The sequence below is a fragment of the Streptomyces sp. NPDC058001 genome (genome assembly GCF_042886315.1).
GTDB lineage: Bacteria > Actinomycetota > Actinomycetes > Streptomycetales > Streptomycetaceae > Streptomyces.
The window spans coordinates 225,540-340,882 of the sequence record NZ_JBHVQT010000008.1 but is presented as its reverse complement, the minus strand read 5'-3'; the positions used below and the strand labels follow the sequence as shown (position 1 = coordinate 340,882).

Annotated in this window: 79 protein-coding genes, 1 tRNA gene and 1 pseudogene (2 of these 81 cut by a window edge); 50 read left to right on the top strand and 31 right to left on the bottom strand. The window is 70.0% G+C overall.

Features of this window, described 5'->3' with window-relative positions:
- From ACFVT5_RS21860 to ACFVT5_RS21850, 3 genes are all read left to right on the top strand, one after another.
- A protein-coding gene (locus ACFVT5_RS21860) for a hypothetical protein (protein ID WP_389890268.1) crosses the window boundary here: on the top strand, positions 1–59 show its 3' portion. 544 nt of this gene lie to the left of the window's left edge; 59 of the gene's 603 nt are visible here — the last part of the coding sequence; its start codon lies beyond the left edge, outside the window; its stop codon occupies positions 57–59.
- Between the two features lie 196 nt (positions 60–255).
- Positions 256–1,530 (top strand): aminotransferase class I/II-fold pyridoxal phosphate-dependent enzyme, encoded by a 1,275-nt coding sequence (locus ACFVT5_RS21855; protein ID WP_389890266.1) that lies wholly within the window; start codon positions 256–258, stop codon positions 1,528–1,530.
- Positions 1,527–2,654 (top strand): MBL fold metallo-hydrolase, encoded by a 1,128-nt coding sequence (locus ACFVT5_RS21850; protein WP_389890263.1) that lies wholly within the window; start codon positions 1,527–1,529, stop codon positions 2,652–2,654. The genes ACFVT5_RS21855 and ACFVT5_RS21850 overlap by 4 nt, the downstream gene beginning before the upstream one ends.
- A 69-nt stretch (positions 2,655–2,723) precedes the next feature.
- Here the strand turns inward: ACFVT5_RS21850 and ACFVT5_RS21845 are convergent, their stop codons facing one another.
- Positions 2,724–3,341, bottom strand: coding sequence for a DedA family protein (locus ACFVT5_RS21845; protein ID WP_389890260.1), 618 nt, complete (start codon positions 3,339–3,341; stop codon positions 2,724–2,726).
- Positions 3,338–4,111: an MBL fold metallo-hydrolase gene (locus tag ACFVT5_RS21840; RefSeq protein WP_389890257.1), complete on the bottom strand. Its 774-nt coding sequence runs from the start codon at positions 4,109–4,111 to the stop codon at positions 3,338–3,340. The genes ACFVT5_RS21845 and ACFVT5_RS21840 overlap by 4 nt, the downstream gene beginning before the upstream one ends.
- A gap of 85 nt (positions 4,112–4,196) precedes the next feature.
- Here ACFVT5_RS21840 and ACFVT5_RS21835 point away from each other — a divergent pair, with 85 nt between their 5' ends.
- The 6 genes from ACFVT5_RS21835 (at position 4,197) to dnaK (ending at position 12,440) form a co-directional block, all read left to right on the top strand.
- Positions 4,197–4,625 carry a hypothetical protein gene (locus ACFVT5_RS21835; RefSeq protein ID WP_389890254.1) on the top strand — a complete coding sequence of 143 codons (429 nt, stop codon included), beginning with the start codon at positions 4,197–4,199 and terminating at the stop codon, positions 4,623–4,625.
- Positions 4,626–4,720: 95 nt separating this feature from the next.
- On the top strand, positions 4,721–6,823 hold the full coding sequence (locus ACFVT5_RS21830) for a phage holin family protein (RefSeq protein WP_389890251.1): 2,103 nt from the start codon (positions 4,721–4,723) through the stop codon (positions 6,821–6,823).
- Positions 6,824–6,912: 89 nt separating this feature from the next.
- On the top strand, positions 6,913–7,974 hold the full coding sequence (locus tag ACFVT5_RS21825) for an AAA family ATPase (protein ID WP_389890248.1): 1,062 nt from the start codon (positions 6,913–6,915) through the stop codon (positions 7,972–7,974).
- Positions 7,975–8,011: 37 nt separating this feature from the next.
- Positions 8,012–9,838: a hypothetical protein gene (locus tag ACFVT5_RS21820; protein WP_389890245.1), complete on the top strand. Its 1,827-nt coding sequence runs from the start codon at positions 8,012–8,014 to the stop codon at positions 9,836–9,838.
- 66 nt (positions 9,839–9,904) lie between these two features.
- Positions 9,905–10,330, top strand: coding sequence for an OsmC family protein (locus ACFVT5_RS21815; protein ID WP_389890242.1), 426 nt, complete (start codon positions 9,905–9,907; stop codon positions 10,328–10,330).
- Positions 10,331–10,532: 202 nt separating this feature from the next.
- Entirely contained in the window at positions 10,533–12,440 is a 1,908-nt protein-coding gene (gene dnaK / locus ACFVT5_RS21810; RefSeq protein ID WP_389890239.1) for a molecular chaperone DnaK, read from the top strand.
- Between the two features lie 16 nt (positions 12,441–12,456).
- On the opposite strand, the gene ACFVT5_RS21805 is transcribed toward dnaK, so the two are convergent.
- The 3 genes from ACFVT5_RS21805 to ACFVT5_RS21795 form a co-directional block, all read right to left on the bottom strand.
- Positions 12,457–13,323 carry a helix-turn-helix domain-containing protein gene (locus ACFVT5_RS21805; RefSeq protein ID WP_389890236.1) on the bottom strand — a complete coding sequence of 289 codons (867 nt, stop codon included), beginning with the start codon at positions 13,321–13,323 and terminating at the stop codon, positions 12,457–12,459.
- 97 nt (positions 13,324–13,420) lie between these two features.
- Positions 13,421–14,272 carry a helix-turn-helix domain-containing protein gene (locus ACFVT5_RS21800; protein ID WP_389890233.1) on the bottom strand — a complete coding sequence of 284 codons (852 nt, stop codon included), beginning with the start codon at positions 14,270–14,272 and terminating at the stop codon, positions 13,421–13,423.
- An 85-nt stretch (positions 14,273–14,357) separates the two neighbouring features.
- Complete coding sequence (locus ACFVT5_RS21795) at positions 14,358–14,603, bottom strand: hypothetical protein (RefSeq protein WP_389890783.1); 246 nt, start codon at positions 14,601–14,603, stop codon at positions 14,358–14,360.
- Here ACFVT5_RS21795 and ACFVT5_RS21790 point away from each other — a divergent pair.
- A pseudogene (locus ACFVT5_RS21790) lies at positions 14,592–15,029 on the top strand (DNA-binding response regulator); the annotation flags it as partial. The gene ACFVT5_RS21795 and the pseudogene ACFVT5_RS21790 overlap by 12 nt on opposite strands.
- A 28-nt stretch (positions 15,030–15,057) precedes the next feature.
- On the opposite strand, the gene ACFVT5_RS21785 reads toward ACFVT5_RS21790, so the two are convergent.
- Both ACFVT5_RS21785 and ACFVT5_RS21780 read right to left on the bottom strand, forming a co-directional pair.
- Positions 15,058–15,519, bottom strand: a complete 462-nt coding sequence (locus tag ACFVT5_RS21785; RefSeq protein ID WP_389890230.1) for a hypothetical protein — start codon at positions 15,517–15,519, stop codon at positions 15,058–15,060.
- Entirely contained in the window at positions 15,516–15,995 is a 480-nt protein-coding gene (locus ACFVT5_RS21780; RefSeq protein ID WP_389890228.1) for a hypothetical protein, read from the bottom strand. Before ACFVT5_RS21780 ends, ACFVT5_RS21785 begins: the two co-directional genes overlap by 4 nt.
- Positions 15,996–16,061: 66 nt before the next feature.
- On the opposite strand from ACFVT5_RS21780, the gene ACFVT5_RS21775 reads away from it, so the two are divergent.
- Positions 16,062–17,069, top strand: coding sequence for a helix-turn-helix transcriptional regulator (locus tag ACFVT5_RS21775; RefSeq protein WP_389890225.1), 1,008 nt, complete (start codon positions 16,062–16,064; stop codon positions 17,067–17,069).
- Here ACFVT5_RS21775 and ACFVT5_RS21770 read toward each other — a convergent pair.
- Positions 17,024–17,791 carry a phytanoyl-CoA dioxygenase family protein gene (locus tag ACFVT5_RS21770; RefSeq protein WP_389890222.1) on the bottom strand — a complete coding sequence of 256 codons (768 nt, stop codon included), beginning with the start codon at positions 17,789–17,791 and terminating at the stop codon, positions 17,024–17,026. The two genes, ACFVT5_RS21775 and ACFVT5_RS21770, sit on opposite strands and share 46 nt — an antisense overlap.
- Before the next feature lie 193 nt (positions 17,792–17,984).
- Between ACFVT5_RS21770 and ACFVT5_RS21765 the strand changes: the two genes are divergently transcribed.
- Positions 17,985–18,857 (top strand): class I SAM-dependent methyltransferase, encoded by an 873-nt coding sequence (locus ACFVT5_RS21765; protein WP_389890734.1) that lies wholly within the window; start codon positions 17,985–17,987, stop codon positions 18,855–18,857.
- A gap of 69 nt (positions 18,858–18,926) precedes the next feature.
- Here the strand turns inward: ACFVT5_RS21765 and ACFVT5_RS21760 are convergent, their stop codons facing one another.
- The 3 genes from ACFVT5_RS21760 to ACFVT5_RS21750 all read right to left on the bottom strand — a co-directional run bounded on the left by ACFVT5_RS21760 (position 18,927) and on the right by ACFVT5_RS21750 (position 22,873).
- On the bottom strand, positions 18,927–19,799 hold the full coding sequence (locus ACFVT5_RS21760) for an aldo/keto reductase (RefSeq protein ID WP_389890219.1): 873 nt from the start codon (positions 19,797–19,799) through the stop codon (positions 18,927–18,929).
- An 88-nt stretch (positions 19,800–19,887) separates the two neighbouring features.
- Positions 19,888–21,711, bottom strand: coding sequence for an AMP-dependent synthetase/ligase (locus ACFVT5_RS21755; RefSeq protein ID WP_389890216.1), 1,824 nt, complete (start codon positions 21,709–21,711; stop codon positions 19,888–19,890).
- Between the two features lie 271 nt (positions 21,712–21,982).
- Entirely contained in the window at positions 21,983–22,873 is an 891-nt protein-coding gene (locus ACFVT5_RS21750) for a LysR substrate-binding domain-containing protein (protein WP_389890213.1), read from the bottom strand.
- Positions 22,874–22,997: 124 nt separating this feature from the next.
- Here ACFVT5_RS21750 and ACFVT5_RS21745 point away from each other — a divergent pair, with 124 nt between their 5' ends.
- Positions 22,998–24,038 carry a bile acid:sodium symporter family protein gene (locus tag ACFVT5_RS21745; protein ID WP_389890210.1) on the top strand — a complete coding sequence of 347 codons (1,041 nt, stop codon included), beginning with the start codon at positions 22,998–23,000 and terminating at the stop codon, positions 24,036–24,038.
- A gap of 109 nt (positions 24,039–24,147) precedes the next feature.
- On the opposite strand, the gene ACFVT5_RS21740 is transcribed toward ACFVT5_RS21745, so the two are convergent.
- From ACFVT5_RS21740 to ACFVT5_RS21715, 6 genes are all read right to left on the bottom strand, one after another.
- On the bottom strand, positions 24,148–26,082 hold the full coding sequence (locus ACFVT5_RS21740; RefSeq protein ID WP_389890208.1) for an exo-alpha-sialidase: 1,935 nt from the start codon (positions 26,080–26,082) through the stop codon (positions 24,148–24,150).
- A gap of 319 nt (positions 26,083–26,401) precedes the next feature.
- Positions 26,402–27,250, bottom strand: a complete 849-nt coding sequence (gene fdhD, locus ACFVT5_RS21735; RefSeq protein ID WP_389890205.1) for a formate dehydrogenase accessory sulfurtransferase FdhD — start codon at positions 27,248–27,250, stop codon at positions 26,402–26,404.
- Positions 27,251–27,256: 6 nt separating this feature from the next.
- Positions 27,257–28,117 (bottom strand): 2Fe-2S iron-sulfur cluster-binding protein, encoded by an 861-nt coding sequence (locus tag ACFVT5_RS21730; protein ID WP_389890202.1) that lies wholly within the window; start codon positions 28,115–28,117, stop codon positions 27,257–27,259.
- Entirely contained in the window at positions 28,114–29,952 is a 1,839-nt protein-coding gene (locus ACFVT5_RS21725; RefSeq protein WP_389890199.1) for an NAD(P)H-dependent oxidoreductase subunit E, read from the bottom strand. The genes ACFVT5_RS21730 and ACFVT5_RS21725 overlap by 4 nt, the downstream gene beginning before the upstream one ends.
- An 8-nt stretch (positions 29,953–29,960) precedes the next feature.
- The gene (locus ACFVT5_RS21720) at positions 29,961–31,886 is read right to left on the bottom strand and encodes a molybdopterin oxidoreductase family protein (protein WP_389890196.1); all 1,926 of its coding nucleotides are present in this window, start codon (positions 31,884–31,886) and stop codon (positions 29,961–29,963) included.
- Positions 31,883–32,854, bottom strand: coding sequence for a 2-dehydropantoate 2-reductase (locus tag ACFVT5_RS21715; RefSeq protein ID WP_389890193.1), 972 nt, complete (start codon positions 32,852–32,854; stop codon positions 31,883–31,885). Before ACFVT5_RS21715 ends, ACFVT5_RS21720 begins: the two co-directional genes overlap by 4 nt.
- Before the next feature lie 205 nt (positions 32,855–33,059).
- Between ACFVT5_RS21715 and ACFVT5_RS21710 the strand changes: the two genes are divergently transcribed.
- The 20 genes from ACFVT5_RS21710 (at position 33,060) to ACFVT5_RS21615 (ending at position 58,435) form a co-directional block, all read left to right on the top strand.
- Entirely contained in the window at positions 33,060–34,397 is a 1,338-nt protein-coding gene (locus ACFVT5_RS21710; RefSeq protein WP_389890190.1) for an OFA family MFS transporter, read from the top strand.
- The gene (locus ACFVT5_RS21705; RefSeq protein WP_389890187.1) at positions 34,363–34,512 is read left to right on the top strand and encodes a hypothetical protein; all 150 of its coding nucleotides are present in this window, start codon (positions 34,363–34,365) and stop codon (positions 34,510–34,512) included. Before ACFVT5_RS21710 ends, ACFVT5_RS21705 begins: the two co-directional genes overlap by 35 nt.
- A gap of 220 nt (positions 34,513–34,732) precedes the next feature.
- Complete coding sequence (locus ACFVT5_RS21700; RefSeq protein ID WP_389890183.1) at positions 34,733–35,680, top strand: beta-ketoacyl-ACP synthase III; 948 nt, start codon at positions 34,733–34,735, stop codon at positions 35,678–35,680.
- Between the two features lie 175 nt (positions 35,681–35,855).
- Positions 35,856–36,530 carry a GntR family transcriptional regulator gene (locus tag ACFVT5_RS21695; protein WP_389890180.1) on the top strand — a complete coding sequence of 225 codons (675 nt, stop codon included), beginning with the start codon at positions 35,856–35,858 and terminating at the stop codon, positions 36,528–36,530.
- Positions 36,531–36,755: 225 nt separating this feature from the next.
- Positions 36,756–37,937 carry an ROK family protein gene (locus ACFVT5_RS21690; RefSeq protein WP_389890177.1) on the top strand — a complete coding sequence of 394 codons (1,182 nt, stop codon included), beginning with the start codon at positions 36,756–36,758 and terminating at the stop codon, positions 37,935–37,937.
- A gap of 294 nt (positions 37,938–38,231) precedes the next feature.
- Positions 38,232–39,794: a sugar ABC transporter ATP-binding protein gene (locus tag ACFVT5_RS21685; RefSeq protein WP_389890174.1), complete on the top strand. Its 1,563-nt coding sequence runs from the start codon at positions 38,232–38,234 to the stop codon at positions 39,792–39,794.
- Positions 39,791–40,834: an ABC transporter permease gene (locus ACFVT5_RS21680; RefSeq protein WP_389890171.1), complete on the top strand. Its 1,044-nt coding sequence runs from the start codon at positions 39,791–39,793 to the stop codon at positions 40,832–40,834. The genes ACFVT5_RS21685 and ACFVT5_RS21680 overlap by 4 nt, the downstream gene beginning before the upstream one ends.
- Positions 40,835–40,873: 39 nt before the next feature.
- The gene (locus ACFVT5_RS21675; RefSeq protein WP_389890168.1) at positions 40,874–41,917 is read left to right on the top strand and encodes a substrate-binding domain-containing protein; all 1,044 of its coding nucleotides are present in this window, start codon (positions 40,874–40,876) and stop codon (positions 41,915–41,917) included.
- 76 nt (positions 41,918–41,993) lie between these two features.
- The gene (locus ACFVT5_RS21670; protein WP_389890165.1) at positions 41,994–43,220 is read left to right on the top strand and encodes a Gfo/Idh/MocA family protein; all 1,227 of its coding nucleotides are present in this window, start codon (positions 41,994–41,996) and stop codon (positions 43,218–43,220) included.
- 11 nt (positions 43,221–43,231) lie between these two features.
- Positions 43,232–44,236 carry a sugar phosphate isomerase/epimerase family protein gene (locus ACFVT5_RS21665; protein WP_389890162.1) on the top strand — a complete coding sequence of 335 codons (1,005 nt, stop codon included), beginning with the start codon at positions 43,232–43,234 and terminating at the stop codon, positions 44,234–44,236.
- A gap of 293 nt (positions 44,237–44,529) precedes the next feature.
- The gene (locus ACFVT5_RS21660; RefSeq protein WP_389890159.1) at positions 44,530–48,234 is read left to right on the top strand and encodes a ThuA domain-containing protein; all 3,705 of its coding nucleotides are present in this window, start codon (positions 44,530–44,532) and stop codon (positions 48,232–48,234) included.
- Positions 48,235–48,470: 236 nt separating this feature from the next.
- A complete protein-coding gene (locus ACFVT5_RS21655) occupies positions 48,471–49,598 on the top strand; it encodes an inositol-3-phosphate synthase (RefSeq protein WP_389890156.1) in 1,128 nt (375 codons plus the stop codon).
- Positions 49,595–50,824, top strand: coding sequence for an SCO3242 family prenyltransferase (locus tag ACFVT5_RS21650; protein ID WP_389890153.1), 1,230 nt, complete (start codon positions 49,595–49,597; stop codon positions 50,822–50,824). The genes ACFVT5_RS21655 and ACFVT5_RS21650 overlap by 4 nt, the downstream gene beginning before the upstream one ends.
- A 136-nt stretch (positions 50,825–50,960) precedes the next feature.
- Positions 50,961–51,845, top strand: a complete 885-nt coding sequence (locus ACFVT5_RS21645) for a sugar phosphate isomerase/epimerase family protein (RefSeq protein ID WP_389890731.1) — start codon at positions 50,961–50,963, stop codon at positions 51,843–51,845.
- Positions 51,842–52,480 carry an EboA domain-containing protein gene (locus tag ACFVT5_RS21640; protein ID WP_389890151.1) on the top strand — a complete coding sequence of 213 codons (639 nt, stop codon included), beginning with the start codon at positions 51,842–51,844 and terminating at the stop codon, positions 52,478–52,480. The genes ACFVT5_RS21645 and ACFVT5_RS21640 overlap by 4 nt, the downstream gene beginning before the upstream one ends.
- Positions 52,480–53,328, top strand: coding sequence for a TatD family hydrolase (locus ACFVT5_RS21635; RefSeq protein WP_389890148.1), 849 nt, complete (start codon positions 52,480–52,482; stop codon positions 53,326–53,328). Before ACFVT5_RS21640 ends, ACFVT5_RS21635 begins: the two co-directional genes overlap by 1 nt.
- A gap of 3 nt (positions 53,329–53,331) precedes the next feature.
- The gene (gene eboE / locus ACFVT5_RS21630; RefSeq protein ID WP_389890145.1) at positions 53,332–54,501 is read left to right on the top strand and encodes a metabolite traffic protein EboE; all 1,170 of its coding nucleotides are present in this window, start codon (positions 53,332–53,334) and stop codon (positions 54,499–54,501) included.
- Complete coding sequence (locus ACFVT5_RS21625) at positions 54,498–55,937, top strand: alkaline phosphatase family protein (protein WP_389890142.1); 1,440 nt, start codon at positions 54,498–54,500, stop codon at positions 55,935–55,937. Before eboE ends, ACFVT5_RS21625 begins: the two co-directional genes overlap by 4 nt.
- Complete coding sequence (locus tag ACFVT5_RS21620) at positions 55,934–57,112, top strand: sugar phosphate isomerase/epimerase family protein (protein ID WP_389890139.1); 1,179 nt, start codon at positions 55,934–55,936, stop codon at positions 57,110–57,112. The genes ACFVT5_RS21625 and ACFVT5_RS21620 overlap by 4 nt, the downstream gene beginning before the upstream one ends.
- A gap of 141 nt (positions 57,113–57,253) precedes the next feature.
- A complete protein-coding gene (locus tag ACFVT5_RS21615) occupies positions 57,254–58,435 on the top strand; it encodes an RNA-guided endonuclease InsQ/TnpB family protein (RefSeq protein ID WP_389890136.1) in 1,182 nt (393 codons plus the stop codon).
- 35 nt (positions 58,436–58,470) lie between these two features.
- Here the strand turns inward: ACFVT5_RS21615 and ACFVT5_RS21610 are convergent, their stop codons facing one another.
- From ACFVT5_RS21610 to ACFVT5_RS21595, 4 genes are all read right to left on the bottom strand, one after another.
- The gene (locus ACFVT5_RS21610; RefSeq protein ID WP_389890133.1) at positions 58,471–59,859 is read right to left on the bottom strand and encodes an OFA family MFS transporter; all 1,389 of its coding nucleotides are present in this window, start codon (positions 59,857–59,859) and stop codon (positions 58,471–58,473) included.
- Positions 59,860–59,984: 125 nt separating this feature from the next.
- Positions 59,985–62,129: an acetate--CoA ligase family protein gene (locus ACFVT5_RS21605; protein WP_389890130.1), complete on the bottom strand. Its 2,145-nt coding sequence runs from the start codon at positions 62,127–62,129 to the stop codon at positions 59,985–59,987.
- 4 nt (positions 62,130–62,133) lie between these two features.
- Positions 62,134–63,363, bottom strand: a complete 1,230-nt coding sequence (gene frc, locus ACFVT5_RS21600; protein ID WP_389890127.1) for a formyl-CoA transferase — start codon at positions 63,361–63,363, stop codon at positions 62,134–62,136.
- Between the two features lie 12 nt (positions 63,364–63,375).
- Complete coding sequence (locus tag ACFVT5_RS21595) at positions 63,376–65,070, bottom strand: thiamine pyrophosphate-binding protein (RefSeq protein ID WP_389890124.1); 1,695 nt, start codon at positions 65,068–65,070, stop codon at positions 63,376–63,378.
- Between the two features lie 210 nt (positions 65,071–65,280).
- Here ACFVT5_RS21595 and sucC point away from each other — a divergent pair, with 210 nt between their 5' ends.
- From sucC to ACFVT5_RS21575, 4 genes are all read left to right on the top strand, one after another.
- Positions 65,281–66,411 (top strand): ADP-forming succinate--CoA ligase subunit beta, encoded by a 1,131-nt coding sequence (sucC, locus tag ACFVT5_RS21590; protein WP_389890121.1) that lies wholly within the window; start codon positions 65,281–65,283, stop codon positions 66,409–66,411.
- Between the two features lie 11 nt (positions 66,412–66,422).
- The gene (gene sucD, locus ACFVT5_RS21585) at positions 66,423–67,307 is read left to right on the top strand and encodes a succinate--CoA ligase subunit alpha (RefSeq protein WP_389890118.1); all 885 of its coding nucleotides are present in this window, start codon (positions 66,423–66,425) and stop codon (positions 67,305–67,307) included.
- Positions 67,308–67,485: 178 nt separating this feature from the next.
- Positions 67,486–69,036, top strand: coding sequence for an aldehyde dehydrogenase family protein (locus ACFVT5_RS21580; RefSeq protein ID WP_389890115.1), 1,551 nt, complete (start codon positions 67,486–67,488; stop codon positions 69,034–69,036).
- 142 nt (positions 69,037–69,178) lie between these two features.
- Positions 69,179–69,263: transfer RNA gene (locus ACFVT5_RS21575), tRNA-Leu, on the top strand.
- Positions 69,264–69,317: 54 nt separating this feature from the next.
- Here the strand turns inward: ACFVT5_RS21575 and ACFVT5_RS21570 are convergent.
- Positions 69,318–70,739: a recombinase family protein gene (locus ACFVT5_RS21570; protein WP_389890112.1), complete on the bottom strand. Its 1,422-nt coding sequence runs from the start codon at positions 70,737–70,739 to the stop codon at positions 69,318–69,320.
- 29 nt (positions 70,740–70,768) lie between these two features.
- A complete protein-coding gene (locus ACFVT5_RS21565) occupies positions 70,769–71,065 on the bottom strand; it encodes a hypothetical protein (protein WP_389890109.1) in 297 nt (98 codons plus the stop codon).
- Positions 71,066–71,457: 392 nt separating this feature from the next.
- Here ACFVT5_RS21565 and ACFVT5_RS21560 point away from each other — a divergent pair, with 392 nt between their 5' ends.
- The 8 genes from ACFVT5_RS21560 to ACFVT5_RS21525 all read left to right on the top strand — a co-directional run bounded on the left by ACFVT5_RS21560 (position 71,458) and on the right by ACFVT5_RS21525 (position 88,220).
- On the top strand, positions 71,458–73,077 hold the full coding sequence (locus ACFVT5_RS21560; RefSeq protein WP_389890106.1) for a PhpK family radical SAM P-methyltransferase: 1,620 nt from the start codon (positions 71,458–71,460) through the stop codon (positions 73,075–73,077).
- Positions 73,078–73,141: 64 nt separating this feature from the next.
- Entirely contained in the window at positions 73,142–79,582 is a 6,441-nt protein-coding gene (locus tag ACFVT5_RS21555; protein ID WP_389890103.1) for an amino acid adenylation domain-containing protein, read from the top strand.
- 2 nt (positions 79,583–79,584) lie between these two features.
- The gene (locus tag ACFVT5_RS21550; RefSeq protein WP_389890101.1) at positions 79,585–80,853 is read left to right on the top strand and encodes an MFS transporter; all 1,269 of its coding nucleotides are present in this window, start codon (positions 79,585–79,587) and stop codon (positions 80,851–80,853) included.
- Positions 80,850–81,866, top strand: coding sequence for a TauD/TfdA family dioxygenase (locus tag ACFVT5_RS21545; RefSeq protein WP_389890098.1), 1,017 nt, complete (start codon positions 80,850–80,852; stop codon positions 81,864–81,866). The genes ACFVT5_RS21550 and ACFVT5_RS21545 overlap by 4 nt, the downstream gene beginning before the upstream one ends.
- 18 nt (positions 81,867–81,884) lie before the next feature.
- Complete coding sequence (locus ACFVT5_RS21540; protein ID WP_389890095.1) at positions 81,885–85,781, top strand: amino acid adenylation domain-containing protein; 3,897 nt, start codon at positions 81,885–81,887, stop codon at positions 85,779–85,781.
- The gene (locus ACFVT5_RS21535; protein WP_389890092.1) at positions 85,778–86,011 is read left to right on the top strand and encodes an MbtH family protein; all 234 of its coding nucleotides are present in this window, start codon (positions 85,778–85,780) and stop codon (positions 86,009–86,011) included. Before ACFVT5_RS21540 ends, ACFVT5_RS21535 begins: the two co-directional genes overlap by 4 nt.
- A complete protein-coding gene (locus ACFVT5_RS21530) occupies positions 86,012–87,478 on the top strand; it encodes a cation:proton antiporter (RefSeq protein ID WP_389890089.1) in 1,467 nt (488 codons plus the stop codon). It begins immediately after the preceding gene.
- The gene (locus tag ACFVT5_RS21525) at positions 87,471–88,220 is read left to right on the top strand and encodes a thioesterase II family protein (protein WP_389890087.1); all 750 of its coding nucleotides are present in this window, start codon (positions 87,471–87,473) and stop codon (positions 88,218–88,220) included. The genes ACFVT5_RS21530 and ACFVT5_RS21525 overlap by 8 nt, the downstream gene beginning before the upstream one ends.
- Before the next feature lie 105 nt (positions 88,221–88,325).
- Here the strand turns inward: ACFVT5_RS21525 and ACFVT5_RS21520 are convergent, their stop codons facing one another.
- From ACFVT5_RS21520 to ACFVT5_RS21510, 3 genes are read right to left on the bottom strand one after another with little or no spacing between them, the layout of a single operon-like run.
- Entirely contained in the window at positions 88,326–89,855 is a 1,530-nt protein-coding gene (locus tag ACFVT5_RS21520) for an FAD-dependent oxidoreductase (RefSeq protein ID WP_389890084.1), read from the bottom strand.
- Position 89,856: 1 nt separating this feature from the next.
- Positions 89,857–91,689: an amino acid adenylation domain-containing protein gene (locus ACFVT5_RS21515; RefSeq protein WP_389890081.1), complete on the bottom strand. Its 1,833-nt coding sequence runs from the start codon at positions 91,687–91,689 to the stop codon at positions 89,857–89,859.
- Positions 91,683–92,351, bottom strand: a complete 669-nt coding sequence (locus ACFVT5_RS21510; RefSeq protein ID WP_389890078.1) for a hypothetical protein — start codon at positions 92,349–92,351, stop codon at positions 91,683–91,685. Before ACFVT5_RS21510 ends, ACFVT5_RS21515 begins: the two co-directional genes overlap by 7 nt.
- Positions 92,352–92,478: 127 nt before the next feature.
- Here ACFVT5_RS21510 and ACFVT5_RS21505 point away from each other — a divergent pair, with 127 nt between their 5' ends.
- From ACFVT5_RS21505 to ACFVT5_RS21490, 4 genes are all read left to right on the top strand, one after another.
- Positions 92,479–93,729 carry a cytochrome P450 gene (locus ACFVT5_RS21505; protein ID WP_389890075.1) on the top strand — a complete coding sequence of 417 codons (1,251 nt, stop codon included), beginning with the start codon at positions 92,479–92,481 and terminating at the stop codon, positions 93,727–93,729.
- A gap of 74 nt (positions 93,730–93,803) precedes the next feature.
- The gene (argS, locus tag ACFVT5_RS21500; RefSeq protein WP_389890072.1) at positions 93,804–95,531 is read left to right on the top strand and encodes an arginine--tRNA ligase; all 1,728 of its coding nucleotides are present in this window, start codon (positions 93,804–93,806) and stop codon (positions 95,529–95,531) included.
- A gap of 244 nt (positions 95,532–95,775) precedes the next feature.
- Entirely contained in the window at positions 95,776–106,692 is a 10,917-nt protein-coding gene (locus tag ACFVT5_RS21495; protein ID WP_389890069.1) for an SDR family NAD(P)-dependent oxidoreductase, read from the top strand.
- Positions 106,689–108,926, top strand: a complete 2,238-nt coding sequence (locus ACFVT5_RS21490) for a type I polyketide synthase (RefSeq protein ID WP_389890066.1) — start codon at positions 106,689–106,691, stop codon at positions 108,924–108,926. Before ACFVT5_RS21495 ends, ACFVT5_RS21490 begins: the two co-directional genes overlap by 4 nt.
- 57 nt (positions 108,927–108,983) lie before the next feature.
- Here the strand turns inward: ACFVT5_RS21490 and ACFVT5_RS21485 are convergent, their stop codons facing one another.
- From ACFVT5_RS21485 to ACFVT5_RS21470, 4 genes are read right to left on the bottom strand one after another with little or no spacing between them, the layout of a single operon-like run.
- Positions 108,984–110,180: a type III PLP-dependent enzyme gene (locus tag ACFVT5_RS21485; RefSeq protein ID WP_389890728.1), complete on the bottom strand. Its 1,197-nt coding sequence runs from the start codon at positions 110,178–110,180 to the stop codon at positions 108,984–108,986.
- Positions 110,181–110,230: 50 nt separating this feature from the next.
- Positions 110,231–111,745 (bottom strand): AMP-binding protein, encoded by a 1,515-nt coding sequence (locus ACFVT5_RS21480; protein ID WP_389890063.1) that lies wholly within the window; start codon positions 111,743–111,745, stop codon positions 110,231–110,233.
- A 2-nt stretch (positions 111,746–111,747) separates the two neighbouring features.
- Positions 111,748–113,328, bottom strand: coding sequence for an AMP-binding protein (locus ACFVT5_RS21475; RefSeq protein ID WP_389890060.1), 1,581 nt, complete (start codon positions 113,326–113,328; stop codon positions 111,748–111,750).
- 58 nt (positions 113,329–113,386) lie between these two features.
- Positions 113,387–114,337: an ACP S-malonyltransferase gene (locus ACFVT5_RS21470; RefSeq protein WP_389890057.1), complete on the bottom strand. Its 951-nt coding sequence runs from the start codon at positions 114,335–114,337 to the stop codon at positions 113,387–113,389.
- 206 nt (positions 114,338–114,543) lie between these two features.
- Here ACFVT5_RS21470 and ACFVT5_RS21465 point away from each other — a divergent pair, with 206 nt between their 5' ends.
- Positions 114,544–114,894, top strand: coding sequence for a phosphopantetheine-binding protein (locus ACFVT5_RS21465; protein ID WP_389890054.1), 351 nt, complete (start codon positions 114,544–114,546; stop codon positions 114,892–114,894).
- Here the strand turns inward: ACFVT5_RS21465 and ACFVT5_RS21460 are convergent.
- On the bottom strand, positions 114,887–115,343 hold the 3' end of the coding sequence (locus ACFVT5_RS21460; protein WP_389890051.1) for a BTAD domain-containing putative transcriptional regulator. 1,397 nt of this gene lie beyond the right edge of the window; the window shows 457 of its 1,854 coding nt (coding positions 1,398–1,854); its start codon lies off the right edge, out of view; the stop codon is at positions 114,887–114,889. The genes ACFVT5_RS21465 and ACFVT5_RS21460 overlap by 8 nt on opposite strands.

Genomic DNA, 115,343 nt, shown 5'->3' with positions numbered 1-115,343 from the left:
CCGTCTACGCGGTGCGGCGCAAGGAGACGGACACGGACAGCGGGACCACCGAGAGCTGACTCCGCGCGCCCGGCGGACCCCGGCGCGCGCCAACACCCGTCCGCAGAACGTCCGGTAATCGACTGTCGGGCACGGATATCCGGTCGCGACGGAGATACGAGAGGGCGACCCTGGGTACGGAGATCGCTGGTACGGAGAGATCGCCGGTACGGGCCCGAACGTCATCGGCGCGGCGAGACATACGGGGAGGTAGGGATGCGGCGGACGGACCCGGAGGGCCACGGCCCCGTCCGCTACGGCCCGCCCCTGCCCGAACCGGGCTTCCCCGTCCTGCCCGAGCTGTCCCGGACGCTCACCGCGGCGGCCGACGGCACGGCGGCGGAGCCGGCGGGCGGCGGCCCCGCGCTCCTCGACGCCGCCTGCGGGTACTGGGCGCGACGCGGACTGTCCACCGGACGCGGACACGTCGCCGCCGCGCCGGGCGCGCCCCCGTTGCTGCTCGCGCTGACCGCCGTGCTCGGCGGCGACATCCTGGTGCCCCGGCCCTGCCCCGCCTGGTGGGTACCGCAGGCGCGGCTCCTCGGCCGCTCGGTGTTCCATGTGCCGACGCCCGCCGAGTGCGGGGGAGTCCCGGACCCGTACGCCCTCCTGGAGACCGTCCGGCGGGTCCGGGCCGAGGGCGGCGACCCCCGACTGCTCGTCCTGTCCGTGGCCGACGACCCGACGGCGACCGTGCCGCCGCCGGAGGTCCTGCACGAGACGGTCGAGGCCGCGGCGAGCGCCGGTCTGTACGTCGTCAGCGACGAGACCTGGCGGGACACCCTGCACCCCTACGGCACCCCTGACGGTACGCACGGCGCCGATTCCCGGCCCGTCCTGCTCGGTCCCGCCGAGATGCTGCCGGACCGCGTGACCGTCGTCGTCGATCTCGCGGGCGCGTTCCTGCCGGGCGGCTGGCCGGCCGCCGTCGCGCGGTTCCCGTCGACCGAGGAGGGCCTGCGGCTGCGCGACGGGGTACTCGACGTGCTCACCGCCGTCGGCGGCCGGATCGCGGCACCGGTCGCCGCGGTCGCCGCCCACGCGCTCGCCGAACCCGAGGGGGTCACCGCCCGCCTCACCGCCTCCGCGCGCGTGCACGGCGCCGTCGCCACCGCCGCGCACCGCGGCGTCCAGCGCGCGGGAGCCCTGGCGCTGCCCCCGCGCGCGGGCCGCCATCTGTACGTCGACCTGGGCCCGCTGCGCCCCGCGCTCGCCGTCCGGGGCGTGGGCGACGCCCAGGAACTGGAGGACTACCTCACCGGACTGCTCGGCATGCCCGCGCCCGGCGGCCACCGTTTCGGCGACGACCTCGGCGCCCTGCGGGTACGGCTGTGCACCGCGCCTTTGCTCGGCACCACCGAACGGCAGCGCGCGGAAACCCTCACCGCGTCGGACCCCCTGGAAATGCCGTACGTGGAACGCGCGTTGACGATGTTCGGCACGGCTTTCGACGACCTCCGCGCCGATGCCCAGCGAAGGGAGCCTCGATGACGCAGCAGACGCAGCAGAAGGAGCCCACCGATCCGCCGGAGCCGACAGGGCCCACGGAGCGGACCGGGCAGCTCACCGGACCCGTACCTGGAGCAGGAACCGCACCCGGAACACCCGCACCCGGAACCGCCCCCACCCCCGGCCTCCCGCCGCGTCCGCTCGCCGAGCCCCGTCCGCTCGGCGGCACCCGTATCTGGCCCAAGTCGTTCGCCGACCGGCTCACCGCCCCGCTGCCCGGTCTGCGCGGCTTCGCCCGCTTCGCCCGCGAGGGTGCCGTACGCCCGCGTCCCGCCGGCCTGCACGACATCCCCCGGCTGCCGTTCGAGCCGGGCCCGCTGCCGCGCGTCGACGCCCGTACGGTCGCGGTCACCTGGGTCGGGCACGCCAGTTGGGTACTGCGGATCGGCGGGCTCACCGTCCTCACCGACCCTGTGTGGTCCCGCAAGATCCTCGGCACCCCGGCACGGATCACGCCCGTGGGGGTGGCCTGGGGCGCGCTGCCCCGTGTCGACGCCGTCGTCATCAGCCACAACCACTACGACCACCTCGACGCGCCGACCCTCGCCCGGCTGCCGAGGGGCATGCCCGTCCTCGTACCGGCCGGGCTCGGCGCCTGGTTCCGGCGCCGGGGGTTCAGCGGTGTCACCGAACTCGACTGGTGGGAGGCCGCACGGATCGGCGGGGTCCGCTTCGACTTCGTGCCGGCCCACCACTGGTCCAAGCGCGGCATCCGCGACACCTGCCGCACGCTCTGGGGCGGTTGGGTGCTCACGGACGGCGACGGGCAGCGCGTGTACTTCGCGGGCGACACCGGGTACGGGCACTGGTTCTCGCGGATCGGCCACCGCTATCCGGACATCGATCTGGCGTTGCTGCCGATCGGCGCGTACGACCCGCGCTGGTGGCTCAGGGACGTCCACTGCGATCCCGAGGAGGCGGTACGGGCGGCGCGGGACGTCGGGGCGCGGCGGATGGCCCCGATGCACTGGGGCACGTTCCTGCTGTCGGCGGAGCCCGTACTCGAACCGCTCACCCGGGTGCGGGCCGCCTGGGAGCGGACCGGTCTGGACCGGGCGGACCTGTGGGATCTGCCGGTGGGGGCCTCGCGGGTCCTGGAGCGGTGATCGCGCGCGGGTGATCGCGGGCCGGTGATCGCCGACCGGTCATCGCGCGCCGTTGATCGTGTCCGGCTCTCAGGCGGCGGGGCCGCGCATCCGGCGCCACAGTATCGGCACCGTGCTGATCACCAGCGTCAGCCCCACCGCCGTGGCGACGCCCTCCCACGGCTCCTGGAACAGCGAGCCGCCGAGTATCCCGATCAGCTGATACGTGACCGCCCACGCCAGACAGGCCGGTATGTCGCCGCGCGCGAAACGGCGCAGCGGCCAGCGGGCCATGAGACAGGCCAGCATCACCGGGATACGGCCGGCCGGGACGAGCCGGGACAGCACGAGGACGGTCACGCCGTTGTCGGCCAGCTTGGCCTGAGCCTGTTCGAGGCGGTCCTCCGGGGCGTGGTCGCGGATCGCCTCCAGCCAGCGGGAGCCGTTCTTCGAACTCATACCGCGCTGCCCGAGCCAGTACAGGGCCACGTCCCCGACGAACGCCGCGAGCGAGGCGACCCCGAAGACCAGCAGCATCGAGAACGGCGCCGTCTGATGGAAGGCCACCACCGCCGCCGAACTCACCAGGGCGCCGGTCGGCACCACCGGTACCAGGGCGCCGATCATCACCAGCAGGAACAGCGACGGATAGCCGATCGCCTGCTGGGTGGACTCGGGGGGCACCGCCGCCGCGGCCAGCGAGATCACCGGGCGACCTCGGGGCGCACGCTCTCGCCGTGCCGCAGCCGGTGCACGGCGACCTCCGGGGCGCGTGAGGCGGCGAGCCGTACGAACTCGTCGCCGGGGGAGTGGAATTCGTGCGGGCGCACCCCGTCCATGCCGATCGGCCAGTACGTGCCGTAGTGCACCGGCACCGCGCTGCGCGGGGTGATCCTGGCGAGCGCCTCGGCCGCCCGGCCCGGGTCGAGGTGGCTCTCGCCGAGGAACGGGCCCCAGCCGCCGACCGGCAGCAGCGCCACGTCCACCGCGCCGACCTCGTCGGCCATCGCGTCGAACAGGCCGGTGTCCCCGGCGAAATACGTGCGGGCCTCGCCGGTCACCACATAGCCGAGCGCGGGCGAAAGGCGGGGGCCCATGGGCAGCCGCCGCCCGTCGTGCTCCGCCGACACGGCCCGTACGAGGAGATCGCCGACCGCCGTCTCCTCGCCGGGGGAGACCTCCGTCACGTCGAGATGGCTCAGCCTGCGCAGGCCCGGGACGGTGCGGGGCGCGCCGCGCGGGACCAGGGCACGGGTACCGGGGGCGAGCCGGGCCAGGGACGGTACGTGCAGATGGTCGGCGTGCAGATGGGAGACCAGGACCAGGTCCGCGACGGTGGCGCGGGCGGGCGGGACTTCGCCTTCGCGGCGCCGCAGATGGGCCAGCCGGCGGACGAACAGCGGATCCGTGAGCACCCGGACGCCCGAGTCCTCGACCGTGCAGGTGGCGTGCCCCCACCACGTGATCTCCACCGGCACTTCCGTTTCCTCCCTCGCGCGACTCCCCCCGAGCCTACGGGCACCGGTAGGGTCGTCGCCGAAGCGCGGGAAGTGAGGGGCGCCCATGGGACTGGCCGACGACGGTACGTCGGGCGCGCTGCGGGTCGCGGCGATCGCCAGTCTGATCCCGCTGGAGGAGTTGGACGCCGACCCCTTCCTCGTGGACTCGCGCAGCCAGTACGCCATGTGTGCCCGGTGGGCCGCCGCGCACGGGCATGTGATCACCCGTGAACTGCTGGTCCACGCGCTGCGACCCGACCACTGCGCCCTGTGGACCGACGTCGACGCGGGCCAGATCGACCTCTTCGTCGCCCCGAACCGACGCGTCCTCGACCGGGCGCTGCGGTCGGTCGACGACTTCACGGCGGAATGCGCGCGCCGTGGCGTACGGGTGGAGGTGGCGGGCCTCGACGAACCGCGCTACGACGCGGAAATGAAGGCGAGAGTCCACCGCCGCCTCTCGATGCCGACAGCGGGTTACGACGGCCGGTAGCCCCTCGGGCACCGCCGGGACTGTTGTGTGCTCGGCCCCCGGCAGGGGTGTGGCAGGGTGGGTGCGGGTAGGGCCGGGTGAGGTGGGGTTGGCGCGTGCGAGGGCGATGGCGGACGGTCGGTAGTGCGGTGTGGCGGTCCATCGCCGTGTGGGCGGTGAGTACCGTCACGATGCTCGCGCTCGCCGGTGTCCTCCCGGACTTCCGGCTCCAGTCCGCCGACGGCGACAGCGCCACCCGTATCGCGATCACCGCCGCCCTCGGCGCCGGCGCCTTTGGTCTGTTGTCCGCCCTGGTGTGGCCCTTGCTCGTGCGGACCCTGCTTCTTGTTCCCGCGCTCGTTCTTGGGCTGCTTGTCTTCTTTCTCAACGGGTCGCTGCTCCTTCTCGCCCTGCGGCTGAATCCGTCCGGGCGCACCGACGTCGCCCCCGAGACCGCCGTGGTCGTCGCCGCCGTGATGTCCGCCGTCGCCTCAGCGACCGGCGGTGCCCTCGCGGTCCGGGACGACGACGCGTACCGCCGCAGGCTCTACCGGCTCGCCGACCGACGACGCCGACGACAGACGGCGGGCGCCTGTCCGCCCACCCCCGGCACCGTCTTCATCCAGCTCGACGGGGTCGGACATGACCTGCTCGTGGACGCCGTCGGGCAGGGGCTCGCGCCGACCCTGGCCGGCTGGCTCGGTGAAGGCGGCGCCGAGCCCACGCACCGGCTCACCCCCTGGCGTACCGACTGGTCCAGCCAGACCGGTGCCAGCCAGCTAGGCATCCTGCACGGCAGCAACCACGACATCCCCGCCTTCCGCTGGTACGAGAAGGACACCCGCGAGGTCATGGTCTGCAACCGGCCCACCAGCGCGGCGGAACTCCAGCGCCGCGCCGTCCGGTGCACCGGCGACGGCGGGCTGCTCACCGTCGACGGCGCCAGCCGGGGCAATCTGTTCAGCGGCGGCGCCGACCAACTCGCCCTCGTCCTGTCGGTCGCCGCGCGCCGGGGCCGCGAAAACCGTTCGCGGGCGGGCTACTTCGCGTACTTCAGCGACCCGGCGAACGCCGTCCGTACCGTTCTCTCCTTCTTCGCCGAGGTCGGCCGTGAGGTCGGCCAGTCCACGTACGCCAAGTTCAAGAAGCGTCGGCCCCGGGTCTCGCGGGGCGGGCTCTACCCGTTCATCCGGGCCTTCGCGACCGTCGTCGAACGCGATGTCGTGGTGGCCGCCGTCATCGGCGACATGCTCGCCGGACGCAGCGCGGTCTACGCGGACCTCGTCGCGTACGACGAGGTCGCCCACCATTCGGGCCCGCGCAGCCGGGACGCGGCGAAGGTCCTGGAGCGCCTGGACCGCTCCCTCGCACTGATCGAGAAGGTCGCCGAGCACAGCCCCCGCCCGTACCGGATCGTGGTGCTGTCCGATCACGGGCAGAGCCCCGGCGAGACCTTCCTCGGCCGCTACGGACTCACCCTCGGAAACCTCGTCAGGGCCGGCTGCGGACTGCCCGTACCGCGCCGCGCCCGCCGTACCCACAGCGGCGCCGAGGCCCGCGCCGCCGTCCGCGCGGCGCTGCGCCGGCCCGTCGAGGAGGGCGCCGAGCAGCACCGCCCGTCCCGCCACTCGGAGCCGATCGTGCTGGCCTCGGGCAATCTCGGCCTGGTGTCGTTCCCGGACGTCCCGCACCGGATGACCCGCGAGGAGATCGACGCCCGCCACCCCGCCCTCCTGTCCACCCTCGCCAACCACCCGGGCGTCGGCTTCGTCCTGGTCACCAGTGAGCGGCACGGCGGGCTCGTCCTCGGCGCGCACGGCGCCGAGATCCCGCTCGCCGACCTGGACGAAGACCCGGGCCCGCTCGCCGACTTCGGGCCCGGTGCCGCCGACGCCGTCCGCCGCACCGACGGCTTCCCGCACGTCGCCGACATCATGGTCAACTCCTGGTACGACCCCGACGGCGGCGAAGTCCTCGCGTTCGAGGAGCAGATCGGCTCGCACGGCGGGCTCGGCGGCGCCCAGGCCCGCCCGTTCCTGCTCGCCCCGGTCGAGCTGCCGGACCCCGTCGCCGCCGGCGCCGAACTCGTCGGCGCCGAACACGTCCACCGGGTGCTGCGGCACTGGCTGCGCGCGGCCGACGGACCCCAAGTGCCGCTCACCACGCCCGTGTCCACGGCCGAAGGCGGCGACGGCGGCGAACAGGCATCCGTCGCCTGACGGTCCGCGCGAAATCGAGCTGCGCCGAGGACCTCGCTCCCCGCACACTGGGCCGCACCCGTCCAGCGTCAACGCCCAGGAGCCCGTGCGTGCAGGCAGCCGTCACCGTCACCCCCGCCCGACTTCCCGAGTTGCTGCTCGGCCTCGCGACCGTGCGGCCGGTGTTCCTGTGGGGCGCGCCGGGCATCGGCAAGTCGTCGCTGGTGCGGGCGTTCGCGGAGTCCCTGGGCCTGGAGTGCGTGAGCCTGCTCGGCACCCAGCTCGCGCCCGAGGACCTCATCGGGGTGCCGCAGATCCGGGACGGCCGTTCGGTGTTCTGCCCGCCCGAGTCGATCGCCCGCGACGAGCCGTACTGCCTCTTCCTCGACGAGCTGAACGCGTCGACACCGGATGTGCAGAAGGCGTTCTACTCGCTGATCCTGGACCGCCGCATCGGCTCCTACGAACTGCCGGCCGGCTCCATCGTCATCGGCGCCGGCAACCGCGCCACCGACAACGCGCTCGCACGGCCCATGGCCTCCGCGCTGGTCAACCGCCTCGCGCACGTGCATCTCCAGGCGTCCGCGACGGACTGGCTCGCCTGGGCGGCGGCCCACGGCATCCACCCGTGGATCCTGGACCACCTCACCGACCGGCCCGACCACCTCTGGTCGAAGCCGCCCAAGACCGAGGAGCCGTTCTCCACACCCCGGTCCTGGCACATGCTCTCGGACGTCCTGCACTCCTTCGGGCCCGCCCTGGACGAGGACACCCTCAAGGTCGTCGCGCACGGCACCCTGACCCCCGCGCACGCGGTCGCCTTCTGCGGCTACGTCAAGATCGTCCGGCACGCCCACGGCATCGACGCCATCGTCAAGGGCGACGCGTCCTGGCCGCACCGCCTGGAGGACCGCGACCTGCTGTACTACCTGGCCGAGGCTTTTCGGGGCCGCCTCGTCAAGGAGCTGCCCGCGAGCAAGGAGCATGTGTCGGCCGTCGGACGGCAGACCTCGTACCGCGCCAAGGCACTCCTGGTGCAGCTCGCCGAGATCTCCGTCGAGGTCGCGCAGACCGTCATCGCGGACGACGCGGACGGACTGCCGGTGCTGCCCGCCTGGTTCCTCGTGGAGGCCGCCCGGGACATGCCGCGCCTGGTCGAGGCCCGCCGATGAGCCCGTACCCGTACCCGTACGCGACGGTCGGCCCGCGATGAGCGCCCGCGCGCGCAGGGGCGGGGCCAAAGGCAAGGGCAAGGCCGCTCAGGAGGACCCGGCTGCCGAGGCGTTCGCGGCGGGCCTGCGCCAGGCGTGGAGCAACCCCGCCGTCGCCGCCCTTGACGCCTCCACCTGCCGCTCCAAGCAGTGCCGCCAATACCCCGCGCAGGGCCTGCTCACCGTCGACTCCAACGGCACCCTGCACGTCCACCCGACCCGTCGCGCCGAGCCCGCCGAGTGGGCGTGGGCCCTCGCGCACGGCGTGATCCATCTCGGCTTCGGCCATGTGCCGGCCGCCCGCGAAGCGCGCGCCGCGCCGGACCGCTACGACCTGGCGGCCCGCTGCGCCGTCGTCAACCGCTTCCTGCTCACCTTCCCCGTCGGCCGCCGCCCGGACGACCTGCCCGACAGCTATCCGGGGGGCGACGAGGAGCAACTCGCCGCGCGCTGGCGCCGCGACGGCATCCCCTCCGGATACGAGCACTGCGGCACCGCGGGCACCGACCCGGACCAGCTCCTCGTGCGCTGGGACGCCTACGGGCAGCATCCGGCGCCCGATTGGCAGACCGCGTTCGCGCACGCCCTCACCCGCACCATGTCCGCCGCGATGGACATGGCGGGCGGGCGCCGCGACACCCTGCACGGCGGAAGGACCGTACCGCGCCCCTGGCAGGAGGCGCTCAACTGGTTCGTGTCGTCGTACCCGCTGCTCGGCGGGATCGCGGCCGGGATGACCCTCGTCGCCGACGCCGAACTCGCCCGCGCCCATGACATCTCCGTGGCCGCCGTCAACGCCGGGGCGGGCGAGATCTACGTCAATCCGCTGAGGCGGCACACCGACGACGAGTGGCGGTTCATCCTCGGCCACGAGATGCTGCACGCCGCGCTGCGGCACGGCGACCGGTGCGGCGCCCGCGACCCGTACCTCTTCAATGTCGCCGCCGACTACGTCATCAACGGCTGGCTGCGCGAGATGCGCATCGGCGAGATGCCCGAAGGGCTGCTGTACGACCTGGACCTGGCCGGTCTGTCGGCCGAGGAGGTGTACGACCGGATCGCCGGTGACCTGCGCCGGATGCGCCGCCTGGCGACGCCGCGCGGCAAGGGGCGCGGTGACATTCTCGGCGAGCCACTGGTCCGGGGGCCCGCGGACTACGTCGACCTGGACGAGTTCTACCGCCGTGGCCTGGTCCAGGGCTTCGATCTGCACGACCGCCAGGAGCGCGGTCTGCTGCCCGCGGGACTGGTCGAGGAGATCCGGGCGCTCAGCCATCCGCCGCTGCCGTGGGACGCCCGACTGGCACGCTGGTTCGACGAGTTCGTGCCCCGCCCGGTCCCCGTCCGCCGCTACGCGCGCCCCGCTCGCCGCCAGGCCGCGACGCCGGACATCCCGCGCGCGGGGCGCCACTTCCCGCCCGAGGAGATCGCCCGCTGCACCTTCGGCGTCGTCCTGGACACCTCCGCGTCGATGGGTTCGACCCTGCTCGGCAAGGCTCTCGGCGCCATCGCCTCGTACGCCGCCGCCCGCGACGTACCGGCCGCGCGGGTCGTGTTCTGCGACGCGGCCCCGCACGACGCGGGATACGTCCCGGTCGAGGACATCGCCGGGCGGGTCCGGGTCAGGGGCCGTGGCGGCACCGTCCTGCAACCGGCGATCGATCTGCTGCGCCGCGCCGACGACTTTCCCGCCGCCGCACCGGTTCTGGTGATCACCGACGGGTGGTGCGACGTGCTGCGGATCCGCCGCGAGCACGCCTACCTGGTGCCGCAGGGCGCGTCCCTGCCGTTCACGCCGCAGGGACCCGTCTTCCGCGTGCGCTGACGCCGGATGTGGTCGGATGGTGGACACGGAACCCGGCAACGGGTCCTGAACCGAAAGGGATTCATCGTGGCAACCACGCGCACCGCACACACCGTGTGGGAAGGCAACCTCCTCCAGGGCAACGGCGTCGTCACCTTCGACTCCTCCGGCATCGGCGACCAGCCGGTGTCCTGGCCTTCCCGGGCCGAGGCGGCGAACGGCAAGACCAGCCCGGAGGAGCTGATCGCCGCCGCGCACTCCAGCTGTTTCTCCATGGCGCTGTCGCACGGCCTGGCGGGTGCGGGTAACCCGCCCACCAAGCTGGTGACCTCGGCCGATGTGACGTTCCAGCCCGGTGAGGGCATCACCGGGATCCACCTCACCGTCGAGGGCACCGTGCCCGGTCTCGACGAGGACGCGTTCGTCGCGGCGGCCGAGGACGCCAAGAAGAACTGCCCGGTCAGCCAGGCACTCACGGGGACGACGATCACGCTGTCCGCGAAGCTCGCCTGACGCCGTACGGCCTCCGCGGTGCCGCGGTTCCCCTCGGGGGAGCCGCGGCACCGCGCTGTTTCCGGGCGCGGGCCACACGGCCCACCGAGCGCCGGTCGCGGTCTCGTGCGAGGGAATGTCCCAGCCGTGGGGTTGACAGTGGCGCACTCAAGTTTTGTGATGGAAGGAGTGAGAGACCCGGTGGGCCGGAAGGGGAACGGACATGTCGCGAGCGGTCGGGATCGATCTCGGGACCACGAACTCGGTGGTGGCCGTCCTGGAGGGCGGCGACCCCACGGTGATCGCCAACGCCGAAGGCGCCAGGACCACGCCGTCCGTCGTCGCCTTCGCGAAGAACGGTGACGTCCTCGTCGGCGAGGTCGCCAAACGGCAGGCCGTCACCAATGTGGAGCGCACCGCGCGCTCCGTGAAACGCCACATGGGCGACCCGGACTGGCGTTTCCCCGACCAGGGCAACATCGACGGCACCCGCTACACCGCGCAGGAACTCGCCGCGCGGGTCCTCCAGAAGCTCAAGCGGGACGCCGAGGCATATCTCGGCGAGGACGTCTCGGATGCCGTGGTCACCGTGCCCGCTTACTTCGACGACAGCCAGCGCCAGGCCACCAAGGAGGCCGGCGAGATCGCCGGACTGCGGGTGCTGCGCATCATCAACGAGCCCACGGCCGCCGCCCTCGCCTACGGCCTCGACAAAGGCGACGAACAGACCGTCCTCGTCTTCGACCTGGGCGGCGGCACCTTCGACGTCTCGCTCCTGGAGATGGGCGACGGCGTCATCGAGGTGAAGGCCACCAACGGCGACACCCTGCTCGGCGGCGACGACTGGGACCAGCGGATCGTGGACCACTTGGTGAAGCAGTTCAAGAACGGGCACGGCATCGACCTCGCCCAGGACAAGATGGCTCTCCAGCGGCTGCGCGAAGGCGCCGAGAAGGCGAAGATCGAACTGTCCTCGTCCACCGAGACCACGATCAACCTGCCCTACATCACGGCGTCCGCCGAAGGCCCCCTGCACCTTGACGAGAAGCTGACCCGCGCCCAGTTCCAGGAACTCACCGCGGACCTCCTGGAGCGCTGCAAGGCCCCCTTCCACCAGGCCGTCAAGGACGCGGGCGTCAAACTCGCCGCGATCGACCACGTCATCCTCGTCGGCGGCTCCACCCGGATGCCCGCCGTCACCGACCTGGTCAAGGAACTCACCGGCAAGGACCCGCACAAGGGCGTCAACCCGGACGAGGTCGTCGCACTCGGCGCCACTCTCCAGGCCGGTGTGATCCGCGGCGACGTCAAGGACGTCCTGCTGCTCGACGTGACCCCGCTGTCCCTCGGTATCGAGACCAAGGGCGGCATCATGACCAAGCTGATCGAGCGCAACACCACGATTCCCACCCGGCGTTCGGAGATCTTCACCACCGCCGCCGACAATCAGCCGTCCGTCGGCATCCAGGTCTTCCAGGGCGAGCGCGAGATCGCCGCGTACAACAAGAAGCTCGGCGTCTTCGACCTCACCGGGCTGCCGCCCGCGCCGCGCGGGGTGCCGCAGGTCGAGGTCGCCTTCGACATCGACGCCAACGGGATCATGCATGTCTCCGCCAAGGACCTCGCCACCGGGCGCGAGCAGAAGATGACCGTCACCGGCGGCTCCGCGCTGCCGAAGGACGACATCGACCGGATGATGCGCGACGCCGAGCAGTACGCCGAGGAGGACCACCGGCGCCGCGAGGCCGCCGAGACCCGCAACCAGGCCGAGCAACTCGTCTACCAGACCGAGCGGTTCCTCCAGGACAACACGGACCGGATCCCCGCGGAGACCCGTAACGAGGTCGGCGACGCCGTCAGCGAACTCAAGACGCTTCTCTCGGACGAGGCCGACACGGCCGCGCTGCGCGGAGGCGTGGAGAAACTGGCCGCGGTGAGCCAGCGCATGGGCCAGGCCATGTACGCGTCGGCGTCGGGCGGCGGGGGCGCCCCGCAGGCCGGTACGGACGGTACGGGCGACGCCGGTGGGCCCGCCGATTCGCGCGGCGACGACGACGGTGTGGTCGACGCGGAGATCGTGGACGACGAGCGGGACGAGCGGGACACCAAAGGGGGCGCCGGGGCCGCGTAAACGCTTACGTACGCGTTTACGTATCCCACGAGTCGCGGTAGTCCCGCAGGAGTTCTATCGTGCGGTCCGTCGACGCGGCCAGTGCGGACATGTGGTCCAGGACCTCCAGATACGTGACCACCTCGGGCCGCGCGTCGAGATACACCGCGCCGGTCAGGAACTCGCTGTACACGAGGTCCGGCAACTCCGGCTCCGCGAAGCGGAACAGCGCGAAGGGCCCGTACGTCCCCGGGTGCGGGCCCCGGGCGAACTCGGCGATCTGGAGCGTGATGCGGGGTTCCTCGGCGGCTTCCACGAGCCGCTGTGCCTGCTCCCGCATCAGCGCGGGTCCGCCCACCGGTCTGCGCAGTACCGTCTCGTCCATCACGACCCACAGATGCGGCGCTTCGGGGCGTCTGAGCAGTTCCTGACGGTCCATCCGCAGCGCGACATGCCGGTCGATCTCGCCGGGCTTGCGCTGGCCGAGCGTCCCGGCGGTCATCACCGCGCGGGCGTAGTCCTCGGTCTGGAGGAGTCCGGGCACGAAATGCGGCTCATAGGCGCGGATGACCTGCGCCGCGCCCTCCAGGCTGACGTAGAGGCTGAACCAGTCGGGCAGCACATCGCTGTACCGCTGCCACCAGCCGGGCTGGTTGGCCTCCTCCACCAGGGACAGGAATCCGTCGACCTCGTGCTCCGACACGCCGTACGACATCAGCAGGACCTGTACGTACGGGACCTTCAGGGTGACCTCGGCGGTCTCCATACGGCGGACCGTGGCGGCGGTCACGCGCAGGGCGCCCGCCGCCTCCTCCCGGGTCAGTCCCTTCGACTCCCGGAGTTCCTGAAGACGTCTGCCCAGCACTACCTGACCCACGGTCGGCGCCGGCCGCCGTTCACTCACCTTCACGCCTCCCCATGCGCCGATCCCCGCGCAGTCTGTCATGGCCCCGCTACTGTCCGGGGGCACTCCGGCTTTCACGTGGAAACTAACGTTCCGGTCATGTCCCGAGTGCCCGAAGATAGGTGACTGTGGCCGGATCCGCCGGGACAAATGTCTCAATGGCCAGTTCTGCGACAGTCACGTCCATCGGCGTGTTGAAGGTGGAGATCGACGACACGAAGGACAGCACCCGCCCGTCGTGCTCGATCCGGAGGGGCAGCGCGAAGGGCACCGCCGGGGCGCTGACCGGCTGATCGGCGCCTTCCGAGGAGTCCTGGCCGTCCGCGAAGGGATACGCGGCGACCTCCTCGTACAGGTCGCGCAGCGCGTCGGAGCGGTCCAGGGCGATCTGCCGCCGCATCTGGTCGAGCAGATGGCCCCGCCACTCGGGCAGATTCCGGATCCGGGGTGCCAGGCCCTCCGGGTGCAGGGTGAGCCGCATCGAGTTCAGCGGCGGCGCGAGCAGCCACTCGGGGACGCCCTCCAGGAGCATCGCGATACCACGGTTCGCGGCCACCACCTGGTAGGTGGCGTCCACGACGACGGCCGGATACGGCTCATAGCCCTGGAGGAGTTGGTCGAGCCCGGCGCGCAGCCCGGACAGCGCCGGGTCGTCCAGGGGTGTCTCCGGGAACCGGGGCGCGTAGCCCGCGGCGAGCAGCAGGGCGTTGCGCTCACGGACCGGGACGTCGAGGTGGTCCGCGAGCCGCAGGATCAGGTCCTCGCTGGGGCGGGAGCGGCCGGTCTCGACAAAGCTGATGTGGCGGGCCGACGAGTCCGCGCGGAGCGCCAGTTCCAGCTGGCTGACCCGGCGCCGCTCCCGCCAGCTCCGCAGCAGCGGGCCGATTCCCTTGGCCGTAGGGGCGGTTGCGGTCGGGGAGCCGAAGGCGGCGGGTGCGGCGGTCGTCATACCTCGACGGTACGCGGTGGACGGCGCCGACACCGATCGGGATCCACGGCCTCTGGTTCAGGCCAGACGCGCCGCCGAGCGTGAGTCAGTCGCGGACGCCCGCCTGCTCCGCCACCCCGCGCCGCAGGGCGAGTGCGGCGGGTACGACGGACGCGACGACGGCGAGCACCGCGCAGGCGCCCACGGCCGCCCCGACCGCCGTCCAGGGCATCGCGGGCGTGGTCCGCACCGACAGCTGGCCCAGCGCGCCCCACATCCCCGCCAGATTGATCCCCGCGACCAGGAGGCCGAGGATCCCGCCGACCGCGACCACCGTCACGAGGGACTGCACGCGGCGGTGCGGCTGCGTGAGAAGCGGCCCACGCTGCCCGTCCTGGTACTCAGCCAGTACGTCCAGCGGGCGTACGCGGCGGATCTGCTGGACTCGGGTGACGGCACGGGCGTCGGCTATCTGCTGAAGGACCGGGTGGGGCAGGTCGAGGAGTTCGTGGACGGCGGCACCGTCGTCGACCCCGAGGTCGTCCGCCAACTGTTGCGCCGCCGCCGTGATCCGCTGGAGCGGCTCACCCCGCGTGAGCGGGAGGTCCTGGCCCTGATCGCCGAAGGCAGGTCGAACGCCGCGATCGCCCGCGAGCTGGTGGTGTCCGACGCGGCCGTGGGCAAGCACATCAGCGGCATCCTCACCAAGCTGGACCTGCCCCCGGCGGACGACACCCATCGCAGGGTGCTGGCGGTCCTCGCGTATCTGCGTGCGTGACGCCGGGGGTCGAGCGGTCGGTACGGGCCTACACCCGGGTGAAATCCATGATCCAGTTGGTGAGCCAGTCGCCGTCCTCATCGGTCCTGAACGCCTGCTCCCAGCGCGCCGACGTCGGTGTGACCTGGAGCCACAGAAAGCGGACCCGAATCGGCGTGCCCGCATAGCTGTCGTCGCCCTCGAAGACTCCCCGCCCGTCGTCGCCGAAACCGCCCCTGACCGGCGGTTCCAGGGTGCCGGTCCGGCTGGACGACCAGTACAGCGACCACTCCTTCGCCGCCGGGTCGAACAGGCGCAGCGTCGCCCCCTTGAACCCCTGGCTCGGGCAGTCCATCTCGTCGACGTTCGCCGCACCGTCGAACAGGGCCCAGCAGCGGTGCGTCGCCGGGAACTCCTGCCAGCCGCTCGACGGGTCGAGGTAGTTCTCGCGCCGGCGGTTCCTGATCGTCCAGTCGCCGTGCAGGAAGTCGAAGTCGTGGGCGGTGGTCATGAGCGGTCTCCTGTCGTGCCCTCGGCGAGGGTGTCGGTGAGGTAGGCGTCGAGGTCGGGCACGTCGGGCGTGAGGATGTGCCGTACCCAGGCGTTCCGTTCATGGCCGATCGGCGGCAGTTCCCAGACGCAGCCGATCCACGGCAGGGACGGCACCACGAAGTGCGTGGGATCCCGGTCGGGGCAGCCGAGCACCGGCTGCCCGGCGGCGGCGTTGCGGTAGTGCAGGACGTTGTCCCACACCCAGCTGTACGCGTTCAGATACGCGCCGTCGTCGCCGCCCCGGTGCAGCACCACGAAGGTCGCGGGCGGTGTGCCGTCCGGCTCGGGCAGCAGCTCGGGCAGGATCGCGTACGCCGCCTTCTCCACGTCCGGCGCGATCCCGCCCGGCTCGGCGGTGACGTGGTAGCGCTTGATCCGACGGCCGGCCACCTCGATCGGTGCGGGAACGGTCAGGAACTTCTCGGTGAAGGCCATGCCCGCACGTTAGGGCTCCTCCCCTGACACCTTCTGTCAGGGAAGCCGGGGGCGGATACTGGGCCGGTGCGCGCCGACCGACTCGTCTCCCTGCTGCTTCTGCTCCAGAACCGGGGCCGGATGACCGCCGACCAGCTCGCCGCCGAGCTGGAGGTGTCCGTACGGACCGTCTACCGCGATGTGGAGGCCCTGCACACGGCGGGCGTCCCGCTCTACGGCGAGTCCGGGCACGCCGGGGGGTACCGGCTCGTCGCCGGGTACCGCACCCGTCTCACCGGGCTCACCGTCCGGGAGGCCGAGGCCCTGTTCCTGTCCGGGGCGCCCGACGCGGCGGCCCGGCTCGGGCTCGGCCCGGTGCTGACCGCCGCCCAGCTCAAGGTGCGGGCGGCCCTCCCCGGCGAACTGGCCGCGCACGCCGACCGGATCAGCGCCCGCTTCCATCTCGACGCCCCCGGCTGGTACGCGCCCGACGAGGACGTCCCGCATCTGACCGCCGTCGCCGACGCCGTCTGGAACAGCAGGGTTCTGCGGGTCCGTTACCGCCGCTGGAAGGAGCCCACCGAGGTCGAACGGCGCCTGGAGCCGTACGGGCTCGTCCTCAAGGCGGGCCGCTGGTACGTCGTCGCCGCGTCCGGCACCCCGGAGGCACCCGGCGCGCCCCGCTCGTTCCGCGTCGACCAGATCCTCCGACTCGACCCGCCCACCGAGGGGTTCGAGCGTCCCGCGGGCTTCGATCTGGCGGCGTTCTGGACGGCGTACCAGCGGGACTTCCACGCGCGGCTGCACCAGGGCGAGGCCGTCGTGCGGCTGTCACCGCGCGGGCTCGCGCGGCTCGGCGGAGCCGCGGCGCGCGCCGCCGAGGCGACCGGCCGCGCCGAGGACGACGGCTGGACGCGTGCCGTGCTGCCCATCGAGTCCGTCGACCACGCGCACGACACATTCCTCGGTCTCGGGACGGACATCGAGGTCGTCGCGCCCGAGGAGTTGCGCCGGCGGATGGCCGGGACGGTGCGGGAACTCGCCGCCCGCTATGCGGCCAACCCCGCCCGGATCGCCCGCTCCACCGGCGAGTAGGCGCCGTCGGCACGCTCCAGTTCGTACGGGACCGCCGGGTGCAGCGGGGGCTGTGCCAGGAAGCGGGGGCGGCTGCCGTGGTGCGGCTGCGCCGCGTGCACCAGGAACGGGTGGCACAGGAACACATCACCGGGCCGGCCCGTGGCATACGCGAGCGGACGGTGCGCCGACGCCGCGTCGATCTCCGCCGCGATCTCCAGACCCGACACGCCTTCCTCGCCGTACGGTGCGAGGATTCTGGGCATGTCCAGGTGCGATCCCACGCGGATACGGGTCGGCGCGTCCGCCTCGCCGACCTCGCTGAACAGGAACAGCATCAGCAGACTCCGATCCCGGGAGCGCAGATTCGTGTACGGCCAGGTCTCGCCCTCGTGCGCATAGCTGCCCTCGATGTGCCAGCCCGCGTCGTCCGGCTCGTCGGGGTGCGGGAAGCGCAGCGGGAAACTCCCCAGCGAATAGCGGGGCACCCAGCGGCGGGGGCCGACCAGCAGGTCGAACGCCTCATGCAGCACAGGCGAGTTGGGGGCGGCGGCGAACGGCCCCATGGCCATGTCGCTCACCCAGTGCACCGGCTTCTCCCAGGTCGACGGGTCGTCCGGGTCGCAGCCGGTCTCCCGCCAGAGCAGCCGGGCGCAGTGCTCGGCGACCCGGGGCGCGACAGCCCCCTCGATCTTCACAAAGCCGTCTTCGAGGAACCGGCTCACCATCGCGTCGGCAGTCATGGGCCCATCGTGTCGGCCGGACCGCCCGGAACGCACACGGATTTCTCGGCGCGCGGGTCCTGCCCTGCCGGTGATTTGCCGGACCGGCAAGGTTCCTTGCCGCATGGCGGCGACCGCGAGCACCCTGACCCGGTACCGGCGCGAGACGCGCCCCGTACGCGAGCGCGTACCCGACGGAAGGCGGCCCGCAGCCATGGCGCAGCACCACACCCACCCCCACGACCACACCCACCCGGACTGGGTCGCGATGGCCCGTCTCCTGGAACGTCACGCGGAGATCACCTCGCCGACGTACACCCGGGCGGCGGCCTGGCTCGCGGAGAATCGGCCCGCGCCCCGCCGGATCGTGGACGTGGGCAGTGGTCCCGGTGTCGTCACCTGTCTGCTCGCCGAGACGTTCCCGGGCGCCGAAGTCGTCGCCGTGGACGCCGAGGAACCGCTTCTCGAACGAACCCGGGCGCGGGCCGCGCGCACCGGTCTTGGCGAACGGGTACGCACGCACCGCGCCGAACTCCCGTCCGGACTCGACACCTTGGACCCCGCCGACCTGCTCTGGGTGGGCAAGTCGCTGCACCACGTGGGCGATCAGCGGGCCGGACTCACCGCGCTGGCCGGAGTGCTCGCCCCCGGCGGACTGCTCGCGCTCCTCGAAGGCGGCCTCCCCGCACGCGTCCTGCCCCGAGACATCGGGATCGGACGTCCCGGGCTCCAGAGTCGGCTGGACGCCGCCGAGGACGAGGCGTTCACGGAGATGCGGGCCGCGCTGCCCGGCGCCAAGGACGAGACCGAGGACTGGCCCGCCCTGCTCAGCGCCGCCGGACTGCGCCCCTCCGGCACCCGCACCTTCCTCCTCGACCTGCCCGCCCCGCTGTCAGGGCCGGCCCGCGAACACGCCGTCGCCTCCTTCACCCGGCGCCGCGAGGCCCTGGCGGACCGACTCGCCGAGGACGACCGGGCCGTCCTCGACCACCTCCTCGACCCGACCGACCCGGCGAGCCTGCACCACCGCCCGGACGCCTTCCTCCTCGCCGCCCAGACCTTCCACACGGCGACCAAGGAGGGCTGAAGGAGGGCTGGTTGTTCTGGAGGAACCGTCGGGCGAGTGATGTCGCCCTACGGATCAAGTTGCCTTGGCTCAGGCCGAGTTGAACGTCGACGGGTCCAGGCCCAGCCGCCGGTTCTCGTTGAGCGCGCTGATCGCCGCCATGTCCTCGGTGTCCAGCTCGAAGTCGTACACCTCGATGTTCTCCCTGATCCGCGACGGGGTCACGGACTTGGGGATGACCACATTCCCGAGCTGGATGTGCCAGCGCAGCACGACCTGGGCCGGGCTCCGCCCGTGCTTCTGGGCGATGGCGATGATCGCCGGCACTTCGAGGATGCCCTTGCCGGAGCCCAGCGGCGACCATGCCTCGGTGGTGATGCCCTGCTCCCCGTGGTACTCACGGGCCGCGCGCTGCTGGAGATACGGGTGCAGTTCGATCTGGTCGACGGCCGGAATGACGGACGTCGCGTCGATCAGCCGCTCCAGGTGCTCCACCTCGAAGTTGGAGACACCGATGGCGTGGGCCCGGCCGTCCGCGAGGATCTTTTCCAACGCCTTGTACGAGTCGATGTACCGGTTCCTGGCCGGGGTCGGCCAGTGGATCAGATACAGGTCGACCCGGTCCAGGCCCAGCTTCTCCAGCGAGGTGTCGAAGGCGCGCAGCGTCTCGTCGTATCCCTGGTCGGCGTTCCAGAGCTTCGTCGTGACGAACAGATCGTCACGGGCGACCCCGGAGGCGGCGATGGCCCGGCCTGTGCCCTCCTCGTTGCCGTAGATCGCGGCGGTGTCGATGCTGCGGTATCCGGCATCCAGCGCCGTGGCGACCGCCGTCTCCGCCTCGTCGTCCGGCACCTGCCAGACACCGAAGCCGAGCTGGGGCATCTCGACACCGTTGTTCAGGATGATCGGGGGGACCTTGCTCACTGGCTCTTGATCCTTCACGTCGTCGGGTGTGACTCCCATCGTCAACGATCACGTGCCGCGCCGCATTCCAGGGCGCACCGGTGAACCGGTGCGGGGGATTACTGGTGACATCGGGAGCGTGGCGGAGTCAGGACCGGTACAAGGCCGCGACCTCCGTCTCGTACGCCTGCTCGATGGCCTTGCGCTTCAGCTTCAGCGACGGGGTGAGCAGCCCGTGCTCCTCGGTGAACTGACGGGCCAGGATCCGGAACGTCCGGATCGACTCGGCCTGGGACACCAGCGTGTTCGCGGCGACGACCGCGCGCCGCACCTCGGTCTCCAGATCCGGGTCCCGCACCAACTCGGCGGGCGTGAGCTGTGGTTTGCCGCGCATTGTCAGCCAGTGCTCGACGGCCTCGCCGTCCAGCGTGACGAGCGCCGCGATGTACGGCCGGTCGTTGCCGACGACGATGCACTGCGCGATCAAGGGGTGGTCGCGCACCCGCTCCTCCAACTGCGCGGGCGACACACTCTTGCCGCCCGAGGTCACCAGGATCTCCTTCTTGCGCCCGGTGATGGTGAGATACCCGTCGTCGTCCAGGGCGCCGAGGTCACCGGTGGCGAGCCAGCCGTCGTGCAGCGTCGCGTCGGTGGCCTTCTGGTCGTTGAGGTAGCCCTGGAACACGTTGTCGCCGCGCAGCCACACTTCGCTGTCGTCCGCGATGTGCACCGTCACCCCCGGGATGGGCCGGCCGACCGTGCCGTACCGGGTGCGTTCGGGCGGGTTCGCGGTCGACGCCGCCGTGGTCTCGGTCAGTCCGTACCCCTCGAAGATGGTGACCCCGGCGCCGCAGAAGAACAGGCCGAGCGTGCGGTCCATCCCCGAGCCGCCGGACATCGCGTGCCGCACCCGGCCGCCCATCGCGTCCCGGACCTTCGCGTACACGAGCTTGTCGAAGAGCTGGTGCTGCATCCGCAGCCCGGCGGACGGCCCTGGCCCGGTGTCGAACGCCTTCGCCTCCAGCGCCTCCGCGTAGCGCACCGCCACCTCGACGGCCTTGTCGAAGGGGCCTTCCTTGCCGTCCCGCTCCGCCTTGCGCCGGGCCGCGTTGAACACCTTCTCGAAGATGTACGGGACGGCCAGGATGAACGTCGGCCGGAACGCCGCCAGATCGGGCAGCAGCGCCGCCGCGTTGAGCTGCGGCTGATGGCCCATCTTGACGTGTCCGCGGACCGCGGCGACCTGCACCATCCGGCCGAAGACATGCGCCAGCGGCAGGAACAGCAGGGTGGCGGCCTCGTCGCCGCGCCGGGAGTGGAACACCGGCTCCCAGCGCGCGACCATCGTGTCCGCCTCGAACATGAAGTTGGCGTGCGAGATGACACAGCCCTTGGGGCGGCCCGTGGTGCCCGAGGTGTAGATGATCGTCGCCACCGAGTCCGGGGTGACGGCCCTGCGGTGCCGGTGCACCAGCTCGTCGTCCAGGTGCGCGCCCGCCTCGTACAGATCGCGGACCGCGTCCACGTCGAGCTGCCAGAGCCGTCCGAGGTTCGGCAGCCGGTCGATGACCGTGGCGATCGTCATCGCGTGGTCCTCGTGCTCGACCATCGCCGCCGACACCTGCGCGTCGTGCAGCATCCAGAAGACCTGCTCCGCCGACGACGTCGGATAGACCGGCACCACCTGGGCGCCGACGCTCCACAGCGCGTAGTCGAACAGCGTCCACTCGTAGCGGGTACGCGACATGATCGCCACGCGGTCTCCGAACCGCACCCCTTGTGCGAGGAGCCCCTTGGCGAGTGCCAGCACCTCGTCACGGAACTCGGCGGCGGTCACGTCGTGCCAGACGCCTGAGTCGTCCTTGCGGCCCATGACGATGTGCCGCGGGTTGTCCAGGGCATGTTCATAGAGGGTGTCGGCCAGCCCGCCCTGCGGGGTCGGCGCCAGGGGAGGGGTTGTGAACTCGCGCAATGATGCTCCTTGTGCCGCTCCGCACAGCGCCGTGACGGTACCCCACGGGACGCCGGTGCGGGAGGGTCGCCGCAGCGGCTCCGGGTGGCGCAAATCCACTGGTCAGCCGGTGAAATACGGCCACAAGGGGAGGGGCGGGACAGAATCATGACGGCTCGGTAAGTTTCGGTGCCGTAACCTCCACCGAATCTGTACGGGGCGGTTACCGGGGTGCTACGCCGGAAGGATCACTTCCGGTCCAGACCTGCCGCTCACCGTCCGGACCTGCCGTTCACGGTGCCCGGTGCAGCCGGTCACCGCCTGCCAGGATCGCCGCCGCCAGCGCGTCCGCCGCGCCCGGCGCCGTACCGCCGTCCCGCCCGCGCCCCGCCCCCCGCGCCCGGCCGTGCAGCAGCACGAAGTCGACCTTGCCCAGCTCCGGCAGACCCGCACGCTCCGGCACCCGCACCAGACCCGGCGGGATCAGACCGCGCGAGTGGGCCATCACCCCGAGTCCGGCGCGGGCCGCCGCGATCAGCCCGTTGAGGCTGCCGCTCGTGCACGCGACGCGCCACGGCCGGCCCTGCCGCTCCAGCGCCTCCAGGGCCAGCGCCCGGGTGATGCCCGGCGGCGGATACACGATGAGCGGCACCGGCCGCTCCGGGTCGAGGCGCAGCCGCTCCGCGCCGATCCACACCAGCCGGTCGTGCCACACCGGCTCACCCCTGGTGTCCTGCGGGCGCCGCTTGGCGAGCACCAGATCGAGCTTGCCCGCCGCCAACCGCTCGTGCAGCGTGCCGGACAGCTCCACGGTCAGCTCCAGGTCGACCTCCGGATGCTCGTGCCGGAACGCCTCCAGGATCTCCGTGAGCCGGGTCAGTACGAAGTCCTCGGACGCGCCGAACCGGAGCCTGCCGCGCAGCCGCGTCCCGGTGAAGAAGGCCGCCGCCTGCTCGTGCACCTCCAGGAGCCGGCGCGCGAAACCGAGCATGGCCTCGCCGTCCTCGGTGAGGTCCACGGAGTGCGTGTCCCGGGTGAAGAGCTGGCGCCCGGTCGCGTCCTCCAGGCGCCGCACATGCTGACTCACCGTCGACTGGCGAAGGCCGAGCCGACGCGCCGCCTGCGTGAAGCTCAACGTCTGCGCGACGGCGAGAAAGGTCCGCAGTTGAGAGGGGTCGTACATACCGCGAGCCTACCTCCGGTCATCGCAGAACGTGATGACAGTGAGTGCGGTATGCCGGATTCCCGATCAAGGTAATCAGGAGGACCATCGAGAGGGCACGACCTGAACCGAGAGCAAGGAAGCGATGCTGCGCACCATCCGCCGTCGGTGGCCGTCCCGGCTGCCGCTCGACCCGTACATCGTGGCGCTGCTCGCGACCGTGGGCCTGGCCGCGCTGCTGCCCGCCCGGGGCCCCGCCGCCGACATCGCGTCCGGCGCGTCCACCGGCGCCGTCGCCCTCCTCTTCTTCCTCTACGGGATACGCCTGTCGACCCGTGAGGCGCTGGACGGACTGCGCCACTGGCGGCTCCATGTCACCGTCCTCGCCTGCACGTTCGTCGCCTTCCCGCTGCTCGGCCTGGCCGCCAGGGGCCTGGTGCCGTACGTCCTGACGCCCGCCCTCTACGGCGGCTTCCTCTTCCTCACCCTCGTCCCCTCGACGATCCAGTCGTCCATCGCCTTCACCTCACTCGCGCGCGGGAACGTGCCCGCCGCGATCTGCGCGGGCTCCTTCTCCTCGCTCGCCGGGATCGTGCTGACCCCGCTGCTCGCGGCGGCGCTGCTCGGCAACAGCGGCGGCGGGTTCTCGGCGGACTCGGTGGGGAAGATCGTGCTCCAGCTCCTGGTGCCGTTCCTCGCGGGACAGCTGCTGCGGCGCTGGCTCGGCCCCTTCGTCACCCGGCACAAGCAGCTCCTCGGATATGTGGACCGCGGCTCGATCCTGCTCGTCGTCTACACCGCGTTCAGTGAGGGCGTGGTCCAGGGCATCTGGCACCAGGTCACCCCGCTGCGGCTGCTCGCGCTGCTCGGCGTCGAGGCGGTGCTCCTCGCGGTGATGCTGGCCCTGACCTGGTACGGAGCGAAGCGGCTCGGCTTCGGGCGCGGGGACCGGATCGCCATCCAGTTCGCCGGGTCGAAGAAGTCCCTCGCCGCCGGACTGCCCATGGCGAGCGTCCTGTTCGGCGCGCACGCGTCGCTGGCGGTCCTGCCGCTGATGCTGTTCCACCAGATGCAGCTCATGGTCTGCGCGGTCATCGCCAAACGCCGCTCACGCGACCCGGAGCCGACCTCACCCCTGCGCGAAAGCGCCACCGCCCTCCCGGTGGGTACCCGGAAGGGCGGCTGAAGTGCGGTACCGAGCCCCGTAAGGGGCGCGGGGAACTGCGCGACCAGCCACCGACGGCCCGCAGCTTCCCCACCGGTCTTACATCCGTACCCAGTCCTACAGCAGAGCGCTAACGCCGGCCGGTGACATGGTCCATCGGCAGCCACAGCACCGTGTCCCGCGTCGCGACCCCCGACACCGATGGGCGGAGCCCGGCGAGTTCGTCGTCGCTCAGCGCCCGGTCGTAGACCCGGACCTCGTCGATCGCGCCGGCGAAGAAGGCACGGCTGTCCATGCGTTGGCCGATGTGCACGCCGAACGGCGAGTTGCGGCTGACCGAGCCCGGGACATCGGCGACCGAGCCGACCGCCGTACCGTCGAGGAACATCGACAGCTGTCCGCCACCCCTGCGCAGGGCGAGATGGTGCCACTGGCCGTCGTTGTACGCGCCCGTCGTCCGCACGGACGTCGTGCGCGGCGCGGCCCCGCCGTCCCGGGCCGTGATGAGGCCGGTGATCCGGTTCGAGGCGGGTTCACCGCGTAGCCACACCTGCGGCTGGGTGGTACCGATCCCGCCCATCCAGAGCAGCGGCTGCTCACCCGTCGTCGCGTCGTAGCGGAACCACAGGGACGCCGTGAACTCCTTGGCGCCCAGCGGCAGTCGGGTGCTGTAGGGCAGACGTACGGCGTCGTCGGTGCCGTCGAACGCCAGCGCGTTGCCGAAGCGTCCGTCCGTCACCTCCGCACCCCCGAGCACGGCGGCGTCGTCGGCGCCGTGTACCCGGTCCTTGGTCGTCGGATCGGGGCCGCGACGGGGGGTCAGCCAGTCCTTCGTGAAGCGCGCGAAACGGATCTCGTCGCGCGCGTCGACCGCGCCGCCCTCGTACATCAGGCCGATGGTGCCGTCGGGGGCCTGGACGAGGTCGGAGTAGCCGGACCAGTCCGTGGTGACGACGGTGCCCCGGTCCACGCTGTCCCAGGTCCGGCCGCCGTCGTAGGAGGAGCGGACCATCATGGTGCGGCGGCGGTCCGGGTCGGCGGGGGCGGCGAGGAGCAGTCGCTTGCCCACTCGCAGTACGGAGCCCTGGACCTGCGGTGTGTACAGGTCCGGGATGTCTTTGAAGGGCGCCGCGAAGCTGTCGCCGCCGTCCCGGCTGACCGCGTGCGTGCGGTGTCCCAGGTCGGTGCCGTCCTGTTCCCTGCCGCTGACGTAGATCGCGCCGTCCGCGCGCTCGGCGAGGGTCATCTCGGACGGCTTCTGGCGGAACGTGCCGTCGGCCGCTATCGGATAGGAGTCCCGGGCGCCGATCTTCCATTGGTCGCCGCCGTCGTCGCTGACGATCAGCGCGGCATGGTTCGCGGTGATCCGGGTGCCGTCCCAGGTCTCGGTGTTGGCGGAGAACACCAACCTGTTCTTGTGCCGGCCCTTGGTGAGCTGGATGCCGTGCACGGGACCGGTCGCGTACCAGGAGTTCCAGTGTTCCGGCAGGATCTCGTCGCTCAGATCGCGCGGCTGCGACCAGGTCAGTCCGTCGTCGTCGCTGTACTGCAGGTGAGGCGTGCGGTCACAGGGCACCGAACAGCCGCGCCCGTCGGTGCGGCCGGTGTTGTAGGTCTCGGCGAGCAGGATGCGGCCGGTCCCGCGGTCCACGACGGGCGCGGGGTTGCCGTGTGTGTCACCGGCGCCCTCGTTCACCACCTGGAGCGGGCCCCACGTACGGCCGTTGTCGGTGGAGCGTTTGACGACGATGTCTATGTCGCCCGCGTCACCGCAGTCGTTGACACGGCCCTCGGCGAAGGCCAGCAGCGTGCCCGTCTTGGACTCCACGACGGCCGGGATACGGAAGCACGCGTACCCCGGGTCCTGGGCGGCCTTGAACAGGACCTGTTGCTCGAAGCCGCTCGCGGTGGCCCCGGCGGCTCCCGGGGTGTCCACGGACGCGGCAACGGCCTGCCCCGCGGCGGGCAGTGTGGCCACCGCAGCCGTGCACAGGGCCACCAGGAGAACGCGTAAGGAACGGAGGGAACGTGTGGATCTGAGACGTGCACGGAGACTCGACGGCATGGTGCGACCTGCCCTTCACGGCGTCTGGACATCTGGACATCCCACGTCCAACGTGCGAGGAACAGACGCTACTTGGGCCTTCGGGCACCCCACAAGAACCGTGCGTCATGCGAATGTCGCGTATCCGCGCGCGACCGCCTTCACCGCAACGGATGACAGAGGCCCGGCAGATGGCGGAGTGCAACATTCCGGGCGGGAGTGCCCGCTTACGGGCGGGAGTGCGCCCTTCCGGGCAGGAGAAAAGGCGGGGCCCCGCCGGCGCAGGGGGCGCTCCCCGCCGGTCGGGGCCCCACCGCCGTGTCGTCGGCGGGCCCGGGGGTCAGCCCTGGGCGGCCGTGGCCGTGAGGGCGATCCGGTGCGCGCCGGCGTACACGTTCATGGAGGTGCCCCGCAGGAAGCCGACCAGGGTGAGACCCGATTCGGCGGCGAGGTCGACGGCCAGCGAGGACGGCGCGGAGACCGCGGCGAGCACCGGGATGCCCGCCATCACGGCCTTCTGCGCCAGTTCGAAGGAGGCGCGCCCCGAGACCAGGAGGACGACCCGGGACAGCGGCAGCTCACCGTTCTGGAGGGCGCGGCCGACGAGCTTGTCGACGGCGTTGTGCCGGCCGACGTCCTCCCTGATGTCCAGCAGCTCGCCCCCCTCCGTGAAGAGGGCCGCCGCGTGGAGACCCCCGGTCCGGTCGAAGACCCGTTGGGCGGCGCGAAGCCGGTCGGGGAGGCTCGCGAGCAGTTCGGGTTCCAGCCGGACCGGGGGAGCGTCGTCGATCGTGAAGCGGGTCGTCGTACGGACCGCGTCCAGGCTCGCCTTGCCGCACAGGCCGCACGACGAGGTGGTGTAGACGTTCCGCTCCAGGGTGATGTCGGGGACCGGGACACCGGGCGCGAGCTGCACGTCCACCACGTTGTAGGTGTTCGAGCCGTCCTCGGTGGCCCCGGCGCAGTACACGATGTTGCGCAGTTCGTCGGCCGAGCCGAGCACGCCCTCGCTCACCAGGAAGCCCGCCGCGAGCGCGAAGTCGTCGCCCGGGGTGCGCATCGTGATGGCGAGGGGTTTGCCGTTCAGCCGGATCTCCAGGGGTTCCTCGGCGACGAGGGTGTCCGGGCGGGTGGTGACCTGCCCGTCCCGGATACGGATGACGCGGCGGCGCTCGGTGACTCGTCCCATGGGTGATCAGTCCCGGTTCTGTACGTGCTGGTAGCCGAAGCGACCCTTGATGCAGAGGTTGCCGTGGGTCACCGGATTGTCGTGCGGCGATGTGACCTTCACGATCTCATTGTCCTGCACATGGAGCGTGAGGTTGCAGCCCACACCGCAGTACGCGCACACCGTCGTCGTCTCCGTCTGCCGCTCCTCGTCCCAGGTGCCGGCCGCCCGCATGTCGAACTCGGACTTGAACGACAGCGCGCCCGTCGGGCAGACCTCGATGCAGTTGCCGCAGTACACGCACGCCGAGTCGGTGAGCGGCGCGTCGTGCTCGACGGCGATCCGGGCGTCGAAGCCGCGTCCCGTCACCGAGATCGCGAAGGTGTTCTGCCACTGGTCGCCGCACGCGTCGACGCACTTGTAGCAGAGGATGCACTTGTCGTAGTCACGTACATACAGGTCGTTGTCGACCTTCGGCTCCTCCTCCACGCGGGCCGCGTCCGGGCCGAACCGGTCAGGGCGGGCGTCGTACTCCTTGAGCCAGTTCGCGACCTTCGGTGTGGTGGAGAGGTCGACCGAGGACGCGAGAAGTTCCAGGACGACCTTGCGGCTGTGCCGGGCCCGCTCGGTGTCCGTGCGGACCGTCATGCCCGGCTCGGCCTTACGGGAGCACGCGGGCGCCAGGGTCCGGGCGCCCTCGACCTCGACCACGCAGACCCGGCAGGCGTTCTTCGGGGTCAGCGTGTCGCCCTGGCAGAGCGTCGGGATGTCCTTGCCCGCGGCCCGGCAGGCGTCGAGGATCGTGGCGCCCTCGACGACGAGTACCGGTTCCTCGTCGAGCGTGAACTCCAGGAGGCGGCGCGGCGGTTGCAGCGGGATCGCGGTCATTCGTACGCCCCCAGTCGGTCGATGGCGGATTCCACGGCGTTCCACGCGGTCTGTCCGAGACCGCAGATCGAGGCGTCCTTCATGGCCCGCCCCACCTCCCTGAGCAGGGCGATGTCGCCTGTCGCCGCGGCGCCGGTGCGGTCCGCGATGCGGTGCAGGGCCTCCTCCTGGCGGACGGTGCCGACCCGGCACGGCACGCACTGCCCGCACGACTCGTCGCGGAAGAACTCGGCGATGCGCAGCAGCACCCGGGGGAGCGGGACGGTGTCGTCGAAGGCGAGCACCACACCGGAGCCCAGCGTGGTGCCGGCCTCGCGGGTGCCCTCGAAGGTGAGCGGGATGTCCAGTTCGTCGGGCCGTACGAAGCCGCCCGCCGCGCCGCCGAGCAGGATCGCCCGCAGCGCCGGAGGCTTTCCCGCGAGGTCGAGCAGATCACCGAGCGTGGCGCCGAACGGCAGCTCGTAGATCCCGGGCCGTGCCACGGTCCCCGAGACGCAGAACAGCTTCGGTCCGGTCGATTTGCCGGTGCCGATCGCCGCGTACGCCTGGGCGCCCATGGTCAGGATCGGCAGCACGTTGACCAGCGTCTCGACATTGTTCGCGGCCGTCGGCTTGCCGAACAGGCCCTTCTCGACGGGGAACGGCGGCTTGGAGCGCGGCTCCCCGCGATAGCCCTCGATGGAGTTGAACAGCGCGGTCTCCTCACCGCAGATGTACGCGCCCGCGCCGCGCCGGATCTCGATGTCGAACGCGTAGCCCTGCCCGAGGACGTCGTCGCCGAGCAGACCCCGCGCGCGTGCCCGCTCGATCGCGTGGCTCATCCGCTCCAGGGCGCGCGGGTACTCGCCCCGCAGATAGAGGTAGCCCTTGTGCGCGCCGACCGCGTACCCGGCGATGGTCATCGCCTCGACCAGCGCGTACGGATCGCCCTCCATGACCACACGGTCCTTGAAGGTGCCCGGCTCCGACTCGTCGGCGTTGCAGACGACGTAGTGCGGCTGGTCCGGCTGGGACGCGGTGGCCTGCCACTTGACGCCGGTCGGGAAGGCGGCGCCGCCCCGGCCGAGCAGACCCGCGTCGGTGACCTCACGGATCACCGCGGCAGGACCGATCGCGAACGCCCGGCGCAGCGCCGTGTAGCCGCCGTGTGCCCGGTAGTCGTCCAGGGACCCCGGATCCACCACGCCCACCCGGCGCAGCAGCACCAGGGACGCGTCCCCGGCCTGCGGCACCGCCATCGCCGCCGGTGGTTCCTCGGGCGCCGCATCGGGCGCCGTCGCCGCGAGCACCGCGGACTCCTCGGTCGCGGGCGCGGCCACCGCCGTACGCACCGGGTCACCGGCCCGTACCGCGAGGGCCGCCGGGGCCCGCTCGCACAGGCCCAGACACGGGCTGCGCTCGACGGTGACCCCACTGCCGGGGCCGAGCCGTGACGCGGCCCCGGCGCACACCTCGGCCGCGCCCGCCGCCGCGCACGCCAGATCCGTGCACACATGCAGCACGGTCGCCGGGCGCGGCTTCACCGCGAACATCGAGTAGAACGTCGCCACGCCGTACGCCTCGGCCGGCGGGACGGTCAGCCGGCGGCACAGATAGTCCAGTGCCCCCTCGCTGATCCAGCCGATCCGGTCGTTGACGGCGTGCAGCCCCGGCAACAGCTGGTCGCGCCTGTCCCGTGCCGCGCGTCCACCGCGCGCCCAGCGCAGATCCTCGTCCGGGCGGTCCATCCAGACCCCGGCGGGCGCCTCCCACGCCGACGCGGGCGGGCCGAGCAGCGCGTCGATCGCGGCCCGCTCCTCATCGGTCGGCTTGCTGTCACCGAAACGCAGATCCATGTCCTGCCTCAGCTCCTCACGGCCGCGACGGGCAGCTTGTCGATGCGGATCGCCGACGCCTTGAACTCCGCGGTGCCCGCGATCGGGCAGTTCGCCTCGATGGTGAGCTGGTTGGTGTCGACCTCGTCGGGAAAGTGCATGGTCATGAAGGCAAGGCCGGGGCGCAGCGCCGGATCGACCCACACCGGCGCGACGACCGCGCCCCGGCGCGAGCTGACCTGGACCTCCTCGCCCACCACGACCCCGTACCGCTCGGCGTCCTCCGGGCACAGCTCGACGTACTCGCCGCGCCGCAGCGGCGAGGCGAAACCACCGCTCTGCACCCCGGTGTTGTACGAGTCGAGGCGTCGCCCGGTGGTCAGGCGGATCGGGTACTCCTCGTCGGTGAGGTCCACCGGTGGGTCGTGCCGCACCAGGCCGAACGGCGCGCGCCGGCCGCGCAGCGCGGGGTCGGACTCCCACAACCTGCCGTGCAGATACGTCGGTTCGAGCCGGTCGGTGGTGGGGCAGGGCCACTGGATGCCCTGGTGCTCGGCGAGCCGTTCATAGGTCATGCCGTAGTGGTCGGGTGACACAGACCGCAGTTCGTTCCAGACGGATTCGGCGTCCGCGTACTTCCAGTCGTGGCCGAGTCGGCCCGCCAGGTCGCAGAGGATGTCGATGTCCTCGCGGGCCTCGCCGGGCGGGGTGACCGCCTTGCGGACCCGCTGCACGCGCCGTTCGCTGTTGGTGGTGGTGCCGTCGGTCTCCGCCCAGCCGGCCGTGGCGGGCAGCACCACATCGGCGAGTTCGGCGGTCTTCGTGAGGAAGATATCCTGGACGACCAGGAAGTCCAGGGCCCGCATCCGGCGGACGGCCTGTTCGCTGTCGGCCTCGGACTGGGCGGGGTTCTCGCCGATGCAGTAGACCGCCTTGAGGGTGCCCTCCTCCATCGCCTCGAACATCTCCGTGAGGTTCAGCCCGTAGTGCGGCTGGATCACGGTGTCCCACGCGGCCTCGAACTTCAGCCGGGACTGCGGGTCGAGGATGTCCTGGAAGCCGGGCAGCCGGTTGGGGATGGCTCCCATGTCGCCGCCGCCCTGGACGTTGTTCTGCCCGCGCAGCGGCTGGAGCCCGGAGCCGAACCGGCCGACGTGCCCGGTCAGCAGGCAGAGGTTGATCAGCGCGCGGACGTTGTCGGTGCCGTTGTGGTGCTCGGTGATGCCGAGTGTCCAGCACAGCTGGGCCCGCTCCGCGCGGGCGAACACATGCGCCAACTCCCGTATCGCCGGGGCCGGTACGCCTGTCACCTTCTCGGCGAGGGACAGCGTCCAGGGTTCCACCAGCTCCTTGTACTCCTCGAAGCCGGAGGTGGCCCGGTCGATGAACGCCCGGTTGGCCAGGCCCGCGTGGATGATCTCGCGGCCGATCGCGTGCGCCATCGGGATGTCCGTACCGACATTGAGGCCGAGCCAGCTCTCCGCCCACTCGGCCGTCGAGGTGCGGCGCGGGTCGACGGCGTACATCTGGGCACCGTTGCGTATGCCCTTGAGGACGTGCTGGAAGAAGATCGGGTGCGCGAAGCGGGCGTTGGAGCCCCACATCACGATCAGATCGGTGTGCTCGACCTCCTCGTACGAGGAGGTGCCGCCGCCCGAACCGAAGGCTGCCGTCAGACCCGCCACGCTGGGCGCGTGGCAGGTCCGGTTGCAGGAGTCGACGTTGTTGGTGCCCATCACCACGCGGGTGAACTTCTGCGCCACGTAGTTCATCTCGTTGGTGGCACGGGCGCACGAGAACATCCCGAAGGAGCCCCGCGCGGCCCGTAGCCCCTCGGCGGCCCGGTCCAGGGCCTCGTCCCAGGTGGCCCGCCGGAACGGCGCGGCACGGGAGTCCCGCACCAGCGGGTGTGTGAGCCGGGTGTATGTCTTCGGCGTACGGTCGCGTTTGCTCATGCGGCGCTCCTCGACGCGAGCAGATCCGAAAGGGCGTGCACGGTACGGAGCGTGGGCACCGGCACGCCGGTGATCTCCGCCAGTTCCACGACGGCCGCGAGCAGCACGTCGAGTTCGAGCGGTTTGCCGCGCTCCAGGTCCTGGAGAGTGGAGGTGCGGTGGTCGCCGACGCGTTCGGCGCCGGCGAGGCGCCGCTCGATGGAGATGTCCGGTTCGCAGCCGAGGGCCGCGGCGACCGCCAGCGTCTCGGACATCATGATCTCGATGACGCGCCGGGTGCCGCCGTGCAGACACATCTGACGCATCGTCGCGCGGGACAGGGCGCTGATCGGGTTGAAGGAGATGTTGCCGAGCAGCTTGATCCAGATGTCGCCGCGCAGGTCCGGTTCGACCGGGCACTTCAGCCCGCCCGCCTGCATGGCCTCGCTGAAGTCGGTGCACCGGTCGGAGACCGTCCGGTCCGGTTCGCCGATGGAGAACCGGGTGCCTTCCAGATGGCGGACCACGCCCGGACCCTCCAGCTCGGTCGCCGCGTAGACGACACAGCCGATGGCCCGTTCGGGCGCGAGCACCGCACTGACCGCGCCGCCGGGGTCCACACTCTCGACGCGCTGCCCGTCGTGCGGGCCGCCGTGCCGGTGGAAGTACCACCAGGGAATGCCGTTCTGGGCGGCGATCACCGCCGTCGTCGGATGGAGCAGGGGCTCGATCAGCGGCCCGCACGCCGCGTACGAGTTGGCCTTGAGGCCGAGGAAGACGAAATCGACCGGGCCGACCGTGGCCGGGTCGTCGGTGGCGTGGGCACGCGCGGTGAAGTCACCGCGCGGACTGAACACGCGTACTCCGTGCTGCCTCATGGCCGCCAGATGCGGTCCACGGGCGATGAGATGCACATCGGCGCCGGCGCGGTGCAGCGCGGCCCCGACGTAGGCGCCGATCGCACCGGCGCCGAGTACTGCGACTTTCACGTGGGGCGCTCCGATCGGTTGAGGGACCGAGAAGGGTGTCCCGACTGTGTCGACGAAATATTGTCTACAGTATGGAACTTGCCTCAGCAAGGGTTCGCGCAGCACCCGGGCGGCTCTTGGGGGAGTCATGGGAAACGCGGTGGTTCTTGGGCGGTTCTGTGCGGGAGCTTCCCAACAACCGCGCGGGTTCCTATCGTTCGGGATCATGAGCCCACCCGTCGCCCCCACCGGCTGGAGCCGCTGGCTCGTGCCGCCCGCAGCGCTCTCCGTCCACCTGTCGATCGGCCAGGTCTACGCCTGGAGCGTCTTCAAGCCCCCACTGGAGACCGCGCTCGGCCTCAGCGGCACCCAGAGCGCCCTGCCCTTCCAACTCGGCATCGTGATGCTCGGCCTGTCCGCCGCCTTCGGCGGGACACTCGTCGAACGCCGCGGCCCCCGCTGGGCCATGACCGTGGCCCTGGTCTGCTTCACGTCGGGCTTCCTGATCGCCGCACTCGGCGCCGAGACCCGCCAGTACTGGCTGATCGTCCTCGGCTACGGATTCGTCGGCGGGATCGGTCTCGGCATCGGCTACATCTCCCCGGTCTCCACGCTGATCAAGTGGTTCCCCGACCGGCCCGGCATGGCCACCGGAATCGCCATCATGGGCTTCGGCGGCGGCGCCCTCATCGCCGCGCCCTGGTCCGCGCAGATGCTGGACTCCTTCGGCGCCGACTCCTCCGGAATCGCCCTCGCCTTCCTGGTGCACGGACTGACCTACGCCGTCTTCATGACCCTCGGCGTGCTCCTGGTACGGGTCCCGCAGGCCGAAGGTCCCGCGAAACCGGGCGGGCCCGCGCCGCTCGACGGTCCCCAGGTCTCCGCCCGACAGGCCGTGCGCACCCCGCAGTTCTGGTGTCTGTGGGTGGTGCTCTGTATGAACGTCACCGCGGGCATCGGCATCCTGGAGAAGGCCGCGCCGATGATCACGGACTTCTTCGCCGACACCAGCGCCCCCGTCTCGGCGTCCGCCGCCGCCGGGTTCGTCGCGCTCCTGTCGGCGGCCAACATGGCGGGCCGCATCGGCTGGTCGTCGACGTCCGACCTGATCGGCCGCAAGAACGTCTACCGGCTCTACCTCGGCGTCGGCGCTCTGATGTACCTGCTGATCGCCCAGTTCGGCGACGCGTCGAAACCGCTCTTCGTGATCTGCGCGCTGGTGATCCTCTCCTTCTACGGCGGCGGCTTCGCCACCGTCCCCGCCTACCTCAAGGACCTCTTCGGCACCTACCAGGTCGGCGCCATCCACGGCCGGCTGCTCACCGCCTGGTCCACCGCGGGCGTCCTCGGACCGCTCATCGTCAACTGGGTCGCCGACCGCCAGGAAGAGGCCGGCAAACACGGCGCCGGGCTCTACGGACTCTCCCTGATCATCATGATCTGCCTGCTCGCCGTCGGCTTCGTCGCCAACGAACTGGTCCGGCCCGTGCACTCCCGCCACCACATCCCCGCACCGAGGGAGGCCGCCGATGACGACACCGCACGCCACCAGCAGTCCGCCTGACACCCCGCCCCGCCGCCGGGGTCTGATCCTCTTCGCCTGGCTGTGGGTGGGGCTGCCCCTCGGATACGGGGTGTACGAACTCGTACAGAAAGCGACGAAACTCTTCACCGGGTGACCGGTGAGACGGTCCGGCCCGGGGCGCGAGGTCACACCCTGAGGCGGACCGTCCCCTTCCGGTGACCGTCCGTGACGGATGCGGTTGTCGATCATGAAGCGCTGTCGAAGCCCACAAGGACTGCGCGCCAATACTGTCGCTTTACCTGCCGTCGTACTGGTGAGTCGCTGGCCAGACTGGAGAGTCCGTGATCTCACCGCACCCCAGGGGGACCCCGTACATGAGCGGCTCACGCATCACCGCCGTCGGCCACTACCAGCCCGCGGGTGTGCTCACCAACGCGGACCTCGCGGGCATGGTCGACACCAGTGACGAGTGGATCACCTCACGCGTGGGCATCAGGACCCGGCACATCGCGGGACCCGACGAGCCGGTGGACGAACTGGCCGGACACGCAGGGGCCAAGGCGCTCGCCGCCGCGGGTCTGGCCCCCGCCGACATCGACCTCGTCGTGGTCGCCACCTCGACCGCGATCGACCGGTCCCCGAACATGGCCGCGCGTGTCGCCGCCCGGCTCGGTGTGCCGGGCCCCGCCGCCCTGGACGTCAACGTCGTCTGCGCCGGGTTCACCCACGCACTCGCCACCGCCGACCACGCCATACGGGCCGGAGCGGCGACCCGCGCCCTGGTCATCGGCGCCGACAAGATGACCCAGGTCGCCGACTGGACCGACCGCACCACCTGTGTCCTGGTCGGCGACGGCGCGGGCGCCGCCGTGGTCGAGGCGTGCCCGCCCGACGAGGAGCCGGGCATCGGTCCGGTGCTGTGGGGATCCGTGCCGGAGATGGGCAACGCCGTACGGATCGAGGGCGAGCCGGCCCGGTTCGCACAGGAGGGGCAGAGCGTCTACCGCTGGGCCACCACCAAGCTGCCCCCGCTGGCCCGCCAGGCGTGCGAGCGGGCCGGACTCACGCCCGAGGACCTCGCGGGCGTCGTCCTGCACCAGGCCAACCTGCGGATCATCGAACCCCTCGCGGAGAAGATCGGCGCCGTCAACGCCGTCGTCGCCCGCGACGTCGTCGACTCCGGCAACACCTCGGCGGCCAGTATTCCGCTCGCCCTCTCCAAGCTGGTCGAACGCGGCGAGATCGGCTCGGGTGCGCCGGTACTCCTCTTCGGCTTCGGCGGGAACCTCTCGTACGCGGGGCTGGTCATCCGCTGCCCCTGATCTGCTGCCCCTGATCTGCTGCCCGTGATCCGCTGCCCGTGAGGTGGCGAGCCGGCCGGCGCCTGCCTGTCGGGCACATGTGACGAGCCCAACTCCCGCTCGCCCTACCCTTTCTGCGCGGTAGACTGTAGACAATAACCAATTGTTGGCGTCACCACCCAGGAGGGGGACCGCGATGTTGTCCCAAGGACTGCCCCAGGGAGCGGTGCCCCGCCTTGAGCGGCCGGGCCCTCTGCGTGAGCGGGTCTACGAGGCGTTGCTCGAACTCATCACGACCCGCGCCCTGCAACCGGGCCAGCACCTGGTGGAGTCCGAACTCGCCGGACACCTGGGGGTGTCACGGCAGCCGGTACGGGAGGCGCTGCAACGCCTCAACACCGAGGGCTGGGTCGATCTGCGGCCCGCGCAGGGCGCGTTCGTGCACGAGCCCACCGAGGAGGAGGCGGACCAACTCCTCACCGTACGCACCCTCCTGGAGGCGGAGGCGGCCCGGCTCGCCGCCGCCAAGGCGGGCTCGGACGGGATCGCCGCCCTCGAAGAACTCTGCGCCCGGGGCGAACAGGCCGTCGAGGACGGCGAGGTGGACCTGGTCGTCGCGACCAACGCCGCCTTCCACGCCAAGGTGATGGAACTGGCCGGGAATCTGGTCCTGTCCGAACTGGCCGGGCAGGTGGACCGCCGGGTGCGCTGGTACTACACGCCGGTCGCCCGGCAGCGCGGCCGGCAGTCCTGGATCGAGCACCGCGAGCTGATCGCGGCGATCGCCGGGCGCGACGAGCGGCGCGCCACCGAAGTGATGCGCGCCCATACGGAACACACGCGCACGACCTACCACGAGCGCGAGAAGTAGCCCCGCCCGCCGCTTTCGGCACCCCTTCACCCCGATTTGTCCTCAAGGGCCCTGTCCGTACAGGGCCCTTCGTGGTGTGCCTGCGTCCCGCTCTTTGTCCTGTGACTGGAGAAAGTCGTGGGTAATTCCCGCTCAACTTCTTCCCAGCCCGGCAAAGCACTGCTACGTTCCCCTCGAAAGCACGAAGAACACAGCCGAAGTGGCGGGGAGGGGCACGTGAGACGCATGACGGCTCGACCCGCGAACGCGCATCAGGCCAAGTTGCTCAGGCTGTTGCGCGACGGAGGCCCCAACTCCCGGGCCCAGCTGGGCGATCAGGTCGATCTCTCCCGGTCGAAGCTGGCCGTCGAGGTGGACCGGCTCCTGGAGACCGGACTCGTGGTCGCCGACGGACTCGCCGCCTCGCGCGGTGGCCGCCGCTCCCACAACATCCGGCTCGCGCCCGCGCTGCGGTTCCTCGGCGTCGACATCGGCGCCACCTCGGTCGACGTGGCCGTGACCAACGCCGAACTGGAGGTGCTCGGTCACATCACCCAGCCCCTCGACGTACGCGAAGGACCGGTCGCCGTCTTCGAGCAGGTTCTCGCCATGGCGGCCAAGCTGCGCGCCTCGGGACTCGCGGAAGGCTTCGACGGCGCCGGTATCGGCGTCCCGGGACCCGTCCGCTTCCCCGAGGGCGTCCCGGTCGCCCCGCCGATCATGCCCGGCTGGGACGGTTTCCCGGTCCGCGAGGCGCTCAGCCAGGACCTGGGCTGCCCCGTCATGGTCGACAACGACGTGAACCTGATGGCGATGGGGGAGCAGCACGCGGGCGTCGCACGCTCCGTGGGCGACTTCCTCTGCGTCAAGATCGGTACCGGTATCGGCTGCGGCATCGTCGTCGGCGGCGAGGTCCACCGCGGCACCACCGGCAGCGCGGGAGACATCGGCCATATCCAGGTCGAACCCGACGGACGCCCCTGCGCCTGTGGCAACCGGGGTTGTCTGGAAGCCCACTTCAGCGGCGCCGCGCTGGCCCGCGACGCCCAGGAGGCCGCCGAACAGGGCCGGTCCGCGGAGCTGGCGAGCCGCCTGGAGATCGCGGGGGAGCTGACCGCGGCCGATGTCGCCGCGGCGGCGTCGGCCGGCGACTCCACCGCACTCGACCTCATCCGCGAGGGCGGCAACCGCACCGGCCAGGTCATCGCCGGACTCGTCAGCTTCTTCAATCCGGGCCTGGTGGTCATCGGCGGCGGTGTGACCGGACTCGGCCACACCCTGCTCGCCGCGATCCGCACCCAGGTCTACCGCCAGTCGCTTCCCCTCGCGACCGGCAATCTGCCCATCGTCCTGGGCGAGTTGGGGCCCGCCGCCGGTGTCATCGGCGGCGCCCGGCTCATCAGCGACCACCTGTTCTCGCCGGCCTGACCGGCGCGCACCACGTGCACCAAACGTAAGAGCCGCACCACAGGCACTACAGGCACACCCGCTCCACAGGCACACACATCCGCTCTACCGGCACATCCGCACCACGTGCACACCCGCACCACGCGCAAGAGCCGCACCACTGACGCACCACCACAGCACCCGCGCACCTCAGCCCTGCCCTGGTCCCGCCTGCCCTGATCCAGCCCGCCCGTCCACCCCGTAACACACCCAGTCCCGCCCCGCGTACGTCAGCCCTGCCCTGAAACCGGCCGAACCGCCGAGGGGAACCCCGTCATGGCCCCAGAACCACCCCTGCTCAGCATGTCCGGCATCACCAAGTCGTTCCCCGGAGTCCGCGCGCTCGACGGCGTCGACCTGGAGGTCCTGGCGGGCGAGGTCCACTGCCTGCTCGGCCAGAACGGCGCCGGGAAGTCCACGCTCATCAAGGTCCTCGCCGGGGCCCACCAGCCCGACGACGGCGAGATCACCTGGCGCGGCGAGCGTGTCACCCTGAAGTCCCCGATCGCCGCGATGCGCCTCGGGATCGCCACCATCTACCAGGAACTCGACCTGGTCGAACACCTCTCGGTCGCCGAGAATGTCTTCCTCGGCCATGAGCCGACCACCGCCGGATTCGTCGTACGCGGCCGGGAGGCCCGTACCTCCGCCGCGAACCTGCTGCGCCGGCTCGGCCACCCGGAGATCGACCCGGCCCGGCTCGTCGGCGCGCTGTCCGCCGCCCAGCAGCAGGTCGTGTCCATGGCGCGGGCCCTCTCGCACGACGTGCGCCTCATCGTGATGGACGAGCCGTCGGCCGCCCTCGACCCCGACGAGGTCGACAACCTCTTCCGGATCGTCGGCGACCTCACCGCCGAGGGCGTCGCCGTCGTCTACATCTCGCACCGCCTGGAGGAGATCCGCCGCATCGGCCACCGGGTCACCGTCCTCAAGGACGGGCGGGCGGTCGCGGGGGGACTGCCCGCCGACTCGACGCCGACCCGCGAGGTCGTCGCCCTGATGACCGGCCGCAATGTCGAGTACGTGTTCCCGCCGCGCCCCACCTTCACCACCGAGCGACCGGCCCCGATCCTCACCGTCGAAGGGCTCGCCCGCGACGGGGAGTTCGAGCCCGTCGACCTCGAACTGCGGCCCGGTGAGATCGTCGGCCTCGCCGGACTCGTCGGCTCCGGACGCTCCGAGATCCTGGAGACCGTCTACGGCGCCCGCAAACCCACCGCGGGCCGCGTCCTCGTCGACGGCCAGCCGCTGCGCCCCGGCAGCGTACGGTCCGCCGTGCGCGCCGGACTCGGGCTCGCCCCCGAGGAGCGCAAGGCACAGGCGCTGCTGATGCTGGAGTCCGTCACCAACAACGTGTCGGTCTCCTCCATGTCCCGCTTCTCACGCGGCGGTTGGCTCGACCGGGGCGCCGAACGCGCCGCGGCCCAACAGGCCACCCGTGAACTGTCCCTGCGCCCGGACAACCCGGACGCCCGGATCCGCACCCTGTCCGGCGGCAACCAGCAGAAGGCGGTCCTGGCCCGCTGGCTGCTGCGCGGCTGCCGGGTCCTGCTCCTCGACGAGCCGACCCGCGGAGTCGACGTCGGCGCCCGCGCCGAGCTGTACGCCGTGGTGCGCCGCCTCGCCGACGACGGCCTCGCCGTCCTGATGGTCTCCAGCGAGGTCCCCGAAGTGCTGGGCCTCGCCGACCGTGTGCTGGTGCTCCGCGAGGGCCGGGTCGTCCATACGGCGCCCGCCCAGGAGCTGGACGAACACCGCGTACTCGACCTCGTCATGGAAGGAAGCCCCGTGCCCACGGAGTCCGCGTCCAGTCGAGCAGAAGGGAGCCCGACGTCATGACGCAGCCTGCCTCGCCCGCCCAGCAGGACGGGTCCGACACCGGACCGCGCCCCGCCCTCCGCAAGAACGAACCCGCGGACGGCCGCCCGTCGCGTCCCGTGTGGGCACGCGCCGACGCGCGCACCCTGTCCCTGCTCGGCGTGCTCGCCGCCCTCGTCCTGATCGGCGGCATCACCAAGCCCGACGAGTTCCTGGACACCAGGAACCTCCAACTGGTGCTCACCCTGTCGTCCGTCATCGGTGTCGTCACGGTCGGTATGACCTTCGTCATCATGAGCGGCGGCATCGACCTGTCCGTCGGTGCGATCGTCGCGCTCTCCTCGGTCTGGGCGACCACCCTCGCCACCCAGGAGTACGGCTTCGTGGGCGTCCTGTTCACGGCGGTACTCGTCGGTCTCGGCTGCGGACTCGTCAACGGGCTGCTCATCGCGTACGGAGGAATGGTCCCGTTCATCGCCACGCTCGCCATGCTGGCGTCGGCGCGCGGACTTGCCCTCCAGATCACCGACGGCAAGACCCAGGTCACCAGCATCGACAGCATCCTGAACCTGGGCGAGCGGGACTCCTACGTCCTCGGTATCCCGCCCCTGGTCATGGTGTTCGCGGCCGTCACGATCGTCGGCTGGCTCGTCCTGAACCGCACCACCTTCGGCCGCCGCACCGTCGCCGTCGGCGGCAACTCCGAGGCGGCCCGGCTCGCCGGTATCGACGTCCGGCGTCAGCGGCTCTACCTGTATCTGCTCTCCGGGCTGTGCTGCGGCATCGCGGCCTTCATGCTGATCATCCTGTCCGGCTCAGGGCAGAACACGAACGGCAATCTGTACGAACTCGACGCCATCGCCGCGGCGATCATCGGCGGCACCCTCCTCAGCGGCGGCCGGGGCACCATCGTCGGCTCGGTGCTCGGGGTCCTGATCTTCACCACGATCACCAACATCTTCGCCCTGAACAACCTTCAGAGCGACGTCCAGCAGATCGCCAAGGGCGCGATCATCGTCGCCGCCGTCCTGGTCCAAAGACGCACAGCTTCCACTACCTAGCCCGGCGCTCGCCACCCTCAAGGGAAGTAGGCCATCGACATGCCACAGATTCCGAGTCGCAGAGGAATCCTCTTCGGTACCGCCGCCGTGGGCGCGGGCGCCTTCCTCACCGCCTGCACCAGCAATGACCCCAAGTCGGAGAACACCGCGTCCGCGACCAACCAGCCCGCGGCCGACGACAAGCCCGGCAAGCAGGTCACCATCGGCTTCGCGGGACCGCAGGCCGACCACGGCTGGCTCAACGCGATCAACGACAACGCCAAGAACCGCGCGAAGAAGTACTCGGACGTCACGCTGGAGATCACCGAGGGCTCCAACGACACGGCCGCCCAGATCGGCCAGATCGAGACGCTGATCAACAAGAAGGTCGACGTCCTCGTCATCCTGCCCGCCGACGGCAAGGCCCTCACCCAGGTCGGCCTCAAGGCGATGCGTGCCGGCATCCCGGTCGTCAACCTCGACCGGATCTTCAACTCCCCGCAGGCGTACCGCTGCTGGATCGGCGGCGACAACTACGGCATGGGCTTCAACGCCGGGCAGTACATCGGCGAGAAGCTGAAGGACAAGCAGGACGCCAAGGTCGTCGAGCTGGCCGGCATCGACAACCTGGAGCTGACCAAGCAGCGCACCCAGGGCTTCGACGACGCCCTCAAGAACTACCCGAACATCAAGAAGGTCGCCCGGCAGGCCGCCGAGTTCACCGTCGAGTCCGGCCAGGCCAAGATGGCGCAGCTGCTCCAGGCGCAGAAGCAGATCGACGCGCTGTGGAACCACGACGACGACCAGGGCGTCGGCGCCCTTCGCGCCATCGACCAGGCCGGGCGCGACGAGTTCCTGATGGTCGGCGGCGCGGGCGCGCTCTCCGCCTTCGAGGCGATCAAGGCCGACAACGGCGTCCTGAAGGCCACCGTCCTGTACCCGCCGACGATGGCCGCCTCCGCGATCGACCTGGCGCGCGCGCTCGGCCAGAGCAAGGGCGTGTCCGGCATGGCCGAGTTCGAGATCCCGGCCCAGATCACGCTCTACTCGGCCGTCGTCGACAAGGACAACGTCGACCAGTACATGCCCACCGGCTTCAAGTAGACGCGCGCGCCCGCCCCCACACAGCAGTCATGGCGTCGCGGATGTGGATGACGCCGATGATAAGGAGGACATCCGTATGGCCCCGAAGGGACAGTCGGAGCAGGCCGACAGCGGCACCGAGGCCGGGAAGCCACCCCTGGGCGTGGGTATGGTCGGTTACGCCTTCATGGGCGCCGCCCACTCCCAGGGCTGGCGCACCGTCGGGCGGGTCTTCGACCTGCCGCGGCGGCCCGTACTCGCCGCCGTCTGCGGCCGTGACCGGGAGGCCGTGACCGTCGCGGCCGACCGGCTCGGCTGGGCCGCGGCCGAGACCGACTGGCGTGACCTGATCGCCCGGGACGATGTCGACCTGGTCGACATCTGCACCCCTGGCGACAGCCATGCGGAGATCGCCGTGGCCGCGCTGGAGGCGGGCAAGCACGTGCTGTGCGAGAAACCCCTCGCCAACACGGTCGAGGAGGCGGAGGCGATGGTGGCGGCGGCCGAACGGGCCCGCGCCCGGGGCCAGGTCGCCATGGTCGGTTTCAACTACCGGCGGGTGCCCGCGACCGCGCTCGCCCGCCGGATGATCGCCGAGGGGCGTCTCGGCACCCTGCGGCACGTCCGGGTCAGCTATCTCCAGGACTGGCTGGTCGACCCCGAGTTCCCGCTGACCTGGCGGCTGCGCAAGGACACCGCGGGCTCGGGCGCACTCGGTGACCTGGGCGCCCACATCATCGACCTCGCCCAGTTCCTCGCGGGCGAGCCCCTGGTCGGCGTCTCGGCGGTCACCGAGACATTCATCAGGGAACGGCCGCTGCTCGACGGGGCGTCGGCCGGACTCAGCGGCACCGGCGGCGGCAGCGGACGCGGCCAGGTCACCGTGGACGACGCGGCCCTGTTCACCGGGCGTCTCGCCTCCGGCGCCCTGGCCTCCTTCGAGGCGACACGGTTCGCCGCGGGCCGCAAGAACGCGCTCCGCATCGAACTCAACGGCGAGCTGGGCTCGTTGGCCTTCGACCTGGAACGGCTCAACGAACTCTCCTTCCACGACCACACCGAACCCGGTGTGAGCGCGGGATTCCGCCGCATCCTGGTCACCGAGCCCGACCATCCCTATCTCGACGCCTGGTGGCCGCCGGGCCATGGGCTCGGCTATGAGCACACCTTCGTCCACCAGGCCCGTGACCTGGTCCACGCCGTCGCCGAGGGCACCGCCCCCGAGCCCTCCTTCGCCGACGGACTCCAGGTGCAGCGCGTCCTTTCGGCCGTCGAGGAAAGCGCGGCCAAGAACTCCGTCTACACCTCCGTTCCGGCGGCCTAGGAGGCCAGGTCATGCCACGCTCGTTCACGCTCTTCACCGGTCAGTGGGCCGATCTCCCCCTGGAGGAGGTCTGCCGGCGCGCCCGCGACTTCGGCTACGACGGTCTGGAACTCGCCTGCTGGGGCGACCACTTCGAGGTCGACAAGGCGCTGAGCGACCCGTCCTATCTGGACTCGCGCCACGCCCTGCTCGACAAGTACGGCCTCAAGTGCTGGGCGATCTCCAACCACCTGGTCGGTCAGGCCGTCTGCGACAGCCCGATCGACGAGCGCCACCAGGGCATCCTGCCGTCCCGTATCTGGGGCGACGGCGAGCCCGAAGGCGTACGGCAGCGGGCCGCCGCCGAGATCAAGGACACCGCCCGTGCCGCCGCCGCGTTCGGCGTCGACACCGTCATCGGCTTCACCGGCTCCTCCATCTGGCACCTCGTCGCGATGTTCCCGCCGGTGCCGCCCGGCATGATCGACCGGGGATACGAGGACTTCGCGGAGCGCTGGAACCCGATCCTGGACGTCTTCGACGCCGAGGGGGTCCGCTTCGCGCACGAGGTGCACCCCAGCGAGATCGCGTACGACTACTGGACCACGCACCGCGCCCTGGAAGCCGTGGACCACCGGCCCGCGTTCGGGCTGAACTTCGACCCCAGCCACTTCGTGTGGCAGGACCTCGACCCGGTCGGGTTCCTCTGGGACTTCCGGGACCGCATCTACCACGTGGACTGCAAGGAGGCCCGTAAGCGCCTCGACGGCCGCAACGGGCGCCTCGGCTCCCATCTGCCGTGGGGCGATCCCCGGCGCGGCTGGGACTTCGTGTCCGCGGGGCACGGCGACGTGCCGTGGGAGGACGTGTTCCGGATGCTCCGCTCCATCGACTACGGCGGTCCGATCTCCGTCGAGTGGGAGGACGCCGGCATGGACCGCCTCCAGGGCGCACCGGAGGCCCTGGCCCGCCTCAAGGCATTCGACTTCGAACCCCCGACGGCCTCCTTCGACGCCGCGTTCGGCGGTAACGACTAGCCGTTCCGGCGTATGTCCCGCCGCGGTGGATTCGCCGCCGCGGCGGGAACCAACTCCATGACCAGGCAGGGCCGCCCGGTGCGCTGTACGCCACCGGGGGATCCCGCCTGCCCGGGGACTGCTTTGTCCTGCGGCTGGAAAAAGTTCAACTTCTCTGCTGCGCAAGGGCTATCCGGCCCTGACAAAGACAGCTACGGTCCCTGAGTTGTACAGGACACGCACGGTTCCGGGGTGACGGCGCACCCCGGCGTATCGCACCCGCCCGTACGGCCCACCCCTCCCGGAGGGAATTCGTGCACAGAAAACGTCTGAGACTGCGAAAGACACTCGCACTCTTCACCGGCTCACTTCTCGCAGGCGCCTCACTCGCGCTGGCCGCGCCGCCGGCCTCCGCCCACGACCCGGAACCGGCCCAGCCCCCGGCCGCGGCGGCCGAGGACTTCCAGCAGGTCACACTCGCCAAGGGCGAGGAGGAGACCGGCGAGCCCATGTCGCTCGCCGTGCTTCCCGACCGCAGCGTGCTGCACACCTCGCGCGACGGAACACTCCGCCTGACCGACTCCGACGGCAACACCGAGGTCGCCGGCAAGCTGAACGTCTACAGCCACGACGAAGAGGGCCTTCAAGGCGTCGGCGTCGACCCCGGCTTCGAGACGAACCGATTCATCTACCTGTACTACGCGCCGCCGCTGAACACCCCGGCCGGCGACGCCCCCGAGAACGGCACCGCCGCCGACTTCGCCCCCTTCGACGGCGTCAACCGGCTCTCCCGCTTCGTCCTGAAGGCCGACGGCACCCTCGACGCGGCCAGCGAGAAGAACGTCCTCGAAGTCAAGGCGACCCGTGGCCTCTGCTGCCACGTCGGCGGCGACATCGACTTCGACAAGGACGGCAACCTCTACCTGTCGACCGGCGACGACACCAACCCGTTCGCGTCGGACGGCTACACGCCGATCGACGAGCGGGCGGGCCGCAACCCGGCGTTCGACGCGCAGCGCAGCTCCGGCAACACCAACGACCTGCGCGGCAAGATCCTGCGCATCAAGGTCAAGCCGGACGGCTCGTACGACATCCCCGAGGGCAACCTCTTCGCCCCCGGCACCGACAAGACGCGCCCCGAGATCTACGCGATGGGCTTCCGCAACCCGTTCCGGATCAGCGTCGACAAGCCCACCGGCATCGTCTACGTCGGCGACTACGGACCCGACGCGGGCGCCGCCGACCCCAAGCGCGGCCCCTCCGGCATGGTCGAGTTCGCCCGGGTCACCGAGGCCGGCAACTTCGGCTGGCCGTACTGCGTCGGCAAGAACGAGCCGTACGTCGACTACGACTTCGGCACCAAGCAGTCCGGCGCCACCTTCGACTGCGCGGCGCCGAAGAACACCTCGCCGAACAACACCGGACTCACCGATCTGCCGCCCGCGCAGGAGGCGTGGATCCCCTACGACGGCGGTTCCGTCCCGGAGTTCGGCTCCGGCTCCGAGTCCCCGATGGGCGGCCCGGTCTACCGCTACGACCCGAACCTCGACTCCCCGGTGAAGTTCCCCGAGGCGTACGACGGCGACTACTTCGCCGGCGAGTTCGGCCGCCGCTGGATCAAGCGGATCGAGCAGGACGGCAACGGCACCGTGCAGTCCATCAACCCGTTCCCGTGGTCCGGGACCCAGGTGATGGACATGGCCTTCGGCCCGGACGGCGCCCTCTACGTCCTGGACTACGGCATCTCCTGGTTCGGCGGTGACGAGCACTCGGCGCTGTACCGCATCGACAACGTCACCGACGGACACGCGCCCACCGTCGAGGCCAAGGCCAACAAGACCTCGGGCCAGTCCCCGCTGAAGGTCTCCTTCACCTCGACCGGAGCGGACGCCGACGGTGATCCCCTCACCTACGCCTGGGACTTCGGCGACGGAACCACCGCCACCGGCGAGAACGCCCAGCACACCTACCGCAAGAACGGCACCTACTCCGCCAAGGTCACCGTCGACGACGGCACCGGACGCACCGGCCGTGCCAGTGTGCGGGTGGTGGTAGGCAACACCGCGCCCACCGTCACCCTGGAGTCCCCGGCCAACGGGCACCTCTTCAACTTCGGCGACAAGATCCCGTTCAAGGTGAAGGTCACCGACCCCGAGGACGGAAAGATCGACTGCTCCAAGGTCACCGTCCGCTACATCCTCGGCCATGACAGCCACGGCCACCCGATCACCTCGGCGACCGGCTGCGAAGGCACCATCACCGCACCGGCCGACACCGAGCACGACCCCAACGCCAATATCTTCGGCGTACTCGACGCGGAGTACACCGACAACGGCGGCGGCGGCCAGGAGAAGCTGACCAGCCACGCCCAGGTGCAGCTCCAGCCGCGCCACCGGCAGGCCGAGCACTTCACGGGCCAGCAGGGCATCAAGACCTACGACAAGGCCGCGGCGAACGGCGGCAAGACCGTCGGTGACATCGACGACGGCGACTGGATCTCCTTCGAGCCGTACAACCTCACCGGCTCCAAGAAGCTCACGGCCCGGATCTCCTCCGGCGGCGCGGGCGGCTATCTGGAGGTCCGGGCCGGCGGCCCGAAGGGCACCCTGCTCGGCTCCACGCCGGTCCCGGTGACCGGTAGTTGGGAGACCTTCCAGAACGTCGACGTACCGCTGCGCAACGTCCCCAAGAAGACCACCGAGCTGTACCTGGTCTTCAAGGGCGGCGCCGGAGCGCTCTACGACCTCGACGACTTCGAGATCTCCGACCAGGCGCCGGTCAAGAACGCCAAGCGGATCCTGGTCTTCTCCAAGACCGCCGGATTCCGCCACGACGCCATCCCGGCCGGCGTCAAGGCGCTGACGGACATCGGCAAGGACAACGACATCACGGTCGACGTCACCGAGGAGGCCAAGCAGTTCACGTCCAGCAACCTCGCCCGGTACGACGGTGTGGTGTTCCTGTCCACCACCGGTGACGTGCTCAACGCCGATCAGCAGAAGGCGTTCGAGAACTACATCGGCTCCGGCGGCGGCTACATGGGCGTCCACGCGGCGGCCGACACCGAGTACGACTGGCCCTACTACGGCAAGCTGGTCGGCGCGTACTTCGACTCGCACCCGCAGATCCAGAAGGCCACCGTCCGGGTACCCGAGCACGACCACCCGGCCACCAAGGGCCTCAGCGACGCGTGGGAGCGCACCGACGAGTGGTACAACTACCGCACCAACCCGCGTGACAACGCCCGGATCCTGGCCACCCTCGACGAGACCACCTACCAGGGCGGCTCGATGAAGGGCGACCACCCGATCTCCTGGTGCCAGTCCTACGGAGGCGGACGCTCCTTCTACACCGGACTCGGCCACACCAAGGAGTCGTACGACGAGGCCGCCTTCCGCGGACACCTGCTCGGCGGGCTGAAGTACGTCACCGGCCAGGAGAAGGCCGACTGCAAGCCCCGCACCGGCTACCGGGACCTCTTCAACGGCCACACGCTCGACGGCTGGAAGCAGGCGGGCCCCGGCAAGTTCACCGTCCAGGACGGGGTGCTGAACACCGAGGGCGGCATGGGTCTGCTCTGGTACCAGGCCAAGGAGTTCAAGTCGTACTCCCTGAAGCTGGACTGGAAGATGCAGGGCGACGACAACTCCGGCGTCTTCGTGGGCTTCCCCGCATCGGACGACCCCTGGTCGGCGGTGAACAAGGGCTACGAGATCCAGATCGACGCGACCGACGCGCCGGACCGGACCACCGGATCCGTGTACTCCTTCAAGTCGGCCGACATCCAGGCACGTGACCGAGCGCTGCGCCCGCCGGGCCAGTGGAACAGCTACGAGATCCGCGTCCAGGGCGAACGCCTCCAGGTGTTCCTCAACGGAGTCAAGATCAACGACTTCACCAACAAGGACCCGGAGCGGAGCCTGGCCAACGGCTACATCGGGCTCCAGAACCACGGAGCGAACGACCATGTGTCGTTCCGCGACATCCAGCTCAAGGAACTGCCCGTGAAGGGCGACTAGAACGGCGGCGGGCGGGGGACGCCGGACTCCCGCCCGCCGTCCCCCCTCCCCTTCCGGCACCCGCACCACGCACGTCCCGGGCATCGGTGTCCGGTGCTCCCCTCGGACACCGGTGCCGGGCACCCCCCGCCGGGCCGCTTGTCCCGGCACCCCCGCGCGCGGGCGCCCGCCCGCGCCACGGCGGTGCCCGGCATCCCCGTCCGGCTTCCGGTTCGCGTACGACAAGGAGGCTGCCCATGTCCGCCGAACCTTCCGCTTCCCTTCCCCGTATCGGTGTCTGGCTGATCGGCGCACGGGGCTCCGTCGCCACCACCGCGGTCGCCGGATGCGCGGCCGTCACCGCCGGACTGCACCCCCCGACCGGCATGGTCACGGAGACCGACCCCTTCGCCGGGAGCGCCCTGCCACCGCTGTCCTCACTGGTCTTCGGCGGCCACGACACCGTCGACTGCCCGCTGCCCAAGCGCGCCGAGACACTCGCCGCGTCCGGTGTGCTGCCGCACGGACTGCCGTCCGCCGTACGCGCCGAACTCGCCGCCGCCGACCACGAGATCAGAACCGGCGGCCCACTGCCCGGCGACACCCGCACCGAGGACGAACTGATCGAGACGTTCGCGGGCGACATCCGCGACTTCGTCCGACGCGGCCGACTGGCCCGCGCGGTCGTCCTCAACGTCGCGTCGACCGAACCCGTACCCGAGGGATCCGCGCTGCCCGCCAGCTCTCTCTACGCGGCGGCGGCCCTGCGCGCGGGCTGCCCCTACGTCAACTTCACCCCGTCGGCCGGACTGCACCACCCGGCACTCACCGACGAGGCCCACGCCAGTGACCTGCCCTACGCGGGACGCGACGGCAAGACCGGGCAGACCCTGCTGCGGTCCGTGCTCGGGCCGATGTTCGCGCAGCGCGCGCTGCGGGTCCTCGCCTGGTCCGGCACCAACCTCCTCGGCGGCGGCGACGGCGCCGCGCTCGCCGACCCCGCTGCCGCCGCCGCGAAGAACGCCGGCAAGGAACGTGCCCTCGCCGACACGCTCGGCACGGTCCCCCAGGGCGAGACGCACATCGACGACGTGCCCGCGCTCGGTGACTGGAAGACCGCCTGGGACCACATCGCCTTCGACGGGTTCCTCGGCTCCCGGATGACCCTCCAGACCACCTGGCAGGGCTGCGACTCGGCACTCGCCGCACCCCTGGTCCTCGACCTCGCCCGGCTCCTCGCCCGCGCCCACGAGGCCGGGCTGCGCGGACCGCGCCCCGAACTCGGCTTCTACTTCAAGGACCCGGACCCCGGGTCGACCTCGGCGCTCGCCGAACAGTACGGCGCCCTGGTGCGGTTCGGGCAGCGGCTCGGGAGCGGCATATGAGCCGCGGTGGACTCGGGGCCGTGGGGGTCGTGCTGCTCGGCGGCGCGGTCGCCGTCGCCGTGGCGATGACGGCGGGGGTCGCGGGACGCGCACGGCCCCGCCGTGACGCGCCCGCCGAGGACGGGGTCACCCCGGCGCCGTCGCCCCGGCCCGTGGACGCCCTCGTCCAGGAACAGGAACCGGCGGCCCCCCGACCTGGTACCGGAGCCTCCGTATCCGCCTCCGCTTCCGGTCTCGGCCGCCCTGCCGACTGGGTCGAACTCCTGCGCCTGCCCGCCCTGTTCACCGTCCCCGGCGACGCGCTTGCCGGAGTCGCGACCACCGGACGGCGCCCCGGCCGCCGCACCCTGTACGCCATCGGCGCCTCGCTGTGCCTGTACGAGGCCGGGATGGCGCTCAACGACTGGGCCGACCGCGCCGAGGACGCAGTGGAACGCCCGCACCGCCCCCTGCCCTCCGGCCGGATCCGGCCCGCCGCGGCCCTCGCGGCGGCCGGCGCCCTGACCGCGGCCGGACTCGCGCTCGCCGCCCGCGCCGGGCGCCCGGCCCTCGCCGTCGCCGGAGCCCTGGCGGCCACCGTGTGGGCGTACGACCTCGGGCTGAAGCACACGCCCGCGGGGCCCGTCGCAATGGCGGCGGCCCGCGGCCTCGACCTGGCGCTCGGCGCCGCCGCGACCGGCGGACGGGCCCGGGACGTCGCGCCGTCCGCCGCGCTGCTCGGCGCCCACACCCTCGCGGTCACCGCCGTGTCCCGCCACGAGGCCGACGGCGGCTCCTCCGCCGTCCCCCTCGCGGCGCTCGCGGCGACCGCCGCCCTGGCGCACACGGCCGGCTTCCGGGCCGGTGGCGCCACCACCCGACTCCCGGCAGGCCGACGAGTAGCAGCCGCTCTCGGCCTGCCGGGCTCCACCCCCGCACCCGCTCCCGGCAGGCCGGACTCCACCCCTGTCCCCGCGCCCGGCCTGCCGGGTCCCACGCCCGCCCCCGACCCGCTGCGCGCCGCACTCGCCCTCGTCTACTTCGCGACGGCCGCCCGCCCCCTGTGGCACGCCGTCCTGAACCCCTCACCCCCGCTCACCCAACGCGCCGTCGGCGGCGGGATCCGCGCCATGATCCCCCTCCAGGCAGCCCTCGCGGCCCGCGCCGGCTCCCCGGCGACAGCCCTGGCCACAGCGGCACTCGCCCCGGCGGCCCGCACCTTCGCGAAGCGGGTGAGCATCACATGACCCCCACCGACCACCGGTCGCCCGGATGTTCGTCGCCCGTCTCATCGGCACGGCCGTACGGGGCCCTGAGACGACCGCCCCTGAGATCCGCGCCGCCCCCGGCGCCCCGCACCTTCGCGAAGGCGGTGAGCAGCACATGATCCAGCGCATCCGCTTCGGGTACGGCACCAACGGGCTCACCGATCTGCGGCTCGACGACGCCCTCGGGATGCTGGCCGATCTCGGGTACGACGGGGTCGGACTGACGCTCGATCACATGCATCTCGACCCGCTCGCCCCCGACCTCGCCACCCGTACCCGGCACATCGCCCGGCGGCTCGACGCGCTCGGACTCGCGGTCACCGTCGAGACCGGCGCGCGCTATGTGCTCGACCCCCGGCACAAACACGGTCCCTCGCTGCTCGACCCCGACCCGGAACGCCGGGCGCTGCGCACCGGGTTGCTCACCCGTGCCGTCCAGGTCGCCGCCGACCTCGGCGCCCACGCCGTGCACTGCTTCAGCGGGATCACCCCGGACGGTACGGACCCGGACACCGCCTGGCAGCGGCTCGCCGACACGCTCGGCCCGCTCGCCGACCTCGCCGCACGCGACGGCGTCCCGCTCGCCGTCGAGCCCGAACCGGGCCATCTCCTCGCCACGCTCGCCGACTTCCACCGGCTGCGCAGCGCCCTCGGTAGCCCGGAATCCCTCGGCCTCACACTCGACATCGGCCACTGCCTGGTCGTCGAGCCGGAGCCGCCCGCCGACTGCGTACGGGCCGCCGCGCCCTGGCTGCGGCACGTCCAGATCGAGGACATGCGGCCCGGCGTTCATGAGCATCTCCCGTTCGGCGACGGCGAGATCGACTTCCCGCCCGTGCTCGACGCCCTCGCGGCCACCGGCTACCAGGGGCTGACCGTGGTCGAGCTGCCCCGCCACTCCCACGCGGGACCCGACTTCGCCGAACGCTCCCTCGCCTTCCTGCGCGCGGCGGCCCCCCAGGCGGCCGTACGCCTTCCCGTTCCAGGAGGTACCCCGTGACCGCATCCCGGGCCGCGGTCCTCCGCGACCAGCTCGGCGCCGCACTCCCGGACCCCGCGCGTGCCTGGCTGGACCGCGCCACCCAGGCGGCCACCGCCGCCGACGCCTCCTGGGAACTCCGCTTCGCCGAGGCCGGCCGCCGCTGCGGCCCCGAACACGCCGACGCCGCCCGTGTGTTGCTGCTGCACACCGCGCACGCCGACACGCACACGCTGGCCCGCCTCTACGACCAGGGCACCGCCGCCGAACGCCGCGCCGTCCTGCTCGCCCTGCCCGACCTCGCCACCGGACCCGACGCGCTGCCGCTGGTCGAGGACGCCCTGCGCACCAACGACACCCGCCTGGTCGCCGCCGCCGTCGGACCCTACGGCGCCGCCCACCTCGACCCGCACGCCTGGCGGCACGCCGTCCTCAAGTGCCTGTTCACCGGCGTACCGGTCGCCGCCGTCGCGGACCTCGCGCGCCGCGCCCAGGGCGACGCCGAACTCGCCCGGATGCTCCGCGACTACGCGAGCGAACGCACCGCCGCGGGCCGTCCCGTACCCGACGACCTGCACCACGTCCTGACCCTGACCGCCCCCACCCCCACGGTCGTCACCCCCACGGCCACCGCACGGCACGGCGAGGAGTCCTGATGCGCATCTTCGACCCCCACATCCATATGACGTCACGGACCACCGACGACTACCAGGCCATGTACGCGGCAGGTGTACGGGCCGTCGTGGAACCCGCGTTCTGGCTCGGCCAGCCCCGCACCTCACCGGCCTCGTTCCTCGACTACTTCGACTCTCTGCTCGGCTGGGAGCCCTACCGCGCCGCCCAGTACGGCATCGCGCACCACTGCACGCTCGCCCTCAACCCCAAGGAGGCGAACGACCCGCGCTGTCTGCCCGTCCTGGACGAACTGCCCCGCTATCTCGTCAAGGACAACGTCGTCGCGGTCGGCGAGATCGGCTACGACTCGATGACCCCCGCCGAGGACACCGCGCTCGCCGCCCAGTTGCAGCTCGCCGCCGACCACGAGCTGCCCGCCCTGGTGCACACCCCGCACCGCGACAAGCTCGCCGGACTGCGCCGCACCCTCGATGTCGTCGCCGAATCGGCGCTGCCCGCCGACCGGGTCCTGATCGACCACCTCAACGAGACCACCGTCAGGGCGGCCAAGGACGGCGGCTGCTGGCTCGGCTTCTCGGTCTACCCGGACACCAAGATGGACGAGGACCGCATGGTCGCGATCATCGAGGAGTACGGAACCGAGAAGGTCCTCGTCAACTCGGCCGCCGACTGGGGCAAGAGCGACCCGCTGAAGACCCGTAAGGTCGGCGACGCCCTGCTGAAGGCGGGCTTCAGCGACGACGACGTGGACCTGGTGCTGTGGCGCAACCCGGTCGCCTTCTACGGACTCAGCGGCCGGCTCGCCCTCGATGTGACGGACACCGACACCACCCATGAGGGCAATTCCATCCTCCGTGGCGGTGCGTGAGCCATGCGCTTCCGGCACCCGGACGGCTCCACCGTCCACCTCGCGTACTGCACCAACGTCCACCCGGCCGAAACCCTGGACGGTGTCCTGGCACAACTGCGCGACCACTGCGAACCCGTCCGCAAGCGCCTCGGCCGCGACCGTCTCGGCATCGGCCTGTGGCTCGCCAAGGACGCCGCCCGCGCCCTCAGCAGCGACCCCGTCGCGCTGCGCGGCCTGCGCTCCGAACTCGACCGGCGCGGCCTCGAAGTGGTCACCCTCAACGGCTTCCCGTACGAGGGATTCGGCGCCGAAGAGGTCAAGTACCGGGTATACAAGCCCGATTGGGCCGACCCCGAGCGCCTCGCCCACACCACCGACCTGGCCCGGCTGCTCGCCCAGCTCCTTCCCGACGACGTCGCCGAAGGCACCGTGTCGACGCTGCCCCTGGCCTGGCGCACCGCCTACGACGCGCCACGCCCCGACGCCGCCATCGCCGCGCTCCGCACCCTGGGTGAACGCCTGGACGCGCTGGCCGAGTTGACGGGCCGCTCCATCCGTATCGGTCTGGAGCCGGAGCCGGGCTGTGTCGTGGAGACCACCGCCGACGCCATCGCCCCGCTCACCGCCGTCGGCCACGACCGCGTCGGCATCTGCGTGGACACCTGTCACCTCGCCACCTCCTTCGAGTCCCCGGGCACCGCCCTGGACGCCCTGGCCGCCGCCGGAATCCCGGTCGTGAAGTCGCAGCTGTCCGCCGCGCTGCACGCCGAACAGCCCCATCTGCCCGAGGTCCGCGAGGCGTTGGCCGCGTTCGACGAGCCCCGCTTCCTGCACCAGACCCGCACCCGCACCGCGGCAGGACTGCGCGGCACCGACGACCTCGGCGAGGCCCTGAACGGCGAGGCCCTGCCCGACGCCTCACCCTGGCGCGCCCACTTCCACGTGCCGCTGCACGCGGCCCCCGCCGCGCCCCTCACCTCCACCATGGCGGTCCTGGGGGACACCCTCCAACGGCTCGTCGGCGGACCCCGGCCCCTCACTCAGCATCTGGAGGTCGAGACGTACACCTGGCAGGCCCTGCCGCCCGAGCTGCGGCCCCGGGCCCGCGCCCAGCTCGCCGACGGCATCGCCGCCGAACTCACCCTGGCCCGCGACCTCCTGACGGACCTCGGCCTGAAGGAACTGCCATGACCGCACCGCACACCCCGCCCGAGCCCGGCGGGCCCCAGCCGCTCCTGGTGATCGACGTCGTCGGCCTCACCCCGAAGATCCTCGACCACATGCCCCGCCTCAAGGCGCTCGGGCAGAGCGGCTCGCGCGCCCCGCTGGGCACCGTCCTGCCCGCCGTGACCTGCGCCGCCCAGTCGACGTTCCTCACCGGCGCGCCACCCGCCGAACACGGCATCGTCGGCAACGGCTGGTACTTCCGCGAACTCGGCGACGTCCTCCTGTGGCGCCAGCACAACGGCCTCGTCGCCGGCGACAAACTCTGGGACGCCGCCCGCCGCGTGCACCCCGGCTACACCGTCGCCAACATCTGCTGGTGGTACGCGATGGGCGCCGACACCGACTGGACGGTGACGCCCCGGCCCGTGTACTACGCCGACGGCCGCAAGGAACCCGACTGCTACACCCGGCCCCCGGCCCTGCACGACGAACTCACCGAGAAACTGGGCACGTTCCCCCTCTTCCACTTCTGGGGACCCGGCGCCGACCTGGTCTCCAGCCAGTGGATCATCGACGCGACCCGGCACATCATCGCGACCCGCCACCCCGACCTCGCCCTGTGCTACGTCCCGCATCTCGACTACGACCTCCAGCGCTACGGCCCCGACGACCCGCGCGCCTTCTCCGCCGCCGCCGAACTCGACCGCGCCCTCGCACCGCTCCTGGACGACGCCCGCGCCGAGGGCCGCACCGTCGTCGCCCTGTCCGAGTACGGCATCACCCGCGCCGACCGGCCCGTCGACATCAACCGCGCCCTGCGCCGCGCCGGACTCCTTGAGGTGCACACCCAGGACGGCATGGAGTACCTCGACCCGATGGCGTCACGCGCCTTCGCGGTCGCCGACCACCAGATCGCCCATGTCTACGTCCGCCGCCCCGAGGACCTGGACGCCACCCGCGCCGCCCTGGCCGACCTCCCCGGGATCGAGCAACTCCTGGACGACGAGGGCAAGAAGGCGCACCAGCTCGACCACCCGCGCGCCGGGGAACTCGTCGCCGTCGCGGAACCCGACGCCTGGTTCACGTACTACTACTGGCTCGACGACGCCCAGGCACCCGACTTCGCGCAACTCGTCGAGATCCACCGCAAACCCGGCTACGACCCGGTCGAACTGTTCATGGACCCCCAGGACCCCTATGTCCGGGTCAAGGCCGCGGGCGCGCTCGCCCGCAAGAAGCTCGGTATGCGCTACCGCATGGCGGTCGTCCCCCTCGACCCCGCGCCGATCCGCGGCAGCCACGGCCGACTGCCCACGAGCGACGCCGAAGGGCCGCTCATCCTGTGCTCCACCCCCCGCGCTGTCGAGGGCCGCGTCGCGGCCACCGACGTGAAGTCCCTGCTGCTCCACCTCGCCGGCCTCGCACGAGGCAACCCTCCAGTCGAAAGAGAGAGACCGTGACCGCGTTCAACGATGAATCCGGTAGTGGCGACGCCCTGCGCCGCACCCTGGGCGTCGACCGCCGACGCTTCCTGAGTACCTGTACCGCCGTGGGCGCGGCGGCCATCGCCGCGCCGGTCCTCGGCGCCTCACCCGCCTTCGCCTCGGGCAAGGGCAACGACAGCGCCGAGACGGGGAAGGGCAACGGCAAGGGCCATGACCTGGTCCCCGCGGGCAGGCGCGGCATCATCCTCTACACCGTGCGGGACGCCACGGGCCGCGACCCGCTCGCCAGCGACCTGCCCTCCGGTTTCCGCGAGGTCTTCAAGCAACTCGCCCGCTACGGCTACAAGCAGGTCGAGTTCGCCGGCTACGGGCAGCACGCCAACGCCCCCGGCGGCAACAACCTTGAGTCCGTCGCGGGCGCCAAGCTGCTGCGCTCCTGGCTCGACGAGTACGGGCTGCGCGCCCAGGGCAACCACGGCTTCATCCCCGGCTCCTGGCCGCTGAGCACGCCCGATCTGGACACCTTCAAGCGGCACCTGGAAATAGCCAACATCCTCGGCATGGACCACATGGGCACCGGTGGCGACCCCACCGGCAGCTCGTACCGCGCGGACTGGGACGTCGCGGCCGACAAGTGGAACGCGCTCGGTGCCATCGCCCGCCGTGAGGGCATCAAGCTGTACACGCACAACCACGACGCGGCGTACGGCTTCCTGCTCGACGGTGGCCCGCTGGACGCGCAGGGCCGCCCGACCCGCAGCTCCGGCATCCGCAAGCTGGAGTACTTCCTGAACGGCACCGACCCGAAGAACGTGTGGCTGGAGATGGACATCTTCTGGGCACACGTCGCCCAGTACAAGTTCCACACCTACACCGCCCACGACGGCTCGCAGCGCGAGAACGTCTTCGACCCGGCGAAGCTCGTCTCCCGCAACAACAAGCGCTACCCGCTGTTCCACGCCAAGGACGGCACGGTCAACGCCACCAACGGCATGGGCTACGACATGGTGCCGTTCGGCACCGGTGACATCGACTACACGAAGTTCTTCTCCCGCGTGGGCCAGAAGAACTACCACAACCCGATGGTCGAGCAGGACAACGCGCCCAGCTCCACCGTCCCGTCGCAGTCGCTCGACTACGCGAAGATCGGCTACGACAACATGGCCGCTCTGCGCGACCGCGACTGCTGAACCATCCGGTAGCGACAGACAAAGCCGTGCGGCCTCCCGGAGCACTCCGGGAGGCCGCACGGCCGTCACCACAGCTCAGACGGTCGCGGAGACGTCCCGGTCACTAGTTGGGATGGTAGTTTGTGAGACGTGGCCATTCTTGTGAAGCGGGCGTTCAAGTACCGCTTCTACCCGACCGATGCGCAGGCAGCGGAGCTGTCACGCACCTTCGGGTGCGTGCGGAAGGTCTACAATTTGGCCCTCGCCGCCCGCACTGCGGCGTGGGCGCGTCAGGAGCGGGTCAACTACAACGCCTCGTCCGCGATGCTGACCGCGTGGAAGAAAACTGAGGAACTCGCCTACCTGAACGAGGTGTCCTCGGTGCCACTCCAGCAGGCTTTGCGGCACTTGCAGGTCGCCTTCGCGAACTTCTTCGGCAAGCGGTCGAAGTACCCGCGCTTCAAGTCCCTTAAAAAGTCTCGGAGGTCGGCGGAGTACACCACCAGTGCCTTCCGCTTCGCCGACGGCAGGCTAACGCTGGCGAAGATGGCCGAGCCGCTGGCGATCGTGTGGTCCCGGCCGTTGTCGGAGGGGGCGCGGCCGTCGACGGTGACTGTGTCGCAGGACGCGGCCGGCCGCTGGTTCGTCTCGATGCTGTGCGAGGACCCCGCTGTCGTGCCGCTGCCCGCCACCGATACGGCGGTCGGCATGGATGCGGGCCTCGATCACCTGGTGACCCTCTCCACCGGGGAGAAGATCGCCAACCCGAGGCATGAGCGCCGCGACCGCGCACGCCTGGCCGTAGCCCAACGGGCACTGTCCCGCAAGGCCAAAGGGAACGGCGCCAACCGGGCGAAGGCCCGGCGCAAGGTCGCGAAGATCCATGCCCGTATCGCCGACCGTCGCCGTGACGGTCTTCACAAGCTGACCACGCGTCTCGTGCGTGAGAACCAAACGCTCGTGATCGAGGACCTCACCGTCCGCAACATGGTCAAAAACCGCAGCCTCGCCCGCGCCATCTCCGACGCGGCATGGCGGGAACTGCGGAGCATGCTGGAGTACAAATGCGCCTGGTACGGAAGGAACCTCGTGGTCGTGGACCGCTGGTTCCCTTCATCCAAGCTGTGCTCCACCTGCGGCGCCTTGGCTGACAAGATGCCGCTCAGCGTCCGTACCTGGACGTGCGCCTGCGGGGCGTTCCATGACCGGGACGTGAACGCGGCGCAGAATCTTTTGGCCGCCGGGCTGGCGGTGACGGTCTGGGGAGCTGGTGTAAGACCTCAACGGAGAACTCCGGGCGGGCAGTCGGCGATGAAACAGAAACCCTCACAGCGTGAGCCGTGAGAATCCCCCCTCCGCGAGGAGGGGGGAGAAGTCAACTACGCCATCTCCTCGCCGAGGGGTTGCGGGTTGGGGACGATGCGCTGAGCTTTGGGGCGGCCCGGTGCCTTGAGGAACAGCGCCAGGACGGCCGACGCGAGCCCGATGCAGCCGGCGATCACGAAGGCGCCCTCGTAGTCCCAGGCCGCGACGACGACGGCTCCCATACCGGAGCCGACCAGGCCCGAGATCAGTTTCGAGCTGTAGACCATGCCGTAGTTGGTGGCGTTGTTGTTCTCACCGAAGTAGTCGGCGGTCATGGCGGCGAACAGCGGGAAGATCGCACCGCCGCCGAATCCGGAGACCATGGAGCAGAACAGGAAGAACGGCATACTGCCCATCGACCCGGAGACGAGCACCCCGAACTGCGCGGTGCCCAGCACGATGCAGACGATGATCAGCGTGTTGCGCCGTCCGTACTTGTCCGAGATCCAGCCGATCACACCACGCCCGGTGCCGTTGACGATGGCCTTGAGTGACATCGCGGTGGCCACGATCCCGCCCGCGAAGCCCATGTCCTTGCCGAACGGCACCTGGAAGGCGATACCGAAGATGTTGATACCCGCGGTGCACAGCAGGCAGAACCACATCATCCACAGCACGGGAGTCCGGGCGGCCTCCCTGGGGGTGTACTGCTTCACGGCCGGCGGGTTCTTCTCCAGCGCCCGTCGGATCTTCGGGTCGTCCGGCACCTTCAGCGGGTCCACATGTGACGGCCACCAGCCCTTCGGCGGGTCCTTGAAGAACCAGCCCGCGAAGGCGACCACGGTGCAGCAGATCACGCCGACCATCACAAGGACCGGCTTGTAGTTGCTCAGGTCCATGTACGAGGTGAACAGGAACACGAAGGGCACCGACCCATAGGCGAAACCGCCGTTGACCATGCCGGTCTTGCCGCCCTTGCGCTCCGGGTACCACTTGCCGACCATGTTCACGCAGGTCGCGTAGACGAGGCCGGCCCCGATGCCGCTGAACATGCCGAAACCTATGTACGCGACGATGACATGTGGCGCGTACGCGAGCGATATGTAGCCCAGGATCGTGCCGAGCGCGCCGAGCATCATGGCGTACCGCGCGGGCAGCTTGCCGCTCTCCCGCAGCTGTCCTGCGGGGAAGGCGACGGCCGCCTGGAAGAAGATCCAGACACCCATCAGCCAGAAGATGTGCCCACTGCTCCACAAGTGGGCCTCGTGCAGGGTGTCCTCGGCGGAGGTGAACGCGTACTCCGAGGAACTGATGCCCATCATGCCCAACCAGGGGAAGAGCACCATGGTCCAGCGGGGCCGCCCCATGATGTCCCGGTCGGTCTCACCGATCCGGAACAGGCGCCCGTTGCGGTCCGTCACCTCCTTGAAGGGAACGGATGTGGGTAGGTCGGTGGTGGTCATGTGTGTCGCACCCCTTGCGGTCGAAAGTGCCTGGCCAGCGCCCCCTGTCCAATTCCTTTCGTGTGCGCTCGGGTCCTGGGAGCGGCCGGCGCGCACCGCCGGCCGCTCCCGAGGCTCGGCTCACCTCATCGGTCGCCTCCCAACAGTCCCGCCGCGCGGGCCCAGCGGTACTTCGCGCCGAGCACGGCCACCGGCTGTTCCGTCGTGTACGGGTACGCCACGACACCCCGCTCATAGAGGTACTGGCAGGCTTCCTCGACCTCGACGTCACCCGCGAGCGACGCCACCACGGGCTTCTCGATGCCCCGTTCCCGGAACTCCGCGACGACGCGTGCCGTCAGCTCCGCGAACACCATCGGCGGGGTGACGATGGTGTGCCAGTAGCCCAGGACCAGGGCATGGATGCGCGGGTCCTCAAGTCCCAGCCGGATGGTCGCCTCGTACGTCGACGGGGGTTCGCCGCCCGTGATGTCGACGGGGTTGCCCGCGGCGCCGAACGGTGGGATGAACGCGCGGAACGCGGCGTCCAGGTCGTCCGGGATCTCCATCAGGGTCAGGCCGTTGTCCATCACCGCGTCGGACAGCAGCACTCCGGAGCCGCCCGCGCCGGTGATGATCACGACGTTGTCGCCCTGCGGGGTCGGCAGTACGGGCAGGGCCCGCGCGTACTCCAGCATCTCGTTGAGACCCGGCGCCCTGATCACCCCCGCCTGCCGCAGAATGTCGTCGTACACCGCGTCGTCGCCCGCGAGCGCGCCCGTGTGCGAGCCCGCCGCCTTGGCCCCGGCGGCGGTGCGCCCGGCCTTGAGGACGACCACCGGCTTCTTCGGCACGGTCGCGCGGGCCGCGTCGACGAACGCACGCCCGTCCTTGAGGTCCTCCAGATGCATCGCGATGCACTGGGTGTGCGGGTCCTCGCCGAACCAGGTCAGCAGGTCGTCCTCGTCCAGGTCCGACTTGTTGCCGAGCCCGACGATCGCCGACACACCGGTCTTGGTGGTCCGCGCGAAGCCGAGGATGGCCATGCCGATGCCGCCGGACTGGCTGGTGAGGGCGACCCCGCCCTTGACGTCGTAGGGCGTGCAGAACGTGGCGCAGAGGTCCTGCCAGGTCGAGTAGTAGCCGTAGATGTTCGGCCCGAGCAGCCGTACCCCGTACCGCCGGCCGATCGCGACGATCTCCGCCTGGAGTTCGTCCTCGCCGGTCTCGGCGAACCCGGAGGGAATGAGGACAGCGTTGGGGATCCCCTTGCGTCCCACCTCCTCCAGGGCCGTGGCCACGAACTTGGCGGGGATGGCGAAGACCGCCACATCCACCTCACCGGGGACATCCGTGACACTCTTGTACGCCTTGCGGCCCAGAATGTCATCGGCCTTGGGGTTCACCGGATGGATCTCACCGGAGAAACCGCCGTCGATGAGGTTGCGCATCACCGAATTGCCGATCTTGCCCTGTTCGTTCGACGCGCCGATCACCGCGACCGAGCGGGGCTCCATCAGCCGTCGCATCGTGGTGAGGATCTGCTCCCGGGTGTACGTGGGCCGGGCCGCCGGGACGCTCTCCGCGAGGATCACCCGGATGTCGGCGGCGAGTGCGCCCTCCGGGGTGGCGATCACCGGGTTGAGGTCCACCTCGGCGATGTCCGGGAAATCCGTGACGAGTTCGGAGACCCGGCGGATCTGCTCGGCGAGCGCCCACCGGTCCACCGCGCGGGCACCGCGTACCCCGCGCAGGATCTCGGCGGCCCGGATCGAGTCGAGCATCGACAGCGCCTCGTCGGCGTCCACCGGCGCGAGCCGGAAGGTGATGTCCTTCAGCACCTCGACCAGCACCCCGCCGAGCCCGAACGCGACGACCTTGCCGAACGTCGGGTCGGTCACCGCGCCGACGATCACCTCCTGCCCCTTGGGGAGGAGTTCCTGCACCTGGACGCCCTCGATGCGCGCCTGGGGCGCGTAGGCGCGGGCGTTCTCGACGATGCTGCGGAACGCGGCCCGTACGTCGGCGGCGCCCTCGACGCCGACGATCACACCGCCCGCGTCGGTCTTGTGCAGGATGTCGGGGGAGACGATCTTCATCACGACGGGCCGCCCGAAGCGGGCCGCGGCGGCCACCGCCTCCTCGATGTCCGTCGCCAGGTCCTCGCCCGGGACGGCGATCCCGTACGCGTCCGCGATCACCTTGCCCTCGGGCGCGGTCAGCGCGGTGCGTCCTGACGCCCGTACGGCGTCCAGAAGCGTCCGCACCTTCAGCACGCGGTCTTCGGCCATCAACTCAGATCACTCCGTTCGACTTGAGCAGGCGCAGTTCCTCGTCACCGAGGCCCAGTTCGCCCACGTACACCTCGGCGTTGTGCTCGCCGAGCAGCGGGGACGTGACGACCTCGACGGGGGAGTCGGAGAGCTTCAGCGGGGAGCCGACGGTCACGAACTCGCCGCGCTCCGGGTGCGGGACGGTCACCACCATCTCGTTGGCGACCAGGGAGGCGTCCTCGATGATCTCCCTGGTGGAGAGGATCGGGCCGCAGGGGATGTTGTGGGCGTTGAGTCGCTCCAGGACCTCCCACTTGGGGAGTGTCGACGACCATTCCTCGATCAGCTGGAACATCTTGGTGAGCTGCGGCAGCCGGGCCTCGGGCGTCGCCCACTCGGGGTCGTCGGCCAGTTCGGGACGGCCGATCAGCTCGCTCAGCGGCTTCCAGCCGACGGGCTGCACGATGACGTACACATAGTCGTTGGGCCCGCCGGGCGCGCACTTGACCGCCCAGCCGGGCTGTCCGCCGCCCGAGGCGTTCCCGGAGCGTGGGACCTCGTCGCCGAAGTCGTCGTTCGGGTACTCGGCGAGCGGCCCGTGCACCAGGCGCTGCTGGTCGCGGAGCTTGACCCGGCACAGGTTGAGCACCGCGTGCTGCATCGCGACGTTGACCCGCTGACCGCGCCCGGTCGCCTCGCGCTGGAACAGCGCGGCGAGGATGCCGGCGACGGCGTGGATGCCGGTGCCGGAGTCGCCGATCTGCGCGCCGGTGGCCAGCGGCGGACCGTCCTCGAAGCCGGTGGTCGCCATCGACCCGCCCATGGCCTGCGCGACGACCTCGTACGCCTTGAAGTTGGTGTACGGGCCGTCGCCGAAGCCCTTGATCGAGGCGTAGACGATCCGTGGGTTGATCTCCTGGATGCGGTCCCAGGTGAAACCCATGCGGTCCACGGCGCCGGGGCCGAAGTTCTCCACCATCACATCGGAGCGGCGGATCAGCTCGGTGAGGATCTCCTTGCCGCGCTCGGTCTTGGTGTTGAGGGTGATGCTGCGCTTGTTGCAGTTGAGCATCGTGAAGTAGAGCGAGTCGACGTCCGGCAGATCCCGCAACTGCTTGCGGGTGATGTCGCCGGTCGGTGCCTCCAGTTTGACCACGTCCGCGCCGAGCCAGCCGAGCAGCTGGGTCGCGGAGGGGCCGGACTGGACATGGGTCATGTCGAGGACGCGGATGCCTTCAAGAGCCTTGGTCATGGCCGGCTCACCTCACTTGTACATCGTCTGGTTCATGGTTCCGGGGGCGTACGCGTCCGGGTCGACCCACACATTGATCAGTGAGGGCTTGCCGGACTCCCGGGCGCGCTGGAGCGCGGGGGCGATGTCGGCGGGGTCGCGGACCTCTTCGCCGTAACCGCCGAGCATCTGGGCGAACTTGTCGTAGTGGACGTCGCCGAGGGTGTTGCCGACCCGCTCCCGCTCCAGGCCGTACTTCTGGGCCTGGCCGTAACGGATCTGGTTCATCGAGGAGTTGTTGCCGACGATCCCGACGAACGGCAGGTTGTAGCGGACCAGGGTCTCGAAGTCCCAGCCGGTCAGCGAGAACGCGCCGTCCCCGAAGAGCGCCACGACCTCCTTGTCCGGGCGTGCCTGCTTGGCGGCGAGCACGAACGGGACGCCGACGCCGAGGGTGCCGAGGGGGCCCGGGTCCATCCAGTGGCCGGGCGACTTGGGCTGGACGACCTGTCCCGAGAAGGTGACGATGTCGCCGCCGTCGCCGATGTAGATCGAGTCCTCGGTGAGGAAGTCGTTGATCTCGCTGACCAGTCGGTACGGGTGGATCGGCGCGGCGTCGGACCGCAGTTGCGGCAGCCGCTTCTCGATGGCGACCTGCTCGGCGGAGCGCAGTTCGTCCAGCCACTCCTTGCGCCGGGACGCACCGCCGTTGAGCCGGCCCGATGCGGCCTCGGTGACCGACTTCAGGACGAGCCCGGCGTCGCCGACGATGCCGAGGTCGATGTCGCGGTTCTTGCCGACGGTCCGGTAGTCGAGGTCGATCTGGACGACGGTGGCGTCCTGCGACAGCCGCTTGCCGTAGCCCATCCGGAAGTCGAACGGGGTGCCCACGATGACGATGACGTCGGCGTTGGAGAAGGCGTAGCGCCGCGACAGCTGGAAGTGGTGCGGGTCGCCGGGCGGCAGGGTGCCGCGTCCGGCGCCGTTCATGTACGCGGGGATGTTGAGGGCCCTGACCAGTTCGATCGCGGACTCGGTGCCGCGGGTCGTCCATACCTGGCTGCCGAGCAGGATCGCCGGCTTCTCGGCGTGGACCAGCAGATCGGCCAGCTTCTCGATGGCCTCGGGGTCGCCGGCCGAGCGCGTCGACGCCCGGTAGTGCCCGGCCCTGGGCACCCGCGCCTTCTCCACCGGGACCTTGGCGTCGAGGACGTCCCGGGGTATCTCCAGGAACGACGGGCCCGGCGCCCCGTGGTAGCACTCGCGGAACGCCATCGACACCATGTCGGCGGCCCGTGCCGTGTCCGGCACGGTGGCCGCGAACTTGGTGATCGGCGTCATCATGTCGACGTGCGGAAGGTCCTGGAGCGAGCCCATCTTGTGCTGGGTGTGGGCGCCCTGGCCGCCGATGAGGAGCATCGGTGACTCGGCGCGAAACGCGTTCGCGACGCCGGTGACGGCATCGGTGGTGCCGGGTCCCGCGGTGACGACCGCGCAGCCGGGTTTGCCGGTGATCCGCGCGTAGCCGTCGGCCGCGTGCGCGGCGACCTGCTCGTGGCGTACGTCGACGACCTCGATGCCCTCGTCGACGCAGCCGTCGTAGATGTCGATGATGTGGCCGCCGCAGAGGGTGTAGACGACCTCCACTCCCTCGGCTTTGAGGGCCTTGGCGACCAGATGCCCACCGGAGATGAGGTCCTGGTTGTTGTCGCTGCTGCCGTCGGGCATGGCGAAGTCCTGTCCCTTCGTAGGGGATTGGGAGCACGCACAAACTGCTCTGAGGTGCGCTCACGTGCTCTCGCGGTACATTGCATACAGTCGACGAATACTGTATGAAGCTTGTTATCCCGCATCCGGTGGGTGGTGTCCAGGGGGCGTGCGGCACTTTTCGGGGTTCCGGGGCAGTCCCCCGGACCGGCGCAGCGGTCAGGAGCCGAGATGGACCTGTACGAGCACCAGGCAAGGGAACTCTTCGAAGAGCACGGCATCGTGGTGCCGAAGGCCGAGATCACGGACGTACCGAAGGAGGCGCGCGAGATCGCGCGCCGACTCGGCGGCCGGGTCGTGGTCAAGGCACAGGTGAAGACCGGCGGCCGAGGCAAGGCGGGCGGCGTGAAAATCGCCGCCGACCCGGCCGCCGCGGAACTGACGGCACGACAGATCCTCGGTATGGACATCAAGGGCCACACCGTCGGCACGGTGATGCTGGCCCAACCCGTCGACATCGACGCCGAGTTCTACGTCAGCTACGTCCTCGACCGCGCGGCGGGCCGCTTCCTCGCCATCGCGTCAGCCGAGGGCGGCATGGACATCGAGGAGGTCGCAGCGACCCGGCCCGAAGCGGTGGCCCGCATTCCCGTCGACCCCGCCGAGGGCGTCACCTCGGCCAAGGCGGCCGAGATCGCCGAGGCCGCGGGCCTGCCCCCGCAGACCGTAGACGTCCTGGTCCGCCTCTGGGACGTCCTGATCCGCGAGGACGCCCTCCTGGTCGAGGTCAACCCCCTCGTCCGCACCGCCCAGGGCCAGATCCTCGCCCTCGACGGCAAGGTCACCCTGGACGACAACGCCCGCTTCCGGCAGGCCCGTTGGGGCGACCAGGATTCCCCGCACGACGACCCGCTGGAGGCAGCGGCGGCGGCCAAGGGCCTCAACTACGTGAAACTGGACGGCGAGGTCGGCGTCATCGGCAACGGCGCCGGACTCGTCATGTCGACACTCGACGTCGTCGCGGGCTGCGGGGCACGCCCCGCCAACTTCCTCGACATCGGCGGCGGCGCCTCCGCGCAGATCATGGCCGACGGCCTCTCCGTGATCCTCTCCGACCCGGACGTGAAATCCGTCTTCGTGAACGTCTTCGGCGGCATCACCGCCTGCGACGCGGTCGCCGACGGCATCGTCCAGGCCCTCGGCACGGTACGGCTCACCAAGCCCCTCGTGGTCCGCCTCGACGGCAACAACGCCGTCCGCGGCCGGGCCATCCTCGACCAGCACGCCCATCCGCTGGTCCAGCAGGCCACCACCATGGACGGCGCCGCCCGGCGCGCCGCCGATCTCGCCAACGCCGGTTAAGGAGACAGGACATGGCGATCTTTCTGACCCAGGAGAGCAAGGTCCTCGTCCAGGGCATGACCGGCGGCGAAGGCATGAAGCACACCCGCCGCATGCTCGCGGCCGGTACGGACGTCGTCGGCGGCGTCAACCCGCGCAAGGCCGGCCGCACCGTCGACTTCGACGACCGGTCCGTCCCCGTCTTCGGCACCGTCGCCGACGGCATGCGGGCCACCGGAGCCGATGTCACCGTCGTCTTCGTGCCGCCCGCCTTCGCCAAGGCCGCCGTCATCGAGGCCGCCGACGCCGGCATCGCCCTCGCCGTCGTCATCACCGAGGGCATCCCGGTCCACGACTCCGTCGCCTTCCACGCCTACGCGACGGCCAACGGCACCCGCGTCATCGGCCCCAACTGCCCCGGCCTTATCACCCCCGGCCGCTCCAACGCCGGCATCATCCCCGCCGACATCACCAAGCCGGGCCGCATCGGGCTCGTCTCCAAGTCCGGCACCCTCACGTACCAACTCATGTACGAGCTGCGGGACATCGGCTTCTCCACCTGTGTGGGCATCGGCGGCGACCCCGTCGTGGGCACGACGCACATCGACTGCCTGGCCGCCTTCGAGGCCGACCCGGACACCGAACTCATCGTCCTCATCGGGGAGATCGGCGGCGACGCGGAGGAACGGGCCGCCGCCTACATCCGCGACCACGTCACCAAGCCCGTCGTCGGCTACATCGCCGGCTTCACCGCGCCCGAGGGCAAGACCATGGGCCACGCGGGAGCGATCGTCTCCGGCTCGTCCGGCACCGCCCAGGCCAAGAAGGAGGCCCTGGAGGCGGTCGGCGTGAGCGTGGGCGGTACGCCGACCGAGACGGCACGGCTGGTGCTGGCGCGACTCGACACGGAACGGTGACCCGGCGGTCGGGCAGAGCGACAGGTGAGCGTGACATCGCTCATAGTTGAAGTAGCGGCCTCTCGCGCAGGCGTCTCACCTCACTACGGTCCACATCAGTACACGGACCACCACGTTCCGTGCCCGTATCCGTACGGGTCCCCCCGCCCCCGACTGTGCACCGAGAGCGGAGCAAAGAATGGCACCGTCCCTCACCAACCTCACCCTCAAATCCGGTACGGCCTGGTCGGACGCCTGGCAGCGCTGCCTGGCCGTCGCCCCCGAAGCGTTCCAGGGCGACCGGGTCCTCAACCTCTGGGGCGCCGCCTGGCAGGCCGACGGCCGCGCCCTGCCCGCCACCAGTCCCGTCGACGCGACCCCGATCGCGGGGCCGCCGCGCCTGGACGCCGACACCGCCCAGCGCGCCGTCGCCGCTGCCCTCGACCAGCACCGCGCCTGGCGGCACGTCCCGGTCGCCGAACGCCGTGCCCGGGTCGGCGCAACCCTCGACGCCCTCACCGAACACCGCGAGCTGCTCGCCCTTCTCCTCGTCTGGGAGATCGGCAAGCCATGGCGCCTCGCGCAGGCCGACGTGGACCGCGCGATCGACGGCGTCCGCTGGTACGTCGACGGGATCGAGCCGATGCTCGACGGCCGGGTCCCGCTCGACGGCCCGGTCTCCAACATCGCGAGCTGGAACTACCCGATGTCCGTCCTCGTCCACGCGCTGCTGATCCAGGCGCTGGCGGGGAACGCGGTCATCGCCAAGGCGCCGACCGACGGCGGCGTCTCCTGCCTCACCCTGGCCTGCGCCCTCGCCGCCCGCGAGGGCATCCCCGTCACCCTCGTCAGCGGCAGCGGCGGCGAGCTGTCCCAGGCGCTGGTGCGGGCGCCCGAGATCGGCTGTGTCTCCTTCGTCGGCGGACGCGACACCGGCGCCGCCGTGGCCACCCACGTCGCCGACCTGGGCAAGCGGCACATCCTCGAACAGGAAGGGCTCAACACCTGGGGCATCTGGAACTACAGCGACTGGGACAAACTCTCCGCGGTCGTCCCGAAGCTCTTCGACTACGGCAAGCAGCGCTGCACCGCCTACCCCCGCTTCGTCGTCCAGCGCGACCTGTTCGACGCGTTCCTCGCCGCCTACCTCCCCGCCGTACGGACCCTCCGCGTCGGCCATCCGCTGGCGGTCGAGAACCCGGGGGACCCGTACCCCGAACTGGACTTCGGCCCACTGATCAACGCGGCGAAGGCGAAGGAACTCCTCGACCAGGTCACCGAGGCCGTCGACCGGGGCGCCGTACCGCTGCACCGCGGCTCCCTCGCCGACGCCCGCTTCCTGCCCGGCCAGGACACCAGCGCCTACGTTCAGCCGGTCACCCTCCTGAACCCGCCCCCGTCGTCCCCGCTGCACCACGCGGAACCCTTCGGCCCGGTCGACACGATCGTCCTGGTCGACACCGAGGCCGAGCTGCTCGCCGCCATGAACGCGTCGAACGGCGCCCTCGTCGCCACCCTGTCCACCGACGACGCTGCGACCTACGAGCGGCTCGCACCCCAGATCCGTGCCTTCAAGGTGGGCCAGGGCAAGCCCCGCTCCCGCGGCGACCGCGACGAACTCTTCGGCGGCTTCGGCGCGTCCTGGCGGGGCGCCTTCGTCGGCGGTGACCTGCTGGTACGGGCCGTGACCCAGGGTCCACCGGGGGAGCGGCTGCCCGGTAACTTCCCCGACTACCACCTGATGCCGTAGCCGTCCGGTCACAGACGGGTGGGCGGCGCACCGGGACGGGAGGCGCCGCCCACCTCCCCGGATACACAGGTGAAGGGCACTCCGGAACCTTGGTATTGTTGTCCATGTCGCCGCGGGGAACACCCCGCGAACACAACACCTGGTCCGGGTGGCGGAATGGCAGACGCGCTAGCTTGAGGTGCTAGTGCCCTTTATCGGGCGTGGGGGTTCAAGTCCCCCCTCGGACACTTTGATCTTCATACCCCGGTGCTGGCCGAACTTCGGCCGGCACCGTTCGCGTTTCATGGTCGTAGGTCAACCTCAGCCCGAGCTGCCGGTAGACCTTCACGTACGTCGGCCGGGTCGGCTCTGCGCGGCTCCACTCGGCGATGAGAACAGGGTCGCCGCCGGCCTCGACGACGGCACGGTGCTGGGGAAAGCTTGCGGTCACATTCGGCGATGGTCCTCCGGAGCGCATCGCCTCGCGCGTCGCCCGTGGGCTGGGCGTCCTGCATGGCGGAGAGGGAGTGCTCGATGCCGGCCGGCGCGAACGCCTGGGTCAGCCAGGAGTCGATGGGTCCGCGCAGGTCGTGCTCGCGGAGGTAGACGTTCTGCGGGTGGTCGAGGTGGTTCGCTTCCAGGTACTCGCGTGGGTAGCGGCATCGGTAGTACGCCTCGTCGTGGGTCCAGGTGCCCTGCATCCGTCGTCCGCAGTCGCGGTGCTTGAGTCTGCTCTTGAACGCGTAGCCGTGTTTGGGGCTCGCGGCGTGCGGCCTTGGGGAGGTCGGGCCGCGCGAGGCCAGGCGGTCCTGGACGTCCTGGAAGACCTGTGGGGCGACGAGCGGCTGATGGACGATCTTGTCGGAGAAGACCCAGGCATCCCGGGGGTTCCACTTCTGGTGGGTCTCGTGGCCCAGCGCCACGTCTTCCACATCGATCAGGGACTCTTCCCTGCGCTGTTTGTTCCAGACCTGGCGTCCGGTGTAGCGGGGGTTGGTGAGGATCACCCGTACCGCGGACTTGGACCAGGCGTCGCCGTGCCGGTGCCGGTTTCGCTCGCGGTCGTAGGCGGAGGGGCAGGGGATGCCGTCGGCGGTGAGGCGGAGCGCGATGGCGAGGATCCCGAAGCCTGCCAGGAACTCGGCGAAGATCCGCTCCACGATCGGGGCGGTGACGGGGTCGGGTTCGAGGCGGTGGAGCCGTTTGCCGTCGGCGGCCTTGCTCGGGTTGGGGTGGGGTCCGGCGTCGACCAGAAGGTATCCGTAGGGCGGTCGCCCGCCGAGGAATCGCCCTTCGATCTTGGCCTGGGAGGCCATCGCGGTGCGTACGCGGATCTTGATGCGGTTGCGTTCGCCCTTGCTGATGCCGCCGAAGACCGACATCACCAGGTCGTGGGCCTCGGACTCCGGATCGATGGGACCACCGACCTCGGGCACCCACAGCGGTACGCCGTAGTGGACGAAGACGGGAAAGGTGAGCCCGAACTGATTGCCGTAGAAGGCGCGTTGAGGTTCATGTTCAGATACGTGGTACGAGCCACGGGGCGGCCAGTGTTCGCCAGCAGACTGATCAAGGTCGGCGAAGCGGACCTGCCCGATCACCTGCTGGCCCCTCGGCTGCGGCGTCGTCACCGGTGCCGGCGCGGTCTGGAACCCGCTGAAGGTCTCGTCGGGGAGCACGATTGCGGTCTTCGGTGCGGGAGCCGTCGGGCTGAGCGCCGTCATTGCGGCAGCGGCGGCGGGCGCCGCACGGATCATCGACCGGCCCGCACTCCGCGCGGCTCGACCTCGCCGCCCACTTGGGCGCGACCGATGTGGTCGACGCGACCGAGGGTCTCGCCATCGAGCGGGTACGGGAGCTGACCGGGGGACCGGCCCGACATCAGCGTGGAGTCCACGGGCGTACCCGCCGTGATGGCGCAGGTCGTCGCCGCGCTCGCCTCGACACAGGCCCGGCCGACACCCTCACCGATGGAAGGGGCGATGCCGCAGTCGTGTTCGGTGCGCGCTCCGCAGTTCGGCTCGACGCCACTGGCGGGGGCCCGGTGCACGTCGATAAACGCTTACGAGCCCAGATGCGGCCGGTAGAGCTCGGCCACGAAGATACGCCGCAGCCTTGAGGGTTTCGCAGGTCCGCTCCAACTCAACAGTCCCCCTCTTCAACGCTTGCGGACGGAACGATTCATCCAGGACGTCCCAGTTGGGCGGCCACCACGTGTCCTCTGACTGCCAAGCCTGGGATTCCGGATCGTGGTCGACTGCCCGCAAGCATGCCGGCTTCTTACGTCAGGAGTACGTGGTTGTCAACGGATACCTGTCTGGACAGCTCCGGATTCCCATCCGCCCATGCCGCCGCCATGATCCTCATGGCTGGCTCGTGTCGGCCTGATTCTGTTCCGTCAGCTGAGATCGCAGGAGTTGTGACTCGGAGGAGGCTGTGGACGTGGTGGACTGCATCATCGTCGGGCACAACGATGGGGACTTTCCAGCGCAGGTCGACATGGTCGCGGGTATGGGTCGCGATTCCGGTGCTTACCGCGACCTGTCGCTCGCCTTCATGCAATGGGAAGGCGTGCCGACCCGGGCCCTCGACTTCCTGACCCGGCAACAGGTGAAGGACGGTTACGGGGACGACCGGCGTTACCACAATCTTGAGATGCTCTGGCCCACCATCACCTACCTCGGCTCATTCCTGGCCCGGCACGGCTACAGCTTCGACTACGTCAACCTGTTCCAGGACGAGAAGGAACAATTCGCGGCCAAGCTCGCCGACGAGCCCCTCGCTGTGGCGATCACTACGACCTTGTATGTCACGCCCGATCCCGCCGTCGAGGTCGTGCGGTTCGTCCGGGACCACAGCCCGAAGACGAAGGTGATCGTCGGCGGCCCGTTCGTGGCCAACTACGCCCGGCAGACCACGCGGCCCGCCTTCAGCCAGGTACTCAACCTGGTGGGTGCCGACGTCTACGTGGTCAGCAGCGAAGGCGAGAGCACGATGGTGAACGTGCTGGCCGCGCTCAGGGAGGGCAAGTCGCTGCGTGGCATCCCGAACGTCATCTTCCGGGAAGACGGGGAGTGGGTCTTCAACGACGAGCGGATCGAGACGAATGTGCTCGACCAGAACATGGTGGACTACAGCCTGTTCGGGAAATCACTGGGCCAGTTCGTCACTCTGCGCACCGCGAAGTCCTGCCCCTTCTCGTGCGCCTTCTGCGGCTTTCCGGCGCGGGCCGGCAAGTACGTCTATCTTCCGCTCGAACTCGTCGAGCGGGAACTCGACCGGATCCGGGAGCAGGAGTCCGTCACCAGCCTCACCATCATCGACGACACGGTGAACGTGCCGAAGGTCCGCTTCAAGGAAATACTCCGGCTGATGATCCGGAAGAACTACGGATTTCGCTGGAATTCCTTCTACCGCAGCGACCACGGCGACGACGAGACGATCGACCTGATGGCCGAGGCTGGCTGCGAAGGAGTCTTCCTCGGTGTGGAGTCCGGATCGGACACCATGCTCAAGGCGATGAACAAGACGGCCCGGCGGCACAATTACATGCGGGCCATTCCACGGCTGCGGCAGGCCGGCATCATCAGCCACGCGAACCTCATCATCGGATTCCCCGGTGAGACGAAGGAGACCGTGGACGAGACCCGGGGACTACTGGCCGAGGCACAGCCGGACTTCTTCCGTCCGCAACTCTGGTACGCCGACCCCATCACTCCGATCTGGGAACGGCGCGACGAATTCGACGTATCGGGTTCCATGTTCAACTGGCGCCACCGGACGATGACCTCCGACCAGGCCGCCGACATCATCGACGACATGTTCCTGAGCACCCCGGATTCCCTCTGGCTGCCGCAGAGCGGATTCGAACTGTGGAGCGTCTTCTACCTGATGCGCCGGGGAATGAGCCTGGACCAGGTGAAGCAGTACGTGCGGGCGTTTAACGCCGCCGTCGGCGAGAACGTGGGTCGCTCCACCCCGGTCGAGGTCAGCGCCGGCGCAGTGGACCGCCTTCTCGAACGCGCCCAGTTCAAGCCGGTCCGCGTCGGCAGTGCCCCCTAGCCCGGAGCGGTCACTGTCTAGAGCGCGTACCCCCCCGTTCCGGTTGATACAGGAGATACGTGAGATGGCCATCGAGGACATAGCGGTCACGGACATCGTGGACCAGTTCGAGCGGAGTGTCGACAGCGGGCCGGACGAGCCCGCGGTTGTCCACGGTGACCTGATTGTGAGCTACCGCGAACTGGACTGCCGGGCCAACCGCCTGGCCCACGCGCTCATCGCCGCCGGAGTGGGCGCGGAGTCCGTCGTCGCGACAGTTCTGGAACCGTCCGTCGATCTCCTCGTCGCCCACCTCGCCGTACTCAAGAGCGGCGGAGCGTTTCTCCCCGTGGACCCCACCCAGCCGGCGAACAGGCTGGCGGACCTGGTCTACCGCGCGGATGCCCGGGCTGTGATCGTGCCCGACGACGGCGCCGGGTTCCCGCTCGGCGACGTGACCGCCGTACCGATGTCGGCAGCCACACATGGCGACGCCGAAGCGGTCCGCCCTCGGTCGGCCGTGCACCCGGAACAACTCGCCTACGTCATCTACACCAGCGGCTCGACCGGGCGGCCGAAGGCGGTCGGCGTCAGCCGATATGCCCTCTCCCAGCACGCTGTGACGATCACCGACCGGTACGAACTCTCCGCGGCCGACCGAGTCCTGCTGGCCGCGCGCCCCGGCGTCGACGTCGCCATCGAACAGAGCCTTCCTCCGCTGACCCGCGGGGCGAGCGTCCTCGTGCCGGCCGGCCGGTGGGGTGCGCTCGAACTGGTCGAGAAGATCCGGGAAGCCCGGCCGACCGTCGTGGATCTGCTGCCCGGCTACGCACAGCACCTCTCGGAGAGCGACGCCGACGGGGCGATGGACTCCGTCCGGCTGCTCCTGCTCGGTGGCGACACCGTCAAGCCCACTGACATCCGCGCCTGGCGGAGGATTCTGCCCGCGAGCACTCGAATCATGAATGCCTATGGTCCGACGGAGGCGACGGTTACGTCGGTGGTGGGTGTGGTGGGGTCGGGGGTTGGTGGGGGTGGGGTGGTGCCGATTGGTGTGCCGGTGGGTGGGGTGCGGGTTTTTGTGGTGGATGAGGAGTTGCGGTTGGTGCCGGTTGGTGTGCCGGGTGAGTTGTTGATTGGTGGGGTGGGGGTTGCGCGAGGGTATGTGGGTCAGGCTGGTGTGACGGCGGAGTGTTTTGTGCCTGATCTGTTTGGTGGGTCGGGTGGGCGGTTATATCGGTCGGGTGATCGGTGTGTGTGGCGTGGTGATGGTGTGTTGGAGTTCGTGGGTCGGGTTGATGGGCAGGTCAAGGTTCGTGGTTTTCGGGTGGAGCCGGGTGAGGTGGAGGCGGTTGTTGTGGGGCATGTGGGGGTGGCGGAGTGTTTGGTGATGGTGCGTGAGGACCGGCCGGGGGACCGGCGGTTGGTGGCGTATGTGCGGCCGGTGTCGGATGGTGGGGGTGGTGGTGGGTCGGTGTCGCCGGTGGAGTTGCGTGGGTTGGTGCAGGGGAGTTTGCCGGAGTACATGGTGCCGGCGGCGTTTGTGTTGGTGTCGCGTTTTCCGTTGACGGTGAATGGCAAGGTTGATCGGTCGGCGTTGCCGGTGCCGGGGCGGGAGGATTTGGCGGTTTCGGAGGGTGTGGAGCCGGTGAGTGGGGTGGAGCGGGCTGTCGCGGAGGTGTGGCGGCGGGTGTTGGGGGTGGACCGGGTCGGTCTGCACGACAACTTCTTCGCCCTCGGCGGCGACTCCATCGCTGCCACCAGAGTCATCTCGCGGCTCCGTCGGGAACGTGGTGTCGAGCTGCCGATGTCCTCGATTTTCGAAGCGCCGCTCCTGGAGGAATTCGCCGCGCGGGTGGGCGGCGAGAGCTCCGGAAAAACCCTGGCCGTCGCGGATGTCCACAACGAGGACGGCCAGCTGTCCTTCGCCCAGCAGCGGCTGTGGTTCCTGGACCAGTACGAGCCCGAGAACGGCCAGTACAACGTCTCCCTGTCGTTCCGGATCCGCGGGGATCTCCACGAGGACGTCCTGAAAACCGCGTTCCGCACCGTGCTGGAGCGCCACGACGTACTGCGCACCGGGTTCGGGCGGAAGCAGGGCCGTCCGGTGCTTCACGTTCTCGACCGGGCGGACGTGTCCTGGGAGCCGGTGGACCTGAGGTGGCTGGGCAAGGTGCCGACCCGGGAACAGGAGGCCAAGCGGCGCGTCCGGGAGTTCATGCTGCGCCCGTTCGACCTCGGCAAACCGCCGCTGTTGCGGGTGCTCACCGTCCGCCTGAGCGCCGCCGAATGGATCGTCACGATCACCCAGCACCACATCGTGACCGACTGGTGGTCACTCGGGCAGCTGCTCGACGAGCTGTCCGCGGCGTACGCGGCGCGGCTGAACGGGCGGTCGCCGGAGCTGCCGAAGCCGGTCATCCAGTACGCCGACTACGCGGCCTGGCAGCAACAGTGGCTGGCCGGCGAGGAGTTGGATCGCCAGCTCGGCTACTGGCGCACCCGGCTGGCTGGATACGAGCCGGCGGAGATCCTGCCCAACCGGCCCCGGCCGCCGGTGCGAAGCACCCGCGGCGTAAGTCACGACTTTCAGATGGATCCCGCGTTCCTCGCCGATCTGAAGGGGCTGGCCCAGCAGTTCGGCGCCACCCTGCACATGGTCCTCATGTCTGCCGTCGCGCTGCTCCTGGCCAGATACACCGGCCGCAGCGACGTGGCGTTCGGCACCGCAGCCTCCGGCCGGAACCGCAGCGAGCTGGAGAGCCTGCTCGGGTTCTTCGTGAACACGCTCGTCATCCGGCTGAGCGTCGACAAGGACATGACCTTCGCGGACCTGCTGCGCACGACAAGGGAGGTCTCGCTGTCCGCGTACGACCACGCGGACCTGCCCTTCGACAAACTCGTCGAGGACCTGTCCATCGATCGCGACCCCAGCCGGACCCCCCTCTTCCAGCTCATGTGCGTCCTGGAGAACCCGGCCCAGCCCACCCCGGACCTCGAAGACCTACAGGTGGAGGAGTACGACGTCCCGGTCGAGATCGCCCCGTTCGACCTGACCGTCGAGTTCGTGGAGACCGCACGCGGACTCCGCGGACGCATCCTCTACGCCAAGGACCTGTTCGACGAGCGGATGATCGCGCAGCTCGCCGCAGGCGTCCAGACCGGCCTGGCGGCCATGGCGGCAGACCCGGAGCGTCCGCTCGCCGAGGTCTCCGTCCTGTCCGAGGAACACCGCCGGCAGCTACTGACGTGGGGTACGGCCGAGCACTCCCACGACGGCGACGAGTTCGTGCTCCGGCGCTTCGAGCGTCAGGTGGAGGCCCGCCCCGAGGCGACCGCGGTCGTGTGCGAGGAGGACTCGCTGAGCTACCGGGAACTCAACGAGCGGGCCAACCGGCTCGCCCATCATCTGCGTCGGCGGGGGATCCAGCCCGCGGACGTGGTCGGCGTCGGCCTTCGTCGCTCGCCCGAGCTGGTCGTTGGCATGCTGGCCGTGTTCAAGGCGGGGGCCGCCTACCTTCCGCTCGATCCCGAGCTACCCGCCGACCGGGTGGCGGTGATGTTGTCCGACGCAGAGGCGTCGCTCGTTGTCACGGACGACGAAAGCGGTCTGGTCGCTATCGGCGACGTCCCCACGGTGTGGCTCGACGACGTGTGGGCGGACGACAGCCTGCCGATGACCGATCCGGCACAGGTCGGTCACTCCGAGGACCTCGCGTACACCGTCTTCACTTCGGGTTCGACCGGTCGGCCCAAAGGCGTCATGGTGTCGCAGCGATCGCTGGACGGGCATACCGCGGCCATGGAGGAGGTCTACGCCTTCAAGCCGGACGACCGGGTGTTGCACTTCCTCGCACAGGGCTTCGATGTCTCGTTGGAGCAGGTGTTCACCACCCTCGCCTGCGGGGCCACTCTGGTGTTGCGGGGTGATGACCGATGGTCCCCGCTCGACCTGGTCCGGCGTGTCGACTACCACGGCATCACCGTCCTGCACCTCACGCCGTCTCACTGGCAGGGCCTGGTGGGTCTGCTTGAGTCCTCGCCCGAGTTGCGCCCCGACCACATCGGACTCGTGATCGTCGGCGGCGAGCAGATGACCCGGACGGACGCCGACCGCTCCCAGGCGGTCTTCCCAGCCGCCCGCCACCTCAACGTCTATGGTCCGACGGAGGCGACGGTTACGTCGGTGGTGGGTGTGGTGGGGTCGGGGGTTGGTGGGGGTGGGGTGGTGCCGATTGGTGTGCCGGTGGGTGGGGTGCGGGTTTTTGTGGTGGATGAGGAGTTGCGGTTGGTGCCGGTTGGTGTGCCGGGTGAGTTGTTGATTGGTGGGGTGGGGGTTGCGCGGGGGTATGTGGGTCAGGCTGGTGTGACGGCGGAGTGTTTTGTGCCTGATCTGTTTGGTGGGTCGGGTGGGCGGTTGTATCGGTCGGGTGATCGGTGTGTGTGGCGTGGTGATGGTGTGTTGGAGTTCGTGGGTCGGGTTGATGGGCAGGTCAAGGTTCGTGGTTTTCGGGTGGAGCCGGGTGAGGTGGAGGCGGTTGTTGTGGGTCATGTGGGGGTGGCGGAGTGTTTGGTGATGGTGCGTGAGGATCGGCCGGGGGATCGGCGGTTGGTGGCGTATGTGCGGCCGGTGTCGGATGGTGGGGGTGGTGGTGGGTCGGTGTCGCCGGTGGAGTTGCGTGGGTTGGTGCAGGGGAGTTTGCCGGAGTACATGGTGCCGGCGGCGTTTGTGTTGGTGTCGCGTTTTCCGTTGACGGTGAATGGCAAGGTTGATCGGTCGGCGTTGCCGGTGCCGGGGCGGGAGGATTTGGCGGTTTCGGAGGGTGTGGAGCCGGTGAGTGGGGTGGAGCGGGCTGTCGCGGAGGTGTGGCGGCGGGTGTTGGGGGTGGACCGGGTCGGTCTGCACGACAACTTCTTCGCCCTCGGCGGCCAGTCACTGCTCGCGACGGAGGCGGTCGCACGCCTGAACGACACCTTCGGCGTCGACCTCTCGCTGCCGATGATCTTCCAAGAACCCACGGTTGCCGCCCTGGCCGCCATGATCGAGGAGAAGAAGGCCGGGCCGGCCGACGCGTCGGCACTCCCCGAACTGGTCGCGACCGGCGCGTCCGAAGCGCCACTGTCCTACGACCAGGAGGGCATGTGGTTGCTGGAGCAGTGGCACCCGGGCACGGCCGTGCACAACGTACCGATCGGCGTACGCCTCAGCGGCCGACTCGACCCGGTGCGGCTGGAGCACGCCGTCCAGGCCGTCGTTGCGCGCCATGGCACCCTGCGTACCGTCTTCCCGAAGGCGGATCCGCCCGTCCAGCTCGTGCTGTCGGAGGCCGCGGTACCGCTGCGGATCGTGGACCTTACCGACCACCCGGCAGCCACCCGCGAGGGCGAAGCGCGCGTGTCGGCCGGGCGGGACGCGGGCCGGCCGTTCGATCTCGAACAGGGGCCGCCGCTGCGGGCCACCCTGTACGTGCTCGGCCCGACCGACCATCTGCTCCTGCTCACCGTCCACCACCTCGTGTCGGACGGGTTCTCCCTCGGGTTGCTCGTCGAGGAGGTCGGTGCGCTGTACGGCGGTGACCGGGCCGTACCCGAGCTGCCCGTCCAGTACACCGACCACGCCACCTGGCAGCGCCGGTGGCTGACACCGGAGCGCATGTCGGAACAGCACGCCTACTGGAAAAGGCAGTTGGCCGGCGTGCCGACGGAACTCCGGTTGCCGACGGACCGGCCGCGGCCGTCGGCCCAGACGTTCACCGGTGGCTGCGTCGCATTCCGCATCGGGGAGGAGACGACCCGCAAGCTGGAGGAGCTGGCCAACCGGGAAGGCGCGACACTCTTCATGGCCGTGCTGGCCGGTTACGCGCTCGCCCTGCACCGCCGCACAGGACAGGACGACCTGCTCATCGGCACCCCTATCGCCAGCCGTACCCGGACCGAACTGCGATCCCTGATCGGCTCGTTCGTCAACACGCTGGTCATTCGCAGCCGTAAGAGCGCCGACATGACGCTCGTGGACTTCCTGCGCGCCACCCGGGACACCGTTCTGGGGGCGGTCGCACACCAGGACGTCCCCTTCGAGTGGCTGATCGACGCGGCGCGGGCCGCACGCGACTCGACCCGTCCGCCGTTGGTCCAGGCATGGCTCGACTTCATCAATCTCGCCGACGCCAAGCCGGCGCTGAAAGGTCTGGAAGCGGAGTACACCGAAGTTTTCGACTGGCCGGTCCACTACGAGATTCAGTTCGACCTCTGGCCAGAGCACGGCGGTCTGGCCGGCGAGATCCTCTACAAGACGGATCTCTTCGACCCGGGGACGGTGCGGGAGATCGCCGTGGAGTTCGAGACCATTCTCGATGCCGTAGCGGCGAAGTCGGCCACGGTGGGCGAGCTGATGGGGATCGTCGACGACGCCCTCGTGGAGCATCGGTCGAGCCGGAGTGCCGAGCTGGAGAACGTCGGCCGCGCCAAGCTCGACCGACTGCTGGCCAGGCGGGCCGCCGGATCGGTGACGGGGGGAACGCCGTGAGCGTGGCGGAGACGAGCGGGCAGAAGTACCGGTCGCTGTGGCGGGACTCTTCGTTCGCGTACTTCTGGGGCTCGCAGGCGGCGTCGTTCGGTGGCACTCAGGTAACCATGGTGGCACTGCCGCTGATCGCGGTGTTCTCCATGGACGCCACCCCGTTCGAGGTCGGCGTCCTTGCGGCGGTCGAGCGAGTGCCGTTCGTCGTCCTGTCGCTGCCCGCCGGCGCTCTGATCGAGCGGATGAACCACCGGCGGGTCCTGGTGACGACGGCGGTGCTCCGCATGGTCCTCATCCTCACCGTGCCGCTGGCCGCGGCACTGGACCTGCTGACCATCGGCCACCTCTACCTGACCGCAGTGCTGATCGGCGCGCTGAGCGTCTTCGCCGATGTGACCGGAATGTCCGTCCTGCCCGCGCTCCTGCCGGCGGACCGACTCGCCGACGGCAACGGCAAGCTGGAGGCCGGCCGCTCTGGCGCGGATGTGCTCGGGCCCGGTCTCGGAGGACTTCTCGTCCAGACGCTGACGGCACCGTTCGCGCTGCTCGCCGACGCGCTCGCGTTCGCCGTGTCCGGCCTGCTGATGTCCCGGGTCCGCCCGGTGGGGGAGAGGGTCCGCGAGGCGCACGGCGAGCAGACCTCGCTGGTCCAGCAGATCCGGGAGGGAGTGAAGTTCGTGGTGCGCACCCCGCTGCTGCTGTGGAACGCGGTCGCGGCCGCGCTCCTGAACCTGTTCGCGTTCGTCTTCCTCGCGATCCAGTACCTCTACATGGTCGACACGCTGGGGATGAGCGCGGCCGTCGTCGGCCTGGTGCTCGCGCTCGGCGGCCTGGGCGGGGTGCTCGGTTCCATGCTGTCCGGCCGGCTCATCGAACGGCTCGGCCTCGGCCGCGCGTTCGTCTTCGGCAGCGCCGCGGTGGCCCTCGGCATCCTCATCGCCGGTGCCGCTCCCCACCAGGCGATCGCCGGCCCGGCCGTCCTGGCCGTCGGGTACTTCATGTACGTGCTCGGCGGACCGGTGTTCAACGTGGCCGCGATCACCGCCCGGCAGGTGCTCACCCCCGATCACTTGCTGGCCCGGACGAACGCGACCATGCGGTTCTTCATCTGGAGCTCGATCCCGCTCGGCGCGCTCCTGGGCGGGCTGTTCGCGACGCTGCTGGGCCTGCGCGGCAGCGTGCTGGTGGCGGGAGTCGGCCTCCTGATACCGCTGGCGGTGCTGTCGCTGTCGCCGATCAGGCGCATGTCGAATGTGGAGAGGAGCGGGGCGGAATGACGGACGGGATACGGACGCCAGAGTTCGGGCGGCGCCGCGCGGTCGGTACGACGCTCGCCGACCTGGTTCACATCACGCCTTCCGCGCGGCCGGCGGCGCCGGTGGTGGTGACCGCGCGACACGCCGGGATCACGTTGACGGCGTGGCTGAAGGCGAATGCCGAGGCGGTCGAGATCCATCTGCACCAGGTCGGCGCCGTCCTGTGCCGGGGGTTCGCGGTCGGGTCCGCCGAGGACTTCGCCGAGGTCGTGGCCGCCGCCGACGACGAACTGCTCGACTACGTGTACGGGTCCACGCCGCGCAGCCGGGAACTCGACAAGGTATACACCTCCACCGAGTACCCGGCGGACCAGACCATCGCGCAGCACAACGAGTTGTCGTACGCCACCTCGTGGCCGGCGAAGTTGTGGTTCTGCTGCTTGGTGCCGGCCGCCGAGGGTGGCCAGACACCGCTGGCCGACAGCAGGCGGGTGCTGGAGCGGATCCCGCCTGAAGTGCGGGAGCGGTTCGAGCGGCACGGAGTGATGTACACCCGCGAGTACGGCACCGGCGTCGACCTGACCTGGCAACAGACGTTCGAGACCGCCGACCGCGGCACAGTGGAGCGGTTCTGTGCCGAGAACGGCATCCGGACCGAATGGGGACCGCACGACACCCTGCGCACCACCCAGGTCTGTCAAGCCGTCGCGGAACACCCCTTGACCGGTGAGCGGGTCTGGTTCAACCAGGCCCACTTGTTCCACCCGTCCATCCTGCCGCCGGACGTCCGCGCCTCCTTGGCATCGTCCCGCGCCGGGCTCAGCCGGGACGTGTGCTACGGCGACGGCACCCCGATCGACGACGCGGAACTGGAGGAAGTCCGCCGCGCCTACGAAGCGGAAACCCACTCCTTCGACTGGGCCGTCGGCGACGTGCTGATCGTCGACAACATCCTCGTCGCGCACGGCCGTCGGCCGTACCGCGGCAGTCGCCGCGTGCTGGTAGCGATGTCCGGCACGACGCGCGGGAACTGACGGTCCGAGGGAGTGGGGATGACCACAGATACGGCATTCGTCCTGTCACCGCAGCAGCGGCGTACGTGGCTGGCGCAGCACACCGTGGACGGTGCGCCGTGGCGCTGGACATGTGACATCGAGATCCGCGGCACGGTCGACGCGGCGCGGCTGCGCGAATCGATCGCCGCGCTCGTCGAACGCCACGAGATCCTGCGTACGACGTACCGGGCCGTCGTCGGCCTCGACGCCCCGGTCCAGGTCATCGCACCGTCTTGGCCCGTGACGTTGGACGCGGTCGCCGACCGCGCGGAGCCGCAGGACGTACAGGGCATCGAACAGCCCTTGTGGGCGAGTCTGACCGAGGAGGCCGACGGAGTACATCGGCTGTCGCTCCGGGGTCCGGGGCCGAGCCTCGATTTCATGGGCATCGTCCAGGTCGCCACCGAGATCGCGCGCCGGTACGGCGGCGGCGACCCCGCAACGGACGACGACACACCGCAGTACGCCGACGTGGCCGAGTGGCTGAACGAACTGCTCCAGGCGGACGACACGGCGGCCGGCCGGGACTATTGGCGGCGGCTGGCCGCCGGCCCGGGTGTACCGGTCCGGCCGCCGTTCCTCGGGCGTGGCGACAACGGTGAGCGGCGCACGTTCCGCAGGGAGCGGCTCCGCGTCGCGGCGGACCGGATCTCCACTGTGGACGACGCGCGGTCGCTGCTGCTGGCCGCGTGGTCGATCCTGCTGTACCGGTACGGCGGGCACGAGGAGTCGCTCCTTGCGGTGGCGCACCCCGGTCGGCTGCACCCCGCACTGGAGAACGCGATAGGGGCGTTCACCCGATACGTGCCTGTCGCCCTGGCGCTGAGCGCCGACACCACGGTGGACGAAGCGGTCCGCGGGGTCGCCGAGGCCGACGCGGAGGCGACGCGGTTCCAGGACTACTTCACCCGTGAGATGTGGACCGGGTTCAGGTCGGGCGCCATGGCATCCCTGGACATCGGCTTCGACTACCACGTGGTGCCGACGCCCGCCACGGGCGGCGGATGCGCGTTCGCGATCCGCCACATCGACGATGCCACCGACCTGTTCGACATCCGGCTGCGCTGCCTTCGTACGGGAGCCGGGGTCGAGGCCGTCATCGAGTACGACGCCGGCCGGGTGCGCCCCGAGGACGCGTCGGGGATGGTTGCCGCGCTGGACGTACTGCTGGGCGAGATGACCGCGCACCCCGGCCGCCCCATCGGCGAACTGCGCCTGACGGCAGGCCCGTCGGTGGCCTCGACGCGTCGGCCCGCCCCGGCGGCGGCGCCGACCGGGATCGCGGACCGGTTCGCCGGGACGGCTCGCCGTCGGCCGACCGCGACCGCTGTCGAGTACGCCGCCGAGCGGTATACCTACGAGGAACTGGACCGGTGGGCGGGCAACACGGCGGACGCGCTGGGCCGGCTGGGCGCGAGACCGGGCACGGTCGTAGCGATCCTCCTTGACCGGGGCCCCGCGGTGGTCGTGGCCATGCTGGCCTGCCTGCGGGTCGGGGCCGCGTACACCGTCGTAGACACCGCCCTGCCTACCGAACGGATCCGCTTCCTCCTCGACGACAGCGCCGCCTGCGCGGTGCTCACCGACACCGAGTCGTCGCCGGGGATACCGGCGGACCTGTCCGCAGTCGTACTGCGGTCCGGCGGCTGTGAGCAGCACGGCTCCGCAGGTCGGCCACGGGCGGTGGTTCCGACCGACACCGCCTACGTGATGTACACCTCGGGCACGACGGGCAGACCCAAGGGAGTGCTGGTCGGGCAAGCGAACCTGGCCGGTTATGTGACGGGCCTGGTGACGGCGCTGGAACTCGACGCCCCGTCGACCTACTGCCACGTGTCCACATTCGCTGCGGACCTAGGCAACTCGGTGCTCTTCCCCGCGCTGTGCACCGGCGGCCGGCTGATCGTCGCGACCCGGGACGAGATGACCGACGCCGACCGGCTCGGGCGCCTGATCCGCGACTCGGCCGTCGACGTGCTGAAGATCGTTCCGTCCCATCTCGGAGCGCTTCTGCAGGCGTCCCGGGCACCGGCGGACCTCATGCCGCGCCGGTATCTGATCACCGGCGGCGAGGTCCTCGACCGCGAGCTGCTCGACCGGATCCGGGCGCTCTCCGCACCCTGCCACGTGGTCAACCACTACGGACCGACCGAGACCACGGTGGGCGCCGCCTGCCACCGGGTCCCTCCGGGTCCGCTGGACGCGCGGCTTTCCACGGCACCGATCGGCGGGCCGCTCGGCGGAGCCACTGTGCACGTCGTCGACCGCGCGATGCAGGAGGTGCCGGCGTGGGTCACCGGTGAGGTCCTCATCGGCGGGACGGGCGTGGCGTACGGCTATCACGACCGGCCGGGCCCGACCGCCGAACGGTTCCAGCCTGATCCGTTCGGCGCGGCAGCGGGCGCGCGGCTGTACCGCACCGGAGACCTCGCTCGCCGACTGCCCTCCGGCGACCTCCATTTCGTGGGTCGCCTGGACGGGCAGGTGAAGATCTCCGGATACCGGGTGGAGCTGGGTGAGGTGGAGGCGGTCGCCGCCGAGCACGCAGGCGTCCGGCAGTGCGTCGCCGTCGTGGATCCGCGCGGCGACGCCGGCATCATCGCGTACGTCACCGCGGGCGACGACCCGCTGGACGTGGACGATTTCCGTGGTCACCTGGCCGCCCGGCTGCCCGTCCACATGCGCCCGTCGGCGGTCGTGCCGCTCGACAGGATCCCGCTCACCACGAACGGGAAAGTCGACCGAGCCGCGCTGCCCGCGCCGGGTACCGGAGCCGGTGTCGGCCGGGAGCCCGCGGACGACCTCGAACGGACCCTGCTGGGGATCTGGCGCGACGTCCTCGGCCGTCCCGCGATCGGAGTCACCGACGACTTCTTCCTCAGTGGCGGAAGCTCCCTGCTCGCCATCCGGCTGATGGCGGAGATCGAGAAGGGCACGGGTGTCGACCTTCCGCTCTCGACCCTGCTCGAAGCCGGCACGGTGGAGGCGCTGGCCCGCCGGGTGCAGGACCGGCCGGGCCGGACGGCGCGGCCCGCGCATGGCCGACGGGCCGACGGAGCCGCACCCTTCTTCTGCGTACACGCGGGTGGCGGCAGCGTGCTGGCATACACCGAGCTGGCCCGCGCGATGGCGCCGGAACGCACACTGGCCGGCATCGAGGCCGCCGGCCTGCGTACGGGCGGCACGATGCCGGCCGACATCGAGGACATGGCGCGGGCGTACGCGCGGGAGATCCGCGGGCGTCAGCCGGTCGGGCCCTACCTGGTCGGCGGCTGGTGCCTGGGCGGCATCATCGCTCACGAAGTGGCCCAGCAACTCGCTCGGCAGGGCGAGACGGTGGCGGCACTCGTCGTCATGGACAGCGCCGCGCCGTCCGAATCGCCGCCGGACGACCAGGTCGACGTGGACCCCGGCACCGGCGCCGACGCAGCCGAGGAGGTCGAGGTACTGGCCCGGTTCGCCTGGCACTACCAGCTCGAACTCGACGACGCGAAGCTGTCGACCATGAACGGCGAGGAGCGCTTCACCCATCTCCTCGATCGGGCCCGACGGGCCGGCGTATTGCCGATGGACGCGGGCAGCGAACGGCTCAGGCAACTCCTCGCCGTTTACGGACACAACCTGCGCGCGGCCGATGCGTACATGAGGCGTGGGCAGCCCGCCGACACGGCCCGGTTCCCGGTGCTGCTGGTGCGCGCCGAGGAGGACCCGATCTGGCCCGACCTGGACACCACGCTCGGCTGGGCCGGGCTGTATGGGGACCTGGTCGACGTGGCCGCCGTGGCGGGCGACCACCACACGATGCTGCGGGCGGACCTGGCCGAGCACGTAGCCGGGCGCCTGACCGCCTATTTGGACCACGCCACCAACCAACTGGAGGGAAACCAGCCATGACCGACGCGACCGACGACAGCCAGACCTACCAGGTTGTCGTCAACCACGAGGAGCAGTACTCGATCTGGCCCGTGCAGCGAGAGGTCCCCGACGGGTGGCGCCTTGTGGGCAAGACGGGGCCCAAGGCCGAATGCCTGGAGTACATCAACGAAGTGTGGACCGACATGCGCCCGTTGAGCCTGCGCGAGCGGATGGACGGACCGCAGCCGGAGCAGTTGACGGCCTCGTAGATGTCGCGGCACGCAACCCTCGACAAGGCGAAGCCGACAGCGGGGCGGCGTACCTCACGGCACGTGCTCGGGTACGCCGCACTCGTGGGTGTCCCTGTCGTGCTGGTGATCCTGGCCCTGCGCCTGTTGGAACCGGGCCATCCCGCTGGGGGCGGGGCCGGCTTCACGCAACAGCCCGGAGCGGTGTCGCCGAACGTCTTCACCGGCCTGATCGTCGCCGTACCGGTGATCCTCATCGCCTGTTACGCGGTGGCCCGGATGCTGCGGCCGATCGGCCAACCGAAGGTCGTCGGCGACATCCTTGCCGGCGTGCTGCTCGGGCCGTCGTTCCTCGGTCTGCTCTGGCCGGACGTTTTCCACTGGCTGTTCCCGTCCGAGTTGGTGGCGGTCGTCAACGTCCTGGCCCAGCTCGGCCTGATCTTCTTCATGTTCCTCGTCGGCCGGGACCTTGAGCCCGGGTACCTGCGGGACCGCGGCGGGGCCATCGCGCTGGTGGCCCACGCCGGTTTCGCCATCCCGTTCCTCGTCGGGATGCTGTTGGCCGGTCCGATGTACGCGACCTTTGGCTCGGACGGCACCAGTTTCACGACGTTCGCTCTGTTCCTGGCCGTGTCGATGAGCATCACGGCGGTTCCGGTGCTGGCCCGGATCATTGAGGCGCACGGTCTGCGGTCGACGCCGCTGGGGTCGATGGTGATGGCGAGCAGCGTCGTCTGCGATGTGACGGCATGGTGCGTGCTGGCGTTCGTCGTCGCCGCGGCCCGGTCGGCGTCCCCGGGCGATGCGGTGCTGACCGTGCTGCTCACGGTCGCGTTCGTGGTCTTCATGGTGGCTGTCGTCCGTCCGGTGCTGGGCCGACTCCTCCGTGACGGCCGGCGGTCGATCCCGGACGCCGCCCACCTTCCGGTCCTGCTGTCCGCCATCATGATCTGCGCGCTGATCACCGAGGAGATCGGGATCCACGCGATCTTCGGCGCCTTCCTGCTGGGCGTGGTCGTGCCGCGCGACTCCGAGCGGGTCCAGCGGGCGACGGTGAGTATGGAGGGGACGACAACGACCCTCCTGCTGCCGCTGTTCTTCGTCGTCACCGGCCTGCGAACCAGCATCGGCGCCCTGGACGATCTGCGTACCTGGCTGTGGTGTCTCGCCGTCACGTTGATCGCGATCGGCGCGAAATGGGTCAGCACCATGACCGCCGGCCGGCTGGCCGGCTACGACTGGTGGCAGTCCATGTCCATGGGTGCGCTGATGAGCTGCCGCGGGCTGACCGAACTCATCGTCCTCAACATCGCACTCGACCTGGGCGTGATCACCTCGACCGTGTTCACCATGCTCGTGATCATGGCGTTGGTGTCCACCATGCTGACCTCTCCCGCCCTGACCCTGATCCGGCGCCGGTCGAAGCGCGCGCGGGTCCGGTCGGCCGGGCGGCCCTTCGACGGAACGCGAGGACCCGACCATGGGTGAGAACGCGGTCGAGTCACGCTGGTTCCCGTCCCACCGCGGCCGGCCGGACGCCGGGGTGCAGTTGTTCTGCCTGCCGGCCGCGGGCATGGGCGCGTCGGCGTACCGGGAGTGGCAGGCCGCGCTCGGACCTGGGGTCGAGGTGATCGCCGTACAACTGCCCGGCCGGGAGTCACGCTTCGGCGAGCAGCCGCTGTCGACCGTCGATCTGATCGTCGAGCGGTTGACCGGACCGCTGCTGGAGCGCGCCGACCGGCCGTTCGCGCTGTTCGGCCACAGCATGGGGGCGTTGCTGTCGTTCGAGATCGCGCACGAGGCGGTGCGGCGCGGCCGGCCCCCGGTGCGGCTGATCGTCTCCGGGCTGGAGGCGGCTCACGACCGGACGCAGGTCCGGGGCACGGCACATGAACTGTCCGAGTCCGAACTGCTGGAGTACGTACTGAAGTTGGGCGGGATTCCGCCCGAGGGGCACGAGTACCCCGAGCTGGTGTCCCTGTTCCTGCCCACGCTGCGCGCCGACCTCGCGGTCGGGGAGACGTACCGGTACCGTGCGCGGCCGCCGCTGCCGGTGCCGATCACGGCCCTGGCCGGCCGGGACGACCCCATGGTGGACCACCGGCGGTTCGCCGCCTGGTCACAGCTGACCCGCACCGGGGCGCGGACCCACCTCCTGCCCGGGGAACACTTCTACCTGGATGCCGAACGGCAGGCGGTGCTCGACATCATCAGGTCGGCGCTACGGTGATGCCGGAACGTTCGGGCATGTCCCGTGGCATGGTCCGCCGCGTGTGACCACGCCGTGAACCGCTCCACGGGACACCCATCACCGGGACGCCTGGAGTTTCTCAGCTCACTGGTCGGCCGTCGGCTCGGCCGTCGATCCCGCCGTAGCCGAACTCCGCCAGTGCAGCCCGTCCTGAGACGGGACGAGGCCGCCGGGGAACTGCGGGTCCGGCTCCGGGAGTAGTTCCGGCATGTCGGCCAGCGCCGCGCGCACCTGAAGGTCGGTCGCCTCGTGCAGGACGTCACCGAGGAGCCGGGTGTCGCTGCCCTGGAAGACGAGATCGCCCTCGTCCATCACCTCCGGGCGCGACGCCTGCTTGAGCGCCGCGCTGAACTGGTTCACCGGGCGCCGGGCAGCGGTCTCGAAGAGCTCCCGGTCCGGCCCCGAAACGCCGGCCACCAGGTCCACGAACGCCTCTGCGTCGCCCTGTTCGGTGCCGAGCACCTTGCGGGCCTCCCAGAAGTACGACGACTCGTCGTGGTTGAGTTCGTACATCGACTGCAGGAACTGATGGAAGAGATCGAACTCGCGCCGGTAGCGCTTCTCGAACTCGGCGAAGCACGCCTCCTCGGTCAACTCGCCGCGCAGCCGGGTGTTGATCGACCGAGCCGCCAGCACGCCGCTGTAGGTGGCCAGGTGCACGCCGGTGGAGAACACGGGGTCGATGAAGCAGGCCGCGTCGCCGACCAGCGCCACCCCGGGCCGCCAGAACGATGTGTTGCAGTACGAGTAGTCCTTGCGGACGCGCAGCTTGCCGTACATCCCCTCGGTCACGCGGTGCGCGGCTGACAGGTAGTCGGCGATCAGCGGACACGAGGCGATGAACTGCGCCATGGCCTCCTCCTGGCCGCGCTGGATGACGTCGATCCGGTCGCGAGACACCACAGCTCCGACGCTGGTGAGCGTGTCGGAGAGCGGGATGTACCAGATCCACCCGTCGGAGAACGCGGCGCACAGGATGTTGCCCTCGTTCGGTGCCGGCAGCCGTTTGCCGCCCTCGTAGTAACCGAATAGCGCCACGTTGCGGAAGAAGGGGGACAGCTCCCTCGAAGCGACCTTCTTGTACAGGCCATCCGTGTTGCCCGCGGCGACGACGACATAGCTGGACCGCACGGTGTGCTCCGCGCCGTCGGTGTCCCGGAACCGCACACCGCGGACCCGGCCGCCCTCCTCCTCCAGCGCCAGTACCTCGTGCTCCTCCCGCACCTCGACACCGTGCCGGCGGGCGTTGTCGAGCAGGATCTGGTCGAATCGCGCACGATCCACCTGGTAGGCCGTCGACGTCGGTCCGGCGAGTTTGCGGGAGAGCGCGAAGGTGAACGTCCAGGGCTCGGGATTGTTGCCCCAGCGGAACGTTCCGCCGCGCTTGACCGGGAAGTTCGCCTTCTCCAGCTCCTCGGTGACGCCGAGCATCTCGCAGACGCCGTGCACGGTGGAGGGGAGGAGCGACTCGCCGATCTGGTAGCGCGGGAAGCGCTCCTTCTCCAGCAGGAGCACCCGGTGCCCGGCCTGGGCGATGAGGGTGGCGGTAGTGGATCCGCCGGGTCCGCCACCCACGACAACGACGTCGAACTGCTGATCTGCCGTTCCGCTCATGTCATCCAACCTTTCGGTGATGGGCCTCGGCCGTCGTCGTGGCGTCCGCGATGTTGACCTTCAGCCACTCGGCCAGTTCTTCGACCGTCGGCGCCTCGTAGACCCACAGCAGCGGTACCTGAGCACCGAACACCTGGGAAAGCCGCAGCGCGACGCGCACGACGGCCAGCGACCCTCCGATGTCGAGGAAGCTGCGGCCGCGCGCGACGTCCGGGATGCCGAGGATCTCGCACCAGATCGCGGCTACGGTCTCCTCGACGGCGCCGTTCGGTGCGTCCTCGCCGGGAAGATCGGTGGGGGAGGGCACGAGCGCTTCCAGCGCCCGTAGGTCGACCTTGCCGTTGGGCGTGAGCGGCAGCCGGTCCAACCGGCGGATCTCGCTCGGCACCATGTACGCGGGCAGCGCTCCGCCGAGGAAGGTCCGCAGGTCTGCCGGGTCGACGGACGGACCGGTCACGAACGCGACAAGGGTGATGTCCTCGGCTCCGGCCGGAGTCACCACGGCGGCCAGCCTGACGTCCGGGTGACGCTGCAACGCGTCCTCGATCTCGTCCGGCTCGACCCGGTAGCCGCGGACCTTCACCTGGCGGTCGATGCGCCCGAGGAACTCAAGCTCTCCGTCCGAACGGTGGCGGACCTGGTCGCCGGTGCGATACCGGCGCGTACCCGCCGGTCCGGTCGGGTCGGGCTCGAAGGCGGCCGCGGTCAGGTCCGGCCGCTCGTAGTAGCCGCGGGCCAGCCCGGTACCGCCGATGCACAGCTCACCGGGCACGCCGTCGGGCACGGGAGTGCCGGCCGGGTCGAGCACACTGACCCGGATGCCGTCCACCGCCCGCCCGATGGGTACGGTGTCGAGGCCGGCGAGGTCCTCCTCGGGCGCCCGCCAGACCGTGCTCCACACGGTGGCCTCCGTGGGGCCGTACTCGTTGAGCAGTTCGACCGCGGGGAGGCGGGCCCGGCTCTTCGCGGGAAGGCCGGGCGGGCACCGTTCGCCGGCGACCGTGACCGTGCGCAGCGAGGCGAGCGCGGATGGTTCCGCCGTCTCCAACAGAAGGTCGTACAGCGACGGCAGGGTGAGCACCGTGTCGACACCGCCACGTTCGACGAGTCGGCTGACCGTGTCCAGATCGGACTCCGTGCCGGGCGCCGGCAGGTGCAACGTGCCGCCTCGGGTGAGCGTGCCGAAGATCCCGGCGACAGCGCTGTCGAAGGCCATCGCGGACAGCAGCAGGAACACCTGGGGCGGCCGGTACCAGGCGTGCCGGGCGAGGGTTGAGCCGACCAGCGACCGGTGTGTGACAGCCACCCCCTTGGGGCGGCCCGCCGATCCGGACGTGTAGATGACGTAGGCGAGGTTGTCCGGCTCGGCCGTCCGCGCGGGGACGAACTCGGGCTGTCCGGTGGTCAGATCCCAGTCCTCGTCGAGGCAGAGCACCTGGGCACCGGGAGTCGTCGGCCGATGTGCCGACGCGCGCCGGCTCAGTATGAGCCGGACGGGTACCTCGGACAGGCGGTCGACCGGGCTCGCCGGGTCCATGGGCACGTAGGCGCCACCGGCCTTCAGGATGGCCAGGATGCCGATGACCATCTCAGGCGACTTGGGCAGATGCACGCCGACGAGGACCTCCGGTCCGATGTCGCGCTTCTGCAGTTCGTCGGCGAGGGCGTTGGCCCGCTGGTCGAGTTCGGCGTAGGTGAGTGTCACCGTCGGCGACACCACGGCCGGGGCGTGTGGTTCGTGCCGCACCGCGCTGGAAACGAGTTCGTGAATACAGTGGTTGGCGTACCGCAAAGGTCTTCCCTCCTGAACGTCGACCATTGCGCCGGTCAGCATTCGAGTGAAACCATTCGATGCCGGATGGCGGTCTCGACAAGCACCTCGCGGCCGCAGCCCCGGGTCAGCCGCAGCTTGTCGGTGAGATATTCGATGTGAGCGTTGACGGCACGGACGGTCATGTACGACCCCAGTCGACGTGCTATCTGCTCCGACGTGGGCAGCGGGCTGGACGCCGATCCGCGCAGGCGAGGCTCGCAGAGTGTCCGCAATACAGCGAAGTACGCGGCCTGTGGGTTGAGCGCGGGTTGCGCCTCGCGGACGGCCGCGCACGGCGCCGGCCGCACCGGCGCGTACTTCGGTTCCGGGCCGAAGACGGTGAGGTGCGGGCCACTGGCGCGACCGGCGGCACTGACTCGGCACAGCTCGAACGGCACCGGGGCGAGGCGCCGGCCGGGGTCGACGGTCAGGTACTCGTAACAGTTCTCCAGATTCTCCACCAGCAGCGTCTGGATCGGACCGAGGTTTGTCAGCAGCCAGTGACCGGCAGTGGCGGTGATTTCACCCGTGAACCAGGTCGCTTGCTGGTCGAGTGCGAGATCAAGGTCGCATTGCCCGCAGGTGCAGGAGCCGAATGTCGCCGATTCACCCTCGCGTAAATCTATTTGGTCCGGTTTTCCTGCTTTCTGTCCCGGTGTTTGGACTGTGACAACTGCACGCACAACCGTCCCCGTCTATCGGCATGAGCCGAGCATGTCCGCACGGTCTGGTCGCGATCTTGTCGCGGGGCAGTGCATCGGCAAGGTTCTGACAGGATCGTCAACCAGAAGCCCCGGCGAAGCTTGGCGAATGCCGATGCGTAGAGCGAGTGTTGTCAACGCGGACGGACTGCCGCTCGCCGAGGTTCCTCCCATCACCTACGACCCCTTTTCGTACCAAGTGCAGGAGGATCCGTATCCCGTCTACGCGTGGATGCGCGAGAATGCCCCGGTCTATCGGAACGAGGAACGGGATTTCTACGCGCTGTCCCGGCACGCCGACGTCCTGGCGGCGATGCGGGACGCGGCCACCTTCAGCAACCGCAACGGGATATCCCTGGAATCCACCATGTCGGGGGCCCAGGCGTACAAGAACGTCTTCTTCCTCGCCCTCGATCCGCCCGACCACACCACTGTGCGCCGCCTGGTGCAGCGGACATTCTCACCGCGCACCGTCGCGCAGCGCGAGGCGCGCATCCGCGAGTTGACCCGGCGACGACTGGAGCCCCTGCTGGACCAGGACACCTTCGATTTCGCCGCCGACCTCGCCAACGCCGTGTCCAGCGACGGAGTCTGCGACATGCTCGGCATCCCGGAAGCCGACTGGGACACCATCCGGCTCGACTCCGACCTGCTCAACACCCGGAAGCACGACTCCGGCGAACGGACGCCGGAGAACCTTGCCGCTGCCTTCCGGCTGGGCACCTACTACGGGCAGTTGATCGCCGACATCCGCCGCCACCCCGGCGACAACCTCATCTCGATGCTCACCCGGTCGGACATCAAGGGCAGGCCGGTCAGCGACTCGGAGATCGTCGCCTTCATCTTCCTCATCGTCAGTGGCGGGAACGAGTCGACCAGCAAGCAGGTCGGCAACGCCTGGTATCACGGCTGGCGGCTGCCTGACGTGCAGCGGGCCGGACTCGCGGGCCGGTTCACCGACTGGGCCGACGAGTCGCTCCGTTTCGACTCCTCCAGCCAGATGACGTCGCGCACCGTGACCCGCGACATCGTGCTGCACGACACGCACGTCCCGGCCGGCTCCCGCATGGTGCTCCTGCACGCTTCCGGCAACCGCGACCAACGGGTCTTCGACGAACCCGACCGCTTCGACCTCGACCGCGACACCCGCAAAATGATCAGCTTCGGTGCCGGGAGCCACCATTGCCTCGGCGGCGCCCTGGCGACACTTGAGGTCCCGCTCGTGCTGGAGGAGGTCGCCCACCATGTCGCCGAGTACGACCTCGACATGGTGGCCGCCCGGCGCGTGCACTCCGCGCACCAACGTGGCTTCACGTCTCTGCCCTGCACCGTTGTCCGGCGCAAGGGCAGCCGACGCTGACGGTGACGACGCGGTCCGCCGGGCCGCTGGAATCCGTGTTGACGCCTTTCTTTCGCCTCGGCTAGATTCTCCCAATGGCAAACCTGGAAGAATTATTGATTCAGAGGTTGGCTCCGGCATTCGAGACGGTGGCCGGTGCACCCGTCGATCCGGTCATCCGACGATCCCAGTATGCGCACTTCCAGTCGGACGCCGCCCTCTCGCTGGTCCGTAAGATCGATGGAAATCCGCGTGACATCGCCGGCAGGGTCGTTGAGGTCGCCCAACTCGATGATATTTGCTCCTCGGTGGAGATCTCGGGACCCGGCTTCATCAATTTGACTTTCGCCGACGAAGTTCTTGCGCGCCTGCTTTCCGAAACGGTCGGTGACGAAAGGCTCGGCGTCTCACAGGCCAAAGTCCCGGAAACCATTGCGATCGACTACTCCGCACCGAATGCCGCCAAGGAGATGCACGTCGGGCACCTGCGTTCGACCATCATCGGCGACGCGGCTGTGCGCCTCCTGGAGTGGCAGGGGCACACCATCATCCGTCAGAACCACATCGGCGAGTGGGGCACCCCGTTCGGCATGCTCGTCGAGCACTTGCTCGACATCGGGGAATCAGAGGCCGCGCACGAGCTCTCGGTCGGCGATCTGAACGGCTTCTACAAGGCCGCTCGCGTCAAGTTCGACGCCGACGAGACGTTCAAGGAACGGGCGCGCAAGCGGGTCGTCCTGCTGCAGAGCGGCGACGAGGCGACACTGCGCCTGTGGAAGACGTTGGTGGACGAGTCGAAGAAGTACTTCAAGACCGTCTACGGCATGCTGGACGTCCGCCTCACCGAAGACGACTTCTTTGGCGAGAGCTACTACAACGACCAGTTGCAGTCCGTGGTGGACGAGCTGGACGAGCTCGGACTGCTACGGGAGAGCGAAGGCGCCCAGTGTGTATTCCCGGAGGGCTACACAAACCGTAACGGGGACCCGCTGCCGGTTATCGTCAAGAAGGGCGACGGCGGCTTCGGCTATGGCGCGACCGACCTCGCCACCATTCGACATCGCCTGCGCAACCTCCACGCCACGCGCCTGCTGTACGTCGTCGGTCTGCCCCAGCGCCAGCACCTGGAAATGATCTACGACGTTGCCCGGGACGCGCGCTGGCTCGCCCCACCCGCTCGCGCCGAGCATGTCGGTCATGGGTCGATCCTCGGTGACGACGGCAAAATGCTCCGCACCCGCGTCGGCCAGTCGGTGAAGTTGGTGGACCTTCTCGAAGAGGCCGTGGTGAGGGCGTCCGCGGTGATCGCGGAGAAGAACCCTGAACTCGACGAGGACACCCGTGCCGCTGTCGCGCGTGCGGTCGGAATCGGTGCCGTCAAGTATGCGGATCTCTCGACCGACCGTACGAGGGACTACGTCTTCGACTACGACCGCATGCTGTCGTTCGAAGGCAACACCGCCCCCTACGTGCAGTACGCGCGGGCCCGGATCTGCTCCATCTTCCGCCGCGCCGGCGTGGAGACGCCGCTGCGTGGCGTCGACACACTGGTTATCGCTGAGCCCGCCGAGCGTGCCCTCGCACTCGAACTGCTCGCGTTCAGCAGCCTCGTCGGCGAGGCTTCCGAATCGCTGGAGTTCCACACATTCGCCAACTACCTGTTCGGCTTGGCGGCCGCGTTCACGAGTTTTTACGAGAAGTGCCCTGTCTTGCGTGCCGAGGGTGACATCAAGCAGAGTCGACTGGTCCTGTGTGACATCACCGCTCGGACACTGGAACTGGGCTTGGGCCTCCTGGGGATCGACGCCCCGGACCGGATGTAATCTGCAGACGCCTTCTATCGAGAAGAATGGCGAGCGCCAGTTGAGCAGCCCTGTGGAGGAGTACGACCAGCACCAACGGTCGTACTCCTCCATCTCATTGACACCGTCGCTGAGCGCCGTGCGGTAGAAGTCGAGCGACCAGTGTTCAGTCCCACCCCTGCTGACTGGCCGAGTATCAATCTTCTATCTCCGCCGGGCACGGTACGGCGTGAAGGATGGTCGCTCTAGGGCATGGGACGCGCGGATGACCGAGTTTGTCGGCCCTGATTTCACGGCTCACGCAGTCGATCGGCCGGAGGGTGAGGTGGCGTCAGGGGCCGGCCTCGCTCTGCGTTTGTCCAACCTGCCGGAGCGGGAGCAGAGTCAGGCGCTCCTGGCTTTGGTCATGGAGCACACACAGGCCGTGCTGCACCCGACGGATACAGACGCGTCGCCACGGATCCAAGTGGATATGACGTTCAAGGACTTGGGACTGGGTTCATTGCCGCTGGTCGCCTTGCGGGACGTTCTGAACGCGGCGACCGGGCTGAATCTGTCGCCCATGGTCGGCTTCGACCATCCGACTCCCCGATCGCTGGCCGACCAATTGCGCAGAGAACTCGGACTGACGGACCCGGTGTCCGCTCCGCCCGAACAGTCGGTCCCGCACGACGAGCCCGTCGCGATCGTCGGCATCGGTTGCCGATTCCCCGGTGAGGTGCACTCGCCCGAGGATCTCTGGAGACTGGTGTCAGAGGGCAGGGAGGCTCTGTCGGACGTCCCCGCAGACCGGGGATGGGACCTGGAGCGCGTCATCGGTCAGGATCACGCCGGTCCCGGGGCCGGTGCTGTCACCCAGGGCGGATTTCTCGACACGGCCACGGAGTTCGACGCCGACTTCTTCCGTATCGGTCCCCGCGAGGCAGCCGTCATGGACCCGCAGCAGCGACTGCTCCTTGAGGTGTCGTGGGAAGCGTTCGAGCGCGCGGGAATCGACCCCGCGGGCTTGCGGGGCAGTCGGACCGGCGTATTCGTGGGCGTCGAGAACCACGAATACGGCGTACGAGTGCATGAGGCCGCGGACGATCTCCAGGGTTACCTCATGACCGCCGGTGCGGGCAGCGTCGCTTCGGGCAGAGTGGCGTACAGCCTGGGTTTGGAAGGGCCGGCGATCACTGTCGACACGGCGTGCTCCTCCTCACTGGTCGCCGTGCATCTGGCAGCGCAGTCATTGCGACGAGGCGAGTGTTCGCTCGCGCTGGCAGGGGGTGCCGCGGTCATGGGCTCCCCGGGTGTCCTCACCGCGTTCTCCCGGCAAGGAGCCCTTGCACCCGACGGACGGTGCAAGTCGTTCGCGGCGGGTGCTGACGGAACCGGTTTCTCCGAGGGTGCCGGGTTGTTGGTGCTGGAGCGGGTCTCCGACGCCCGACGTCTGAGGCACACCGTGCTCGCCGTCGTCCGGGGCTCCGCGGTCAACCAGGACGGCGCCGGCAACGGTCTGACGGCGCCCAGCGGCAAGGCGCAGCAGCGGTTGATCCACGACGCGCTCGCTTCGGCGGGGCTGACGTCCGAGGACGTGGACGCGGTGGAGGCACACGGGACGGGCACCACGCTGGGAGACCCGATCGAGGCGCAGGCGCTGCTGGCGACCTACGGGCAGGAACGCCCAAATGAGCGCCCGCTGTGGCTGGGGTCCGTGAAGTCGAACATCGGGCACACGCAGGCCGCGGCCGGTGTCGCCGGCCTGATCAAGATGGTCGGGGCGATCCGGCACGGAATCCTGCCCAGGACCCTGCACGTGGACGAGCCGACGCCGCACGCGGACTGGTCGAAGGGAAACGTCCGGCTACTCACCGACTCGGTGGACTGGCCGGACTGCGATCGGCCGCGCCGGGCCGGGATCTCCTCGTTCGGGGTCAGCGGCACCAACGCACACGTGATCATCGAACAGCATCCGGCCGCAGACGCGGGCGAGTCGTCGGTAGCGGCGGAGAGCCCCTCACCGCTCCCCGTGGCGTGGATGCTGTCCGCGAAGAACGCGCAGGCGCTGCGCGCGCAGGGAGGCCGGCTGCGGGACCACTTGGATACGACGGCCGACGGGCGTCTGCACGCCGTGGGCCGCGCACTCGCCGGGTCGCGCGCGCTGCTGGAGCACCGTGCGGTGGTATGGGGCTCCGAGCGCGGTGATCTCGTTCGGGGGCTGGAAGCGCTGGCCGAGGGCCGGGAGGTTCCCGGGCTGGTGAGCGGTCGCGCCGCAGAAGGCCGACTGGCCTGCCTCTTCCCCGGCCAGGGTGCGCAGCGCTTGGGAATGGGACGTGAACTCCACGGTCTCCACCCGGTGTTCGCTCAGGCCCTGGACGAGGCCGCGGGCTACCTCGATCTCCAACTCGACCGGCCCCTCTACGACGTACTGTTCGCCGCGGACGGCTCACCGGAGTCCGTTCTTCTGGAGCAGACGCAGTACACCCAGGCCGCGCTGTTCGCGGTGGAGGTCGCGCTGTACCGGCTGTTGGAGTCCTGGGGCATCGAACCGGAGTATCTGGCCGGACATTCGGTGGGGGAGCTGACGGCCGCGCATGTGGCAGGGGTGCTCTCCTTGCGGGACGCGGCGCTCCTGGTGGGCGCTCGGGGCCGCCTGATGCAGGCGTTGCCCGTCGGCGGCGCGATGGTCGCCGTCCAGGCAGCCGAGGCCGAGGTACGGCCGTTGCTGGGTCCGGAGGTCGACTTGGCCGCCGTCAACGGTCCCGACTCCGTGGTGATCTCGGGAGACGAGGACGCGGTCCTGCGCATCGCCGCGCGCTTTTCGGAACAGGGACGACCGGTCAAGCGCCTGCGGGTGTCGCACGCGTTCCATTCACCGCTGATGGAACCGATGCTGGCCGAGTTCCGGCAGATCGCGCGCACGCTGACCTATTCCGCTCCCCGCGTTCCGATCGTCTCGGGTCTGACCGGGGGCCTTCTGGCCGAGGACGCGAGCGACCCGGAGTACTGGGTTCGCCATGCGCGCGAGGCGGTGCGGTTCCACGACGTCCTTCAGTACCTGACGCGGCACGGCGTCGGAGTCTTCGTCGAGGCGGGGCCGAACGCGGTGCTCTCCGCCTCGGGACAGGATACGCAGGGCCAAGGGGCCCTCTTCGTACCGGCGTTGCGGCCCGGCCGCGCCGAGGCCGACGCGGTGCTCTCCGCGGTGGGCCGGCTCCATGTCGCCGGCGTGCCGGTGGACTGGCATCGGGTCCTTCCCGGAGGTACCGCCGCCCCCGTGGAACTGCCCACCTATCCGTTCCAGCGGCGACGGCACTGGATCACTGCCCCGGACCCTGGCGGCGATCCCGCCTCGCTGGGTCTTGGGGCGGTGGACCATCCGCTCCTGGGCGCGGTCACGGAGTCCCCGGAATCGGGCGGTGTGGTGCTCACCGGACGGATCTCCCCGAGGGAGCACCCCTGGCTCGCCGAACACCGAGTACACGGCCGCGCGGTCCTCGCGCCGAGCGCGTTCGTGGAACTCGCGTGGCGGGCCGGTGACGAGGTCGGCTGCGGCCGGCTCAAGGAACTCGCCCTGGAGGGCCCGCCGGTCCTGTGCGAGCGCGGCCCGGTGCGGCTCCGCGTCGCTGTCGGTGCGGCACGGGACGGGGAGCGCACGGTGACGGTCCACTCCAAGGCCGAGGGCAGCGGCTCCCACTGGACGCGTCACGCGAGCGGGGTGCTGACGGAGGAGCCGAGCACGGCGCCGTTCGACCTCACGCGGTGGCCGCCGGTGGGTGCCGTGCCCGTGGGCGTCGACGACCTCTACGGGAGTCTGGCGCGGCAGGGCTGCGACCTCGGCCCGCTCTTCGCGGGGGCGCGAGCGGCCTGGTCGCGCGGCGCGGAGTTGTTCGCCGAGGTCGCGCTCCCCGAGGGGTACGCCGGTCAAGCGCATGGCTTCCTGCTGCACCCGGCCCTGCTGGAGGCCGCCACCCACCCGTGGTCGGCGGTCAGACCTGGGGCGGACGGTATCCGGGTGCCGTCGTCGTGGTCCGGCGCGACGCTGTACGCGACCGGGGCCAGCGTACTCAGAGTGCACGTGGTCCCGCACGGCCCGGACAGCGTGGGACTGCGACTCGCCGATCCGAGTGGACGGCCGGTCGCCTCGGTGGATTCCCTGCGCATGGAATCGCTCGCGCCCGAGCGATCCGCCGCCCCGTCCGGTGCGGCTTCGCAGGCGGCGCTGCTACGCCTGCGATGGGACGACCGGCCGTTGGCGCAGCAAGCGAGCCCTGTTCCGGACGAGGGCGGCCTCGTCGTGATCGGCGATCACGCGAAGGCGAGCGGCGTAGGGCCGTCGGCCTTCCGTGATGTGAAGGCGCTGGCCGCCTCCGTGGCCCGCGGCAGCGTCGGGATCCCGCGCGTGGTGGTGATGCGGTGTCCGGGACCCGCCGACGAAGAGGGCGACGTGTCCCACGATGTCCGGGCCGTTGCCGCCGATGTGCTGGAGGCGGTGCAGACCTGGCTCGGGGAGGAAAGGCTGGCCTCCTCGCGTCTCGCCGTCGTCACCTGCCGCGCGGTGGCCGTATCCGGCCAGGAGGACGTGAATCTGTGCCACGCCCCGGTCTGGGGACTGATCCGCGCGGCGGAGGCGGAGAACCCCGGCAGCTTCGTTCTGATCGACGTCGACGACGCTTCTGTGGACGTGAGCGGGCTGGCGGCCGCCGCCTGTTCGGGCGAGGCCGAGTTGGCACTGCGCTCCGGGCGAGCGCTCGTGCCGCGTCTGGCTCCGGTACGGGAGTTGCCCGAGGCCGGAGGGGCCGGGCCCTGGCGGCGTGGCGGGACAGTCCTGGTGACCGGCGGTACCGGCGGCCTGGGCGCGCTGGTGGCGCGTCACCTCGTGACCGTGCACGGCGTACGTGACCTCCTGCTGGTCAGCCGTCGCGGACCGGACGCGCCCGGCGCGGAAGCGCTGCGCGAGGAACTGGAGCAGCTGGGCGCCGAGGTCACTGTGGCCGCGTGCGACATGGCGGACCGTGACGCACTCGCCCTGCTGTTGCGGCGGATTCCCGCGGAACGGCCGCTGACCGCCGTGGTGCATGCGTCCGGGGTGACCGACAATGCCTTGGTCGGAGGGCTGACACCACAGCGGCTGGACGCGGTGCTGAGGCCCAAGTCGGATGCCGCCTGGCATCTGCACGAGCTGACGAAGAACCTCGATCTCGACGCCTTCGTCATGTTTTCCTCCGCGGGCGGACTGGTCCTGGCGGCGGGACAGGGCAACTATGCAGCGGCCAATGTGTTCCTTGACGCCCTGGCCTGCCGTCGTCGTGCCCAGGGCCTGCCGGCACAGTCCCTGGCCTGGGGCCTGTGGGACGTCAAGACAGGGCTGGGCGCGCGACTCACCGGCAACGACCTCGACCGGATGCGGCGGTCGGGCCTGCCGGCACTCGCCGTACGGGACGCCCTGGCCCTGCTGGACGCCGCACTCGCCCTCAATGCCAGTACGGACTCGGGGGCCCCGCCGGATTCGCTCGGACACACCGCCGTACTGGTGCCGATCGGGCTGGATCGGTCCGCGCTCCGGGCCGGCCGTGAGCACGTACCCGCGCCTCTGCTCGGGCTGGCACGACGTGCGGTACCCCGCGCGCCGGAGGGTGCCCGGGGCCCGGACACGCTGCTTCGCCTGTTGGACGGCCGTCCCCGCAATGAGTGGGAAGCCCACGTGCTGGCCCTGGTGCGTACCCATGCCGCCCAGGTCCTCGGTCATGACGGGCCGCACGACATCCCGGCGGACCGGCCGTTCAGGGACCTCGGGTTCGACTCGCTCGGAGCAGTCGAGCTGCGCAACCGTCTGGGCTCGATCACGGGACTTCAGCTCCCCGCCGGCCTGGTCTTCGACCATCCCACCGCCCTCGCGGTGGCAAGGCATCTCCTGAAGGGCGTCGACGGCCGGACCGTACAGCGGCGGGGCTCCACCGTGCCGGCCGGGGAAGCGCAGCCGTCCGTCGGCCTTGCCGTGGAGCACGAGCCGATCGCGATCGTCGGGATGGGCTGCCGCTATCCAGGGGGAGTCGGCTCACCGGAAGAGCTGTGGGACCTGGTGGCCGCCGGCGGCGACGCCGTCACCGGATTCCCCACCGACCGGGGCTGGAATCTCGACGAACTCCTGGACACCGATTCCGCCGAGCCGGGCAGTACGTACGTCCGGGCCGGTGGATTCCTGCATGACGCAGGGGCCTTCGATCCGGCGTTCTTCGGCATCTCCCGGCACGAGGCCGTGGCGATGGATCCCCAGCAGCGCCTGCTGCTGGAATGCGCCTGGGAGTCCCTGGAGAGGTCCGGGATCAATCCCGCCGCGCTGCACGGCAGTCGGACCGCGGTCTTCGCCGGTGTCACCGACATGGGTTACTGCTCATGGCCGCACCACGATCTGACCGAGTACAACGGCTATCTGGGCACCGGCAACACCGCGGCGGTCGCGTCCGGCCGGATCGCCTACACCCTCGGTCTGGAGGGTCCGGCGATCACCGTGGACGCGGCCTGCGCATCCTCGCTGGTCACGCTGCACCTCGCCGTCCAGTCCCTGCGCCGAGGAGAGTGCACGCTGGCGCTGGCCGGCGGAGCCACTGTCATGGCGACGCCCAGTTCGTTCGTCGAGTTCGGAGCACTGCGGGTGCTGGCCGAGGACGGACGCAGCAAGGCTTACGGTGCCGACGCGGACGGCGCCGGATGGGGCGAAGGCGCCGGAGTGCTGGTACTGGAGCGTCTCTCGGACGCCCGTCGCCACGGTCACCCCGTACTGGCCGTCGTCCGCGGTTCGGCGGTCAACCAGGACGGAGCCTCCAACGGCCTGACGGCGCCGAACGGCACCGCCCAGCAACGGGTCATCCGTGAGGCGCTCGCCGACGCCGGACTCGAACCGGCGGACATCGACGTGGTCGAGGGACACGGCACCGGAACCGCGCTCGGCGACCCGATCGAAGCAGAGGCACTGATCGCGGCCTACGGACCGCTGCGCCCCAGCGGACGGCCGCTGCTGCTCGGCTCGATCAAATCCAACATCGGGCACAGCCAACTGGCCGCCGGAGTAGCCGGAGTCATCAAGATGGTGATGGCGATGCGCCACGGCGCCGCGCCACGAACCCTCCACGCCGACGAGCCCTCGCCGTTGGTGAACTGGTCCGCCGAGACGGTCCAAGTCCTCGGTGAGCAGCGGCCATGGCCCCACACGGGGCGGCCCCGGCGGTCGGCTGTCTCCTCCTTCGGCATCAGCGGGACCAACGCGCACGTGATCCTCGAAGGCGTCGCGCCAACAGCCGCTCCCTCCCGTGAACCAGGCGGCACGGCGGTCGTTCCCTGGGTGCTGTCCGCTGTCGACGCCCCGGCGCTGGCGCGACAGGCGGCCCGCCTGCGTCGTCACCCCAGCGCTCTGGAGGCCGATCCCCTCGACGTGGGGTGGTCGCTTGCGACGGCGAAAGCCGCGCTGGCCGAGCGCACCGTCATCCTGGGGAACGATCGACAGACCCTGCTCGACAGGCTGGCCGCCGTCGAGGCGGGGGTGCCGCATGCCCAGGTGGTGCGCGGCACCGAGTCCGGCAGCGACCACCGCGTGGTGTTCGTCTTCCCTGGCCAGGGCACGCAGTGGCCCGGGATGGCGGCCGAGCTGATGGACGCGTCCTCGGTCTTCGCCGACTCGATTGCGGCGTGCGCGACGGAACTGTCCGTCTTCGCCGACTGGTCCCTGCCCGACGTCGTGCGTCAGATCCCCGGAGCTGCCTCGCTGGACCGCATCGACGTCCTGCAGCCCGTGCTGTTCTCGGTCAACGTCTCCCTGGCTGCCCTGTGGCGCTCCCTCGGTGTGGAACCTGCGGCAGTCGTGGGCCACTCGCAGGGTGAGATAGCGGCGGCCCATGTGGCCGGCGGGCTCTCGCTCCGCGACGCCGTGCGGGTGGTGGCGATGCGCAGCAAGGCGCTCGTGGCGCTGTCCGGCAAGGGCGCGATGCTGTCCGTGCTCGCTCCTGCGGCACGGATCGAGGAGCGGATCGAACGCTGGGGAGACGCTCTGTCGGTCGCGGCGATCAACGGCCCGGCTGCCACCATCGTCTCGGGCGAGTCGGCCGCGATCGTGGAGCTGGAGACGGAGTTGGCCGCCGAGGGGCTGCGGGTGAGCCGCGTCCGAGGCGGAAACGCGGCCGGGCACAGCGCGCAGGTCGACAAGTTGAACGAGGAACTGCTCACCACCCTGGCCCCGATCACGCCCCGGACATCAGATGTCCCCTTCTACTCGACCGTGAGCGGCCGGCTCATGGACACCGCGCTACTCGACGCCGGCTACTGGTACCGGAACATGCGTGAGCCCGTGCGGTTCCATGCGGCGGTAGAGGCGCTCGCGGCTCAGGAGTACCGGGTCTTCGTGGAGGTCGGACCGCACCCGGTGCTGACGGGCGGCCTTGAGGACACCTTGGCGGAGCGCGGTCCCGACTCGGTGGTCACGGGGACACTGCGCCGCGGCGAGGGCGGCCTCCAGCAGTTCCTGTCCGCAGCGGCGGCGCTGTACGTCTCCGGCGTACCCGTCGACTGGTCCGCCCACCTCCCCGACGCGCACCGGGTGGAACTGCCCACCTACGCCTTCACACACCAGCGCCTCTGGATGACCCGACCGAGAACAGCAGCGCGGAGCACCGACACCGGTCACCCCCTGCTCGACACCGTGGTGCACCTGCCGGACGGCGGGCTGGTGCTGACCGCGTCGCTGTCGGCGGGCGACCACCCGTGGCTGGTCTCCCACCGCGTGCACGGCGACGCGGTGCTGTCCAGCGGTGTCCTCCTGGAGCTTGCGCTGCATGCCGGCCACCGCGCCGACTGCGGCCTGGTCGACCGGCTGGACGTGGAATCCGCGGCCGTACTTCTCGAACGCGGCGGTCTGCGCCTGCAGATCACCGTCGGTTCACCAGACGACACGGGGCGGCGCAGCCTTGCGGTGCACTCCAGGCCGGACGGCACGGACCATCCCTGGGTGCGTCACGCCACTGGCATCCTGGCCCCCGAGCCGGTCACTCACCGCTCGGAGGGACCGGACTCGTGGATGCCGGCGCACGCTGCGGAGATCGATGTCGAGACCCTCAGCGTTCCGGACGGGGCACCGCGTTGCGTACAACGCATATGGCGGGCCGGGGACGAGGTCTTCGCAGAACTGGAGCTGCCTCATGAGCTGCGCGCATCCAAGTTCGCCGTGCACCCGGTGATGCTGGACGCCCTGGTGTATCCGTGTCTGCCCGAGGCCCCGCACCAATGGCGGGACGTGCGTCTGCATGCCGTCGACGCGACCCGCGTACGCGTGCGACTCGTCACCGCGGAGGACGGCACCGTGACCGTACGGGCCACCGACTACACAGGGGCGCCGGTCCTCACAGCGACGTCGGGGCTGCGGACGGTCGACTCGGACTGGCTGCGAGGCGCCCGTGCCGGACGTCTGGACTCGCTGTTCGAGGTCGACTGGACCCCGGTACCGGTGAATCCGGCGCCGACAGACGGGTGGACCGTACTCGACCCGTTCCGGACACGGCGCTTCCCCGACCTGCCCCACTACTCCGACCTGGCCGGTCTGCTGTCGGCACCGGAGCTGCCTGACGTGGTGATCCTGCCGCTGCCCCCGGTCGCCGATTCCTCGGACGTGCCCGGTGAGGTCCACACCCGGATCAAGGCCGTGCTGCGTCTACTCAACGCCTGGCTGGCCGATGACCGGCTGAGCTCCGTCCGCCTGGTGTGTGTCACGCGGGGACCCGGTCTCGGGACCGGCGCCGCCTGGGGCCTGGTGCGGTCCGCGCAACTGGAGCACACGGACCGGATGGTGCTCGCCGATGTCGAGGACGACCGCGAACTCGGTCTCTCGGCGGGTGCTCTGGCCACCGGGCACAGTCAGTTCACGGTGCGTGCGGGCACGGTGCTGATACCGCGACTGCTCCGCACCGCGGCCGCAGAGGGCGTGCCGGTGACCTGGAGCGAGCCCGGCACCGTACTGATCACCGGTGGAACCGGCGGCCTCGGCTCGCTGCTGGCCCGTCATCTGGTGACCGCACATGGAGTCCGCAGCCTGATGTTGGTCAGCCGTCAGGGTCCGGACGCACCGGGCGCGGCCGAACTGCGAGCCCAACTGCGGGCCTTGGACGTACGGGTGTCGGTGCACGCGTGCGACGTGGCGGACCCCGTGGCCGTCACCGACCTACTGGCCGTCGTACCGGCGGACGCACCTCTTCGAGCCGTCGTGCACACCGCGGGCGTACTCAGCGACGGCGTCCTGTCGACGCTGACGTCCGACCAGGTCGATGCCGTTCTGCGGCCGAAGGTCGAAGGAGCCTGGAACTTGCACACCCGCACCGCCCATCTGGACCTGGCCGCGTTCGTTCTCTACTCCAGCGCCGGCGCGATCTTCGGAGGCGCCGGCCAGAGCAACTACGCGGCGGCCAACGGCTTCCTGGACGACCTCGCGCGGCATCGGCATGTCCTGGGGCTGCCGGCCCTAGCACTCGACTGGGGGCTCTGGGAACACGAGACCGGCATGGGCAGCCATCTCCAGGACGGCGACTTCCGCCGTATCGCAGGCCAGGGAATCAAGGGACTGTCCGACGCCGAAGGCGTGGCCCTCTTCGATGCGGCGCTGGCCGGCGGCCGTCCGGTTCTCGCTCCTGTCTCGCTCAACTGGCCAGCTCTGCGTGACGCGCGCGACCATGTGCCGGTTCTGCTGCGGCACCTGACGCGCGACACCAGCCGCCGCGTGGCCGACCGGCCTGCCGAGCGGCAGCAGGACTCCGAAGAGCTGCTGATCCGCCTCGGAAGCCTGCCTCTCGCCGAGCAGGAGGAGATGCTGGTCGAGTTGGTGATGGCACAGGTCGCCCTGATCCGCGGCGGAGAAATCGCGGACCCCCGACGGCCGTTCAGGGACGCCGGATTCGACTCGCTCGCCTCCCTCGACCTGCGCAACCGGTTGCGGGCGGTGACCGGACTTGCCCTGCCTGCCGCGCTGGTGTTCGACCACCCCACCCCGACCGATGTCGCCGTCCACCTCCGGGACCGGCTCCTGCCGCAGCAGGAGGAAAACCCGGCGGCCACCGATCCCGCGACCGACCGGCCGACCACCATCGACAGCGACGAACTCGACCGCATGGACGGCGAGGACCTGCTGCGGCTGTTCCGTGCGCAGACCCAGGAGCAGGGATGAGCCGGACCGAGGAGTACGTCGAGGCCCTGCGCGCCTCGATGAAGGAGAACGAACATCTGCGCCGGGACAACCGTCGGCTGACCGAGGCCGCGACCGAACCGATCGCCGTCATCGGCATGGCCTGCCGGTTCTGCGGGGGGATCGACAGCCCGGAACAACTGTGGCGGCTCCTCGACCGGGGCGACTCGGTACGGACTTCCTACCCGGAGGACCGGGGCACACGTACCGACGAGTGGTACGACCCGGACCCTGCGGCCACCGGGCGCAGCTATGCCCGCCACGGCGGATTCCTGTCCGACGCCGGCGACTTCGACGCGGAGTTCTTCGGGCTGTCCCGCGCCGAGGCCACGGCTATGGACCCGCACCAACGGCTGCTGCTGGAGGTGTCCTGGGAGGCGATCGAGCGTGCGGGAATCGGCCCGCACTCACTGCGTCACACTGACACGGGCGTCTTCGTAGGGGCTACACATGCTCCGTACCCGCTCGTGCCCTCGCCCGAGCCGGACGACTTCGGGCTCACTTCCAACAACGGCAGCGTGCTGTCCGGGAGGATCGCGTACCAATTCGGGCTGATGGGACCGGCCCTGACGGTGGACTCCGCTTGCTCCTCATCGCTGGTGGCTCTGCATCTGGCCGTACGCTCCCTGCGCTCGGGCGAGTGCGCGTTGGCGCTGGCGGGCGGCGTATGCGTGATGACCGACCCGCGTGCCCTCGTCGAACTGTCCCATCTCCACGCCCTGTCGGCCGACGGCCGCTGCAAACCGTTCGCCGCCGGCGCGGACGGCACGGGCTTCGCCGAGGGTGCGTCCATGGTTCTGTTGGAGCGGCTGTCGGACGCGCGCCGTGACGGCCACCGGGTTCTGGCAGTGGTCCGTGGCAGTGCGGTCAACCACGACGGGCCCTCCAACGGCCTGATGGCACCGAACGGCCCCGCACAACAACGGCTCATCCGCCGAGCCCTGGACGATGCCCGGCTGTCCGCGGCGGAGGTCGACGTCGTGGAGGCGCACGGGACCGGCACCAGCCTTGGTGACTCCATCGAAGCCAATGCCCTGTTGGCGACGTACGGCCGGTCACGGACGGGTGATCAGCCATTGTGGCTGGGGGCCCTGAAGGCCAATGTCGGTCATACCCAGGCCGCGTCTGGCGTGGCCGGCGTGATCAAGGCAGTGCTTGCGATGCGGTACGGGGTTCTCCCGGCCACTCCTCACATCGACACACCGACCCCCGAGGTCGACTGGTCGTCGGGAAGCGTTGAGTTGCTCACCGCCCGGCGGCCCTGGCCGGCACCGGGCCGACTCCGACGGGCCGCGGTGTCCGCGTTCGGCGTCGGTGGTACGAACGCTCACGTGATCCTGGAGGAACCCGCCCCCCTCCCGGACCGTCCGAGTGATGCTGCACGTCCGCTGCCGGTCACTGCCTGGGTGCTGTCCGCTCACAGTGGTCCGGCACTGGCTGAACAGTCCGCGCGACTGCGGGCGTTCGCCGAGGAACGCCCCAGGACGAGCACCCTCGACATCGCGTGGTCCCTGACCACGACCCGGTCCGTGATGGATCACCGGGCCGTGGTGTGGGGGACAGACCGGACCGAATTGCTTGCCGGACTGCGGGCCTTGGAGACGGGTCGCACCGTCCCGAATGTGGTGACCGGCGCACAGCCGCAGGGCAAGGCAGCGATCGTGTTCGGCGACTGCCCCTGGCCGACCAACAGCGCGGCCGAACTCGCCGAGACCTTCCCCGCCATCTCGGAACCACTGTCCCTGGCACATGGTCGGCATCCATCGACGCCGGAATACACGTTCGCTGTCCAACTCGGCGTGTACCGCCTTCTCGAAGCGCTGGCGGTACGGCCCAGCGCCGTCGCGGGCCAGGGCCACGGCCGCATCTTGGCCGCCCATGTCTCCGGCGCCGTGCCTTTGCCGGATTCCCTGCGGCTGCTGGCAGACGCGGCTGCCGACACGGATTCTCCATCTCGCACGCGGGGTCTGGGGTCCGAAGGCGCGTCCCTGGTCATCGATCTGGCTGCCGCGCTGCCGACCGAGCCTGTAGGGGAGGGCGTCACCGTGGTCCGGACCGCCGATGCGGTGACCGCCGTGGCCGCGGTCACCGAGATCCTCGCGTCGCTGTTCGTCGGCGGCTGCGCACCGGACTGGACCACCTACTACGCCGACCGGGGAGCACGGACCGTGGAACTGCCGACCTACGCCTTTCAACGCCGGCGCTACTGGGCCTGACCGCCTGACGAGGTGCCGGCCAATTCCGTCAGCCACCACACCGTCGGATCTGCCATGTCACAGGACCTCCGGCTTCATGACGCGGTACGAGCGCTGAACGTCGAGCCGGGAGACAGAGACCACCTCAGCACCCCGTAGGACGACCTCGTACGGCGTTTCCCTGCCGAGAAAGGCCAGCAGGCTTGCAGTGACGCCGTACGCGCCTGTGTTCGGAATAGTGATGATGTCACCGACCTGGAGTTCGGGCAGGTTCACATCGCGACCCAGGGTGTCTCCCGGAGTGCACAGCGGACCGGAGAGTGTGGCCACGAGCGACTGCTCGCCGCCGTCGAGCCGCGCGGCGACGGGCAGCAGCCGTCCGATCCCGGACAGTCCCCCCAGCGCGTTGATGCCCGCGTCGAGGATGACGAAGGTCCGGCCACGGCCGGCTTTGATGTTCACCACGCGAACCAACAGACACCCGCTCTCCGCGACCAGGTGACGCCCGGATTCGACGGCCAGTCGGAGCGATCCCGTGCGCCATCTCGGGAGATACCGGTCCAGCATGCGTTCGAGTTCGGATCGCAGCCGTGGATATTCGGCGCGAACGCCGGGCGCGGCATACGGGGCGGCGAAGCCGCCGCCGATGTCGAGGAATTCCAGCGGCAGGCCGAGCTTGCTCTCCAGCCGTGAGGCAAGGGCGATCGCCGATTCGAACTCACCGATCAGAGCGGCTTCGTCGGCCGCGTTGCTCATGGTGTAGAAATGCGCCCCGACGATTCTTGTCCCGGGCACGGTGGTGAGTTGACGCATCGTCTCCGGCAGGGTCTCGCTGTCGATCCCGAACTGGGACGCCTTGCCCATCATCCGGATGCCCGTCGACGCCGCTGTCGCAGGGGCGTTGATCCGCAGCAGGCAGTCGGCGACCGTACCGTGGCGGGACGCGGCGAGACCCACATGCGTGGCGTCGGACAAGGACTCGACCGAGAACATCCGTACACCACATTCCATCGCCTTGTTCAACTCGGCGGCGGTCTTCCCGGGACCGGTGTAGAGGCACTCCGCTCCGGCGAACCCCGCGGTGAGCGCCGCCGATAGTTCACCGCTCGAACTGATCTCGGCCCGGCAACCGTGACCGGGCCCCTCATGAAGAGCACGGGCGACATCCGGATGCGGATTGGCCTTGAGAGCGTAGTAGACCTCGAAGCCCTCGGGAAGCGCCTCGAAAAGCCGGTCACGCGCGGCCACGGCCCGGCCGAGATCGTAGACGTACATTGGTGTACCGAACCGCGCGGCCAGCTCCTCGTATCCCTCGTGGACCGCGTTCACGGACTGATCCCCTCCAGCAGACGGACGATTTCCCGGTTGTCGTGCTTGCCGTTCGCGGTGAGGGGAAACGCGGTCACGACTTGGCAGTGCGCCGGAACCTTTGCCAGTTCGAGGCGCTGGGCCAGTTCACGCAGTACCGCCTGGGGAGACAGGTCGGCTTCCACACACAGGGCGAGATCCCGGTCCACGGTGGGCGGCAGTGCGCTGGCGGCCCGGACTCCGGGTATGTCCATCGCGGCGGCTTCGATCTCCAGGGTGCTCATTCTGATGTCCTTGCGCTTGAACATGTCGTCGCGCCGGCCCTCGAAGTACAGATATCCGTCACCGTCCAGCCAACCGAAGTCTCCTGTGTACAGGCGTGGTTCACCGGTGCGCGGATCGCTGCGGAAGCTGCGGGCGGTCAGCTCGGGCTCCTGCCAGTAACCGGGCATCACGTGCGGGCCGACAGCCACGATCTCGCCGGTCTCCCCTGCGGGCAGCTCCGAGCCTTGGGAGTCAAGAATCAGTACACGTGTTTCAGGCAGCGGCTTGCCGACCGACCCAGGGCGTTCGTGCTGCTCGTCCGGCGGCATGACCGAGATGCGCTTGCATTCGGTCTGGCCGAACTGGCGCACCACCGTGGCGGTGGGGAAGAGCCGGCGCAGCTCGGCCGTCGTCCCCTGCTGGAGGACCGCACCCGTGTTGGTGAACATGCGCACGGGCGGCAGCGTCCCCCTCTCGCGCCCGGCGAGAGAGACGATCAACGTGGCCAGGGACGGAACGATCGGGACCACGGTCGCACCGACTTCCCGCATCCGTCCGAGCAGCACGAGGTCCGAACCCCCGTCGGCCAGCACCAACTCCGAGCGGCCCAGGCAGGCCAAAGTCAATTTGTACAGGCCGACGTCCCACGACAGGGGAAAGCGGGAGAACACCACGTCGTCGCGCCGATACCCGAGAACGGCGTTGATGGCTGCCGAAGCAAACGTCATCTGGGCATGAGGGACGATGACTCCCGTCGGTGCCGACGTACTGCCCGAGGTGTGGATCAGGGTCGCGACGTCCTCCGGGCGTACCCGCACCGGATCGGCTCGACTGCCCCGCGTGCGCAGCGTCTCCACTTGACTCCACACCGACTGGAGGTCGTGGACCGGAACCGATGTGAGGTCCCGGATCCGAGCGACGGCAGCGGCAGTGCCCACGACCAGTCGTGGGGCCGATCGGGCAAGGACGGAGCGCAGTTGGAAGACTTTCATCTCCGGGCTGAGCGGGGCGAAGATCACGCCGCGCCTGGAAGCCCCGTAGAACATCGCGGTCAGCTCGCGGCTCGCCGGCAGTTGAACCGCGAGAACGTCACCTGGGCCGACGCCCTGGCCTTCGAGCCAGACCTCGAACGCGCGGCTGTACTCCGCCACCGCGCGATAGGACCACCGGCCCTTGACGTCGCGTATCGCGTGCTGGTCGGGAACCTCGGCAACAGCTTCGTCAAGTAGGGAGTGGACGAGCGTCCCCTGCCGTGCCGCGTCTGGCATGTTCACCGTTCCGCTCCGGATGTCTTCTGTCGTATCGGCCGCGTTTCACTCCTGCCGGAGAAGAAGAGCTCTCGGGCACGCACCGTCAGCAGTGAACGATCCACCTTGTGGTTGGAGTTGAGGGGAAGCGCGTCGAGGCGATGGTAGATCCGGGGAATCATTCCGCTGGGCAGAGTGCGACGCAGTCGGCAGGCGAATTCGACGGCAGGCAGAACAGTGCCCGTGTAGAACACCACGAGTTCCGCGCTCCCATCCACGTCAACGGGGACCGTCACGGCGTCGTCCACGGCGGTGTCCGTACGCAACGCGTGCTCCACCTCGCCGAGTTCGACGCGCCAGCCCTGGACCTGAACCTGAGAGTCCGTTCGACCGAGGTAGGCGAACTCGCCGTCCTCGATCTCCCTGACCCGATCACCGGTGCGGTACCAGCGCCTGCCGATTCTCTCCACGAATCGGCCTGCTTCGTCGGCGGGGTCCAGATACCCCGTACTCATCTGCGGTCCGGTGACACAGAGTTCGCCCTCCGGTCCGGTCTCCTCTCCCGCCTCGTCGAGCAGGAGGTACTCGTGTCCCTGGTTCAGGACTCCGATCGGCACGATGCCGTTGACGGCCATGAGCGGTGAACGTTCGCCGGACCACCGGTGCGCTGCGATCGTGACGGTCAGCTCGGTCGGACCGTAGAGGTTCTCCAGCACCGACCCGGGTGCGGCCCGCTGCCAGTCGGCGGCGTCATGGCACCGCAGGGCCTCGCCGGCGAGGAAACTCCAGCGCAACCCCGGCATGCTGTCGATACCCAGCCCACCGGCTCCGCGGACCAGCCCGACGGTCCCCGGTGTGGAGAACCACACGGTGATCCCGTGCTCGGCCAGGAACGTCGGCAGGCGGACGTACGCCTGCGGGGGGATCGCCACGAGCCGGGCGCCCGCGCCCCAGGCGCAGAACATGTCGAACAGGGCGCAGTCGAAGGTGAGGTCGAAGGTCTGGGAGAAGGCGTCGGCCGGAGTGAAGTCGTACCGTGCGTCCAGCAGCCCGAAGTAGTGGCTGGTGGAGCCGTGCGCCACGACGACGCCTTTGGGCCGCCCAGTGGAACCCGAGGTGAACAGGACGTAGGCGGGATCATCGGGCGAAACCGGCAGCGGCTCCTCCAGGGCCCGCTCGGGGTGCGCCGAGAGGGTACCTGCGGCTTCGTCACCGGGCGCGAACACCGCTATGTCCGAGGGGCCTTCGAACAGGTCGTCCAGCACCTCGGCACCTCGGTCGTCGACGATCAGGACCGAGGCGCCCGACATGGCGAGCATCTCCCGTGTACGGGCAAGGGGGAAGTCCGGCCGCAACGGCACCACGGCGGCGCCCGCGTACAGCGCTGCCAGGACACCGGTGTAGGCGGTCAGGCCCTTGGCGCAGAGCACGCCCACGGCTCGTGGGCGAGTTCCGGCGAGCGCGCCCGCCCACAGCAGGGCCTGCTCGTGGAGCTGTGCGTAGGTCAGGTACTCGGATTCGACCTGCACGGCCACACCGAGCGGGGACGCCGCGAGACCCCGTGTAAAGCGTGAGTGCAGGGCGTGATCGTCGACTGTTGACAACGTGACCTCCGTCGAACGAGGGGGAATGGGGCGTGCGCCCTTTCGGCGGCTCACCGATTCATGGGGCGGTCGGCCGCTGCCGGTGCTGAAGGACGCGCACGGGGTCGGCGGCGATCACCTGGAAACCGCTGGTCGTGCAACTCACCCGGCCGAACAGGCTGTCGGGACCGGAGACGCAAAGCGTCTTCGTTCCCCACTGTCGCAGCGTGGCCAGGATGGCGGGCCAGTCCACAGGCTGTACGAAACTCTCCGCCAGCATGGCGCGTACGTCAGCGGCGGACCGGACCACTTTCCCGGCCTGTCCGGCCACCAGGGGCAGCGTGGGTGGTAAGAAGGAGAGTCGGTCGAGGACCTCCTCCTCGGCCTTGGACCGGAGGTTTTCGAAGAGCCCCGAGTGCATCGGCGGCCTCATGGCATAGAGAGGAAGGCCGCCGAGGCCACGGACTCTTTCCTCCAGCCAGCCGAGGTTCCTCTTCCTCACCGACACCATGTGGAAGTCGTCGTCGAGGCGACCTGAGATGTCGTACCACTCACCGCGATCGGCCAGCTCATGGAGCACCTCCTCAAGTCGCGTGTGTGGTGTCCGCGCGAGCGACTGAGTCACCACGTCACCATGCTCCACCGCGAAGTACTCATCGACGCAACGGGCCAGAGCGGCCGTCATCCATACCCCATCCTCGAACGACAGGGACCCGGCGTACACGGCAGCGGGTTTTTCGCCGAAGCTCGGCCCGGCACAGGCGTCCGGTTGAACGTCGAGTTCACGCTCGGCCCACTCGGCCATGGCAAGACAACTCACGAAGAACGCGACCTGAGCGTATTCAGAGTAATCGGACTCCGCTCCGTACCACCGGTCCATCAGTGAGTAGCCGAGCCTTTTGTCGGCTCTGGTGAGTAGTTTTCTGGCAGTTGGGTCGAGGAGGAGAAGTTTCCCGATGTCGGTGAATCGTGTGGGGCCCATACCTGGGAACACGATCGCGGTGCTCGCCTGGATGTCGCCGTCCTTCACAACCAAACTCTTCTCTCCCGGTCCATCCCGACGCGGGTCACACGCACGGCAGTGATGGACTCTGTGCAGCAACGAAAATGTGCCGGTCCCGGATAGAAGTCTGATACTCGTGTGATGGCTGAAAAGTACGTGCCTGCTTTCGGGCTTGCGTAGACACCGTGCTGCGACAGAGTTGACATCCAGAGTCGCTGGTCAGGTTTCCCGGAATGCTGCCATCATGCTGTTGCGCCTCGCCAAGAGGGGATCGCGGCGTTCAGAGAGAGCCGCTCCGGTGCGCTCCAGGAGTAGAAATATGGGGAGTAATCATGTGGGACGGTCGATTTGAAATCCTTCTGCGAGCTCAGCTCCCCTTCCTGTCGAGGGAAGATGAACTAGTCGATGACTTGCCCTTGCGTGACTTCGGGCTCGATTCTCTGGGAATGATTCAATTGCTGAACGTTCTGGAAAGTGAGTATGAGTTGTGGTTCGGTGAGGAATTTCTGAGGACCGAGACTTTTCAGACACCCTCGTCATTGTGGGAGGCGATATCCAAAATGACGTCGGGTCGCCTCATGTGACGTGACAGGTTCCGGAGTCGTGGATACGGGACTGCTCGACCGCATAGGCGCGCAGAACGGAGTGGAGGGAGTAGCGCCCCGGAATGACTTCGCTCAGCAGATGAGCGCGGTCGAGTTCTTCCAGGGCAGCTCGCGCCTGATCCTCACGACAGGTGGCCAGAGCGGCGGCGGAGGATGCCGTGATGTCTTCGCTCGTATGCACGCCAAGCAATCGGAACATCCGGGCAGCTTCTTTGTCCAGGAGGCGATAGGACCAGGAGAACACCGTCTGGACGTCCGCGAGCGCATCACCCCCGTCCAGAGCAGCCATCCGACTGTGAGGTGCGCGTAGCTGGGTGACGAGAGACGCCAGAGGGGAGACAGGCTGTACGGCGGTGGCACGGGACACCGTGACGTTCAGTGCCAGCGGGAGCCGGGCGCAGAGCCCGATCAATTCCTCAATTGCCTCG

Bases quoted from the DNA above. Each gene is read 5' to 3' on its own strand.
- ACFVT5_RS21695 (WP_389890180.1), top strand. From the start codon at position 35,856: ATGTTGTCCCAAGGACTGCCCCAGGGAGCGGTGCCCCGCCTTGAGCGG.
- ACFVT5_RS21545 (WP_389890098.1), top strand. From the start codon at position 80,850: ATGACGGACGGGATACGGACGCCAGAGTTCGGGCGGCGCCGCGCGGTC.
- ACFVT5_RS21525 (WP_389890087.1), top strand. From the start codon at position 87,471: ATGGGTGAGAACGCGGTCGAGTCACGCTGGTTCCCGTCCCACCGCGGC.
- ACFVT5_RS21635 (WP_389890148.1), top strand. From the start codon at position 52,480: ATGCGCATCTTCGACCCCCACATCCATATGACGTCACGGACCACCGAC.
- sucD (WP_389890118.1), top strand. From the start codon at position 66,423: ATGGCGATCTTTCTGACCCAGGAGAGCAAGGTCCTCGTCCAGGGCATG.
- ACFVT5_RS21785 (WP_389890230.1), bottom strand. From the start codon at position 15,519: ATGACCACCGCCCACGACTTCGACTTCCTGCACGGCGACTGGACGATC.
- frc (WP_389890127.1), bottom strand. From the start codon at position 63,363: ATGACCAAGGCTCTTGAAGGCATCCGCGTCCTCGACATGACCCATGTC.
- ACFVT5_RS21705 (WP_389890187.1), top strand. From the start codon at position 34,363: ATGACGACACCGCACGCCACCAGCAGTCCGCCTGACACCCCGCCCCGC.
- dnaK (WP_389890239.1), top strand. From the start codon at position 10,533: ATGTCGCGAGCGGTCGGGATCGATCTCGGGACCACGAACTCGGTGGTG.
- ACFVT5_RS21740 (WP_389890208.1), bottom strand. From the start codon at position 26,082: ATGCCGTCGAGTCTCCGTGCACGTCTCAGATCCACACGTTCCCTCCGT.
- ACFVT5_RS21745 (WP_389890210.1), top strand. From the start codon at position 22,998: ATGCTGCGCACCATCCGCCGTCGGTGGCCGTCCCGGCTGCCGCTCGAC.
- ACFVT5_RS21465 (WP_389890054.1), top strand. From the start codon at position 114,544: ATGCTGCCATCATGCTGTTGCGCCTCGCCAAGAGGGGATCGCGGCGTT.
- ACFVT5_RS21710 (WP_389890190.1), top strand. From the start codon at position 33,060: ATGAGCCCACCCGTCGCCCCCACCGGCTGGAGCCGCTGGCTCGTGCCG.
- ACFVT5_RS21685 (WP_389890174.1), top strand. From the start codon at position 38,232: ATGGCCCCAGAACCACCCCTGCTCAGCATGTCCGGCATCACCAAGTCG.
- ACFVT5_RS21480 (WP_389890063.1), bottom strand. From the start codon at position 111,745: ATGCCAGACGCGGCACGGCAGGGGACGCTCGTCCACTCCCTACTTGAC.
- ACFVT5_RS21580 (WP_389890115.1), top strand. From the start codon at position 67,486: ATGGCACCGTCCCTCACCAACCTCACCCTCAAATCCGGTACGGCCTGG.
- ACFVT5_RS21520 (WP_389890084.1), bottom strand. From the start codon at position 89,855: ATGAGCGGAACGGCAGATCAGCAGTTCGACGTCGTTGTCGTGGGTGGC.
- ACFVT5_RS21700 (WP_389890183.1), top strand. From the start codon at position 34,733: ATGAGCGGCTCACGCATCACCGCCGTCGGCCACTACCAGCCCGCGGGT.
- ACFVT5_RS21770 (WP_389890222.1), bottom strand. From the start codon at position 17,791: ATGACTGCCGACGCGATGGTGAGCCGGTTCCTCGAAGACGGCTTTGTG.
- ACFVT5_RS21760 (WP_389890219.1), bottom strand. From the start codon at position 19,799: ATGGGAGTCACACCCGACGACGTGAAGGATCAAGAGCCAGTGAGCAAG.
- ACFVT5_RS21730 (WP_389890202.1), bottom strand. From the start codon at position 28,117: ATGACCGCGATCCCGCTGCAACCGCCGCGCCGCCTCCTGGAGTTCACG.
- ACFVT5_RS21820 (WP_389890245.1), top strand. From the start codon at position 8,012: ATGAGCGCCCGCGCGCGCAGGGGCGGGGCCAAAGGCAAGGGCAAGGCC.
- ACFVT5_RS21540 (WP_389890095.1), top strand. From the start codon at position 81,885: ATGACCACAGATACGGCATTCGTCCTGTCACCGCAGCAGCGGCGTACG.
- ACFVT5_RS21570 (WP_389890112.1), bottom strand. From the start codon at position 70,739: ATGACGGCGCTCAGCCCGACGGCTCCCGCACCGAAGACCGCAATCGTG.
- ACFVT5_RS21490 (WP_389890066.1), top strand. From the start codon at position 106,689: ATGAGCCGGACCGAGGAGTACGTCGAGGCCCTGCGCGCCTCGATGAAG.
- ACFVT5_RS21605 (WP_389890130.1), bottom strand. From the start codon at position 62,129: ATGGCCGAAGACCGCGTGCTGAAGGTGCGGACGCTTCTGGACGCCGTA.
- ACFVT5_RS21595 (WP_389890124.1), bottom strand. From the start codon at position 65,070: ATGCCCGACGGCAGCAGCGACAACAACCAGGACCTCATCTCCGGTGGG.
- ACFVT5_RS21675 (WP_389890168.1), top strand. From the start codon at position 40,874: ATGCCACAGATTCCGAGTCGCAGAGGAATCCTCTTCGGTACCGCCGCC.
- ACFVT5_RS21665 (WP_389890162.1), top strand. From the start codon at position 43,232: ATGCCACGCTCGTTCACGCTCTTCACCGGTCAGTGGGCCGATCTCCCC.
- ACFVT5_RS21670 (WP_389890165.1), top strand. From the start codon at position 41,994: ATGGCCCCGAAGGGACAGTCGGAGCAGGCCGACAGCGGCACCGAGGCC.
- argS (WP_389890072.1), top strand. From the start codon at position 93,804: ATGGCAAACCTGGAAGAATTATTGATTCAGAGGTTGGCTCCGGCATTC.
- ACFVT5_RS21530 (WP_389890089.1), top strand. From the start codon at position 86,012: ATGTCGCGGCACGCAACCCTCGACAAGGCGAAGCCGACAGCGGGGCGG.
- ACFVT5_RS21610 (WP_389890133.1), bottom strand. From the start codon at position 59,859: ATGACCACCACCGACCTACCCACATCCGTTCCCTTCAAGGAGGTGACG.
- ACFVT5_RS21800 (WP_389890233.1), bottom strand. From the start codon at position 14,272: ATGACGACCGCCGCACCCGCCGCCTTCGGCTCCCCGACCGCAACCGCC.
- eboE (WP_389890145.1), top strand. From the start codon at position 53,332: ATGCGCTTCCGGCACCCGGACGGCTCCACCGTCCACCTCGCGTACTGC.
- ACFVT5_RS21725 (WP_389890199.1), bottom strand. From the start codon at position 29,952: ATGGATCTGCGTTTCGGTGACAGCAAGCCGACCGATGAGGAGCGGGCC.
- ACFVT5_RS21750 (WP_389890213.1), bottom strand. From the start codon at position 22,873: ATGTACGACCCCTCTCAACTGCGGACCTTTCTCGCCGTCGCGCAGACG.
- ACFVT5_RS21515 (WP_389890081.1), bottom strand. From the start codon at position 91,689: ATGCTGACCGGCGCAATGGTCGACGTTCAGGAGGGAAGACCTTTGCGG.
- ACFVT5_RS21780 (WP_389890228.1), bottom strand. From the start codon at position 15,995: ATGGCCTTCACCGAGAAGTTCCTGACCGTTCCCGCACCGATCGAGGTG.
- ACFVT5_RS21850 (WP_389890263.1), top strand. From the start codon at position 1,527: ATGACGCAGCAGACGCAGCAGAAGGAGCCCACCGATCCGCCGGAGCCG.
- ACFVT5_RS21625 (WP_389890142.1), top strand. From the start codon at position 54,498: ATGACCGCACCGCACACCCCGCCCGAGCCCGGCGGGCCCCAGCCGCTC.
- ACFVT5_RS21835 (WP_389890254.1), top strand. From the start codon at position 4,197: ATGGGACTGGCCGACGACGGTACGTCGGGCGCGCTGCGGGTCGCGGCG.
- ACFVT5_RS21555 (WP_389890103.1), top strand. From the start codon at position 73,142: ATGGCCATCGAGGACATAGCGGTCACGGACATCGTGGACCAGTTCGAG.
- ACFVT5_RS21680 (WP_389890171.1), top strand. From the start codon at position 39,791: ATGACGCAGCCTGCCTCGCCCGCCCAGCAGGACGGGTCCGACACCGGA.
- ACFVT5_RS21505 (WP_389890075.1), top strand. From the start codon at position 92,479: ATGCCGATGCGTAGAGCGAGTGTTGTCAACGCGGACGGACTGCCGCTC.
- ACFVT5_RS21690 (WP_389890177.1), top strand. From the start codon at position 36,756: ATGACGGCTCGACCCGCGAACGCGCATCAGGCCAAGTTGCTCAGGCTG.
- ACFVT5_RS21535 (WP_389890092.1), top strand. From the start codon at position 85,778: ATGACCGACGCGACCGACGACAGCCAGACCTACCAGGTTGTCGTCAAC.
- ACFVT5_RS21495 (WP_389890069.1), top strand. From the start codon at position 95,776: ATGACCGAGTTTGTCGGCCCTGATTTCACGGCTCACGCAGTCGATCGG.
- sucC (WP_389890121.1), top strand. From the start codon at position 65,281: ATGGACCTGTACGAGCACCAGGCAAGGGAACTCTTCGAAGAGCACGGC.
- ACFVT5_RS21765 (WP_389890734.1), top strand. From the start codon at position 17,985: ATGGCGCAGCACCACACCCACCCCCACGACCACACCCACCCGGACTGG.
- ACFVT5_RS21645 (WP_389890731.1), top strand. From the start codon at position 50,961: ATGATCCAGCGCATCCGCTTCGGGTACGGCACCAACGGGCTCACCGAT.
- ACFVT5_RS21855 (WP_389890266.1), top strand. From the start codon at position 256: ATGCGGCGGACGGACCCGGAGGGCCACGGCCCCGTCCGCTACGGCCCG.
- ACFVT5_RS21655 (WP_389890156.1), top strand. From the start codon at position 48,471: ATGTCCGCCGAACCTTCCGCTTCCCTTCCCCGTATCGGTGTCTGGCTG.
- fdhD (WP_389890205.1), bottom strand. From the start codon at position 27,250: ATGGGACGAGTCACCGAGCGCCGCCGCGTCATCCGTATCCGGGACGGG.
- ACFVT5_RS21485 (WP_389890728.1), bottom strand. From the start codon at position 110,180: ATGTACGTCTACGATCTCGGCCGGGCCGTGGCCGCGCGTGACCGGCTT.
- ACFVT5_RS21650 (WP_389890153.1), top strand. From the start codon at position 49,595: ATGAGCCGCGGTGGACTCGGGGCCGTGGGGGTCGTGCTGCTCGGCGGC.
- ACFVT5_RS21720 (WP_389890196.1), bottom strand. From the start codon at position 31,886: ATGAGCAAACGCGACCGTACGCCGAAGACATACACCCGGCTCACACAC.